The sequence below is a fragment of the Pseudomonas koreensis genome (genome assembly GCF_024169245.1).
In the GTDB taxonomy this organism is placed as follows: domain Bacteria; phylum Pseudomonadota; class Gammaproteobacteria; order Pseudomonadales; family Pseudomonadaceae; genus Aquipseudomonas; species Aquipseudomonas koreensis_F.
This window is the reverse complement of the sequence record NZ_JALJWP010000001.1, coordinates 2,975,139-3,090,481: the sequence shown is the minus strand read 5'-3', so window position 1 is coordinate 3,090,481 and position 115,343 is coordinate 2,975,139. Positions and strand designations below refer to the sequence as shown.

Genomic DNA, 115,343 nt, shown 5'->3' with positions numbered 1-115,343 from the left:
TGCAACGCCGACGCACAAGCTGCAATGCGCCTCGTACACGCCGTTCGACAAGGACCAGTCGCCGTTCGACGTGCCGTTCAAGTTGCGCCCGGAGCGCATGGACGCCGACCTTGCGTTGCTGGCGACGCGCTTTGAATGTATCCGCACTTATTCGATGACCGGCCTCGACGCTCTGCCCGATCTGGCGCGCAAGCACGGTCTGAAGTTGATGATCGGCGCCTGGGTCAACAGCAACCCCGTGGATACCGAGCAGGAAGTCGAGCTGCTGATCAAATCCGCCAACGCCAACCCCGATGTGGTGACGGCGGTGATCGTCGGTAACGAGGCGCTGCTGCGCAAAGAGGTCACCGGAGCGCAACTGGCGCGGCTGATCAACAAGGTCAAAAGCCAGGTCAAGCAACCGGTGACTTATGCCGACGTCTGGGAATTCTGGCTCAAGCACCCGGAAATCGCCCCGGCCGTGGATTTCCTGACCATTCACTTGCTGCCGTACTGGGAAGACGATCCGTCGAACATCGACGTGGCGCTGCGGCATGTCGCGGATGTGCGTCAGGTGTTCGGCAACAAATTCGCGCCCAAAGACGTGATGATTGGCGAAACCGGCTGGCCGAGCGAAGGCCGTCAGCGCGAAACCGCCGTGCCGAGCCGGGTCAACGAGGCGAAATTCATTCGTGGATTTGTGGCGATGGCCGAGCAGGAAGGCTGGCGCTACAACCTGATCGAAGCCTTCGATCAGCCATGGAAACGTGGCAGCGAAGGCGCGGTCGGCGGCTATTGGGGACTGTTCGATGCCGATCGCCAGGACAAGGGCGTGCTCGCCGGGCCGGTGAGCAATGTGCCGTACTGGAAAGAATGGCTGGCGGTCGGTGCCTTGATCTTCCTCGGCACGCTGATCCTTGGCGGTGGCGTTCGCAGCACACGTTCGGCGCTGCTGCTGCCGCTGCTCGGCGCCGTCGCTGCTTGCTCGATTGGCGCCTGGGGCGATCTGGCGCGGTTGACCACGCGCTTTGCCGGTGAATGGCTGTGGGTCGGTTTGCTGACCGGGTTGAATCTGCTGGTGCTCGCGCATGCCGCGCTGACGTTGAGCGCACGCAGCGGTTGGCGGTCAGGCGCATTCGATTTCCTTGAGCGTCGCGCCGGCCGGCTGGTCGCAGCGGCCGGTCTTGCCGCTGCGGTGATGATGCTGGAGATGGTCTTCGATCCGCGTTATCGCAGCTTTGCCAGCATGGCATTCGTGCTGCCAGCGCTGGTGTACCTTTGCCGCCCGGTGAGCGTGGCGCGTCGGGAAATCGCGTTGCTGACATTTATCGTCGGCGCGGGGATCGTGCCGCAGTTGTATCAGGAAGGATTGCAGAATCAGCAGGCGTGGGGGTGGGCGCTGGTCAGTGGCTTGATGATGGTGGCGTTGTGGCGCTGTCTGCGGGTTCGCAACGGCTGATTTTCAGCGAGGCTAAAGACCTCTTCGCGAGCAAGCTCGCTCCCACAGGAGAATGCATTCCAAATGTGGGAGCGAGGTTGCTCGCGAAGACTGATTGTCAGGCGCTGCGAGTCGCTCTGACCAGGCGCAACCCGGCAATCACCACCGCAAACACCGCCAACGTCGTGTTGTACAACGCCAGCGCCGGCAGCCCGAATACCAGCGCCAGCACCGCCAGCCACCACCCTGCCCGTCCCGGCACCACGAAAGCCAACAGCGCAACGCCCAGCGCCGCCCAGCCCAGCACCTTGAAATGAATCATCAGCCCGAGGTTCGACCGCACCACGCATTCCCAGCGACTGGCTTCGTCAACGCAGATGCCGACCCACTGTCCGTCTTCCATGAAGCCGTAACGCGCGGCATAACTGGCGGCCAGCCACAGCGGCAACAAAACGAGCAGCACAATCACGGGCAAGCGGTGGGACATGGAGCACTCCAATCTGCGGAAATCGGCGGCCAGCTTAATCTGCCGACCGGCATTCGCAAGCACTAACAACTGTTAACTGTTCAGCGAGCCCTTGCAACGTGTATCGTCCAGCTACTATTACCCCGAATTCCGCCTGTTTGGTGCCGCAGCATGGCACTTTGGCGCGTGGCCGGTGGTCATAGCCTGCGAACTTCAATCGACACCTTCCTCTAAGGGATCTAGTCATGCTCCGTTCCTTGCGCTTCGCCGCGCTGTTCAGCGGCCTTATCTTGAGTGCGTCCGCACTGGCGGTGGATATCGACGCCGCCAGCTATGGCTACCCGCTGACCAACCCGTTCGAGGCGACGATCGCCACGACACCACCGGACCTGCGTCCGGAGTTGCCGCTGGACGACGACATCAATCAAACGGACCGCAGCCTCACCCTGCGCCCGGAGCGTGAATTCGAACTGCCGGACAATTTCTGGGCGGTGAAGAAGCTCACTTATCGCATCGCCACTCAGGACAAACCGGCGCCGCTGATCTTCCTGATCGCCGGCACTGGCGCGCGCTTTGACAGCACGCTCAACGAATACCTGAAGAAGTTGTATTACAAAGCCGGCTATCACGTCGTGCAGTTGTCCTCGCCAACCAGCTTCGACTTCATCAGCGCCGCTTCGCGTTTCGCCACCCCGGGCGTGACCAAGGAAGACGCCGAAGACATGTATCGCGTGATGCAGGCAGTGCGGGCACAGAATCCGAAGCTGCCGGTCACCGAGTATTACCTGACCGGTTACAGCCTCGGCGCCCTCGATGCCGCGTTCGTCGCGCATCTGGACGAGACCCGCCGCAGCTTCAACTTCAAGAAAGTCCTGCTGCTGAACCCGCCGGTCAACCTGTACACCTCGGTGACCAACCTCGACAAACTGGTACAGACCGAGGTCAAGGGCATCAACAACAGCACCACGTTCTATGAACTGGTACTGACCAAGCTGACCCGCTACTTCCAGCAGAAAGGCTACATCGACCTCAACGATGCGCTGCTGTATGACTTCCAGCAATCCAAGCAGCACCTGACCAACGAACAGATGGCCATGCTGATCGGTACTTCGTTCCGCTTCTCGGCGGCCGACATTGCCTACACCTCGGACCTGGTCAACCGTCGCGGCCTGATCACCCCGCCGAAATTCCCGATCACCGAAGGCACCAGCCTCACGCCGTTCCTCAAGCGTGCGCTGCAATGCGATTTCGACTGCTATATCACCGAACAGGTTATTCCGATGTGGCGCGCGCGCACCGACGGCGGCAGCCTGCTGCAACTGATCGATCAGGTCAGCCTGTATGCGCTCAAGGATTACCTGCACGACAGCCCGAAAATCGCCGTGATGCATAACGCCGACGACGTGATCCTCGGCCCTGGCGACCTGGGCTTCCTGCGTAAAACCTTCGGTGATCGCCTGACCGTTTATCCACTGGGCGGCCACTGCGGCAACCTTAACTACCGCGTCAACAGCGACGCCATGCTGGAGTTCTTCCGTGGCTAAATATCTCCTGCTGATTGCAGCGTTCCTCTGTGCAGGCGTGGCCCAGGCCGACAACAGTAAAGCCGACGCACCGGTGGTGGTCGACAGCGACGGTTTCAAGGAACCGCTGACCAAACTCAAGTTCAACCCGGGCCTGGACCAGCGCGAATTCGAGCGTTCGACGCTCAACGCGCTGAACGTCTACGACCCGTTGGAATCGTGGAACCGCCGGGTCTACCACTTCAACTACCGTTTCGATCAGTGGGTGTTCCTGCCGGTGGTCGATGGCTATCGCTACATCACGCCAAGCTTTGTGCGTACCGGGGTGAGCAACTTCTTCAACAACATTGGTGACGTGCCGAACCTGGTCAACAGCCTGCTGCAGTTCAAGGGCCAGCGCTCGATGGAAACCACCGCGCGGCTGCTGCTCAACACCACGATCGGCATCGCCGGCCTGTGGGACCCGGCGACCGCCATGGGCCTGCCACGCCAGAACGAAGACTTCGGGCAGACCCTGGGCTTCTATGGCGTACCGGGCGGCGCGTACTTCGTACTGCCGATCTTCGGCCCGTCGAACATTCGCGACACCGCAGGTCTGGCCGTGGATTACACCGCCGACACCGCGATCAACTTCCTCAATGTCGCGGAAGTCAGCTCCAACCATCCGGAAGTCTGGGCACTGCGTGCGATCGACAAGCGCTACCAGACCAGCTTCCGCTACGGTCAGATGAACTCGCCGTTCGAGTACGAGAAAGTGCGTTACGTGTACACCGAAGCGCGCAAGTTGCAGATCGCCGAGTAATTTCGGCGGGCAAAAAAATGGGCCATTCGATGCGAGTCGAATGGCCCTTTTTCATGGCATCACACAGATCAAATTGTAGGAGTGAGCCTGCTCGCGATAGCGGTGTACCAGTCACCACCTGTCTGGCTGACAAACCGCTATCGCGAGCAGGCTCACTCCTACAGGGGGGACTGCGTTCAGCCTTTGATTGCGCGCCAGAGCTTGCCCACGACAATCACCACCGCCAACACCGCTGCGCCGGCAATAATCCCCGCGACACCATTGAGCAGCATCGGCACGGCAAACCCGGCGCTGCCCGCCGCTGCGCCAACACCTTCGATCCAGTGATGCAGCACCGGCACGCCATGGGTGAGGATGCCGCCGCCGACCAGGAACATCGCCGCCGTGCCGACCACCGACAGGGTTTTCATCATGTACGGCGCGGCACTGAGAATGCCGCCGCCGATCTTTTTCGCCATCTGCCCGGGTTTCTGCGTCAGCCACAGCCCCAGGTCGTCGAGTTTGACAATGCCCGCCACCAAACCGTAAACGCCGACGGTCATGACAATGGCGATGCCGGACATGACGACCACTTGCTGAGTCAGCGAGGCATCCGCCACGGTGCCAAGGGTGATGGCGATGATTTCTGCCGAGAGAATGAAGTCAGTGCGGATCGCGCCTTTGATCTTGTCCTTCTCGTACGCCACCAGATCGGTAGCCGGGTCGGCGACAGCCTCGGTCAGCTGTGCATGGCCGGCTTCGTCCTCCTCTTTGCTGTGCAGGAACTTGTGCGCGAGCTTTTCGAAACCCTCGAAGCACAGGTACGCACCGCCGACCATCAACAGCGGCGTCACCAGCCACGGCACGAAGGCGCTGATCGCCAGCGCCGACGGCACCAAAATCAGTTTATTGACGAACGAGCCCTTCGCCACCGCCCAGACCACGGGAATTTCCCGCTCGGCGCGCACGCCCGAGACCTGCTGTGCGTTGAGCGCCAAGTCGTCCCCGAGCACGCCGGCAGTCTTCTTGGCGGCCATTTTCGTCATCAATGCAACGTCATCCAGAACGGTGGCGATGTCATCGATCAGCACCAGCAAACTGCTTCCTGCCATGAATCCTGTTTCCTTCTGTGTATGAATGTTGCCAAGCATAACGCGACCGCCGGCCACAGGCTGCATTGTTGAGCGTCGCTCAAGGCCGGTGCTACCATGCGCCACCGCCAGAACAGGCAAGGAACCACCGGGTTTATGAGCACAATCCGCGAGCGTAACAAAGAACTGATCCTGCGCGCCGCCAGCGAAGAGTTTGCCGACAAGGGCTTTGCGGCGACCAAAACCAGCGACATCGCCGCCAAGGCGGGATTGCCCAAGCCCAACGTCTACTACTACTTCAAATCCAAGGAAAACCTCTACCGCGAGGTGCTGGAAAGCATCATCGAGCCGATTCTGCAGGCCTCGACCCCGTTCAACCCGGACGGTGTGCCGAGCGAGGTGCTGAGCGGCTACATCCGTTCGAAGATCCGCATCTCCCGCGACCTGCCCTACGCCTCCAAGGTGTTCGCCAGCGAAATCATGCACGGCGCCCCGCACCTGAGCGCCGACCTGGTCGAACAGCTCAACGCCCAGGCCAAGCACAACATCGCCTGCATCCAGAGCTGGATCGACCGCGGCCAGATCGCCCCGATCGATCCCAACCACCTGATGTTCAGCATCTGGGCCGCGACCCAGACCTACGCCGATTTCGACTGGCAGATTTCTGCGGTGACGGGGAAAGACAAGCTCGACGAAGCCGATTATGAAGCGGCGGCGCAGACGATTATCCGGTTGGTTTTAAAAGGGTGTGAGCCGGACTGAAAGACCGCAGCGACGCAATCGCGAGCAGGCTCACTCCTATAGTGGATATTTGGTGCTCTCAAATCACCTGTGGGAGCGAGCTTGCTCGCGAATGGAGCGACTCGGTCTGCCTATCAGCCCAGATCGCATGCCACAGCGGATAGTCGCTAATCCTTTGCACTAAACCTGCCCGCAACGGGTTAGCCACAACGTATCGAGCCATTTTTACCAAATCATCTTCCCGCCGCAGTGCGCGATCGTGAAACCCATGCTGCCAGAGGGTGCCTTTTCTACCCGCAGCCGTGTTCACAGCACGCGCGCTTAAGGACTTTGTCCTTTGCATCAGTTCACTCAAGGAACCCTGCTTCAAATCGATCAACCAGTGAAAGTGGTCGGGCATAACCACCCATGCCAACGAGTCGGCAAACCCCAGCTCCTCGGCGTTTCGAAATTGGTCACCGACTAACTTACCTAATGCAAAATCGCGGAAAACAGGTTCGCGATGAAGTGTGTTGGCGGTCAGTAGATATAAGCGGTTAGGTTCGTCGTAACGGCCAATGCGCAGGCGATGCGAGGCTGATAGTTTTGGCATTCCTTTGCCCCTTTCATGAGAACACCTGAAAGATTAGATCCAAAGCACAGACAGGAGGCGGACAGACGTTGGCTAAATATGTCTCTTAAATCGCCTTCGCGAGCAAGCTCGCTCCCACAGGGGCTTTCGGACACTCGAACATTTTGTATGTCTAACCCAAGTTCACTGTAGGAGTGAGCCTGCTCGCGATGGCGATAGCTCAATCACCGCAAATTCAAGCAATCACCCCCCCATCCGCCCTCAGATCCAGCGCCTCCACCGCCTTGATCGCCACCTGCTCATCCACATCCGACAAATCCCCGCTGATCCCGATAGCCCCCAACACCACCCCAGCCTGATTCCGAATCAACACACCACCCGGTGCGGGCACGACGCTGCCGTGCCCCATGCTGCTCAACGAAGCAAAAAAGGCCGGGCGTTGTTGGGCGTCCTGGGCGAGCAGGCGTGAGCCTTTGCCCAGAGCGATGGCGCCCCAGGCTTTGCCGATGGCGATGTTCGGGCGCAGCAGGCTGGCGCCGTCTTCGCGTTGCAGGGCGATCAGGTGGCCGCCGGTGTCGAGTACCGCGATGGTCAGCGGTGCGGCGTTGATGCCGCGCCCTGCACTGATGGCTTCGCTGACCAGGTTGACTGCGACTTTCAAGGTTAAAGCGCTCATGGTGCCGTCCTCATTTTGTTATAGGGAAAGTCGTGGGACTGCGCGTTTGTGCCACAGCCCGATGCCACAAATAGAACACAATGAGTTATTTTTTTGTATACAATAATTCTCGAAAAGCGCCACATGCGACGAAAAGCCACAGCACAAAAGGCTTCCGACGAATGAAACAGACGCTTGAGAAAATGGATTGACCTGCGCCGTCCGCCGTGAATACACTCTGCGCAAAGCCACTTGTATACAATTACAAAACGTAAAGAGGCACAAAACCATGAGCAAAATGAGAGCAATCGAAGCCGCCGTTCTGGTGATGCGCCGCGAAGGGGTTGATACCGCTTTTGGCATCCCGGGCGCAGCGATCAACCCGCTGTACTCCGCCTTGCAGAAGGTAGGTGGCATCGATCACGTCCTTGCTCGCCACGTTGAAGGCGCCTCGCACATGGCCGAGGGCTACACCCGCACCAAGGCTGGCAATATCGGCGTGTGCATCGGCACGTCCGGCCCGGCCGGTACCGACATGGTCACCGGGCTCTACAGCGCCTCGGCCGACTCGATTCCAATCCTCTGCATCACCGGGCAAGCACCCCGCGCCCGGATGCACAAGGAAGACTTCCAGGCTGTCGACATCACCAGCATCGTCAAGCCAGTCACCAAGTGGGCGACCACGGTGCTCGAACCGGGCCAGGTGCCTTACGCGTTCCAGAAAGCCTTCTATGAAATGCGCTCCGGCCGTCCAGGCCCGGTACTGATCGACCTGCCGTTCGACGTGCAGATGGCCGAGATCGAATTCGACATCGACGCCTACCAACCGCTGCCACTGGCCAAACCGACCGCTACCCGCGTGCAGGTCGAGAAGGCTTTGGCATTGCTGGATCAGGCCGAGCGTCCACTGTTGGTTGCCGGCGGCGGCATCATCAACGCCGACGCCAGCGATCTGCTGGTCGAGTTCGCCGAACTGACCGGCATCCCGGTCATCCCGACCCTGATGGGCTGGGGCACCATCCCTGACGATCACCCGCTGATGGTCGGCATGGTCGGTCTGCAGACGTCGCACCGTTACGGCAACGCGACGATGCTGAAATCCGACGTGGTGCTGGGCATCGGCAACCGTTGGGCCAACCGCCACACCGGGTCGGTTGACGTTTACACCGAAGGCCGCAAGTTCATTCACGTCGACATCGAAGGCACGCAGATCGGTCGTGTGTTCACGCCGGATCTGGGCATCGTTTCCGACGCCGCCGCAGCGCTGACCGTGTTCATCGAAGTGGCGCGTGAATGGCAAGCCGCCGGCAAGCTGAAGAACCGCAGTGCCTGGCTGCAGGATTGCCAGCAGCGCAAGGCCAGCCTGCATCGCAAGACCCACTTCGACAACGTGCCGGTCAAGCCGCAGCGCGTTTACGAAGAAATGAACCAGGTGTTCGGCAAGGACACCTGCTACGTCAGCACCATCGGTCTGTCGCAGATTGCCGGCGCGCAGTTCCTGCACGTCTACAAGCCGCGTCACTGGATCAACTGTGGCCAGGCCGGCCCGTTGGGCTGGACCATTCCGGCAGCGCTGGGCGTGGTCAAGGCCGATCCGAGCCGGAAAGTCGTGGCCCTGTCGGGGGACTATGATTTCCAGTTCATGATCGAAGAACTGGCGGTCGGCGCTCAGTTCAAACTGCCGTACATCCACGTCGTGGTGAACAACTCGTACCTGGGCCTGATCCGTCAGGCCCAGCGCGGGTTCGAAATGGACTACTGCGTGCAGTTGTCCTTCGATAACCTGAATGCGCCGGAACTCAACGGTTACGGGGTTGACCACATCGCAGTCGCCGAAGGCCTCGGCTGTAAAGCGCTACGTGTGTTCGAGCCGTCGGAAATCGCCCCTGCCCTGCGCAAGGCCGAACAGATGATCGAAGAGTTCAAAGTGCCGGTGATCGTCGAAATCATTCTGGAGCGTGTGACCAACATCTCCATGGGTACCGAGATCAACGCGGTCAACGAATTCGAAGACCTGGCACTGGTCGGCAACGACGCGCCAACGGCGATTTCGCTGCTTGATTAACTGCTGACTGCTCTCCCTGTGGGAGCGAGCCTGCTCGCGAAGACTGCTTCATATCCAACACGTATGTTGGCTGACAGACCGCTTTCGCGAGCAGGCTCGCTCCCACAGGGGACCTCACAAGATTTACGGGAGACCACCATGCCGCGTTTCGCAGCCAACCTGTCCATGCTGTTCACCGAACAGGACTTCCTTGCCCGTTTCGACGCCGCCGCCAAGGCCGGTTTCAGTGGCGTGGAATATCTGTTCCCGTACGATTTCAGCTCGGCTGAAATCAAGGCAAAACTCGAGGCCAACGGTCTGAGCCAAGTGCTGTTCAACCTGCCGGCCGGTGACTGGGCCAAGGGCGAGCGCGGTATCGCCTGCCTGCCGGATCGGGTCGAAGAATTCCGCGCTGGCGTCGATCTGGCGATTGCCTATGCGCAAGTGCTGGGCAACACCCAGGTCAACTGCCTGGCCGGCATCCGCCCGCAAGGCGTTGACGATGCCACCGTGGAAAAGACCTTCGTCGCCAACCTCAAATACGCTGCCGACAAGCTGCAAGCGGCGGGTATCAAACTGGTGATGGAAGCGATCAACACCCGCGACATTCCCGGTTTCTACCTGAACAACACCGCGCAAGCCCTGTCGATTCGCGAGCAGGTCGGCAGCGCCAATCTATTCCTGCAATACGACATCTATCACATGCAGATCATGGAAGGCGATCTGGCCCGCACCCTGCAATCGCACCTGGCCGAGATCAACCATGTGCAGCTCGCGGACAACCCGGGGCGCAACGAACCCGGCACCGGTGAGATCAACTACCGCTTCCTGTTCGAACACCTCGACCGCATCGGTTATCAGGGTTGGGTCGGTTGCGAGTACAAGCCGTTGACCACCACCGAAGCGGGCCTGGGCTGGCTGAAGTCGCACAACGCAATCTGACCAACACGTGACCCCTGTAGGAGCTGCCGAAGGCTGCGATCTTTTGATCTTGACCTTCAAAAGCAAAAGCAAAATCAAAAGATCGCAGCCTGCGGCAGCTCCTACGGCTGTTTATAAAAACAAGAGGATTTTCTCATGGCTAAAATCGGATTCATCGGCACCGGCATCATGGGCCACCCAATGGCGGCGAACCTGCAGAAAGCCGGTCACAGCCTGTTCCTGTCGCAACACCACGACGCTGCCCCGGCTGATCTGGTCGCCGCTGGCGCCGTTGCTCTGGCCAACCCGCGCGAAGTGGCGCAGGAAGCCGAATTCATCATCGTCATGGTTCCGGACACCCCGCAGGTCGACGACGTGCTGTTCCGCGCCGACGGCGTTGCGGCCGGGATCGGCAAGGGCAAAGTGGTCATCGACATGAGCTCGATTTCGCCGACCGCCACCAAAGCCTTCGCGGCGAAGATCAACGAAAAAAGCGCGCAGTACCTCGACGCGCCAGTGTCCGGCGGTGAAGTCGGCGCCAAGGCCGCGACCCTGAGCATCATGGTCGGCGGCGACGCCGATGCCTTCGAACGCGCCCTGCCGCTGTTCCAGGCCATGGGCAAGAACATCACCCTGGTCGGCGGCAATGGCGATGGTCAGACCGCCAAGGTTGCGAATCAGATCATCGTGGCGCTGAACATCCAGGCCGTTGCCGAAGCGCTGCTGTTCGCCTCGAAGAACGGTGCCGATCCGGCCAAGGTACGTGAAGCCCTGATGGGTGGTTTCGCTTCCTCGAAGATTCTCGAAGTGCACGGCGAGCGCATGATCAAAGGCACCTTCGACCCGGGCTTCCGCATCAGCCTGCACCAGAAGGACCTGAACCTGGCCCTGCAAGGCGCCAAGGAGCTGAACATCAACCTGCCGAACACCGCGAACGCCCAACAAGTGTTCAGCACCTGCGCAGCCATCGGCGGCAGCAACTGGGACCACTCGGCGCTGATCAAGGGCCTGGAACACATGGCCAATTTCTCGATTCGCGACAATAAATAAAGCCTGCACAAAACCCTTTGGGAGCGAGCCTGCTCGCGAAAGCGGCTTCACATTCAACATCCAAGTTGGCTGACATACCGCGTTCGCGAGCAGGCTCGCTCCCACAATGGATCTGAGTCGCCCTTTCGAATAACAAGAATTCCGGGAGCCCGCCATGTCGGTCGATCCGCAACAACTGCTGCGCGAGCTGTTTGCCACAGCCATCGACGCGGCGCATCCGAACCAAGTCCTCGAAGCCCATCTGCCTGCCGACCGCAGCGGTCGGGTGATCGTCATCGGTGCCGGCAAAGCCGCTGCCGCCATGGCGCAAGTGGTCGAGTGTTGCTGGGAGGGTGAAGTCACCGGCCTGGTGGTGACCCGCTACGGTCACGGCGCCCCGTGCGAAAAAATCGAAGTGGTCGAAGCCGCGCATCCGGTGCCGGACGCGGCGGGTCTGGCCGTGGCCAAACGCGTGCTGGAACTGGTCAGCAACCTCCGCGAAGACGACCGCGTGATCTTTCTGCTCTCCGGCGGCGGCTCTGCCCTGCTCGCCCTGCCGGCCGAAGGCATTACCCTCGCTGACAAACAGTCGATCAACAAAGCCCTGCTGAAATCCGGCGCAACCATCGGCGAGATGAACTGCGTGCGCAAGCACCTCTCGGCGATCAAGGGCGGCCGCCTCGGCAAGGCCTGCTGGCCGGCGACGGTTTATACCTATGCGATTTCCGATGTACCGGGCGACCTCGCCACGGTCATCGCTTCTGGCCCCACCGTGGCCGACCCGAGCACTTCCGCTGAAGCGCTGGCGATCATCAAGCGCTACGGCATCGACATCCCCGCCTCCGTGCGCGCATGGCTGCAGAGTCCGGAATCGGAAACCGTCAAACCCGGCGACCCGAGCCTGGCACGCAGCCATTTCCAGTTGATCGCGCGGCCACAGCAATCATTGGATGCGGCGGCGGTGAAATGCCGTCAGGCCGGTTTCAGCACATTGATTCTCGGCGACCTCGAAGGCGAGTCCCGTGAAGTGGCGAAAGTCCACGCTGGCATCGCCCGGCAGATCATCCACCACGGCCAGCCACTGGCGGCGCCGTGCGTGATTCTCTCCGGCGGCGAAACCACGGTGACCGTGCGCGGCAATGGCCGTGGCGGCCGTAATGCCGAATTCCTCTTGAGCCTGACCGACAGCCTCAAGGGCCAGCCCGGCGTCTACGCCTTGGCCGGTGACACCGACGGCATCGACGGCTCGGAAGACAACGCCGGCGCGATCATGACCCCGGACAGCTACGCCCGCGCCGCCGCCCTCGGCTTGAGCGCCAGCGACGAGCTGGATAACAACAACGGCTACGGCTACTTCCAGGCGCTCGATGCGCTGATCGTCACCGAGCCGACCCGCACCAACGTCAACGACTTCCGCGCCATTCTGATCCTTGAGAACTGCAAATCATGACGCCTGATAAAAAGGTCAAAATCCTCGCCACCCTCGGCCCTGCGGTCGATGGCATCGACGACATTCGCGAGCTGGTCGAGGCCGGGGTCAACATCTTCCGCCTGAACTTCAGCCACGGCGATCACGCCGACCACGCCAAGCGCTATCAATGGATCCGCGAAGTCGAGCGCCAGCTCAACTACCCGCTGGGCATTCTCATGGATCTGCAAGGGCCGAAACTGCGTGTCGGCAAGTTCGCTGACGGCAAGGTTCAGTTGCATCGCGGTCAGGCGTTCCGCTTGGATCTTGATACGGCACCGGGCGATGAACGCCGGGTGAATCTGCCGCATCCGGAGATCATTGCCGCGCTGGAAGCCGGCATGGATCTGCTGCTCGACGACGGCAAACTGCGCCTGCGCGTGGTCACCAAGTACGCCGATGCAATCGACACCACGGTGCTCAACGGCGGCGAATTGTCCGATCGCAAAGGTGTGAATGTGCCGCAAGCGGTGCTCGACCTCAGCCCGCTGACCGCCAAGGATCGCCGCGACCTGAGCTTCGGTCTGGAGCTGGGCGTGGACTGGGTCGCGCTGTCGTTCGTGCAGCGTCCGCAAGACATCGTCGAAGCCCGCGCATTGATCGGCGACAAGGCGTTTCTGATGGCAAAAATCGAGAAGCCTTCGGCGGTCGAGCAATTGCGTGAAATCGCTGAGCTGAGCGACGCAATCATGGTCGCGCGCGGGGACCTTGGCGTGGAAGTGCCGGCGGAAAGCGTGCCGCAGATTCAGAAAAACATCATCACCACCTGCCGCGCACTGGGCAAACCGGTGGTGGTGGCGACACAGATGCTCGAGTCGATGCGCTTCTCCCCTGCCCCAACCCGTGCCGAGGTGACTGACGTCGCCAACGCCGTGGCCGAAGGCGCCGATGCGGTGATGCTCTCGGCGGAAACTGCATCCGGGGAATATCCGCTGGAAGCCGTGCAGATGATGAGCAAGATCATCCGTCAGGTTGAGAACGGTCCGGATTATCAGACTCAGCTCGACGTTAGTCGGCCGAAAGCCGAGGCGACCGTTTCCGATGCGATCAGCTGCGCGATCCGCCGGATCAGCAACGTGCTGCCGGTGGCGGTGCTGGTCAATTACAGCGAGTCGGGCGCTTCGACGCTGCGTGCATCGCGGGAGCGGCCGAAAGCACCGATCCTCAACCTGACGCCAAATCTGCAGACGGCGCGGCGCTTGAGCGTGGCGTGGGGCATTCATTCGGTGGTCAACGATCGCCTGCGGCAGGTCGACGAAGTCTGCTCGACTGCGCTGGAGATTGCTCAGGCGCAAGGCATGGCCGAGCGTGGCGACACGTTGCTGATCACCGCGGGCGTGCCGTTTGGGCAGCCGGGGTCGACCAATTCGCTGCGCATTGAGACGTTGATTTAGCGCTTGTACCGGCCTCTTCGCGAGCAGGCTCGCTCCCACATTGGTTCTGTGTCGATCACAGAACCGAGACTGGACGCAGATCCATGTGGGAGCGAGCCTGCTCGCGAAGCAGGCGCCTCGGTTTTCCCTGACTTTCAGAACTGCCATGCCCGCCAATCATTTCAACACCCACTGCCCCGACTGGGCCGAGGCTTTGCTCAACGGTTTCAGTCAGATTTTCTTCCAGCGCCATCCGCTGTGCGGCCTGCTGTGTCTGTTGGCGATTCTGCTGACGGCGCCGGTGCTGTTCGCCGGGGCGCTGCTCGGTGGCGTAGCCGGTCTGCTCACCGCGCAGCGGCGCAACTACGCCAAGGCCGATCGCCAGGCCGGGCTGTTCAGCTACAACGGCGTTTTGCTCGGTCTGCTGCTGAGCCTGTATTTCCCCTGGTCGCCGCTACTACCGCCGCTGATTCTCGCGGCTGGCGGTTTGAGCGCTATGCTCACTCAGCAATGGCTCAAGCATGTCTATCGCAGCCGTTCCATACCCGCCTACACGTCGCCTTTCGTAGCGATCAGTTGGGTGCTGCTGATATTCGCCGAACCGTCCGCCTCGGCGGCGTCGATCGATCTGAATACGGCGAATGTGCTCGCCGCTGAACTGCGCGGCTTTGGCCAGGTGATGTTCCTTGACCATCCGTTGGCCGGGGCGTTGATCGCCAGCGGTTTGCTGCTCGCCGATCGCCGCGCTTTCTGCTGGGCGCTGCTGGCGTCGGCGATCGGCCTCGGCTCCAGTCTGCTGCATCACGAAACGTCCGCCGCACTGCTCGGGCTCGGCGGCTACAACGCCGTGCTCGCCGCCCTCGCCTTCAGCGCGCAACGGCAACATCCGTGGCTGCCGCTGCTCGGGATTGTCCTGGCGCTGTTGGTGACGCCGCTGTTTGCTGCTGCGGGACTGGCGACGCTGACCGCGCCGTTCATCCTCGCCTGCTGGCTGATTCGTGCCGGCATTCAAATGCTCGGCAAGGCGTCGCTTGCGCATGAGTCTTGCGCTCACGAGGAGAATCACCCTAGGCTGCGCTGATCTTCGATTCAGGCGTTATCCATGGACAGCAGCAACAATTGGCGCGAACGGCTTTTCGTCATGATTTTCCAGAGCGACACCCCGGCCGGGCGTCGCTTCGACGGCATTCTGCTGTTGATCATCCTCGCCAGCCTGGTGATCGTGATGCTCGACAGTATCGACAGCATTCACCGCAATTACGCCGACGTGCTGGCCTATATAGAGTGGGGTTTCACGGCGATTTTCCTCGGCGAGTACATCCTGCGTCTGTACTGCTCGCCGAAGCCGCTGCGCTATGCCTTCAGCTTTTATGGATTGGTCGACCTGCTGGCGATCGTGCCCGGCATCCTCGCGCTGTATTACAGCGATGCGCAGTATCTGCTGATCATCCGCATCATTCGGATGCTGCGGATTTTCCGCGTGCTCAAGCTCAGCCCGTATCTGAAGCAGGCCAACTATCTGATGTCGGCGCTGCGCGGCAGCAAGCAGAAAATCGTCGTGTTTCTGGTCAGCGTATGCACGCTGGTGACGGTGTTCGGCACGCTGATGTATGTGATTGAAGGCCCGGAGCATGGCTTCACCAGCATTCCCAAAGGCATCTATTGGGCGATCGTCACCTTGACCACCGTCGGTTTCGGCGACATCGTGCCGAAGACGCCGCTGGGCCAAGTGATCTCCTCGCTGGTGATGATCACCGGTTACTCGATCATCGCCGTGCCCACGGGGATTTTCACCGCTGAGCTGGCCAATGCCATGCGCGGCGAGCAGCTGCAACATGACTGCCCGGGGTGCCAGAAAAAGACCCACGAGCAGAGCGCAGCGTTCTGTTCGCGATGTGGCAGTCAGCTGTTCAAGAAAGTGGAATAAGCACAGAGCTTTTTAATCTTTAAGCGCTTATGCGTCGCCCGTTATAGTCAGTGGCAATTAAACATCACCCCCTGTAGGAGCTGCCGAAGGCTGCGATCTTTTGACTTTGTTTTCAAGATCAAAAGCTCGCAGCCTTCGGCAGCTCCTACACCGACAATCAACAAGGAATGCGCAGTGAAAAAACTCTTTGGCGCCTCACTTCTCGCCGCCGGCCTGACCTTGGCCAACATCGCCCAGGCAGCACCGACGCTGCTTAACGTTTCCTACGACGTGATGCGCGATTTCTACAAGGACTACAACACTGCGTTCCAGAAACACTGGCAAGCCGAGCACAAGGAAAACATCACCGTACAGATGTCCTTCGGTGGCTCGAGCAAGCAGGCGCGCTCGGTGATCGATGGCCTGCCGGCTGACGTCATCACCATGAACATGGCCACCGACATCAACGCCCTCGCCGACAACGGCAAACTGGTGCCGGACAATTGGGTCACGCGCCTGCCGAACAACAGCGCACCGTTCACCTCGGCGACGGTGTTCATTGTTCGCAAGGGCAACCCGAAAGCGCTGAAAGACTGGCCGGACCTGCTCAAGGACGGCGTACAGGTGATCGTCCCCAATCCGAAAACCTCGGGTAACGGCCGCTACACCTACCTCTCGGCCTGGGGTTATGTGCTGAAGAATGGCGGTGACGAGAACAAGGCCAAGGACTTCGTCGGCAAGCTGTTCAAGCAGGCACCAGTACTGGATACCGGTGGCCGCGCCGCCACCACCACGTTCATGACCAACCAGATCGGCGACGTGCTGGTGACCTTCGAAAACGAAGCGGAAATGATCGCCCGCGAGTTCGGCCGCGATCAGTTCGAAGTCATCTACCCAAGCGTCTCCGCCGAAGCGGAGCCACCGGTGTCCGTGGTCGACAAAGTTGTCGACAAGAAAGGCTCGCGCGCTGCGGCGGATGAGTATCTGAAGTACCTGTGGTCGCCGGAAGGCCAGGAAATTGCGGCGGCCAACTACCTGCGTCCGCGTGACCCGGCGGTGCTGGCGAAGTACACCGACCGTTTCCCGAAAGTCGATTTCCTTTCGGTGGAGAAGACGTTTGGTGACTGGCGCACCGTGCAAAAGACTCACTTCAATGATGGTGGGGTGTTTGATCAGATTTATAGCGGGCAGTAAGGCTTGATCTGAAAAACAAAAAGGCGACCCGCTGAGGTCGCCTTTTTGTTGAGCCAGAAGCCCCTCACCCCAGCCCTCTCCCAGAGGGAGAGGGGGCCGACCGAGGTGACTTACGTCAGACATCGACCTGAAGGACCGAGTGGAATATGGATCGAGAAGATAATTTTTGGATTCGACCGTTGCGGATTCAGCGAATAACCATCAGGTCGGCGTACCTCCCAAGCATCCCCCAATCAGTCCCCTCTCCCCCCGGGAGAGGGCTAGGGTGAGGGGCTTTTGTTGAATGAACAAACACATCCAGCCTTCCCCCGTAACCATCCAGAATTCATTACACAACGTAATAACAGTTATCATCCGAAAACGTCTTCTGCCCGTCCCCGTTGTCCATTAGCCTCCCCGCTTTCCTGTGCCCGACCCGAGATCCTCTATGACCACCACACCTCACGCAATGACCCGAGGCATGGTCCTGCTGTTCGCGTTCTGCTGCGGCGCCATCGTTGCCAACATTTACTATGCCCAACCGATCATCGGCCTGATTGCGCCGGACATCGGCCTGTCCGACACCATGGCCAGCTTCATCGTCTCGCTGACCCAGATCGGTTACGCGTTGGGCCTGTTCTTTCTGGTGCCGCTGGGGGATCTGCTGGAGAACCGGCGGCTGATGATCATCACCACGGTCGTGGCGATCGCCAGTCTGCTCGGCGCAGCGTTTACCGAGCAGCCCAACGTATTTCTGCTTATCTCCTTGTTGGTCGGCTTCAGCTCGGTGTCGGTGCAGATCCTGATCCCGCTGGCCGCGCATCTGGCGCCGGAAGAGTCCCGTGGCCGCGTGGTCGGCGGGATCATGGGCGGTCTGCTGCTGGGTATTCTGTTGGCGCGACCGGTGTCGAGCGTGGTCGCCGACCACCTCGGCTGGCGCGCCATGTTCATGATCGCCGCAGCGTTGATGGCGGCAATCAGCGTGGTGCTCGCACTGACCGTACCCAAGCGCCAGCCCGATCACAGCGCCACCTATGGCCAGTTGATCGGCTCGTTGTGGACGCTGCTGCGCCAGCAACCGGTGCTGCGTCAGCGGGCGTTTTATCAGGGCTGCATGTTTGCCACGTTCAGCCTGTTCTGGACCGCCGTGCCGCTGGAACTGGCGCGCAACCATGGCCTGTCGCAAAGCGAAATCGCGATTTTCGCCTTGGTCGGCGCCATCGGTGCCATCGCCGCGCCAATCAGCGGTCGCCTCGCCGATGCCGGCCACACGCGCATCGCCTCGCTGCTGGCCATGCTCTTCGCCAGCCTGAGCTTCCTGCCCGCCTTCATTCACCCGGCCTACAGCGTCATCGGCCTGGCCGTGACCGGCGTGGTGCTCGACTTCTGCGTGCAGATGAACATGGTCCTCGGCCAACGCGCGGTGTACTCGCTGGACGCGAAAAGTCGCGGCCGTTTGAACGCGCTGTACATGACCAGCATCTTCATCGGCGGCGCCTTCGGCTCGTCGGTAGCCAGCGCGGTGTACGAGCATGGCGGCTGGTTGTGGATCGTGATTGTCGGCAGCGTCTTTCCGTTGCTGGCGTTGTTGCGGTTTTTGAGCACTTCACGACGCGCTTCATTGGCCACCGCTTAAGGCTTCAAAAGCTTCGCGAGCAAGCTCGCTCCCACAGGTTTTGGGTGACCTTCGAATCACTGCAATACACAAAACCAGTGTGGGAGCGAGCCTGCTCGCGAAGGCGTCAGTTCAGATCATGTTTGCACCGACTGACACACCGCTTTCGCGAGCAGGCTCGCTCCCACAATTGGACGTACCTTCAATACCGAACCAGTTTCTCCATCGCCGCATCCGCCAGAAACGAGGAGCGGCTTTTGACGTTATGCTCGCGTACATAGCGATCAATACGCTGAATCACATAGCCGGGCAGCGTAACGTTGACCTTTTCGGTCTTGCCCAGGTACGGCGAGATATCCAGCTCCAGCATGCCCCAGCCCATCTCGGCAAAATCCGGATGATTGCGATGCGCCGCTGCCGAGGTCGGCATCGGAATCGCCTGACCGGCCGCTGCAATCTCTTGCAGCATGAGGTGAGCCACTTCCACGGCTGCGTTGTAGGCCTCCTCGAAGCAGTCCCCGGCCGTGACTGCGCCGGGAATATCGGGGATCTGAATACCGATGGCAGTGTTCTCGTCACCCCACTCGATGCAGATGGGATATTGCATTACGGATCTCCTTCATGGCGGGTAGGCGGGCTGAACAACCCCGCACGCCGCCTGATGCTTTTGACTGTCCCCAGTGGAAAATCCATTTTCGGATGCGGGACGGCAATCGTGTTCGGGTTGTAAGGATGAGTGAAAATGTGATGACTGCCGGCAACCCGATCCAACGTCCAGCCAGCCTCCTCCAGCTCCTTCATCAATAGACTGCTCTGCACAACCGCCTCCTTGGCCTGGCCCCCTAAAAATAACTCTAGAGTTATCTTTACTCAAGCACAGAATGCGACGGGGTGATGGTGGGTTGTTTTACAAGGTGTGATTCAAACGGCAAAAAAACGGCGATCCCAGGATCGCCGTTTCTCTTACTGTCCGAACTTCTTGCCCAACCCCGGCGGGACGCCGTGGATGTTGGTGTCTTCCCACGGGCCGTTGGGGCTGACCGAGCGGCTCCAGCCGTTGTTCCAGCGGTAGTAGGTGCGCTGGCGGTAGAAGGTGTTGGTCTGGTCGTCGAGGACATAGACGCCGAGTTTCTGGTCCCAGTGGCTGTTGCCGCCCGGTGGTGGGGCGAAGCTGGCCGACGTGCGTGGCACCGGTTTCGACGGTTTTGCCGGGATGCTCTTGCCGGGGCTCGGCGAGGTCGACGGGGTCGGGCTCGGTTGCGAGGGCGGGATCGGCGGCAGGCTGGTGGTCGGTTCAGGGCGTTGTACCGCACATGCACTCAAGCCCAGGGCCAGTGTGAGGACTGTGATGCGGGCGATGGTGTGCATGGCGGTGCTTTCCTGTTGGGTCCGGTTACTGGTCCGGGCTATCGATAGTCAGTTTTTGTGGCGCGGTGGTGCTGCTGGCCACTGGGCCGCTGCGACCGATCCACTCACCGGCCGTCGGTTGACCGGCCCGTGAGATGCGCGCAACCAGTTGGACTTCAGGGAAGTTGGACAGTTTCAACTGCGGCATCATTGCGTCGGCGTCGCCCAGTTCGACGGTCACTGGCAGGTCGGCGACGGTGAGGCGTTTGGCCGCCAGCGGCGCCGGTGGGCCTGAGGTGGCGCGGGCGAAGATGAACACGCTGTCGCCCGGCTGCACCTTGCTCTTGAGTTCGCTGGCCAGATCAACGCTGACTTTCAGCAACGCAGCTTTCGGCGCCGGTACTTGGGCAACTTTGCCACCGCTGGCCTTCAGGCGTTCGGCGGCACGCTCGATTCCGCCTTGCAGCGCAGCGCGCGAGTTGTCTTCCGGAGGCAGTTGCGCGAGCAGGCGATTCCAGTAGTCGATTGCTTCTTGATACCGCTCGCCTTCGAACGCGGCGATGCCGAGCAGGCCGAGGCTGGTGACTTCTTTCGGATCGCCCTTCAGCGCTTCGTCGGTCAGGTTCTGAATCTTCTCCGACCACTTTTTACCGTCAGCAAAATACTGCGCCTGCGCCCACTGGCCGAGCAGTTCCGGCGGGCGACCGGCGAGGTTCGCGGCGCGCTCGAACATCTTCGCCGCGTCCGCTGGGCGATCCTGAGCCATGTAGGTACGGCCGAGGAAATACAGACCTTCGGCGGAATCCGGTTGTGCGGCGACTGCACGCTCCAGACGCTGGGTCATCTCTTCCATCGACTGCGGAGCCTGGGCGAATTCGCGGGTCAGTTCGACCTTGTCGGCGGCGCCGAAATGCAGGTACAGACCAAGGCCCAGCACCGGCACCAACACAGCGGCCAGCAGCGGCAATGGCTTGCCCAGGCGCGAGACACGCGGTGCGGTGACGCCTTCGGTATCAGCGAGCAGTTCACGCGCAGCTTCCGCGCGGCCGCTGTCCAGTTGCGCGGCGTCGAGCACGCCTTCGGCCTGCTGCGCTTGCAGCTCGGCAACCCGCTCCTGATACAGCGCGACGTTCAGCGCGGTGCGATCTTCTTCACGCTGGGCGCGGCGTTCGCGCAGCACCGGGATCAGCAGAAAACTCAGGGCGACCAGAAGCAACAGCCCTGCGGCAAGCCAGAAATCAATCATTCTTGGTTTTTATCCAACAGTTGGTCGAGGCGCTGACGTTCTTCGGCAGACAGCGATGACGGGGTTTCGGCACGTTGCCCGCGACGCCTGCGCACGATCAGTGCGATCACTACGAAACCACCGAGCAGCAGCCCGGCCGGGCCGAACCACAGCAGCGCGGTCTTCGCATTGAGCGCCGGTTTGTAACGGACGAAATCACCGTAGCGATCGACCATGAAGTCGATGATCTGCTGATTGTCCTTGCCCTCGCCGAGCATGCGGAAAATCTCCTTGCGCAGGTCGGCGGCGATCGGCGCGTTGGAGTCGGCGATGTCCTGGTTCTGGCATTTGGGGCAGCGCAGTTCCTTGGTCAGTTCGCGGAAACGCTCGCGGTCGCCCTCGTTGGCAAACTCGTAGGTGTCGATAGCCGCGTGGGCGACACCGGCCAGACTCAAGCCCAACACCACTGCTGCGAGAAAACGCTTCATGGCTGGGCCTCATCGACCAGCGCCTGATATTTGGCCGCGAGTTTCTCGCGCCAGACCTGCTCATCGATCACCCCGACGAACTTGTCGCGGATGATGCCCTTGGCGTCGATGAAGAACGTTTCCGGCGCGCCGTACACCCCGAGATTGAGGCCCAGCGAGCCTTCGTCATCACGAATATCCAGCGCGTACGGATTGTGGAACTCGGCCAGCCACTTCAACGCGTCGGCGTTGGTGTCCTTGTAGTTGATGCCGTAGATCACCACGCCGCGCTCGGCGAGTTTGTTCAGCACCGGGTGCTCGACCCGGCAGGAAATGCACCAGGTGCCCCAGACGTTGACCAGTGCCGGTTTGCCGAGAATGTCGGCCTTGGTCAGCGTCTTGTCACCCTGCACGCTGGGCAGGGAAAACTCCGGGAACGGCTTGTTGATCATCGCCGACGGCAGCTCCGCCGGATCCAGGTACAAACCGCGATAAAGAAACACCGCCACCAGCAGGAAAATCGCCAGCGGCAACAACATCAACCAACGCCTCATGCCGCGGCTCCCGTCATGCCCAGCGCTTCGCGCACTTTGCTTTTCACCTTGACCCGATAACGCCGATCCAGTGCGGCCAACAATCCACCGAAACCGGTGAGCAAGCCGCCGAACCAGATCCAGCGCACAAACGGTTTGACGTGTACGCGCACGGCCCAGGCGCCGTTATCCAGCGGCTCGCCAAGGGCGACGTAGAGATCGCGGGTGAAACCGGCATCGATGCCGGCTTCGGTCATCACCGAGTTCTGCACCGTGTACAGACGTTTTTCCGGGTGCAGCACGCTGATCTCCTGGCCGTCGCGAATGACGCGGATGGTGCCTTTGTCCGAGGTGAAATTCGGCCCCTCGAAGTGTTTGGCGCCTTCGAAGACGAACTGATAGCCGGCCAGGTTCATCGACTCGCCCGGCGCCAGACGCAGGTCGCGTTCGGCACTGTTCTGGCTCGACAACACCACCCCCAGCGCGCACACGGCGATGCCCAGGTGAGCGATCTGCATGCCCCAATAGCTGCGGGTCAGCGTCGGCAAACCTTTGATCAGACCTTTATGGCGGGTTTTGTCGAACAGGTCGCGCAGGCCGGCAAGCAACACCCACGCGGCGAGCAGGAAAGTCGCGATAACGGCCCAGTTGAAATCGCCGTACGCCACGCCGGCCACCACGGCCAATGCGACGCTGCCGAGCAGTACCGGGGTGAGCATGCTCGCCAGCCATTTCACCGGCGTATCTTTCCAGCGCACGATCACACCGATCGCCATCACCAGCATCAGCAACGCCATCAACGGGATGAACAACGCATTGAAGTACGGCGGGCCGACCGACAGCTTGGCGCCGCTGATGGCATCGAGAATCAGCGGATACAAAGTGCCGAGCAGAATCATCGACGCCGCGACGACCAACACCAGGTTGTTGCCCAGCAGCAAGGTTTCACGTGACCACAGGTTGAAGCCGACCTGACTTTTCACCACTGGCGCGCGCAGGGCGAAAAGGGTCAGCGAACCGCCCACCACGAACAGCAGGAAAATCAGGATGAACACGCCGCGCTCCGGATCCGAGGCAAACGCGTGCACCGAGGTCAGCACGCCCGAACGCACAAGGAAAGTGCCGAGCAGGCTCAGGGAGAACGCGGCGATCGCCAGCAACACCGTCCAGCTCTTGAACACGCCGCGCTTCTCGGTGACCGCCAGCGAATGAATCAACGCGGTGCCGACCAGCCATGGCATGAACGAGGCGTTTTCCACCGGATCCCAGAACCACCAGCCGCCCCAGCCGAGTTCGTAATACGCCCACCACGAACCAAGGGTGATACCGATGCCGAGGAACGCCCAGGCGACGATGGTCCATGGCCGCGACCAGCGCGCCCACGCCGCATCGAGACGACCGCCCATCAACGCTGCGATGGCGAAGGCAAACGCCACCGAAAAGCCGACGTAGCCCATGTACAACATCGGCGGGTGAACGATCAGGCCGATGTCTTGCAAAAGTGGATTGAGGTCAGCGCCATTGCTCGGCATCTGCGGCAGGATGCGTTTGAACGGGTTGGACGTGAGGATCAGGAACAGCAGGAAACCGGTGCTGATCATGCCCATCACCGCCAGTACCCGGGCGAGCATGACTTGCGGCAACTGCCGTGAGAACACCGACACGGCGAAGGTCCAGCCACCGAGAATCAGCGCCCACAGCAGCAGCGAACCTTCGTGGGCGCCCCACACCGCGCTGAACTTGTAGTACCACGGCAAGGCGGTATTGGAGTTGTTTGCGACATAGGCGACGGAGAAATCGTCGACCATGAAGGCATAGGTCAGAATGCCGAACGCAAACAGCAAAAACGCGAACTGTCCCCATGCTGCGGGCTGGGCCAGACTCATCCAGAAACGGTCGCCGCGCCAGGCACCGACCAATGGCACCACCGCTTGCACCAGCGCAAAACACAGGGCGAGGATCATCGCCAGATGGCCCAGCTCAGGAATAAACAGTGCGGCTGCCATCGATCAACCCTCCTTCACAGGCGTTGGCGCGGATTGACCGCTGTCCTTCAACGCTTTGGTCACTTCCGGCGGCATGTACTTCTCGTCGTGCTTGGCCAGCACTTCATCGGCGACCACCACGCCATCGGCGTTGAGCTTGCCCAGAGCAACGATGCCCTGCCCTTCGCGGAACAGATCCGGAAGGATGCCGCGGTAAGCGATGGTCACGGATTTGTTGAAATCGGTGACGACGAATCTGACGTCCAGCGAATCCTTTGATCGTTGCAGCGAACCGGCCTCGACCATGCCGCCGGCCCGGATGCGCGTGTCCTGCGGCGCCTCACCGTTGGCGATCTGCGTCGGCGTGTAAAACAGATTGATGTTTTCCTGCAGCGCGCTCAGGGCCAGGCCGACAGCGGCGCCGACCCCGACCAGGATGGCCAGAATGATGATCAGACGTTTTTTGCGCAGCGCATTCACTGGCCGTTCTCCCGGCGCAGACGACGCGCCTCTTGTTGCAGATAACGCTTGCGCGCCGCAATCGGCGCCACCACGTTGAGGGCCAGCACCGCCAGACAGATGCCGTAGGCCGACCAGACATACAGGCCGTGATGGCCCATGGCGAGGAAGTCGCCGAATGAAGCAAAACTCATCGCGCCGCCTCCAGATTCTGCTGCACTTCGGCTTTCACCCAACTGGCGCGAGCTTCGCGCTTGAGCACTTCCAGACGCATGCGCAGCAACAGCACAGCGCCGAAGAAGCAATAGAAACCCAGCACCGTCAGCAGCAGCGGCAACCACATTTCCGCTGGCATCGCCGGTTTTTCCGTGAGGGTGAACGTCGCGCCCTGGTGCAGGGTGTTCCACCACTCCACCGAGTATTTGATGATCGGAATGTTGATCACGCCAACGATCGCCAGCACCGCGCAGGCCTTGGCGGCGCTGTCGCGGTTGCTGATGGCATTGCCCAGCGCGATCACGCCGAAATACAGAAACAGCAGAATCAGCATCGAAGTCAGGCGCGCGTCCCAGACCCACCACGAGCCCCAGGTCGGCTTGCCCCAGATCGCCCCGGTGACCAGCGCCACGGCGGTCATCCACGCACCGATCGGCGCGGCGCATTGCAGAGCGACGTCGGCCAGTTTCATCTTCCACACCAGCCCGACCACGCCGCACACCGCGAGCATCACGTAGATCGACTGGGCGAGCATCGCGGCGGGTACGTGGATATAGATGATGCGAAAGCTGTTGCCTTGCTGGTAATCCGGCGGCGCGAACGCCAGCCCCCAGACCACACCAACGCCGATCAGCAGCAACGCTGCGATGCTCAGCCACGGCAGGAACTTGCCGCTGATGCCGTAGAACCACTTGGGCGAGCCGAGCTTGTGAAACCAGGTCCAGTTCATACTGTTTCCATCACGGTTGCCGCTCATCATCGCGAGCTGGCAGAGGGTCATGCCTTTCTTCTGGAAGAAGTGGTCAATTTTTGACCAGGCCTCATTATTATTCGCCGACGCTGATCTTCAGGCCAGCGGCTATTGCAAAGGGTGTCAGGGTGATCGCCAAGGCTGTAAGGCTGGCCATCCACAACAGGTATCCGGTCGCCGGCATGCCTTGCAGCGCGGCCTGCAACGCGCCGCTGCCAAGGATCAACACCGGGATGTACAACGGCAGAATCAGCAGCGCCAGCAACAGACCGCCGCGTTTCAAACCGACTGTCAGCGCCGCGCCCACTGCGCCGAGCAGGCTCAACACTGGCGTGCCCAGCAGCAACGACAGCAGCAGCACCGGCAGACACGCGGCCGGCAACCCGAGCATCAACGCCAGCAGAGGCGCCAGCAGCACCAGCGCCAGACCGGAGAACAGCCAGTGTGCCAGCACCTTGGCCAGGACCAGAAGCGGCAGCGGGTGCGACGAAAGGACCCACTGTTCCAGCGAGCCGTCTTCGAAATCACTGCGAAACAATCCGTCCAGCGACAGCAGGACCGACAACAACGCCGCCACCCAGACTAACCCCGGGGACAGGTTTTGCAAGACTTGAGTTTCCGGGCCGACGGCCAGCGGGAACAGTGCAATGACGATGGCGAAGAAAATCAGCGGATTGGCCAGCTCCGCCGGGCGGCGGAACAGCAGTCGCGATTCGCGGGCAAGCAGCAGGCCGAAGACACTCATACCGCCCATTTCCCCAGATCGATGTCGCGATAACCGGCCGGCATGCGGCTCAGCGTATGGTGCGTCGTCAGCACCACTAGCCCACCGCGTTCGCAATGCCCGGCCAGATGTTCTTCGAGTTGCGCGACACCCTGTTTGTCCAGCGCCGTGAAAGGTTCGTCGAGAATCCACAACGGCGGGCTGTCCAGATACAACCGCGCCAGCGCCACGCGGCGCTGTTGACCGGCGGAAAGACTGTGGCAGGGAACGTCTTCGAAACCGCGCAATCCTACCGATGCCAGCGCCTGCCAGATCGCCTCGCGCTCGGCGGGATGATGCAGGGCGCAGAGCCACGACAGGTTTTCTTCGGGAGTGAGCAGATCCTTGATCCCGGCGGCGTGGCCGATCCACAACAGATTGCGCGCCAGTTCGCTGCGTTGCTCGGTCAGCGGCTGACCGTTGAGCAGCACCTGGCCATCGGTGGGTTGCATCAAACCCGCGAGCAGACGTAAAAGACTGGTCTTGCCGCTGCCGTTGGGGCCGCTGATCTGCACCATGTCGCCACTGACCAGGCGCAATTCGAGGTTTTCGAAAAGCAGCCGCAGATCGCGTTCACACGCCAGGGCAACGGTTTGCAGCACAGGACTGGTCAAGGGATCACGGGCCTTATACGGTTCAAGTCGGCTCTGGAACGGCCGTTAAAGAGATGCAGCATAGATGCTTTGATCGCTCGATCTGGCGAGCTGGATCAAACAATTGCCAGGTTTTTTGAACGAAGCGCACGACGCGCGGCATTATACATGCCGTGCCTTACTCTCAAGAGCGCAATTTCCTCAGGTTGTGTCCGCGTATGACAGGCGAAATGAACATCCTCCCGCTGCCGCCCACCGTGCCGGCGAGCGCTCGCCCGCAGATGGGTGAATTGCTCAAGCTGCTGACGCCGGTCGAGGGTCTGATCGGCGCCGGGCAAAGCGCCAAAGCCGAGGTGTTGTCGCTCAAGCAGGCCGATCAGACCTTTGAATTGCTGCTCAAAGTAACCCTCGACAGCGGTCGCCAGACCACCGTGCAGGCCAGCAGCAATCTGCCGTTGCCACAGGGCACCAACCTGGCAATCACCCAGCCATCGGCGGGCAATCTGGCGATCACCGTGCAGCAAGCGATCGCCAGCAGCGTCGCCACCCTCACCCGCATCGATACCGCGCAATTGCCGGCCGGCACCCTGCTGCAAGGCAAAGTGGTGACCTCACAAGCGTTGCCGCAGACGCCGGGACAAGCAGCGGTGTTCCGTTCGATGGTAACCCTGCTCAACACCGCGTTGAGCGGCAGCACCCTGACCGTCGACAGCCCGCAGCCGCTGCGCATCGGCACCTTGTTGTCGGCGCAGGTGCAGGATGCGCAAACCCTCAAATTCGTGCCGTTGAGCAGCCGTCAGGAACAACTGGCGGTCAGTCAGCAACTGCTCGGCCAGCAAAGTCGCCAGGGCTCGCTCGATGGTCTGCTGAAACTGCTGCAGAACCTGCCGCCGGCCAGCGATCAGACCTCGGCCGATCTGCGCGCGGTGGTCGACAAGTTGCTCGCCAGCCTGCCGGACGTGCAGCAAATGAGCACGGCCAAAGGCGTGGCGCTGGCCTTGGCCAACAGCGGCGCGTTTCTCGAAGCGAAATTGCTCGGCGGGCAAAACCCGAGCCTCGCCCCGGACATGAAAGCCGACCTGCTCAAGCTGATCGCGCAACTGACTCCGGGCCTGCCGAACAACACCAATTTCAATGCGATCATCGCCGCCAACACCTTGGCACAGGCGCTGCCGAGTTTCGTTCGAAACGCCTTGGGCACCCTCGGTCAGGTCAGCGCCAAACCGGTGCCGAGCAGCTTTCCGTTACCCGAACGGCTGCTGGCGAAACTGGAAGGCGAAGGCGATCTCGAACAACTGCTGCGCCTCGCCGCCGCTGCGGTGTCGCGTCTGCAAAGTCATCAGCTGTCGAGCCTGGAACAGACCGGCGTCACCGACGATGGCCGCCTGCTCAGCACTTGGCAGCTGGAAATCCCCATGCGCAACCTGCAGGACATCGTGCCGCTGCAAGTCAAATTCCAGCGTGAAGAAGCGCCGGAACGCGAGCCGCAGGCCCACGAACGCCGCGACGAGCGTGAAGCGAAACAGCATCTGTGGCGCGTCGATCTGGCCTTCGATCTGGAACCGCTCGGGCCGATGCAGATCCAGGCGCAACTGGTCGCCGGCAGCCTGTCCAGTCAGCTCTGGGCCGAGCGCCCGTACACCGCCGACCTGATCGAGAACAACCTGTTTGCACTGCGCCAGCGCCTGCTCGATTCCGGGCTCAACGTCGGCGACCTCGACTGCCACCACGGCACCCCGCCGCAAGGCAACCAAACCCGCCTCGAACACCGCTGGGTCGACGAAACCGCATGAACGATTCCACTGCCCCACGCCAGGCCATCGCCCTCAAATACGACGGCAACCACGCCCCGACGCTCACCGCCAAGGGCGACGATGAACTGGCCGAAGAAATCCTGCGCATCGCCCGCGATTACGAAGTGCCGATCTACGAGAACGCCGAACTGGTGCGCCTGCTGGCGCGGATGGAACTGGGCGACAGCATCCCCGAAGAGCTCTACCGCACGATCGCCGAGATCATCGCCTTTGCCTGGAACCTGAAGGGCAAATTCCCCGAGGGACAAGATCCGAACGCACCGATGATCGAGAAGGACATCACCGAGCGCGGCGACGATTTCTAAGCGGCGCACCTTATCTCCAGATGAAAGCGACGCTCTGACACACCTTCAATTCAAACGCGCTCGCCAGAGCAGATTCGCCCATTCGAGCTGTGGTGAATGGCCATGATCCTTTAGGCCGACAGCACTGCCGGCCTCGGACAGATTCAGCGCCATGAAGCCGACTCTGCCAACCCGCCAGTGATACTCGGCAACAGGATCATCAACACGGTAGGGAAGCAGGAGCTGCCTGCCCGTCGCTGAGCCATAGGGTCGCACATCGGCCCATTTGAGCTGGGGCGCCACAAACACCAAAGACGGAATCGCCGCAAATTCCCCCTTATCCAGGTTGCTGATTTTCCAGAAAAAGGTCGCAGCGTCGTTTGCTGTCGCGTGCAAAATCCAGATATCCGTCAGTTTCGTGGCCGCAGAACTCATCACGACCACTCTCGCGCGAAGAAAGCCCGGATACTCGAAACTTTTATCAAACGCCAAAAAAGAACCACTGCTCTTATAGGTGTACAAATTCAGCCCCTCCCCGCTCGAATGAACAGCGAGCACATCATCCTTGCCGTCAGGGTCCAGCCTTACGTTGAAAAAACGAGTCGATAATGGCGATTTTCGAGCGTCTCCCCATAGAACCGGGACTTCCAGGCTCGATCCAGTGTTTGTCATCAGCCAGAAAGCCGACAATGCCTTATCGCAGGTCTGCACGATCAGCACATCTTGTTTGCCGACGCCTCTGAAGTCGCCGGTCAGGTACTGCCGGGCCTGCCCGTAGGCATGTCCTGTCTCGAGAGTGCGCCAGACTACCGGGGCAGCAAAATGGCCACCTTCATTTTTCAACAATCTGAAAATGGTTTCGTCACCTTTACCCGCAGATATAGCCATCAGATCTGCCCTGCGATCACCATCGAAATCGGCCAGCAGATAGCGCGTGGAGTCGTAACAAAGCGCAGTGTCACATCCGGAACTCAACGAGGCGGGATCGAACGGAACTCGCCCCTCGTACCACTTTTCAGAAGTGACCTTGTCTGCGTCCATCGATGTAACCCAGACGTCAACACCCGGTCCGTCCGGGCGGCGCTGTACTTGCACTGTCCGGTCTGAACCGTTGCCGATGACATCCCCGGTCAGTGCCACCTCCATCGATTCGTTGCTATCGATGTTATCGACACTGCGCACCCACAATGCGGAACCCGCAAACATGTCGCAGTTCGCAATCAATGCGGGTTGCCCTGCATCCAGACATTTCCTCCCGGGGCCCGGTACGAAAACTTTGCCGAAATCCCACGGGGTCCATTGCTGAGACGATGCATTACTCTCACAAACGCGTTCGATCAATTGATCACCCTCGCGCCCAATGCAATGGCCGGATGCTGTTTTCAACAGGGCTACCCCTTTCCCCCCGACAGGAACGGAAGAGGGTACAAACGCCCAACCCTGATCAGTATTCGATTCGCATTTCGCCAGCGACACCCGCCGCCCAAGTCCATTCGAAACCAGACACTGTTGGGTCTGGAAATTGACCAACGGCCGCCAAGGAATATTGACTGTCGGTACACGCTCGTGAGAGTGGCTGAGGTCGAAATTATGGCGCCCGATCCAGTTGCCATTCCAGAAGGCCTCACTGAACACGAAGTGAACCGGTTCCGCCATTTCAAAATGGAAGTAACGGGCTACGACATGCCTCTTGGCCTGCAAGGATGAGGGATCCACGTTTGGAGGCAGCCCCGCCGATGAGTAGGTTTCGTGATAAGTCACCGGGATATCAGCAGTCAATTTCTGCACGGCCAGCCTGGTCAATCGCGCTGAATAGATATGGTCAGGATGTTCTTCATACGGAACAGTGTCAGGGTTGAGTGCGTGCACTTTGGTGGCGCCTTCACTGACGATCAATCCGGTCAGAAGCTCAATGAGAGAAGACCTGCTGTAGAGGTTTATCGGCCCCTCCGCATAATCCACAAAGGGCCAGCTTTTAACGACCGTATCGAGGTCAAGTAGATTGGCCAGCGGCACATCTCCGCCCCGAACCCCCCCTCCGGGCACTCGCAAAAATATCAGTTTCAATCCAGGTTGCGCATTGGCAGTGACGCTCATCACGCGTGCTGGACCTGTGTTGATGATGGCAGGAGTCCATTCAGTCGGCCTGCCCAACATCGCCGCATAGGCTTTCTTCGATGCGTTTTCTCGCTTTAAAACAAAATCGAAACCGGACTCCAATCCGGTACCACCACCGTTGAGGAAGATACTGGTGACGCAACCGCCAGCATTGAGCACCTCGGAAATACCCGGTTCAATGAACAGGAGATCGTCATCCATGTGCCCGACGATATTGACCAGGTGAACACCGTGACAATTTTTCTCAATGGGTACGGCTGTGTCTTGAACGAGCGGACTTCCCGCATTTGCTCGAGCCAGGCAGACAATCATGAGCAGCAGGGTTGTCAGCACTGCCCTAGACGCGCGGGGTGACGGTGATTTGCTCAGGTTCTCTGCTCCGATTTGCATACACACTCCAATTCAACGCCAGCCACGATTGAAGGATTTGCGAAAACAGGTGACGCCCCCCAGGACGAGCGGATCCCTCGCAATACAGGACGACTCTAGGGCGGCGCGAAGGAGATTCTCCACTGTCAGAAATACCAGTTCGGACAAACGGTAATGCGCGGCTCTGGCATTCTTCAAAGAAATCGCAGGCAAAAAAAATCGCCGGTGTGACCGACGATTTTGCTCAAGACAAGTGGCGCAGCTGGTATCAGTTTTTGTGCAGTTTGCGCATCAATTCCGCCTCAGCCTGGGTCAGGCCGCACGACTGAGTCAGTTCATCGACGCTCGCGCCCATGCCCACCAGTTTCGCCGCCTGGGCGAATGACAGACTCGACGGGTCGCGTTGTTCCAGTGCAACGATCTTGTCCGGCAACGGGCTCACCACCGCGCGCAACTCGTGCAGGGCTTCGCCCATGCGCACATTGCCGTTCTGGTAGTCGTCGACGCGTTTGGCCAGTTCCTTGATGCGCTGATCGCGCAGCGCATCGCCCTGGGCCTGCTGCGCAGCGATCACTCGCTGCGCCTTGATGTACGAGACGAACATCGCCAGCGTGCCGGCCCAGAACAGAAACAGGACAATTACCGCAACCTCGAGAATCAAATCAGATGCTCTCCAGTTCCGACCATTCTTCTTCGCTCATCATCTTGTCCAGCTCGACCAGAATCAGCAGCTCGTTGTTCTTGTTGCATACACCCTGAATGAACTTGGCCGACTCTTCGTTACCGACGTTCGGTGCGGTTTCGATTTCCGACTGACGCAGGTAAACCACTTCGGCGACGCTATCGACCATGATGCCGACGACTTGCTTGTCGGCTTCGATGATGACGATACGGGTGTTGTCGCTGATCTCGCCGCTGTGCAGGCCGAAGCGCTGACGGGTGTCGATCACGGTGACCACGTTACCGCGCAGGTTGATGATGCCCAGCACATAGCTCGGCGCACCCGGTACCGGGGCGATCTCGGTGTAGCGCAACACTTCCTGCACGCGCATCACGTTGATGCCGTAGGTTTCGTTATCCAGTTTGAAGGTCACCCATTGCAGGATCGGATCTTCAGAACCTTTTGCATTCGACGCCTGACTACTCATACCCTGACCCCTCGAAAAAACCGCCCTGGGCGGTGTGTGTTCTGTGTGGTGGCATTGAAAAATGCCATCGCCTGATTGTTATGTCGGCTGCTATGTCGGTTTATGTAGCGGCTTGTTGCCGCCCAAGTGCTTTGCCCCGCCGCTGGCGATCAACTCGGCCAGCGCGGATACATCAAGCAATGCACACATGTGCTCGATCACGGTGCCGGCGAGCCATGGCCGCTGACCCCGGTGACTTCTCCATTTGATCTCATTCGGGTCCAGGCGCAACGAGCGGCTGACCTGATGTACCGCCAGCCCCCACTCGTAACCTTGTACCGAAATCACGTATTGCAGGCCCTGACGGAAGTCATCGCGGTACCGGTCCGGCATGACCCAGCGCGCGGTGTCCAGGACCTTCAGGTTGCCGGCCTGGCTCGGCAGAATCCCGAGGAACCACTCCGGCTGACCAAACAGCGGCGTCAGCTCGTGGCCGGCCAGCGAATAGATCGAGCCGAGGCACACCAGCGGCACCGCCAGCGTCAACCCGGCAACATCGAACAGCAAGCATTCGAAGGCTTCGGCAGCCCAGGCCGGACGGCCATCGGGCTCGACCGGTGGCGGCGGGTTGTTCGGTGGCAGATGCACTTCGACCAGCGGCGGAATCAGCACCTGCGGCTCAGCAATCTGCGGCGCGGGTTCTGGCTCCGGTTCTGGTTCCGGTACGGTCAATAATTGTGTTTGCAGCAGCGGCGCCAGCGTCGACAGCGGCGCGCGCGGCTCGTCGATCAGCGCGACCGGTGCTTTGGCTGCAGGTGCAACAGCCGGTGCGGCAATTGGAGCGACAGACTTCTGCGCGTCGCGAGCCTGCTCCTCCAGCACCGCGGCCTGGAACTCGTCCATGGCCTCAGTGCTTTCCACCACTTCAGGCTGCGCCTGTTCGACGACTGGCGGCAGCGCTTCGACGGGCGGCAACTCTTCGGGCAGGTCCAGCAGCAGATCTTCCAGATAGGACTGCAAGGCCTGTTGCGGACGTGAAGTCAGCTTGACCGGCCGGTTCATGCGCAACTCCCGGTAGGAGCTACCGCAGGCTGCGATCTTTTGATCTTCTGAGGAACACTGGCAGGCAAGATCAAGAGATCGCAGCCTTCGGCAGCTCCTACACGGATGGAGATCATGTTCAGGCCACCTGCGGAACAAGTTGCTGCGCAAGCAGGTGCTTGAGCAGCGCGCGGTAGGCCAGCACGCCGCGGCTCTTGCCGTCGAATTGCGAAGGCGTGACGCCGGCGCGGCTCGCATCGCGCAGTCGGGTATCGACCGGAATGTAGCCGTGCCAGATATCGTCGGGGAATTTGTCGCGCAGCACGCGCAGGGTGCCCATTGAGGCCTGCGTGCGGCGGTCGAACAGGGTCGGCACGATGCTGAACGGCAGCGGTTGTTTGCGCGAACGATTGATCATCGCCAGGGTGTTGACCATGCGCTCCAGACCTTTGACGGCCAAGTGCTCGGTCTGCACCGGAATCACCAGTTGCTGACTCGCCGCGAGGGCGTTGACCATCAGCACGCCGAGCAACGGTGGGCTGTCGATGATTGCGTAATCGAAGTCCTGCCACAGCTGCGCCAGACTCTTGGCGATCACCAGGCCCAGGCCACTCTGCCCCGGCGACTGGCGCTCAAGGGTGGCCAGCGCAGTGCTCGACGGCAGCAGGGAAATGCGTTCGTCGCTGGTCGACAGCAGTAACTGTCCCGGCAGGCCTTGCGGCACGCTGCCCTTGTGCAGAAACAGGTCGTAGTTGCTGTGCTCCAGGCTGTCGGGGTCGTAACCGAAATAGCTGGTCATCGAGCCGTGCGGGTCAAGATCGACCACAACCACGCGCTTGCCCGCCTCGGCCAGCAATCCGGCTAAAGCGATGGAGGATGTGGTTTTACCGACACCACCCTTTTGATTGGCGACTGCCCAGACTCTCATTCAGTTCGTTCCTCCCGGCCGGGTTGATTGGCCGAGACATGCTTCAGCGTGTTAATGCGGGCGACGGAGAATTGACGGCACTCTCGCGTCCCGGCGTCTTGACCGGGGTCGGTGCAGTTTGTGTGCCAGCGCGCTTCAACGCCGCATCCGGTTGTGCGTTGGCAGTTCCGGTGCCGGTGAGGCTGCGGCGGACATCGAGATTGCGCGACACCACCAGCACCACGCGACGGTTCTTCGCCCGGCCTTCGACCGTGGCGTTGTTGGCCACCGGCTGGAATTCGCCGTAGCCCACCGACGCCAGCCGACCCGGGTTCACGCCCTGCATGGCGAGCATGCGCACGATGCTCGCCGAACGCGCCGAGGACAGTTCCCAGTTGGTCGGGTACTGCGCCGTGCGGATCGGTTGATCATCGGTGAAGCCTTCGACGTGGATCGGGTTGTCGAACGGTTTCAGGATCGCCGCGACCTTGTCGATGATGCTGAAGGCGATGTCGCTCGGCATCGCATCGCCGCTGCCGAACAACAGGCTGGAGTTGAGTTCGATCTCGACCCATAACTCGTTGCCGCGCACGGTCATCTGGTTGGAGCTGATCAAGTCACCGAACGCGGCACTAATGTCGTCAGCAATGCTTTTCAGCGGATCGCTGGCGCCGGCGATACCGGCGTCGACCTGTTCGGCATCCTTGACCAGCGGCTTGGCCGGGGTCACGGTTTTCGGCCGCTCGTCGCCGATCGGAATCGGTTTGAGCGAGCGATCGGAGTCGGTAAATACGCCGATCAGCGCTTCGGAAATGACTTTGTACTTGCCTTCGTTGATCGACGAGATCGAGTACATCACCACGAAAAACGCGAACAGCAAAGTGATGAAATCCGCGTAGGACACGAGCCAGCGCTCGTGGTTAACGTGTTCTTCCTGGTGCCTGCGACGAGCCATGATCCATTTCCCCCATCAATCCATGAAGCCCTGAAGCTTCAGCTCGATAGAGCGCGGGTTTTCACCTTCGGCGATCGACAGGATTCCTTCCAGCAACATTTCGCGATAACGCGACTGCCGCAATGCGATGGACTTGAGCTTGGCCGCGACCGGCAAGAGGATCAGGTTGGCACTGGCCACGCCGTAGATCGTCGCGACGAAAGCCACGGCAATGCCGTTACCCAGTTGCGACGGATCGGCGAGGTTGCCCATCACGTGAATCAGGCCCATCACCGCACCGATGATGCCGATGGTCGGCGCGTAGCCGCCCATGCTTTCGAACACTTTGGCCGCTTCGATATCACGTGATTCCTGGGTGTAGAAATCCACTTCGAGAATGCTGCGAATGGCTTCCGGCTCGGCGCCGTCGACCAACAATTGCAGGCCCTTGCGCGAGTAACTGTCAGGTTCGGCATCGGCCACTCCTTCGAGACCGAGCAGACCTTCCTTGCGCGCTGTCAGGCTCCAATTGACCACGCGGTCGATGCCACCGGCCAGGTCGACACGCGGTGGAAAGAAGATCCAGGCGAGAATCTGCATGGCGCGCTTGAACGCGCTCATCGGCGACTGCAGCAGCGCAGCACCGACGGTGCCGCCCAATACGATCAGCGCTGCCGGGCCGTTGGCCAGTGCGCCGAGGTGACCGCCTTCAAGGTAGTTGCCGCCGATGATGGCGACGAACGCCATGATGAGGCCGATAAGGCTGAGAACATCCATCAGATACACGCCTCGACGATGTGCTTGCCGATGTCGTCCAGACCGTACACCGCGTCAGCCAGATCGGCTTTGACGATGGCCATCGGCATGCCGTAGATCACGCAGCTTGCCTCATCTTGCGCCCACACCGAGCTGCCGCCCTGCTTGAGCAGACGCGCGCCTTCGCGACCGTCGGCGCCCATGCCGGTCAGCACCACTGCCAGAACTTTGTCGCCGTAGGACTTGGCTGCAGAACCGAAAGTGATGTCAACGCACGGCTTGTAATTCAGACGCTCGTCGCCCGGCAAAATCTTCACCGCGCCACGGCCGTCGATCATCATCTGCTTGCCACCCGGCGCCAGCAGCGCCAGGCCCGGACGCAGGATGTCGCCATCCTCGGCTTCCTTGACGCTGATGCGGCAGAGCTTGTCGAGACGTTCGGCAAACGCCTTGGTAAACGCTGCCGGCATGTGCTGGATCAGGACGATCGGCGCCGGGAAATTCGCCGGCAATTGCGTCAGCACGCGTTGCAGCGCAACCGGTCCGCCCGTCGAAGTACCGATGGCAACCAGTTTGTAGGCCTTGCGTTTCGGGGCCGACGCCGAAGCGCTGGCAGCGGATGCACGAGCAGGCGCAGGAGCCGGACGCGCCGGCACAGGGCTGCTGTGGCTGCTTTGGCTGCTGTAGCTCGACGCTGCCGGGGCAGGCGTCGGCGCTGGCGCAGCGGCGGGAGCCGGCGCGCTGTAGGCACTGAAACGACGATTGCTGCGCGAGATGCTGTGGACTTTCTCGCACAGCAGCTGCTTGACCTTCTCGGGGTTGCGCGAGATGTCTTCGAAATTCTTCGGCAGGAAATCCACCGCGCCGGCGTCCAGCGCATCCAGGGTCACCCGGGCGCCTTCGTGCGTCAGCGAGGAGAACATCAACACCGGGGTCGGGCAGCGCTGCATGATGTGCCGCACTGCCGTGATGCCGTCCATCATCGGCATCTCGTAGTCCATGGTGATCACGTCAGGCTTGAGCGCCATGGCCTGATCGATCGCCTCTTTACCGTTGGTGGCCGTGCCGACCACCTGGATGCTCGGATCCGCCGAAAGAATTTCCGAGACGCGGCGGCGGAAAAAACCCGAATCGTCCACCACCAGGACTTTGACTGCCATAAACACTCCATTAGGTGCAGCGGCGCGTCATCGCGCCGTCGCCCCGGATTCAAATACGCTTTGTGGCGTAACGCTTGAGCATGCTTGGAACATCGAGAATCAGCGCAATGCGGCCGTCACCGGTGATGGTGGCGCCGGACATGCCCGGAGTGCCCTGGAGCATTTTGCCCAATGGCTTGATGACCACTTCTTCCTGGCCGACCAATTGATCGACGACGAAGCCGATCCGCTGGGTGCCCACCGAAAGAATCACCACATGGCCTTCGCGCTGCTCTTCGTGAGCGGCGGAGCTGACCAGCCAGCGCTTGAGGTAGAACAATGGCAGCGCCTTGTCGCGCACGATCACCACTTCCTGACCGTCGACGACATTGGTGGTCGACAGGTCGAGGTGGAAGATTTCGTTGACGTTGACCAGCGGGAACGCGAACGCCTGATTGCCGAGCATCACCATCAGGGTCGGCATGATCGCGAGGGTCAGCGGCACTTTGATGACGATCTTCGAACCCTGGCCCTTGGTCGAGTAGATGTTGATCGAACCGTTGAGCTGGGAAATCTTGGTCTTCACCACGTCCATGCCGACACCACGGCCGGACACGTCGGAGATCTCGGTCTTGGTCGAGAAACCCGGGGCGAAGATCAGGTTGTAGCACTCGGTATCGCTCAGGCGATCGGCCGCGTCCTTGTCCATCACACCGCGTTTTACCGCGATCGAACGCAGGACGTTCGGGTCCATGCCTTTGCCGTCGTCGGAGATCGACAGCAGGATGTGATCGCCTTCCTGCTCGGCCGCCAGCACTACGCGACCGCCACGGGCCTTGCCCGATGCTTCGCGTTCTTCCGGCGACTCGATGCCGTGGTCGACGGCGTTGCGCACCAAGTGGACCAGCGGGTCGGCCAGGGCCTCGACAAGGTTTTTGTCGAGGTCGGTTTCTTCACCCACCAGTTCCAGGTTGATCTCTTTCTTCAGCTGCCGCGCAAGGTCGCGAACCAGACGCGGGAAGCGCCCGAAGACCTTCTTGATCGGCTGCATCCGCGTCTTCATCACGGCGGTCTGCAGGTCAGCGGTGACCACGTCGAGGTTCGACACGGCCTTGGACATGGCTTCGTCGCCGCTGTTGAGACCCAGGCGCACCAGACGGTTACGCACCAGTACCAGCTCGCCAACCATGTTCATGATTTCGTCGAGACGCGCGGTATCGACGCGCACGGTGGTTTCCGCTTCGCTGGCCGGTTTTTCCGGCGGCGGTGTCGCAGGAGCACGGGCCGGAGCCGGTGCAGCAGCGGCGGCCGGTTTCGGCGCCTCGGCTTTCGGTTCAGGCTTGGCCGCAGGTTTCGGCGCAGCAGCGGCGGCCGGAGTTTTCGCTGCTGGCGTGGCGACGCTCGACGCGGAGCCGGCAGTCGCAGCGCTGGCGTCAAACTTGCCTTTGCCGTGCAATTGGTCGAGCAGCGATTCGAATTCGTGATCACTGATCAGGTCGCTGCCGGCCGCAGCGGCAGCCGGTGCAGCAGGTGCTGCCGGCGCCGAAGCGATCGCCGATTCCAGCGCGTCAACGGCGAAGTTGCCCTTGCCGTGCAACTGATCGAGCAAGGCTTCGAATTCGTCGTCGGTGATGTCCGAGCTGTCCCCCGCAGCAGGCGCGGCCGGAGCCGCTGCTGCTGGCGCCGGAGCGACCGCATCGACAGCAAACTGGCCTTTGCCATGCAGTTGATCGAGCAGCGACTCAAACTCGGCGTCGGTGATTTCATCGCTGGCGGCCGTGTCGGCAACCGGCGCGGGCGCCACAACAGCAGTCGGGGCCTCGGCTTGTGCCTTGACGGCATTCAGCGAGTCCAGCAGTTGTTCGAATTCGTTATCGGTGATGTCTTCCGATGCGCTTTCGGCGACCGGCTCTTCCACCACTTCTACCGGTGCAGCAACCGCTTCATCAGCCGATTGCGGCTCGGCCAGACGCGCCAGCGCGGCCAGCAGTTCCGGCGTGGCGGCGGTGATCGGTGCACGCTCGCGGACTTCGCTGAACATGCTGTTCACCGCGTCCAGTGCTTCCAGCACCACGTCCATCAGTTCTGCATCAACGCGACGCTCACCCTTACGGAGGATGTCGAACACGTTTTCGGCGATGTGACAGCACTCCACCAGCTCATTGAGCTGAAGGAAGCCGGCGCCCCCTTTTACAGTGTGGAAACCGCGAAAAATTGCATTGAGCAGATCTGCATCATCCGGGCGGCTTTCCAGCTCGACCAGTTGTTCGGACAGTTGCTCAAGAATCTCGCCGGCCTCAACCAGGAAATCCTGAAGGATCTCTTCATCGGCGCCGAAGCTCATTAATGGGGTGCTCCTACAGGTCTAAAAACCCAAAAAACCTGAAATTCCGAAATACTAGAATCCAAGGCTGGATAACAAATCGTCCACATCGTCCTGACCGGACACAACGTCTTCTCGTTTATCGGCATGAATCTGCGGACCTTCACCCTGCGAGAGATGTTTTTGTGGATCTTTTTCGGCAAGCATTGCGGCGCGGTCATGTTCGATGCCCGCAAAGCGGTCGACCTGACTGGCCATGAGCACGAGTTTGAGCAGATTGCTTTCGACTTCGGTGACCAGTTGGGTCACACGCTTGATCACCTGACCGGTGAGGTCCTGGTAATCCTGAGCCAGCAGGATGTCGTTGAGATTGCTCGACACCGCACGGTTGTCCGTGCTGCTGCGTGACAGAAAACCGTCGACCCGGCGCGCCAGTTCGCGGAACTCTTCAGCCCCGACCTCGCGACGCATGAAGCGGCCCCAATCGGCGCTCAACGTCTGCGCTTCATCAGCCAGACTGTTGACCACCGGCGTGGCGCTTTCCACCAGATCCATGGTGCGGTTGGCCGCGGCTTCCGTCAGCTTGACCACATAGCCCAGACGTTCGGTGGCGTCGGTGATTTGCGACACTTCCTCGGCCTGCGGCATGTGCGGATCGATCTGGAAATTGACGATCGCACTGTGCAGTTCACGTGTGAGCTTGCCCACTTCCTGATACAGGCCGCGGTCACGGGTCTGATTGAGCTCATGGATCAGTTGCACCGCGTCGCCGAACCTGCCTTTTTCAAGACTTTCGACCAGTTCGACCGCGTGTTTTTTCAGGGTCGATTCGAAATCGCCCTGGGATGATTCGTTATGCTCCATAGCTCCCCCGCGCATTCATCAGCCGATGCGTTCGAAAATCTTCTCGATTTTGTCTTTCAACGCTTGAGCCGTGAAAGGTTTGACCACGTAACCGTTCACACCGGCCTGAGCGGCCTCGATGATCTGCTCGCGCTTGGCTTCGGCAGTCACCATCAACACCGGGAGGTGCTTGAGTTTTTCATCGGCACGCACGTGGCGCAGCAGGTCGATACCGGTCATGCCCGGCATGTTCCAGTCCGTTACCAGAAAGTCGATGCTGCCGCTGTTGAGCACCGGAATGGCAGTGGTGCCATCGTCGGCCTCGACGGTGTTGGTGAACCCAAGATCGCGCAGCAGGTTCTTGATGATCCGCCGCATCGTTGAGAAGTCATCAACGATGAGGATTTTCATGTCTTTGTTCAATTCGACCTCCAAGCAGTCTTAAACGCGCCCAGCACCTGGACGCGCCACTTCAATCAATCGGCGCAGCACTTAAAGTTTGTCTGGAGCACAACGGATCGAGACCGGCGCCGTTGATCACCGCACCAGCCTCGTTTCGCAGTGTCCCCACACTGCCTTCAGCGCGCTCGCCACTCCCCCAAACGCCCCCGCAGACGGGCCGCGCACTGGCTGTGTAACTGGCTGACCCGCGATTCACTGACGCCAAGGACTTCACCGATTTCCTTGAGGTTCAGCTCTTCGTCGTAGTACAGCGCCAACACCAGTCGCTCACGCTCCGGCAAATTGGCAATCGCGTCCGCCAGCGCCGCCTGGAAGCGTTCATCTTCCAGATCGCGTGACGGCTCCATATGCGCACTGGCGCCATCCTCGTGCAGCCCTTCGTGTTCGCCGTCCTGCAACAGGTCGTCGAAACTGAACAGGCGACTGCCCAAGGTGTCATTCAGAATCCCGTAGTAATCGTCGAGACTCAATTGGAGTTCGGCCGCAACCTCGTGATCTTTAGCGTCACGGCCGGTTTTAGCTTCAATCGAGCGAATCGCGTCGCTGACCATCCTGGTATTACGGTGAACCGAGCGTGGCGCCCAGTCCCCTTTGCGCACTTCGTCGAGCATCGCGCCGCGGATTCGAATGCCCGCGTACGTTTCGAAACTGGCGCCTTTGCTGGCGTCGTATTTGGTCGAGACTTCGAGCAAACCGATCATCCCGGCCTGGATCAGGTCTTCGACCTGCACGCTGGCCGGCAGGCGTGCCAGCAAGTGATAGGCAATGCGCTTGACCAGTGGCGCGTAGCGCTCGATCAATTCGTATTGCGCGTCACGCGCCGACTTTTTGTAAAGATTCATGCCACTGGCGGTCATATCACAGGCCCTGCGGTTTGCTGCACGAGACGCTCGACGAAAAATTCCAGATGACCGCGCGGGTTGGCGGGCAGCGGCCAGGTGTCGACCTTCTGGGCGATGGCCTTGAAGGCCAGCGCGCACTTGGAACGGGGAAAGGCTTCGTAGACGGCGCGCTGCTTCTGCACCGCTTTGCGCACACTTTCGTCGTAAGGCACGGCGCCGACATATTGTAGGGCGACGTCGAGAAAACGATCCGTGACCTTGGTCAACTTGGCGAACAGGTTGCGCCCTTCCTGCGGGCTCTGCGCCATGTTGGCCAGCACGCGGAAGCGGTTCATGCCGTAGTCGCGATTGAGCAACTTGATCAGCGCGTAGGCGTCGGTGATCGAAGTCGGCTCATCGCACACCACCAGCAACACCTCTTGCGCAGCGCGAACGAAACTGACTACCGAGTCACCGATACCCGCAGCGGTGTCGATCACCAGCACGTCGAGATTGTCGCCGATGTCGCTGAACGCCTGGATCAGACCGGCGTGTTGCGCCGGGCTCAGGTGCACCATGCTCTGCGTGCCGGAGGCCGCCGGCACGATGCGAATCCCGCCCGGCCCCTGCAACAGCACGTCGCGCAATTCGCAACGGCCTTCGATCACGTCGGCCAGTGTGCGTTTGGGTGTCAGCCCCAGCAGAACGTCGACATTTGCCAGGCCCAGGTCGGCGTCCAGCAGCATGACCCGACGGCCAAGCTCTGCCAGCGCCAGCGACAAGTTCACTGACACGTTAGTCTTGCCGACGCCACCTTTGCCGCCGGTCACCGCGATCACCTGTACGGGATGCATGCTGCCCATGTTATTTCTTTACCTTGTCTTGCATAGACGGAGGCCACATTACTGGCTGCGCGTTCCCGATCGGAACAATGCGTGGCAGACCATCGATGTAGGTACAAAAACTGTTCATGATTACCTCAGCCAACCTGCTTGGTCGGGCTGTGATAGATATCAGCGAACATGTCAGCCATGGCTTCTTCGCTGGGTTCTTCCTGCATTTGCACGCTGACGGCGCGGCTGACCAGTTGATGACGGCGCGGCAGATGCAGATCATCCGGAATCCGTGGGCCATCGGTCAGGTACGCGACCGGCAATTCATGACTGATCGCCAGGCTCAACACTTCGCCGAGACTGGCCGTTTCATCCAGTTTAGTCAGGATGCAGCCGGCCAGCCCGCAACGCTTGTAACTGTGATAAGCGGCGGTTAGAACCTGTTTCTGGCTGGTGGTTGCCAGGACCAGATAATTTTTCGAGCGAATGCCACGCCCGGCCAGGCTCTCGAGCTGCATGCGCAACGCCGGATCACTGGCTTGCAGCCCGGCAGTATCGATCAAAACCACGCGTTTGCGTAGCAGTGGATCCAATGCCTGCACCAGCGACTGGCCCGGATCGACGTGGGTCACCGGCACATTGAGAATGCGGCCGAGGGTTTTCAATTGTTCCTGCGCGCCGATGCGAAAGCTGTCCATGCTCACCAGCGCAACGTTCTGCGCGCCGTACTTGAGCACATAACGCGCGGCCAGCTTGGCCAGCGTGGTGGTCTTGCCCATGCCGGCGGGGCCGACCATCGCAATCACACCGCCCTCTTCCAGCGGCTCGACTTCCGGTACGGCAATCATCCGCGCCAGGTGCGCCAGCAGCATGCGCCAGGCCTGACGCGGCTCTTCGATATCGGTAATCATCGCCAACAGATCGCGCGACAGCGGGCCGGACAGGCCGATGCGCTGCAGACGACGATACAGATTGGCCTGGGCCGGACGGCTGCCTTGCAGCTGATTCCAGGCCAGGGTGCCGAGCTGCACTTCCATCAGCTCGCGCAGGCTGTTCAACTCAAAACGCATCGACTCCAGCGCTCGCGGATCGACACCCGCCGAAGCTTGCGCAGGGGCTGCGGCCGGACGGGCCGGGGCAGCGTAGGTTGGCTCGCTCAGCGGCTCGGCAGCGGTCAGCGGCAGGCCTGCGGTCAATGGCAGCCCGGCGAACAACTGCTGATTGGTGTTGCCATCGGCTTCGCCACGCAGGCTCAGCTCGGCCTGGGCGGTGACGATGCGCGACTGGGTCTTGCGCAGCTCGTCTTCGAGTTCCATGTTCGGGACCCGTGGTGCCAGCGCCGACAATTTGTAATCCAGTGCCGCCGTCAACTCGACGCCGCCGGCGATGCGGCGGTTGCCGATGATGGCGGCATCAGCGCCCAGCTCATCGCGAACCAGCTTCATGGCCTGACGCATATCGGCGGCGAAAAAACGCTTAACTTGCATAAACCACTACCTCAGCCGTTGGGCCCTACTGTCGCAACGATGGTCACTTGCTTGTTGTCCGGTACTTCCTGGTAGGCCAGCACATGCAGCCCAGGGACTGCGAGGCGGCCAAAGCGCGAGAGCATCGCGCGAATCGGGCCTGCCACCAGCAGGATCACCGGTTGGCCTTGCATTTCCTGCCGCTGGGCCGCTTCGATCAACGAACGCTGCAGCTTCTCGGCCATGCTTGGCTCCAGCAGAACGCCCTCTTCCGAGCCTTGTCCTGCCTTCTGCAGACTATTGAGCAATATCTGTTCCAACCTTGGTTCCAATGTGATCACAGGCAGCTCGGACTCAGTGCCTACAATGCTTTGGACGATGGCGCGGGATACCCCGACCCGCACAGCAGCGACCAGAGCGGCGGTATCTTGACTCTTGGCGGCGTTGTTCGCGATCGCCTCGGCGATGCTGCGAATGTCGCGCACCGGCACGTGTTCGGCGAGCAGCGCTTGCAGGACCTTGAGCAACTGCGACAGCGAAACCACCCCCGGCACCAGCTCTTCAGCCAGTTTCGGCGAGCTCTTGGCCAGCAATTGCATGAGTTGCTGCACTTCCTCGTGGCCGATCAGCTCACTGGAGTGCTTGTAGAGAATCTGGTTCAAGTGCGTGGCGACCACGGTGCTGGCGTCAACCACGGTGTAGCCGAGCGATTGCGCCTGGGCGCGCTGGCTGATTTCGATCCATACCGCCTCGAGGCCAAAAGCCGGATCTTTGGCGTTGATACCGTTGAGCGAGCCGTAGACCTGGCCGGGGTTGATCGCCAGTTCGCGATCCGGGTAGATCTCGGCCTCGGCGAGAATCACGCCCATCAGGGTCAGGCGGTAAGCGCTCGGCGCCAGATCGAGGTTGTCGCGGATGTGCACGGTCGGCATCAGGAAGCCCAGATCCTGCGAGAGCTTCTTGCGCACGCCCTTGATCCGCGCGAGCAATTGCCCACCCTGATTGCGGTCCACCAGCGGAATCAGGCGATAGCCGACTTCCAGGCCAATCATGTCGATCGGCGTGACGTCATCCCAGCCCAGTTCTTTGGTTTCCATGGCGCGGGCCGGCGACGGCAGCAGTTCCTGCTGACGCTTGACCTCTTCCAGGGCCACGACCTTGGCGACGTTCTGCTTCTTCCAGAACAGGTACGCGCCGCCCGCAGCCAGCGCTGCCATGGTCAGGAAGGAGAAGTGCGGCATGCCCGGCACCAGGCCCATCACCGCCATCAAACCAGCGGCTACGGCCAGCGCTTTCGGCGAGGCGAACATCTGGCGGTTGATCTGCTTGCCCATGTCTTCCGAGCCGGAAGCACGGGTCACCATGATCGCCGCCGCTGTCGATAACAACAGTGATGGCAATTGCGCCACCAAACCGTCACCGATGGTCAACAAAGCGTAAACCCGGCCGGCGTCGCCGAAGCTCATGCCGTGCTGGAAGATACCGACCGCCATGCCGCCGATAAGGTTGATGAACAGAATCAGCAAACCGGCGATGGCGTCACCACGGACGAACTTGCTGGCACCGTCCATCGAACCGTAGAACTCGGCCTCCTGGGCGACTTCCTGACGGCGCATTTTGGCCTGGTTCTGGTCGATCAGGCCAGCGTTGAGGTCGGCGTCGATCGCCATTTGTTTGCCGGGCATGGCATCGAGGGTGAAGCGCGCGCTCACCTCGGAAATCCGCCCGGCGCCCTTGGTCACCACGACGAAGTTGATGATCATCAGAATCGCGAAGACCACGATACCGACCACGTAGTTACCGCCGATCACCACCTCACCGAAGGCCTGAATCACCTTACCGGCCGCGGCGTGGCCGTCCTGACCGTGGAGCATCACCACTCGCGTCGAGGCCACGTTCAGGGCCAGGCGCAGCAGCGTCGCCACCAGCAGAATGGTCGGGAACACCGCGAAATCCAGCGGCCGCAGCGCATACACGCAGACCAGCAGGACGACGATGGACAGGGCAATGTTGAAGGTAAAGAAGACGTCGAGCAGGAACGGCGGCACCGGCAACATCATCATCGCCAGCATCACCAGCAGCAACAACGGCACGCCCAGATTGCCTCGACTGAGGTCGGCAACGTTGGTGCGTGCTGTATTGAATAACTGAGTGCGATCCACCGGTTTTCCCCGTTCCTTTAAAGCAAACTTTTGACGCCCGAAGCGGGCGCAGGGCGGCTATTGCAAGAAGCTTTCCAACTTTTACCGGGGAATGAAATAGAGCGGTTTTGCTTGAGATTATCGGCTGATTGAGCCGCCCCCTTCGCGAGCAGGCTCGCTCCCACCGTTTGAAATGCATTCCCAATCGGACATTTGGAATACGGCCCCTGTGGGAGCGAGCTTGCTCGCGAAGGGGCCATCAGAACCAACGCAATTCTTCGACTTAAACAAAGCTGTTTAAAAGACACCTCCAGACACGGTCTCAAGGCTACAAATCCTTGCGCCATTGCCTACGGCCAAGCCAGAATCCGCCGGCTTGTGCGCCTTGGGGGCGAGTTCTATTGTTGTCCGGTCGCTGACGAATCAGCGATCGGGTCTCGCAGCCCGTCGATCTCTGGACGCACAACACCCGTTTTTTTATGGCGGCTGTACGTGGGAGACCTTCGGGTCTGCCGGTTCTAGAGTCCCGGTCTGCGACCTGCGTATAGCTGCCACCCTCATTCGTCTCGCAGCGAACGTTGGCAGCTCCAATGACTCTAGGAGCTTCACCATGATCAAACCCACACCCAACCCACCCGAAACCGACCCCACCTCCCCCTACGAATCCCTCGATTCAAAAAAACTCCACGAAGCCGCCGACCGCGCCCTCGACCACTACCTCTGCCCACCCGGCTCCACCCCGCCGCCCTACAGCCCCCGCGCGATGTACGCCGTCACCGCCGACACGAAAAACGAAGACCTGCTGGCCAACGCCTGCGAAACCCTCGCCTCGGCCAAAACCATCGCCCAGGAATTCGCCGGACTGGTGAAACCGTCGCAGCGTCGGACGCTGATGGGGATCGCGCAACTGATCATGCTTGGAGAATTGGCGGTGAATCGGGTGCTGGATAATCTGGAATTGCCGCAGTAGCGCGCCTCTGTGACACGTCAAGACTGATGTGTTAGAGCGGCCGGCGCCTTCGCGGGCAAGCCCGCCCCACTGGGACCGCTGGCGATCACAAGCCTGCGTTTACACCGCCTCGCCTGCCCGCGAAGGCGACTTCACAGCCTTCACATCGCTTCAAGCAAGGAAAACCCGCCGCCCCGTTGAGTCGGGACGGCGGGTTTTGTCGTTGCGGCAGCAGAACTTTCTCATCCAGGCGACGAACAATCACTCATCGGATACCACTCATCGGATACCACTGCCCACCTGTCAGAGTTGACAGGTGCGCAACATTTCAATTGCGCGTTAACTCACTCCGTCACTTTCCCGCACGGAGCCGTTGCCATGTCGCTGCCTGATGAGCCTTTCGCCCTAAAAGAACTCGAGATCCCCGGGCGCACCGGCCCGGTATCGGAGAGTCCTCAGAAGATCTGGGGCATCAACATCGCCGCCGCGCTGGGCAACTTTCCGCTTGAAGGTCTGCTGTGCGAGGCCGGGCCGTGGGGGAACATGGCGGAAGGCGACACGTTGACGATCTCCTGGGGCACCGGGCAAAACGTGTGGACGGAAAAAGTCGACAAGGACCGGGTCGGCAAGAAACTGCGCATGTACGTGCCTGCCCGGCACATGATCGATGGCCCGTACGCGGTGTCCTATACCGTCAAACCGTTGGGCGGCGCCGATGAACCGTCTGAAGTCATGCAGGTGCTGGTCAAGCTGACGCGACCGGGCGGCCATGATGACAACGGTGATATCGGGCACTCGAAACTGATCATGAGCCTTCCCCAAACCATCATTGACGGCGGCATCCACGAGGGCAACGTCGAGGATGGCGTGCCGATCACCATTGGCAAGAACGATGGCACGCCGCCCTACCCCTACGCGGCGGCGGGTGATGTCTGTCGCATCAGTTGGGGCGGCATCTACGTGCGCGGTACTCCGCTGACCCAGGAACAGGCCGAAGGCAAGGCGCCGATTATCATCACCATCACCCCGGAGATCATTAAAGACGCCGGTGATGCGCCCGGCGTGGCTGTGGTTTTCGAGGTATACGACAAGGTGTTCAACCGCTCCGAGGACTGGAGCCCCGAGCAGCGCATAGAAGTGGCGGTGGGTACGACACGGCTGGGCGCGCCGTTGCTGAAAGAAACGGAAAACAACGTGCTGAATGTCGACAAGCTGGGCGACGCCGACGGCACCGTGCAGATCATCGCCACGAATACCAGCCATTTCGAGGTGGGTGACATTCCCTTCATCCGGATCAAGGGCACACCCATCGAAGGGCTACCGATTGATCTGGAAAAAGAATACCCGCCGTTGACAAACGTGCCGAGCGTTGTTGAACACAAGGTTCCCAACGCCGTGTTACGCCAGTTGGCCAAGGCGCAGATCACCTTGTCCTACTACCTGAAAAAAGCCGATGCCTCTCCCGACTTGCGCTCCAGTAGCCAGTTCATCCGCGCCATCGGCGAAGTCCAGCGGCTGGCCGCGCCGATCGTCGTGGACGCGGACTCTGGGGCGCTGGACCCCACGCTGGCAAAGGTGCGTCTCGAGATTCCCTTTGACAAATCCTTCGCCGAAAACCAGACGCTCAAGCTATTCATGCACGGCACGACGCCCGGCCTCAAGCCTTACGTGCCAGACCTGCCTCTTCGCCCCATCACCCATAACGAGATCGTCGCGGCAAAACCGCTGCCGTACGAAATCGACGGCAAGTACCTGACCCCGGTCAACGGTGGCACGGTGAAGTTCTTCTACCAGCAACTGATCGCCGACACGGTGCTCGCCACGCTGGACCCCTTCGAGGCTGCTCGCGCCGTTCGCGAGTCGATCCACACTGAGGTCCTGCAAGTCGGCGAACCGCGCCTGGAACTGCCGGAACCGGAAGTAACTGGCGTGGTCGACGGCGTTCTGCCAGCCGACACCGACGGCACCACACTGACCGTGGTGTACAGGGAAACGCTCAGGGGCGACGAAGTATTCATGTTCTGGATCGGTTCGATCACCGGCGAATACACCGACTCGATCAAGCTGAGCGAGTTCACCGCCGGCCAACCGGTGCCCTTCCCAATCAGTGCTGAGCTGATCAAAGGCAATGAAGGCGGAACGGTCACGGCGTCGTATTTCATCAAACGCGCGGCGGGGGGTGAACCCAGCTATGCCAATCCGCTGGAATTCAGTGTTGGCGTGGCGCTGGATCTGAAAGAGCCGAAAATCAAACAAGCCCCTAACGACACCAGCCTCGACCCGTTTGCCGCTCAGGACGCCCTGACCGCCGTGGTCGACTACGTCGGCATGCTGCTGGATGACAAGATCATCGTCACCTGGACCGGCGCAGCAGGCACTCCCGCCGGCGGCTCGCATACCACCGCGCCATGGCCGGTGGCTGCGTTAGGCCCGCAAGAGATTGCGCTGGATAACAAGGTGATCGCGTTCAACCTGGGCAAGCCGGTGACGGTGAGCTACACGGTGGCCCGTGGCACGACCGATCCGAAGGATTCCAGGCCTCGAACGTTGGCGGTGCTGCCCATTGCCGATGGCAACCCGGCCATGGGCATGCCGCTGATCACACAAGCAGCCAACAACGGCGAAGGACCCGAATTTGATGTCAACGCGCTGACCGCAAGCGCCAGCATGCGCGTGAATCGCTGGCCGCTGATTGCGTTGAAACAATACGTCTGGTTGCACGTGACAGGCACCAACCGCGATGACAGCATTTACACCAAGACCTTTTGGCAGCCCCCTGCTTCACAAACAAACCCTACCTGGATCAGCGAAGGGTTCTACACCCACCCGATGCCGCTGGTCGACGCGCAAGGCCTGAAAGATGGCAGCGCTTTGAAGATGGTGTTCAAGGTCGGACTGAGTGGAAGCCAGGTCGAAGATGAGGCGCTAACTTTTGCGGAGCGTACTTACACCATCAAGGCCGTGAAGGATGTGAAGCCGGAGATCACCAAGGCCGAAGACTCCAAGGCCAAGGAAATTCCGCATAACGGTGGCACGGTCGATCCCGCTGTGACCCTGACCGGTTCCGCCGCCCCCAATCAGCAGGTCGAGATATGCGAAGGGACTGTCTCAAAAGGCAAACATCCGGTCGACGGCACCGGCTTCTGGAAATACACGGCCACACTGTCCGGCCTAGGAACTCGCACCTTCACCGCGAAAGCGGACTACGGCACCGGTCAGGTATCGGCGGGCAGAACCTTCACCTATTCGAACGCACTGACCCCGGCGATCACCTCGATTACCGACTCCAAGGATGTACCGATACCCGATAACGGTTTCACCGTCGACACCGCTATCACATTGACCGGCACCGCCACGTCGCGTCTGGAAGTCGAGATTTTTGATGGAACGGCGTCGCTCGGTACAGCGCTGGTGGATGGCACTACTGGCAAGTGGACCAAGGCGCTGACGGGGTTGACGCTGACCAGACATAGCTTCAAGGCCAAGGCGTTGTATGGAGCAAATCCGGAGTCGGCGGTGAGGACGGTGACCGTGACGGCCCTGATCGCACCGACGCTCGTAAACGTGTTGGACGACATGGACATAGAGGTTCCTGAAGGTCAAACGACCTTCACCACGACCCTGAAACTCAAGGGCAAGGCCAGTAACGGTCAAATCGTTGAGATCTTTGACGACAGCGGTTCTGGGGCAGTGTCCAAGGGACCCGCAACCGCCCATGTTGCGACTGGCGAGTGGGAACGCACAATACCCGTAGACGAGGGACCACATCGGTTGTACGCAAAAGCGCTGTATGTCGTGAATCCGGTGGAGTCGAATGTACGTCACGTGACAGTAATAGATGACATCGCTCCTACCATTGACTCTGTTAAAAGTTGGCCAAGCGACGACGAAATCCCCGAAGGCGGCAACACTGTAGAAACAGCCGTCACATTAAGCGGTGAAGCAGCCAAGGGACAGCGCGTCGAGGTGTTCGACGGCGCAAATTCGATAGAAATGGCCAATGTCGATTCATCTGGAAAATGGAGTTTACTTATTTCAAACCTAAGCGTCACAACACACAGTTTTACTGCCAAGGCACTTTACGGTTCGAAAAAAACATCAGGGGAACGAAAATTCAGGGTGGTGGTACCGCTTAAGATGGAGACTGGATCTGTAACCATTACTACCCCTTGGTATAAGCCCATCAACAGCAGTCAAAACTTCTACCTAATGTATCAAAGGGAACCGACTCAGGGAAATCCTCCCTACACCTATACATCGGACAATGAATATATATTAACCTGGCGAAACACTGGAGAAGTTGAAATCACCGACAGAGGAACAGCAACAATTACAGTTACCGACTCCAGCAACCAATCTGCAAGTTACAGTTTCACAATGGCCGGACCGATAGTTCAGGCAGCTAACTCAAACGGTGGCTCATGGATCAATGTTAAAAAACATCTTGAAGAAATTGGCTATCGCTTCCCAACAAGGAATGAACTAAAGGTTGCCGCTCGACAGCAAAAATACTTTCAAGGTAAAACGTGGTGGTGGAGTTCTGAAGGCTCAGGTTCGCAGAAGTATATTATTCAGCAGGGCACTGAAGCTGAATACATGGCACATGAGTCGGAGGTTCACTATACGTTAGGCATCTCAATATCTTAGTAACTACTTACTTCTCGCCTTTAAGGTCTTCCAACTGCGTTATCGGGGCGTTATCGGGGACAGACCACGGTTTCAACCAGACAGTTGCCCGATCCTTTGTCTTTTAAACCCTGGCGTTTAAAAGACACCTTCAGACACGCCTTTGAGGCTACACATCCTTGCGCCATTGCCTACAGCTACGCCAGAATCCGCCGGCTTGTGCGCCTTGGAGGCGGGTTCTATTGTGGTGCGGTCGCTGACGAATCAGCGATCGGGTTTAGCGACCTGAATCTTTGTAGGTGCACCAGCGCTCCAAACTCGACTGTGGATGCTTATCTACAATTTGCGTTATGGCGGCTGTGCGCGGGAGACCTTCGGGTCTGCCGGGCGCCTACACCCGGTTCGCTAACCTGCGTCCAGCCGCCACCTTACCTGTTTAGCGACGGGTTTTAGCGGCTCCACCTTGTAGGAGCTTCACCATGATCAAACCAACACCCAACCCACCCGAAACCGACCCCACCTCCCCCTACGAATCCCTCGATTCAAAAAAACTCCACGACGCCGCCGACCGCGCCCTCGATCACTACCTCTGCCCGCCCGGCTCCACCCCTCCGCCACGCAAAACCCGTCGGATGTACGCCGTCACCGCCGACTTCAAAAACGAAGAACTGCTGGCCGATGCCTGCGAAACCCTCGCTTCGGCCAGAACCATCGCCCATGACTTTGCTCATCTTGTACCCGCGTCGCAACGCAGGACGCTGTTGGGGATCGCGCAATTGATCATGCTCGGGGAGCTGGCGGTGAATCGGGTGATGGATAATCTGGAGTTGCCGCAGTAGCACGGCGCTGTGAAAAGCCTTGAATGAGTCGGTGCAGCGACTGACGTCTTCGTCGGATCGCCGCCCGGACCAAGCCCGCTCCCACAGGGATCGGCTCTGATCACAAACCTGTGTTTATACGCCGCCCCTGTGGGAGCGAGCCTGCTCGCGAAGGCGGTGGGTCAGTCAGTGAGATGTCGACTGGAAAACCCCATTCGCGAGCAGGCTCGTTCCCACAGGGGATCTGGGGTGGCTTTGGACATTCGGATTCGTCTTCCCCATCCTCGCGGGCAGTAAGATCAAAAGATCGCAGCCTTCGGCAGCTCCTACACCGCCCCCCTGTAGGAGCTGCCGAAGGCTGCGATCTTTGCTTTAAATGCCGGTCACTGGGCAATCAGAATCTGTTTGGGCGAAATTTCGCCAAACTTGAGTTGCTTGCCATTGAGGTACTGCGTCCCCCGCAGCAACTTCGTTCCCTCCACCTCGACTTCGTCCTCATCCATATACATGAACACGACCTTCGTCACAGGCACATGAATAGGACCTCGCAGGTGAATCCCGGGGCCGGTCAGGTGACCTTCCAAAAGGTTGAGCGCCCAATGGAACTGAATGATCGGCAACTCACCGAGTTGAATCATGTGGTGATCGTCCAGCGATCGAAAATCCCTGCTGGCAATGATGCGTAACTTGCCGCCGACCGTTTCAAACCTCGGCTTGCCATAGCGCACTGCCAGCTCAGGACCAGTCGCCCATTGATCCCTGTAATACCCTGGCGAGGTGAACAGCTCGAACAAGGCCTGTTTGTCGCGAATATGTCCGGCGGCATCAAACAGATAGTTGTAGGAATAGTGGTAAGCCAGGCCGTCCAGCTCTGGCCTGATGGCATTCACCGGATTGTTGAGATACCCCGGGATATAGACATTGGCCATTTGCACAAAGTGGGTGAAGTCCAGATCCAGGTCGAAGCTCGCCGTGTAACGGATGCTCCGTTCCTTGGGATTCTCCTCCAGTCGCCCTGAAACAAAGTCCAGCGTCATTCCTTCAAGCTTTCTATAGATACGGTCCGCCATGATCGTGCTCTCTGCGCTACGGGACTATTCCCATGCCCATGGCACCTCAGTGGGAGCAGGCCGTCTACTGTCAGAACTAACAGGTTTAAAGGTTTTTCGGACCGACGGTAACCGTCGAGAAGGCCACCACGGATTACCTCAACGGGTGTTCTCGATGGATTCGCAGGTTCCTGGCTCTTCCTCCTGCTGTCTTCGGCTCGTCGAATTCGACCGGATCACCTGTTTTGAGCTTTCTACGATTTTCATCGGTCAAGGCAATCCGGAATTTGTAATCGTCGCTGGCGAAGAAAAAGCCAGTGGCGACGGCAAAAGAACTTCCCGAACGCTTCGGCGTAAGGGTGCCCCTCCCGGTTTCCGGATCATAGCTACTGACCGTTCCCTTCATTGCCAGGCTCCCTGGGATAGTGCGCGTTCCTCTCTGCATCAAACCGCAAAAGCGCAGCAGGCGCACCTGTCAGAGTTGACAGGTACAAGAGGCTTTCAGACAAATGGCTTCTCAGGAATCGCGGCGCAAATCCGGCGGAATCGGCAGATCATCCTTCAACGGATCCGGGCGTTTGCCCTTGCCCGCTTGGTGTTGGCGGATCTGATAGACGTAGGCCAGTACCTGCGCGACTGCCAGATAAAGGCCACCGGGAATTTCCTGCTCCAGTTCGGTGGAGTAATAGATCGAACGCGCCAGCGCGGGGGACTCAAGGAGCATGACGTTGTTGGCCACGGCGATTTCGCGGATTTTCAGGGCGATGAAGTCGCTGCCCTTGGCCAGCAATACCGGTGCGCCGCCCTTCTCCGAGTCGTATTTGAGCGCGACGGCGTAGTGGGTCGGGTTGGTGATGACCACGTCGGCTTCGGGAATCGCCGACATCATGCGGCGCTGGGACATTTCGCGCTGGGTCTGGCGGATGCGCTGCTTGACCTCGGGACGGCCTTCCTGGTCCTTGTGTTCGTCGCGCACTTCCTGCTTGGTCATCAGCAGTTTCTTGTGCGCTTCCCAGAGCTGCACCGGCACGTCGACGGCGGCAATGATGATCAGGCCGCAGGCCAGCCACAGCGTGCTCCAGCCCACCAGCAAAACGCTGTGGATGATCGCCATGTCCAGTGGCTCGTGGGCGATGCGCAGAAAGTCATCGACGTCGGCGGACAACACCACCAGCGCCACACCCAGGGTAATCAGGAACTTCGCCAGTGCTTTGAGCAGTTCGACCACAGCCTTGAACGAGAACATCCGTTTGAGGCCAGCGGCCGGGTTCATCCGGCTGAATTTCGGCGCCAGGGAGCTTGCCGCGAACAGCCAGCCACCGAGGGAGATCGGCCCGATCACGGCGGCGAGCAACAAGGTGATCATCACTGGCTGAATCGCCAGCAACGCAATCAACCCTGACTCCAGCAAGAACCGGCCCATGGCGCCCTGGTCCATGACCACTTCGCGGGACAGGGTGAAGTTCAGGCGCATCACGTCCATCAGTTCTTGCGCGAGCATGCCGCCGAAGATCAGCAGCGCAGCGGCACCGGCCATCATCACCGCAAGGGTGTTGAGCTCTTTGGAACGGGCAATCTCGCCCTTCTCACGGGAGTCCTTTTTGCGTTTCTCCGTGGGGTCTTCCGTTTTGTCCTGACCGCTCTCGCTCTCTGCCATGACTCAGCGCGCCCGTGCCAGTTCGCGTAGCAACTGCAGGGCCTCGCTGGCCAGCGGTTGATACTGGTTGAGAATGTCCGCCAACCCGACCCAGACGATGAACAGGCCGAGCACCAAGGTCAGCGGAAAACCGATCGAGAAGATGTTCAGTTGCGGCGCGGCGCGTGTCATCACCCCGAAGGCTATGTTGACCACCAGCAATGCGGTGATCGCCGGCAACACCAGCAGCAGCGCGGCGCCGAGCACCCAGCCGAGTTTGCCGGCCAGCTCCCAGTAATGCTCAACCATCAAGCCGCCGCCGACCGGCAGCGTGGTGAAACTTTCAGTGAGGACTTCGAACACCACCAGATGGCCGTTCATCGACAGGAACAACAGCGTGACCAACATGGTGAAGAACTGACCGATCACCGCCACCGAAACGCCGTTGGTAGGGTCGATCATCGAGGCGAAGCCCATGCCCATCTGCACCGCGACAATCTGCCCGGCCACGGCGAAGGCCTGGAAGAACAGTTGCAGGGAAAAGCCCAGTACCGCGCCGACCAGAATCTGTTCGCCGATCAGCAGCAAGCCGCTGAGATCCAGCGGGCTGACGGCGGGCATCGGCGGCAGCGCCGGGGTGATGACGACAGTGATCGCCACGGCAAAGTACAGGCGCACGCGGCGCGGGATCAGGGTGGTGCCAAACACCGGCATGACCATCAGCATCGACGCCACGCGAAACAGCGGCAACATGAACGACGCCACCCAAGTGCTGATCTGGGTGTCGGTCAGCTGAAGCAGCGATTGCATGGCTTAGCCGATGACCATCGGGATGTTTTTGTACAGCTGGATGATGTATTCCATGAACGTTTGCACGATCCACGGACCGCCGATGATCAGGGTCACCAGCATCACCAGAAGACGCGGCAGGAAGCTCAGGGTCTGTTCGTTGATCTGCGTGGCGGCCTGGAACATCGACACCAGCAGGCCGACCAGCAGGCTCGGCACCACCAGGATGGCGACCATCATGGTGGTCAGCCACAGCGCTTCACGAAAGATATCGACCGCGACTTCCGGCGTCATGGCGAAACACCTCCAAAACTGCTGGCCAGGGTGCCGATGATCAGCGCCCAGCCATCGACCAGCACGAACAGCATGATCTTGAACGGCAACGAAATGATCAGCGGCGAGAGCATCATCATACCCATGGCCATCAGCACGCTCGCGACAACGAGGTCGATGATCAGGAACGGAATGAAGATCATGAAGCCGATCTGGAACGCGGTTTTAAGTTCGGAGGTCACGAACGCTGGCACCAGAATGGTCAGCGGCGCCTGATCGGGGGTGGCGATGTCGGTGCGTTTGGACAGGCGCATGAACAGCTCCAGATCGCTGGTGCGGGTCTGCGCGAGCATGAAGTCCTTGATCGGCACCTGGGCTTTTTCCACCGCTTGTTGCGCGGTCAGCGTTTCGGCCAGATACGGTTGCAGCGCGTCCTTGTTCACCCGATCGAACACCGGCGCCATGATGAACAGCGTCAGGAACAGTGCCATGCCGGTGAGGATCTGATTGGACGGCGTCTGTTGCAGACCAAGGGCCTGACGCAGGATCGAGAAGACGATGATGATCCGCGTGAAGCTGGTCATCAGGATGACCGCCGCCGGAATGAAACTCAGCGCAGTCATGATCAGCAGGATCTGCAGACTGACCGAATATTCCTGCGCGCCGTCGGCGTTGGTGCCCAGCGTGATCGCCGGGATCGATAACGGATCGGCGGCCAACGCCAGCGGCGCGGCCAGCAACAGGACCAGCGTCAAGACGATGCGGAGCGCACCCATTACTTCGTATCCTTATGATCCTTGCCGAGAATCTTCAGCAGATGCTGAGCAAATTCCGGCGTCGCTTTTTCACTGGCTGTGGGGACTTCGACCGGCTCTTTGAGCACATGCAGCGCGGTGATGGTGCCGGGGCTGAGGCCGAGCAGAATCTGCTCGTTGCCGACTTGCACCAGCATCAGCCGGTCACGCGGGCCGAGCGCGCGTGAGCCGATCAACTCGATCACCTGGCCCTTGCCCGCTGGCCCCGCCTGCTGCACGCGGCGCAGCAGCCAGGCGAGGAAGAAGATCAAGCCCAGCACCAGCAGCAAACCGAACACCAGTTGCGTCAACTGCCCGGCCACGCCGCTGTTGACCATTGGCGCGGTGGCGGCCGGCGCAGCAGTGGTTGCGCCCGGCTCGGCGGCCAGCACGCTCAGCGGCCATGCCAGCAGAGTCCAGAGAAACCTTCTCACTCAGCGCAGCTTCTTGATGCGTTCGCTTGGGCTGATCACGTCGGTCAGGCGGATGCCGAACTTCTCGTTGACCACCACTACTTCGCCGTGGGCGATCAAGGTGCCATTGACCAGCACGTCGAGCGGCTCACCGGCCAGACGATCAAGCTCGATCACCGAACCCTGGTTGAGTTGCAGCAGGTTGCGAATGTTGATGTCGGTGCTGCCGACTTCCATGGAAATCGACACCGGAATGTCGAGGATCACGTCCAGGTTCGGCCCGTCGAGGGTCACCGGATCATTGTTCTTCGGCACGCTGCCGAACTCTTCCATCGGCAGACGGTTGGAGCTGGAAGTGCCGGCGTCGGCGGCCAGCAGTGCATCGATGTCAGCCTGGCCGGCGTCACCGGTTTCTTCCAGGGCCGCAGCCCATTCATCGGCCAGTGCCTGATCGTCCTGCGCGTTCATATCGTCGTTCATCATGTGTCCTCGGCGGGCAACAATTCGGTTAAAAACGGGGTGAAAAGCGCCGCTTCAGCGACGCTCGATCGGCTCGATCACCTGCAACGCGAGGTTGCCTTTGTGCGAGCCCATCTTGACCTTGAAGGCCGGCACGCCGTTGGCGCGCATGATCATGTCTTCCGGCATCTCGACCGGGATCACATCGCCCGGCTGCATGTGCAGGATGTCGCGCAGCTTCAACTGGCGGCGGGCAACAGTAGCGCCAATCGGCACGTCGACATCGAGCACGTCCTGGCGCAGGGCGTTGACCCAGCGCTCGTCCTGATCGTCGAGGTCGGACTGGAAGCCGGCGTCGAGCATTTCGCGCACCGGCTCGATCATCGAGTACGGCATGGTCACGTGCAGATCGCCGCCACCGCCATCGAGTTCGATGTGGAAAGTGGACACCACAATCGCTTCGCTCGGGCCGACGATGTTGGCCATGGCCGGGTTCACTTCCGAGTTGATGTACTCGAAATTGACTTCCATGATCGCCTGCCAGGCCTCCTTCAGATCGACGAACGCCTGTTCCAGCACCATGCGCACTACGCGCAGTTCGGTCGGGGTGAATTCGCGCCCTTCGATCTTGGCGTGACGGCCGTCGCCGCCGAAGAAGTTGTCCACCAGTTTGAACACCAGTTTGGCGTCGAGGATGAACAGCGCAGTGCCGCGCAGCGGTTTGATCTTGACCAGATTGAGGCTGGTCGGCACGTACAGCGAGTGCACGTATTCGCCGAACTTCATCACCTGCACGCCACCGACGGCAACGTCCGCCGAGCGGCGCAGCATGTTGAACATGCTGATGCGGGTGTAGCGGGCGAAACGCTCGTTGATCATTTCCAGCGTCGGCATGCGTCCACGGACGATGCGATCCTGGCTGGTCAGGTCGTAGCTTTTGACACTGCCGGGTTCGGCAGCATTATCGGTCTGTACCAGACCATCATCGACGCCATGCAACAGCGCATCGATTTCATCCTGGGACAGCAGATCCTGCACGGCCATGTCGTGTTCCTACTGCAGTACGAAATTAGTGAAAAGCAACTGTTCGATGACCACTTTGCCCAGCTCTTTCTGCGCCACTTCCTGGACGCTGGCGGTGGCCTTCTGGCGCAACATCTCCTGGCCGACCGGGGTCGCCAGTGTGGCGAAATCCTGACCGGAGAAAAGCATTACCAGGTTATTGCGGATGACCGGCATGTGTACTTTGAGCGCGTCCAGATCGGCCTGATTACGCGCCAGCATGGTGATGCTCACCTGCATGTAGCGCTGACGGCCGTTCTGGTTGTAGTTGGCAACGAAGGCCGGCGCCATCGGCTCGAAAATCGCCGCTTGCTTGCCGACCGGCGCAGCATCGCCGGCCTCGGCAGGCTTGCTCTGCGCGCCGTGCATGAAGAACCAGGTCGCCCCGACGGATGCACCAATGGCCACCAGCAACGCCAGCACGATCACGATGATCAGCTTGAGTTTGCCTTTGGTTGCGGGGTCTTTTACTGCTGCAGCTTCGCTCTTCGCCATGCCAATAATCCGTCACTAATCGGGGGTTTCACAGTCGCACGGCAAGGCAAGAGCAAGTGTTATGCCAGAAGTGTCGGAGGTCGCGCAGACAGCGACAAAGTCAAAAGCCACCCTCACCCCAGCCCTCTCCCGGAGGGAGAGGGGGCTGACCGAGGTGTCATGGATCAAACATCGACCTGAGAGACCGAGTCGATTGTGGGGTAGAGACTTGGATGAACAGCTCGCCGAACCAGCCAAGGATTCAGCGATGCTCGTTCAGGTCGGCGTAGTCCTTCAATATTCCCCAATTGGTCCCCTCTCCCTCTGGGAGAGGGCTAGGGTGAGGGGCTTTTGATTTGCTCAGGCGTAATAGTCGACCGCACTGCTGCCGATGACGTTGGTGGTCTGCGCCGCCACTTCAGCCACAGTGGCCGGGGCCAATTCTTCATCCGCCGAATCCAGACGCCCACCCGTGGCGCCGGTGCGTCCGGTGTGGCCCTGCTGCGCCTGCTCCTGCCCCTGCTGACCCTGCCAGCCACGGTTCTGGTCGGAGACGTTGACGTCGACCTGGCCCATGCCCTGCTGGTTGAACATGTCGCGCAGGCGATGCATCTGGCTGTCGAGCGCTTCACGCACGCTCGGGTGCGCGCTCATGAAGGTAACCTGGGTCTGCTGATCGGGAACCATGTTCACGCGAATATCCAGACGCCCCAGCTCAGCCGGCTGCAACTGAATGTCGGCGGCTTTCAGGTTGACGCTGGACAGGTACATGACGCGGTTGACCACTTCTTCGGTCCAGCCGCTCTGGTGCATGGCGATCGGTTGATTCACCGGCAGCGCATTGGCGGTTTTCGGCGTGGCGGCCTGGGTCAGCGCCGCCAGACGGTTGGCGAAGTCGTCGACGCGGGTGTCGCTGGTAGCCGATTTCAAATCTTTCAGGCCATCATCGATCAGACCACTGAAGGCTTTTTCGCCGCCCTGACTGGTGCTGTCCTTGTCGGCCTGGACGTCGAGCATGCTGGCCATGCCGGCGGCAAAGTTCTGCGCAGCGGTCAATTCGCCGTCGGCCTGAGCCTGGGCGGGAGAGGCTTTCGGTTGTGCCTGACTGGCAGCGGAGATATGCCCGCCCTGCTCCATCGCCATGCGCACGGCCGGCAGCGAGTCGAGCGGGTCGGCAGAAGGATCAAAATCGCTGTCGGTAGCCGCCGGATCTTTGACCATGCCCGGCACAGCAGCCAATGCAGGTGTCTCAGTTTCCGGCTGGGCTGGCGTTGCGACTACCGGGGCCTGCACGACAGGCGCTGCCACCAACGGCTGGACGACTTGCATCAGCGCCGGATCCAGCGCCGGGTCTACAGGCGCGGCATCGGCCACAGGGGTTTGTACGGTTTCAGCGGTGTCATCGGCAGTGGCAGCTGCGTCGTCGCTCGCCGCCGCTTTATCCGCAGGCAAGGCTTTGCCGCTATCGGCAACTGCTGGCTCGGGCGCGGCAGACTGATCTTTGCCGACGTCTTTTTTTCCGCTGTTGTCAGCGACCTTGTCGCGTGCCGGTTTGACTGAATTATCGGCGCCTACCGCAGGTTTGGCCGGCGCCTGATCGGCGAACACTTTTGCGAAGCTGGAAGCCTTGTCCCCGGCGTCTGCGGCCACTGCCGACGATTTGGCAGAGGCGGCTTGCGCCTTGGCCTGGGCGGCGGTCTGAAGAAGAATGTTGGGGGTCGCAGGCATGACACGGTCTCCGCTGCACTGGGATCGTAGGTACAGTTGAGCAAGATAACTGCAAGTGCCGGGCCAGTTTGGCCGGACACTTGCAAAAAGCGCCGGACGGCAGCTTCAGTGGGTGTGGAGGTGATGCTTTTCGTTTTCGTACACCGGGCGCACGTTGGCGAATTCGGAACGGATATCGGCGACCAGTTGAGCGAGTGCTTCCGGACTTTTGTCCTTGGCGTTCGACTCCAGGTCCTGGCACAACGCAGCCAGCCGAATGGCGCCCATGTTGCTGGCGCTGCCCTTGAAACTGTGGGCGACATCAGACAACGCTTTGGCACTGATGCCGTCTCGCAACTCGTCCAGGCGGCTTTCCGAGTCTGCCAGAAAAGTCTCCAGCAATTCGGTGTAGCCCTCCTCCATCACCTCGCGCAAAGTGTCGAGGACGTCGCGATCTACATGTGGGTCAGTCACTTGCTCACTCCTTGATCAAGAATGGGCGGATTATGCCTCAATCTCCCAGAAAAACTCCACGCTGGCACTACGACCTTGGTCCGACCAGCTGGCATTGCGCCCCAACTGCCGGACCAGGCTGATGCCGCGTCCCGACAAGCGGACATTATCCAAGGGCCGCTGCATGACCCGCCCTACATCAAATCCGTCGCCACTGTCCTCGACCCTGATGACCAGACGCCCACCTTTGCCTTGCGGTTGCACCTGCAGATGCACGCGCACATAACCATCCTGCAACGCTCCCAGCCGCGCCGCGCGCATTTCGTAGTAACGGGCAAAGCCAGCGGCATCGCGCTTGAGACTGGAATCCAGTCCCAGCACGCCATGCTCCAGCGCATTGGAATACAACTCGGCAAGTACGCTGTACAACGCACCGCTTTGCGCGCGCAGGCCGTGGACCTCGAGCAGCAATTGCAAGAGAAACGGCAAAGGATTGAACCGTCTGAGCGTGGCACCGCGAAACTCGAAACTGGCCGACCAATCCAGCGGGCTCGACTGGCCGCTGTCGGAATATATCGGCGCCGCGCCGTCCGTCGGCGCCGACTCAAGCAGACTGACCTCGACCATGCTCACATCGTCACGGGCCTGCCCGCGAAAATCGCGCAGGGCCTGCTCGATATCTTCGAACAACCGATCCGGCTCGAGGTTTGCCGCAAAGACTTGCTGCAAACGCTCGACTCCGAACAACTGGTCATTGGCGTCGCAGGTATCGATCACCCCGTCCGATAACAGAAATACCCGATCATCAACGGCCATCGGATACACATCCGTACGGTCGTCGAAAGCCTGTGCACTGAGAATCCCCAGCGGCAAGTGCCGCGCTGGCAGCGGCACGCGTTCGCCGCTGGCCAGGCGGTGCAAGTAACCATCGGGCATGCCGCCGTTCCACACCTCCACCGAGCGGCTCTGGAAACTCAGACAGAGCAACGTGGCGCAGCAGAACATGTCCACCGGCAGGATGCGCTTGAGCTTGGCGTTCATCTCGCGCAGGGTTTCCGCCAGGCCGTAGCCCTTGGCGGTCATGCCGTAGAACACTTCGGCCAGCGGCATCGCTCCGACTGCCGCCGGCAAGCCATGCCCGGTGAAATCGCCAAGCATGACGTGCATGTCACCGGCCGGCGTGTACGCCGCGAGCAACAGATCGCCATTGAACAGTGCGTAGGGCGATTGCAGGTAACGGATATTCGGCGCACTCAGGCAGCCGGAATGCGCGACCTTGTCGAACACCGCTTTGGCCACGCGCTGTTCGTTGAGCAGATAGTCGTGATGTCTGGCGATCAGGTCGCGCTGTTGCAGGACGGTCGCCTGCAAACGGCGCAAGCGATCCATCGCCTTGATTTTGGCGGCGAGGATCACCTGGTTGTACGGCTTCGCCAGAAAATCGTCGCCGCCGGCCTCCAGACAACGGGCCAGCGCTTCGCTCTCGGTCAGTGACGTGAGGAAGATGATCGGCACCAACGCCTCACCCGCCAGCGCCTTGATGTGCTGCGCCGCTTCGAAACCGTCCATCACCGGCATCAGCGCATCCATCAACACCAGATCGGGTTGCTGCGCTTTGAACGTTTCGACCGCCTCGGCGCCATTTGACGCCGTCAGCACCTGATGACCCTGACGGCGGACGATGGTCGACAGCAGCAGTCGGTCGGCGGCGCTGTCTTCGGCGATGAGAATCGTCAGCGGCTCTTGCGCCTGCATGGGCGTCAACTGATGTCGAAGAGTTTGTCGAAATTGGAAATCGCGAGGATTTTCTTCACATCGGAGCTGCTGTTGACGACGCGGATATCCGATTCGTCGCCACCGGCGTGGTCACGCAGCAGAAGCAGCATGCCCAGCGCGGAGCTGTCGAGGTAAGTGGCCTCTTTGAGATCGACCACGATGGATTCGGGCTTCTTGGCAAGATGCTCGTAGGACTCACGAAATTCCTGATGGCGACCGAAATCGAACCGCCCCCTGACCGAGATCGTCAGTTTTTGACCATCTGGAGAGACTTCTGTAACGACTGACATTGACTGGCTTCCTTGTCATTGACGAACCTGTACAAGGTTTAGCACCTGGATAGGGTTGGGGCAAGGCTGGAAAAGCAGATCAAAAGATCGCGGCCTTCGGCAGCTCCTACATTTGAAAATGCATTCCCCTGTAGGAGCTGCCAAAGGCTGCGATCTTTTGATCTTTAAAAGGCGTCACGCCGCGGCAAACGCTGCGACAGTTCATCCAGCAGCTTCTGCTCGCGTTTGTCCTCAAGGCGCTGCGCCTCATCACGATAACGCTGGACCAGTTTGCGCAAACCTTCGACGCGGGCAAACGCCTGTTGCCACTCTTCACGGGCCTTGTCGAGCTTGTTCTGGTGCCAGACCAGACTCTGCCGTTGCTGATCGACGGCAGTGTCGAGTTGCGCCAGAAAGCCCTGAAACCCCAGCAGCCACTGCCCGGTCACGCCGGTGCTGCCGCGCACGATCCATTGCTGCGAGTAATCCAGACGAAAGGCATTGAGGTCGGCCAGTTTGCTTTCCGCAACCTTGACCTGACCCTGGAAATAGCCCAGTCGTTGCACGGCGGCTTTTTCGGCCTTCTCGGCCATTTCCACCACCGGTGCCAGGCGCGCTGCTCGGCTGACGGCCATGGCCGGTTACCCGCCCGCCGCGGGGGCGAACAGGGTTTCCAGGTAGGCCTGGCTTTCACCCATGGTGATTTTGTCGTTGAGGCCCTGGCGCTGATACCTGACCAATTGCGGCTGCAGGGAAATCGCCAGATCGGTCTCGCGATCGCCACCGGCAACATAAGCGCCGACGCTGATCAGATCGCGACTCTGCTGATAGCGCGACCACAACTGCTTGAAGTACTGCGCACGCTGCATGTGATCCGGCGAAACCACCGCCGGCATGACCCGGCTGATCGAGGCCTCGATATCGATCGCCGGATAGTGCCCCTCCTCAGCCAGGCGTCGCGACAGCACGATGTGGCCGTCGAGCACGCCCCGCGCCGAGTCGGCAATCGGATCCTGCTGGTCATCGCCTTCGGACAGCACGGTGTAGAACGCCGTGATCGAACCGCCGCCCTTCTCCGCGTTACCGGCGCGCTCCACCAGTTTCGGCAGTTTGGCGAACACCGAGGGCGGATATCCTTTGGTCGCCGGCGGTTCGCCGATGGCCAGAGCGATTTCCCGCTGGGCCTGGGCGAAACGGGTCAGCGAATCCATCAGCAGCAGCACGTTCTTGCCCTTGTCGCGGAAATACTCGGCGATGCGCGTGCAATACATCGCCGCACGCATACGCATCAGCGGTGCGTCGTCCGCTGGCGAGGCGACTACCACCGAACGCTTGAGGCCTTCTTCACCGAGGATGTGCTCGATGAATTCCTTAACTTCGCGACCACGCTCACCAATCAGGCCGACGACGATGATGTCGGCCTCGGTGAAGCGGGTCATCATGCCCAGCAGCACCGATTTACCGACACCGGTACCGGCGAACAGACCCAGACGCTGGCCACGGCCGACGGTCAGCAAACCGTTGATGCAACGGATGCCGACGTCCAGCGGCACGCTGATCGGGTCACGGTTGAGCGGGTTGATCGTCGGGCCGTCCATCGGCACCCAGTCTTCGGCTTTCATGCCGCCCTTGCCGTCCAGCGCGCGTCCGGCGCCGTCGAGGACACGACCAAGCATGCTCATGCCCATTGGCAGACGACCGGTATCGGCCAGCGGCACGACGCGGGCGCCCGGGGCGATGCCGGCGACGCTGCCCACCGGCATGAGAAAGACTTTGCTGCCGGAAAAACCCATGACTTCCGCTTCCACCTGGGACGGGTGGTAGCTGTCGTCGTTGATCACCATGCAGCGGGTGCCCATGGCGGCGCGCAGGCCTTCGGCTTCGAGGGTCAGGCCGACCATGCGCAGCAGCCGACCTTCAAGGATCGGCGCGCCGGCGATCTCGGTGGCCTCGGCGTAGGTGCTCAGGCGCTTGGCGAAGCTGGTGCGTTCAAGGCGCATCGCTGGCGTCCGCGCGCGGCTCGTCAGAGTCGACAGCCGCTGGGGTGTCTTGAGGAATTTCCAGGCTCAGGTCAGGCGTTGCCGGGTGCAGCGCTTGTTCGTGCAACTGGTCGAACAGCTTGGCCATGACCTGGGTCACCCGCGATTCAACGCTGGCGTCGATGCGGCTGTGCTCGGTTTCAACCCGGCAGCCGCCCGGCAACAGCGACTCGTCTTCGACGATGCGCCAGCTTTCTTCGTGGCGCTCGCGCAGGGCTTTGACCTGGGCGAAATCCTGCGGATTGACGTACAGGCGCACGTTTTCCACGCCCAGCGGCAACAGCTTGAGGGCATCGCGCATGACGTGTTCGATCTGCGTCGAATCGATGGCCAGTTCGCGCTTGATCACCTGCTTGGTGATGTGCTGCACGAGGTCGACCAGTGACTTTTCAATCTGTGTGTCTTGCTCGGCGATCGGTTCGAACAGGTTGGCCATCAGCATTTCAAGGCTGGCGATTTTCGCCGCGAGCGCTGTTTCGGCTTCCTGACGCACCTTCAGCGTGGTGCTGTGAAAACCTTCTTTTTCACCAATGGCGAAGCCCTCGTTGTAAGCCTCCTGACGGATGCTTTCGAGTTCTTCCAGAGTCAGTGGCTGGACTTCTTCCAGCGGCACTTCTTCCATTTCCGGCGGTTCGGGTTCCGGCTCAGGCTCGGGTTCCGGTTTCGGCGGATCGAAGCTGGGCAGCGCCCAGGATTCGAAGCCGCGAACATCGCGGGCGCGGATCAGATCCGTCACAGACTCGTCAGGCTTATCCATGGGCTTAGATCATTTCCTCGCCGCCCTTGCCACCGAGCACGATCTCGCCGGCTTCGGCCATACGACGGGCGATGGTGAGGATTTCCTTCTGCGCGGTTTCGACATCGCTGACGCGCACCGGGCCTTTGGCCTCGAGGTCGTCGCGCAACAGTTCGGCAGCACGCTTGGACATGTTCTTGAAGATCTTTTCCTTGACGCCTTCGTCCGAGCCCTTGAGGGCCAGCACCAGCACATCGGAAGAGACTTCGCGCAACAGCGCCTGAATGCCGCGGTCGTCGACGTCGGCGAGGTTGTTGAAGACGAACATCAGGTCTTCGATCTGACCGGACAGGTCTTCGTCGACTTCGCGGATCGAGTCCATGAGCTGGCCTTCGATCGAACTGTCGAGGAAGTTCATGATGTCGGCCGCACGCTTGATGCCACCCAAGGTGGTGCGCGAGGCGTTCGAGTTGCCGGAGAACTGTTTCTCGAGAATCTGGTTGAGTTCTTTCAAGGCTGCCGGCTGCACGGTGTTCAACGACGAAACGCGCAGGATGATGTCCAGACGCACCTTGTGGTCGAAGTTGCCGAGCACTTCACCGGCCTGATCCGGGTCGAGGTACGCAACCACGATTGCCTGGATCTGCGGGTGTTCGTAACGGATGACGTCGGCGACGGCGCGCGGTTCCATCCATTTCAGGCTGTCGAGGCCGCTGGTGTTGCCACCGAGCAGGATGCGGTCGATCAGGCCGTTGGCCTTGTCTTCGCCCAGGGCCTGAGTGAGCATCTTGCGCACGTAGTCGTCGGAACCGACGCCGAGGCTGGTCTGATCGCCGACGATGTCGACGAACTCGCTCATCACCTGCTCGACCTGTTCGCGATGGACGTTGCCCATCTGCGCCATGGCCACGCCGACGCGCTGAACCTCTTTGGGGCCCATGTGGCGCAGCACTTGCGCAGCATCGGTCGAACCCAGGGACAGCAGCAGAATCGCGGCTTTGTCGACCTTGGTCAGTTTGACGGCGGCGGCTCGGTTATCACTCATCTGCGTTAATCCACTCTTTTACGACCTGAGCCACGCGACCCGGGTCTTCAGCTACCAGACTCTTGATTGCATTCAGCTGCGCGTCATAACCCTCGCTCGGGCTCGGCAACAGAATGCTCTGCGGACCACCGAGGCTCACGCGGTCGTTGGCCAGGTCGCCGTCCAGGCCGCCCATGCCACCGAGTTCCACGTCGCTGCCCAGACCGGCCAGCTCCTTGCCTTTGCCACCGCCGGTGATGTTGTTGAGCACCGGACGCAGCACACCAAACACCAGCACGAGGATGAACAGCACACCCAGCACTTGTTTGACGATGTCCCAGAACCATGGCTGGGAGTAGAACGGAATATCGGCAATCACTTCACCGCGCTCGGCGGAGAACGGCATGTTGATCACGCTGACGCTGTCACCACGGCTGGCGTCGAAACCGACGGCGTCCTGCACCAGACGGGTGAAGCGCGCCAATTCGTCGGCGCTCCACGGCGCGCGGCTGGTTTCACCGTTGGCCGGGTTGATCTTGACTTGATCATCGACCACCACCGACACCGACAGGCGATTGAGACGGCCCTGCTGCTGTTTGGTGTGGCTGATCGAACGGTCGAGCTCGAAGTTCTTCGTCGATTGTAGACGCTTGTCGGCCGGGTACGGCGCGAGCATCGGCTGGCCGGTGGCCGGGTCCATGATCTGCTGACCGTTGGCGTCAACCAGTGGCTGACCCGGCTGGATCATGCCGGCCGGTGCGGCGGTGCCACCGGTGGTCTGCGGCGCCGAGGCTGGCGACGGTGGCTGGTTGCTCAGGGCACCCGGCACACCTTGCGGGCCATTGCTGGCGGTGCGTTGTTCGTTGACCGACTGCTCACTGCGCAACGCCGGTTGGTCCGGGTTGAACTGCTCGGCTGTCGATTCGACGGCACTGAAATCGACGTCGGCGGAGACTTCAGCCTTGTAGCGATCATTGCCCAGTACCGGTTGCAGAATGTTGTGCACGCGCTGGGTGAGCATGCTTTCCATGCGACGGCTGTAATCGAACTGCTTGCCGGCCATGGTCATTTCCGAGTTCTCCGCCTGATCGGAGAGCAGATTGCCCTTCTGATCGACGACGGTGATCTGCGATTTGCTCAACTCGGGTACGGACGTCGCGACCAGGTTGATGATCGCTACCACTTGACCCGGCTCCAGCGAACGCCCGCTGTACAGCTCGACCAGTACCGAAGCGCTCGGCTTGCGCTCGTCACGGACGAACACCGAACTCTTCGGAATGGCCAGGTGCACGCGGGCACCCTTGACGTTGTTCAGGCTGGAGATGGTCCGCGCCAGTTCGCCTTCGAGGCCGCGACGATAACGGGTCGCTTCCATGAACTGGCTGGTGCCCAGACCCTGTTCTTTGTCGAGAATTTCGAAACCGATATTGCCGTCGCTGGGAGTGACACCAGCGGCGGCGAGTTTCATCCGCGCACGGGACAGGTCGTCGGCCTTGACCAGCAAGGCCCCGGAATTGGGTTCTACGTTGTAAGGGATGTCAGCGGCGGCCAGGGTTTCCATGACCTGCTTGGCGTCAAGGCCGGCAAGGCTGCCGTACAGTGGACGGTAATCCGGCTGCTGCGACCACAGCACCACGGCAAAGCCAATCGCCACGCTCGCAGCCAGACCGACCAACAGGCCGACCTGACGCAGCACGGTCATCTGGGAAAGGTTTTCCAGAAAGGACAGGCCGAACAGCGGCGGTTTGCCGTCGATCGGGGTGGCCTTGGCCGGAACGTTATCAGCGACTGCTTCTGCCATGACTTATTTCGCCCTTAAACCGGCATCTGCATGATGTCTTGGTATGCCTGGACCAGCTTGTTGCGCACCTGGGTCAGAGCCTGGAACGACACGCTGGCTTTTTGCGATGCGATCATCACGTCGGTCAGGTCGACACCGCTCTTGCCGATCTCGAAAGCGTTGGCCAGTTGAGTCGACGCCTGCTGGGTATCGCTGACTTTATTGATCGCCTGACCGAGCATGTCGGAAAAGCTGCTGCCGGCAATTTCAGGGACAGCGGCAGTCGATTTACGCGCAGACATGGCATCCACTTTCATGGCCTGCATGTCCATCATCAACCGATTAAATTCAATACCTTGGCTCATGGTCTACTCTCTTGGGCGGCCCGCAATTTTTTGACACTCACTCGGCGGGTACACAGGTATTAGCAACAAGGGTGCCAGCTCCTGGGCACCCTTCTGAGAAAAGCATCTGGAATGTTTTGCAGCATCCGTCAGGTGGCGAACAGATAGCCTTCGACGTCCATCCCGGCGTCGCGCATTTGCGCCAGTTTGTAGCGCAGGGTGCGGGGGCTGATGCCGAGCTTTTCGGCAGCTTCCTTGCGGCGGCCACGCTCGGCGCGCAGGGTGTCGATGATCATCTGAAACTCCCGGCGGCGCAGGTCGTCGCCCAGTGCTCCAGTGGAATCCGCCTCAATTTCTACCTCGCGGATCACCGGTGCCGACACCGGCAACGGCGCAAATGTCACCGCACCGGTCAGGCAGAAATCCTGCGGCTGGATCAAGCCGCCCTGCTGCAGAATCAGCGCGCGCTGAATGGCGTTGTCCAGCTCCCGCACGTTGCCCGGCCACGGGTACTCGGTCAGACAGGCTTGTGCTTCGGGGGACAGCTTCGCCGCAGCGTGCTTCATTTTATTGACGTGTTTGGCCAACAACTTTTGCGCCAGCGGCAGGATATCGGCAGTGCGCTCGCGAAGTGGACGCCAGGCCAAGGGGAAAACCGACAAGCGGTAAAACAGATCTTCACGAAAGCGCCCCGCCGCCACTTCACCGGCCAGATCGCGGTTCGTGGTCGCAACCACGCGGATATCCAGACTGATCGGCTTGCGTGCGCCCACGCGCTCGACTTCGCGCTCCTGCAGCACCCGCAGCAGTTTGGCTTGCAGACCCAGCGGCATTTCGGAAATTTCATCGAGCAGAATGGTGCCACCGTCCGCTTGCTCGAACTTGCCGGCCTGCGAGGCGATAGCGCCGGTGAACGAACCCTTCTCATGACCGAACAGCGTCGCTTCGAGCATGTTGTCGGGAATCGCCGCACAGTTGATTGCGATAAATGGCTGACTGGCCCGCCGCGATTGCTGGTGAATGTAGCGCGCCAATACTTCTTTACCGGTGCCGGACTCGCCGGAGATCAGGACAGTAGAATCACTGCGCGCGACCCGCGCGGCCAGTTCAAGAAGCTGCGCACTGGCCGGCTCGACCGCGACGGGGCCATCCGCTTCGCCAGCGTCAAGGCTGCCCAGCGCATGCCGGGCCACCAGATCAAGCAATGCCTTGGGCTCAAACGGTTTGACCAGGTAATCCGCCGCGCCTTGACGCATCGCATCGACCGCACGCTCGACCGCGCCGTGGGCGGTCATCAGCAGCACCGGCAATTGCGGTTGGCGCGCGCGCAGCAGGGCAAGCAATTGATGACCGTCCATGCCCGGCATGTTGACGTCGCTGACCACCAGACTGAAGGCTTGCTGCGCAACGGCCGTCAGCGCTTCTTCGGCGCTGCCGACGGCGTGATAATCGTGGCCGGCGAGCAACAGCGTATCGGCCAGCGCTTCGCGCAACGAACGGTCATCCTCGACCAGCAACACCCTGATGCCCATGACGATCATTCAACTCCCTGTGCAGCGGAAAACAGCGGCAGGCTGACCTGCACGCAGGTACCGCGCCCGACCCGCGAACGCAGGGTCAATTCTCCCTGATGGGCACGCGCCACCGCTTTGACCACGGTCAGGCCAAGACCGGTCCCGGTGACTTTGGTAGTAAAAAAAGGCTCGCCGAGGCGCGCCAAAACTGTCGGCTCAATGCCGCTGCCGCTGTCGCTGACACACACGCGCAGGGTGTTGCCTCTGGTGTAGCAATGCACTTTCAGCCGCGCTTCGCCGGCGCTGGCCTGGATGGCATTTTCAATCAGATTCAGCAATGCGCCGACCAGCGTATCGCGGTTGCACAGCAGCTCACCGACATGGCTGTCACACTGCCAGCGAATCGGCAGATCCTGCACGTGGGTCAGCGCCGCGGCCTGCAGCGATTGCATCAAGGCATCGGGGGTCAGGCGATCGGTCAGGGGCAATTCACCACGGGCGAACACCAGCATGTCGCGCACTTGATGTTCGAGTTCGTGCAGACGCTCTTTCAGGCGGCCGGCAAAACGCTGCTGGGTTTCCACCGGCAATTGCTGCTCAGTCAGATGACTGGCGTAAAGCAAAGCGGCGGACAGCGGCGTGCGAATCTGATGCGCCAGGGACGCAACCATGCGCCCCAGCGAAGACAACCGCTCGTGCCGTGCCAGTTGATCTTGCAGATGACGGGTTTCCGTCAAGTCATTGAGCAGCACCAACTGCCCCGGCTCGGCGTCCAGCGAGCGGGTGGAGATCGACAGGCGTCGACCGTTTTTAAGAGAGATTTCATGACCGTCGTCTTCACGCGGAGCGAAGCAGCGTGCGATCACATGGCGCCAGAGCTCGCCTTCGAGTGGCGAGCCAAGCAGGTCGATGGCGGCCGGGTTGGCTTCGCGCACCAGACCGTGGCTGTCGATAACGATCACGCCGCCGGGCAACAGGTCGAGGAGGTTTTGCAGACGATTGGCCAGGCGTTCTTTTTCCGCCAGCTCCTGCATGCGCTGGGCGCTGACTACCGCCAGCTCGCCCTTGAGCTCAGTGACCCGGGCTTCGAGCAGGCTGTAGGAGTCGGTCAACTGGCTCGACATCTGGTTGAACAGCTGAAAGGCCTGCTCAAGTCCCGGACGACTTGCCTGCTCTACGGACGAGGGTTGCCCCACGATATTGGAGGCAGAAGAGATCTGGGCGGCTTGGGGCATTGGGCTCTCTCGCTTGGCTGACCGTCAGTGAAACGGAACGTTGCGAGGGATATAGCAATACCCGTGCCTAAAAAAAACCGCTTATAAATTAAGCAGTTGAAAAACAGGCGTCAATCATCCGCCTGTTCGTCCCCTCCAGCCCGGCTCATACCGTACTTGCGCATCTTCTCGACCAGCGTGGTGCGACGAATACGCAGACGCTCAGCGGCACGGGCGACAATGCCATTGGCATCGTCCAGCGCCTGCTGAATCAGGCCCTGCTCCAGGCCACCGAGGTAGTCCTTGAGATCGAGACCTTCCGGCGGCAGGAGTGCGTTGGCGCTGAAATCCGGCGTATGGCCGTTGATCGCCACGCGCTCTTCCAGATCGCTGCGCAGACTGTCGACCATTTGCTCGTCTTCATCGTCAACGTAGCGGAATTTCTTCGGCAACTCGACCACGCCGATCACCCCATACGGGTGCATGATCGCCATGCGCTCGACGAGGTTGGCCAGCTCGCGGACGTTGCCCGGCCAGCCGTGACGGCACAGCGACATGATCGCCGCCGAGTTGAAGCGGATCGAACCGCGCTTCTCGTGCTCCATGCGCGAGATCAGTTCGTTCATCAACAGCGGGATATCTTCGACGCGCTCGCGCAGCGGCGCCATCTCGATCGGGAACACGTTCAGGCGATAGTAGAGGTCTTCGCGGAACGAGCCGATCTCGATCATGCTTTCGAGATTCTTGTGGGTCGCGGCAATGATGCGCACGTCGACGCTCTGGGTCTTGTTGCTGCCCACGCGCTCGAATGTACGTTCCTGCAGCACGCGCAGCAGCTTGACCTGCATCGGCAGGGGCATGTCGCCGATTTCGTCTAGGAACAGCGTGCCGCCGTTGGCTAGTTCAAAGCGTCCGGCACGGCTGGTGATCGCACCGGTGAAGGCGCCCTTCTCGTGGCCGAACAGCTCGCTTTCCAGCAGCTCTGCCGGAATCGCCCCGCAGTTGACCGGCACGAACGGCGCGTCGCGACGCTTGGAGTGGTAGTGCAGGTTGCGCGCGACCACTTCCTTGCCGGTGCCGGACTCGCCGAGGATCAGCACGCTGGCGTCGGTGTCGGCCACCTGCTGCATCATCTGACGCACGTGCTGAATCGCACGGCTGGTACCGACAAGGCTGCGGAAAAGGTTGGGTTCGCGATGACGGCCGCGTTCGCGGGCCTGGTCGTACATTTCGCGATAGACCTGGGCGCGGTGCAGCGAATCGAGCAATTTGCTGTAGCTGGGCGGCATTTCCAGGGTCGACAACACGCGGCGACGCTGGTCTTCAGGCAGGTCAACGGAAGAATTATCGCCCATTAACAAAACCGGAAGGAACTCATCCCAGGTTGCGAGTGTCTTTAGCAAGCCCAAAAGCGCGCCAGGAGCATTAACCGTCCCGATCAGTACGCAAATGACCTCACGACTAGACGACAAAGAGCCGACAGCCTGCTGCCAGTCATGGCTGCCGCAGGGTAAATTTTCTTCGCCAAGAAAATTCAAAATCACCGCCAGGTCGCGGCGGCGGACGCTATCGTCATCGATCAGCAGAATTTTGGTTTCACGCCACATGCAATAGCAACTTCCCTAGTCAACTCAATGCCCGAAAAATAAGGCAAGCGAGACGCTTGCAGGACACCATGTGCCTGTAGACGCCCTAAACCTGATAATAGCCACTAGTTAAGTCAAAAAACCGTGCACAGTCAAATTTATGGCGCACATCTCTGGTTCAACTGACGGTTAATCAACCAAACAGATGGTAAACCTTTGCAGCCTTTTGCGCTTGGGTGATCTGCGACATCTCGTTGGCTATCGCCTGCCGCTCTCCCATCGCCACCTCAAGAAGCTCCTTGTAGACGAATAGCAGCTCCTCGAGGTTGTCGCGCAACGCTACTTCGTCCAGCGAAGCTTCCGCCATGACGTCTTCCATGCAGGAACGGCAAGCCAGATCCAGCTCGCCAATGGCTTCCCAGTTTCGCTCGGCCAATGCACCGACCAACGCTTCGCGGGTATCGGCAATTCGCTGCAATACAAGACTCATGGTGCTCTCCTTCAGAATTGCGGAGCCGGCACGGGCGCGATGGCGTCCCAGCCTTCTTTGACCGTTGTCAGCAAGCCGGCCACCTCATCGAGGACACGTGGATCGCTGCTGATATTCGCCTCGGCAAGGCGCTTCATCATGTAGATGTACAGGCCATCCAGATCGGCCAGCGCTTCTGCATTGTTTTCAAGATCGAGACCTTCGCGCAAGCCACTGACGATGCCGATGGCTTTGCTGATCGCCGTGCATTTGGCGGGGATGTCCTTGCGCTCGATGGCGCCCTTGGCCTGAGCAATACGGGCCAGGCCACCTTCCATCAACATTTGCACCAGGCGGTGCGGGCTCGCTTCGGACGTCTGCGCATGGGCGCCGACTTTCTGGTACTGCCGAAGGGCTAACATCGGGTTCATGTTCTACCTCATTGCCACGTTGACTCGTATAACCAGTGTATCGCCAACCGGTTGGAAAACTTTAGATCAAAAGACAAAAACCCGGCGCACGCCGATAAAGCGTAGCCGGGTTTTTGTCGTTCCTGACTGTTACTTCGCCGACTGCTGAGCGTTCAGCGAGCTGAAGAACGAGGTGATGTTGCTCGCCGTTGCCTTCATCTGGCCGACCAGCAAGTCCATGGCGTTGTACTTGGCGGTCAATGTCGTCGTCAGGTTGGCAACGCGCAGATCCAGCGCCGCCTGCTGCTTTTGCAGGCTCGAAGTCAGATTCGTCAGGTTGGAGCTGCGCTGATCGAGCAGTCCACCGGTCTTGACGTACGGATCAACCGCCGCAGTCATACGCGCCAACAGACCATTCTTGGCATCAGTGCCGCTGAACAGTTGTTGAACCTGACCAGCCATGCCGGGAGTTTCCATACGCTTGTTGAACACTGCAGTGTCGAGCGTCAGCAAACCGGTTTTGCTATCGGTCAATACGCCCATCTGCGACAGCACGGACAATTGCCCCGCTCCGCCCGCCCCTGGATCGGTCAATTGAGCGCGCACATCGGCCATCAACGAACGCGGCAGAGCATCACCGGTGAAGGCTGCGGAAACGGTCAGATTGCCATCGGCATCCGGCGTTGCCTTGGACAAGGTGTCGATGGTTTTCTTCAGGGTGTTATAGGAATCGATGAACGATTGCAGCGATGTCTGGATGCCGGCGGTATTGGTCGCAACCGAAACGGTCGCTGGCGTTGCGACGCCATTGACCAATGGACTGGCAGCAGTCAGGTTAAGCGTCATGCCGCTGATCGCACCGGTCACGGTATTGGTCTTGCTGGTAACGGCCAGGCCGTCGATGGTCAGGCTAGCGTCCTTGGCCACATCACCGACCGCACCGGATGCCCCTGCCGCAGGACTGTCACCCATCTTCTGGGTGCCATCGATCTCGAGACCGGCGATACCGCTGACCTGCAGGTCCATGCCGGCGCCCGTCTTGTTGGAGCTCAGTACCAGACGCGAGGCGCCGGTACTGTCAGTCACGATGTTCGCGGAAATGCCATTGCTGGACTGCGCGGTGTTGATCGCATCGCGCGTGGACTGCAAGGTAGCATTGGCCGGAATCGCGACATTGTAATCAATGCCATTCTGACTGATTTTCAGAGTACCACTCGGAATGGCACTGGCGGCCCCGCCGGCAAAGGCGGCACTGGCAACTTTCGAGCCGGTGGCCAGGTTTTTCACGACGACGCTGTAAGTACCCGGTACGGCGGTTTTATCCGAGGTAGCACCGACAACCGATGGCGTGTCAGACGTTGCGGTAAAACCGGCAAACGCCGGACTCGAAGCTTTGTTCAGATCGCCCATCGCTTTCTGATATGCAGCCAGTGCACTTTTCAGCGAACCGACACCGGAGATCTTCAGGCTGTTGGTTTTGGTCGCAGTATCGATCTGCGTCTGCTTGGCAGACTTGTCGGCGTTGACCAGCGCGGTCACGATCGCGCCGATGTCCAGGCCGGAACCCAGTCCGGAACCCGGTAGAATTGGACTTGCCATGTGCATCTCCCTTCAGATTGTTGCCATTCTTTTGACCGTTACACGCGTCCTGAGAACGAACAAACACTATTCATGCCATTTATCAGACTTTGGCGTCGAACAATACATGACTTGCATTGGCGAGGCTGTCCGCCAGTTTGAGGGCTTCGGCGGAAGGAATCTGTCGAACGACTTCACCCGTCTCGCTCGCGATCACCTTGACGATGACCTTGCCGGAATGCTCGTCGATCGAGAACTCCAGATTACGCTTGATCGACTGGACGAACTTTTCGATCTCTTGCACCGCCAGTTTCAACTTGGCGCTGTCTGAATCCTGATCCTTGGCAGCGACCGGCGCTTCAGTCTTTTGGACTTTCGGCAGCTCTGACGGTTTGTCAGCAACCGGTGTCACTGGCTTGGGAGCCGGATAAGACACGTTAAGCTTTACGCTCATGTCCATGCCCATCACCTCTTAACGTAAAAAAGCGAGAGAGCACGACAAGCGCACTCCCCCGCTTAAACTCATTCCGAAATTACTGAAGCAGCTTCAGTACAGCGGAAGGCAGTTGGTTGGCTTGAGCCAGTACGGAGGTCGAAGCTTGCTGCAGAGTCTGCTGCTTGGTCAGGTTAGCAGTTTCAGCGGCGAAGTCGGTGTCCTGTACACGACCCTGAGCAGCGGTAGTGTTTTCAGTGATGTTCTGCAGGTTCTGGATGGTGCTGGTCAAACGGTTTTGCGAAGCACCCAGGCTGGCGCGGGTTGCACCGATGTTAGCGATAGCTGCGTCGATTGCAGTGATCGCGCTGTCGATGGCGACGGCAGCGTCAGAAGGGCTGGCGCCAGTCAGTACAACAGTGCCGCTGCCAACCGACAGGCTGACGGCGTCGAACTTGGAGCTCAGTACCAGGTCGATGTGGTTAGCCGAACCGGTGTTTGCGCCAACTTGCAGGGTCACAGTACCAGCCGAACCGTCCAGCAGGTTTTTGCCGTTCAGGTTGGTCGAAGCCGAGATACGGGTGATCTCGTCGGACATCTGAGCGAATTCAGCGTTGGTAGCGGTCTGGTCAGCAGTGCCGTTGGTACCGTTACGGGCTTTAACAGCCAGTTCACGCATACGCTGCAGGATGTCGGTAGTAGCTTGCAGAGCGCCTTCAGCGGTCTGGGCAACGGAGATACCGTCGTTGGCGTTCTGGATGGCCTGGGTGTTACCGCGGATCTGCGAAGACATACGGTTGGAGATCTGCAGGCCAGCTGCGTCGTCTTTGGCGCTGTTGATTTTCAGGCCGGAAGACAGGCGCTGCATCGAAGTGGACAGAGCGTCGGAAGCGCGGTTCAGGTTTTTCTGAACGTTCAACGATGTGGTGTTGGTGTTTACTGTTAAAGCCATGACGAATTCCTCGTTGGTTGGGTACTGCGGCTTCCGGCCCTGGCAACCGCCGGGTATGGCCTAGAGAACCTTCGTAATAGTTATCGTCGGGTTTGCAGGTTGCTTGAGGGCTTTTTGAAAAAATTTTGCCATCACCACGCCACCCCCGAGAAAACAAAGACTTAGCAGCACATTCAGCGCGGAAAAATGACGTCATAAAACCGCCTGTAACGCAGAGCCGCGGGCCAGCGCCATTGAGCGCTTCAGCGCCGGGCATCTTCGAGCAATTCAACCAGCTCGTATTCCATATAGTCAGCCAGGCCCAACCAGTCCTGGCGTTCCTGGCAATCGAGCATCTGCGTGAGCACCTGTGCCCACGCTTGCTGGATTTCCAATGAGGCAGACGCCAGACTTTGCTGGGCCTGTTCGAACACATCGACCATCGTCAGCGCCGCCTCGACGTCACGCCCCAGACGAAACAAAGCTGCGCACTGACGACACTGATCCAGACTCTGACTCAGCGTACTCATTGCACGAACTCCTGATTGAAAGCGGTTCCGGCGATCAGCGCACCGGCGCGGCTGCTGTTGAGAAACTCGACCTGTGGGTTGGCGGCGATGTAACGCTCCAGTACGCACAGATAACCGCGAAAATTCAGCTGGGTGCTGACGCGCTGACCGTGACCATCGCGCACCCAGTGCCGCGCCTGGGCCACCGGCGGGCCCAGATCGCCATCGCCCCAACCGGCGTGGGTCTTGTTCATCGGGAAGGCGAAGTCAGCGCCAAACAGTGTGATTCGACTCGTGCCCATTTTTACCGCGAGATCCACCGCCGGATGAATCACGCTGCCGCCGACGTGCAGCTCACCGCGCGGATACTGTTCTTTCAACTCGGCGTACATCGGGCTCGCCGAATAACCGCCATAGCGCCTACCCTTCCATGCCTTCAATACCTGCGGGTCGCTCATCGGCAGGTACACCAGCGTAATGCCGTCGGAGGCCTCGAAGGGCAGATGCCGGAAACCGATGCGCTGATCGATGCTCACCACGACGTCAGGCACGATGCCGTGCTCGCGCAATGGCCGGTAGGCCGTATCAACACAGATGAACAGCGGTCGTTGTGCGCACTGACGGATCGCTGCCAGACGTTCGAAATGCTGCTCCAGCGTCGGCCCCGTGGCGATCACGTAAACGTCCCGACCGGTGCAAGTGCCGAACAGCTGCGCCACATCAGCATCGCCGAGCAACACTGGCAGACACTCCTGCAAGCGCTGTTGAATCTCCGGCGACTGCGGATCGAAATCGCGGTTGTTGAACGTCAGATGGACTTCATTGATCAGGCGGTCGCGGATCTTCGCATTGAAGTCGTCGGCCAGCAGCATCTCGGCCGGCAAGGCAAAGAATGGCGTGAAGAAGTCCGGGTGATCACCGGCGTAAAACAGTTCGACCCGGGGATCCTGCAGCCACTGGCGCTGATCGAGCAGTTGCAGTACCAGCGCGAACAGCGCGCTATTGAGGATGTGCACGTAGAGGCGCTCGAGCCCTGCACGCTCGAGCAGCACGCCGGGCAAGTCGCCGAGGCCGGTGCCATAAACATGGAGTTGCGGTTTTTCCGGCAGGCTTGCCGCCTGAATCTGCGCCTCATGCAGCCGGTTATGGCGACTGGTGAGCTGAATGCCGTCAACGCTCAACGTCGAACCCAGCCCCTGCACGAGTTCAGCCTGCACAGCTGCGCTGTCTTCAGCCATCAGACGCTCGAACAGCGCCGGCCAGCGCAATTGCAGCACCTCGGCATTGGCCTGGAAAAACTCGCTCATGGCGCCTCGCGCTCCTTCTCGGGCAAAAAAATAGCGTCCAAGGTTAACCTTGAACGCTATTTTTGTATCAGTGCTTTTTCCTAGAACCTACGGACGATAGATGATCGCCGAGCCCCACGACAGGCCGACGCCAAAGCCGCTTAGCGCGACACGCTGCCAGTCGGAATCGAGCACATGTTTTTCCAGCAACAGCGGAATGCTCGACGACACGGTGTTGCCGGTCTCGACCATGTCCTTGATGAATTTCTCCGGCTCGCCTTCGAAGCGTCGCGCCACGGCGTCGACAATCGCCGCACTGCCCTGGTGAATGCAGAATGCGTCGATGTCATCGGCTTTCAGCCCCGAATCGTCAAGCAGTTCATGCAAGTGCGCCGGGACTTTCAGCAGGGCGAAATTGAAGACCTGACGACCGTTCATGAAGAACACGCCGTTGCTGACTTTCAGGTGCGGAGCGCCGGAACCGTCGGTGCCGAACTTGGCCTTGCCCAGCGCCCAGGTCGGGTTTTCGCCCATCCACGTGGCGGTGGCGGCATCGCCGAAAAGCATGGTGGTGTTGCGGTCTTCCGGGTCAACGATTTTCGAATACGGGTCAGCGGTGATCAGCAGACCGTTCTTCAGGCCGGCGGCTTCCATGAAGCCCTTGATCGCGTAGATGCCGTAGACGTAACCGGAGCAGCCCAAAGAAATGTCGAACGCTGCAACATTGGTCGGCAGGCCGAGTTTGTCCTGGACGATGGCAGCAGTGTGCGGCAGGCCCTCTTCGTCACCGTTCTGGGTGACGACAATCAAGGCATCGATCGATTCACGTTTCAGTTCAGGGTTGCTGGCAAACAGCGCATTGGCCGCTTCCACGCACAGATCGGAGGTTTCCTGCTCAGCGTCTTTGCGCGGCAGGAATGCCGAACCGATCTTGCCAAGGATGAATTCTTCATCCTTCTCGAATTTTGCACCTTGTGCGTAATTGTCCACGCCGGCTACAGGAACGTAGCTCGCAATGCTTTTTATGCCAATCATTACGGCTTCCCAATAAAAAACAGCCCAAAACCACCGCTCGCAAGGATTCGAGGGGCGCCGACAAACAGAAAACGGCCGCCACGACGGGCAGCCACGGGAAGCGCAAAGGGCTATCACTGGAACCGCAAAACGGGCCAGGCGCCATCTCCCCGGTCAATACAATACAGTGAAGATGCGCGTTATGACTCGCAGGTCACGCTATTTTGCCGAATCGATGGCAGATTGGCTTATTCGATCAGCGACCAATCCAGTGGCGTACCACGCTTGATCGCGGTGCGCGCGCGGCGTCCGAGAACGGCATCGGTGTGCTTGGGCGGCAGACCGAGACCGGGACGAATGGCGCGCAGATTGTCCCCGGTAAAGGCTTCACCGGCAGCCATGTCTGCGGTGACGTACAGCGAACGGCGATAGACCAGCGACTTGCGCTCCGCCTCGGTCACGCCGTAATGCACCTGCCCCATGGCTTGCCAGGCACGTTCGGTTTCGACGACCAGACTGGCCAGTTCCGCCAGTTCCAGGGAAAAGCTCGCGTCGACGCCACCGGCCGAACGATCGAGGGTGAAGTGCTTTTCCACCACCGTCGCGCCCAGCGCCACCGCCGCCACCGATACGCCAACGCCCATCGAGTGGTCCGACAGCCCGACCTCGCAGCCAAACAACTCACGCAGATGCGGGATCGTGCGCACGTTGCTGTTGAGTGGTGTTGCCGGATAAGTGCTGGTGCACTTGAGCAGGACCAGATCCTTGCAGCCGGCCTCGCGTGCGGCGCGCACGGTTTCATCCAGTTCGGCGATGCTGGCCATGCCGGTGGAGATGATGAGCGGTTTACCGGTGGCGGCGACCCGGCGGATCAACGGCAGATCGGTGTTTTCAAAACTGGCGATCTTGTACGCCGGCACCTCGAGGCTTTCGAGAAAATCCACCGCGCTGTCGTCGAACGGCGTCGAGAACGCGAGCATCCCCAACTCCTTGGCTCGAGCAAAAATCGGCGCGTGCCATTCCCACGGCGTGTGGGCTTTTTCGTAGAGATCGTAGAGCGACGTGCCGGCCCACAGACTGCCCGGATCCTTGATGAAGAATTCACCTTCAGCCAAATCCAGGGTCATGGTTTCGGCGGTGTAGGTTTGCAGCTTCAAGGCATGCGCACCAGCCTTCGCAGCAGCCTCGACGATTTGCAGGGCGACGTCGAGGGACTGGTTATGGTTGCCACTCATCTCGGCAATGATGAACGGCGGCGCGTCGGCACCGATGCTGTGGTGGCCAATCTTGAAACTAGGCATGCGAGTGATCCTTCAAAACACGGCTGAACGCGCAGATTTCCTGGATGAACCCGGCGTCGCGGAAGACTTTCAATGAAGACTGATTGGCGGGCATGACCCGGGCATTGATGCGCGTCAATTGCGGCCAGTGCGCAGCGACAAACGCCTCGCCCCGGCTGAGCACCGCCCTGCCCCAACCGAGGCCGAAACGCCCTTCCAGCAGATAGATCGACACTTCCGCTTCGAATCCGCGCAAGTCGTAGCGCAGCACCCCGACCGGGCCGTCATCCGCCTCGGCGATCAACAGCAGCCGCTGCGGATTGCGCAAACTTGCCATCAACCAGTTCAGATGCTGCGCCCAATCGATCACGCCGGATTCCAGCGACCAGTGCCGCACCGGCTCGGCATTGCGCCCATCGAACAGCAACTGCGCATCGTCCAGCGTCGCCGGGCGCAGTTTCAGTACCGCGCCGGCCAGCGCCGCCGCCACGCGTTCGGCCCCGCGTCCGTCGACCAGTTGCCGCGAGCGCTCGGCGAGGCTCTGGCGCAGAAAGTGATTGTCCATCACAAAACCTACCGCATCGCGCAGTTGCTCGACGCTGACCTGCTCGCGCGCACCCATGAACACATGCGCGCCGGCCGCCGCCATGACTTCACCGTTGGCCTGCTGATTGTTCGCCACAGCGATGCAGATGGTCGGCAAGCCGAGCGCCGCACGCTCCCAACTGGTGCCGCCGCCGGCGCCGATAAACAGATCGGCTTCAGTCATGCGTTGATGGAAATCGCTGACGAAACTGTGCAGGCGCCAGTTCGGCCGTGTCTCGGCCAAGGCCTGCATCTGCGCCCACGCCGGGTTGTCGGCGCCCGCGACGAAATCAACCTGCAACTCAGTGAAATCAGCCAGCGCCAACATCGCGTGATGAGTCTGCATCGCCGCGTCGAAACCGCCGAAATTCACCAGCACCCGCCGCGCCTTCGGTTTGATCTCGATGGCTTCGCAGTTGAATTCTTCACGGAGCATGGCGTAGCGCGGGCCGAGCAAGGTGCGACAGCCCGGCGGCAGCAGCGGCGCGTAGTTTGCACTTAAGCCGGACAGGTTCTGATTGAGCAGCAGATCGACGCTGTAGCGCCGCGTGGCCAGATCATCCACGGCGGCGATTCGATGCGCCCAGCGCCGGGCAGCGGTTTGCCAGTGATGATCGAGGCCGTAATGGTCGACGATGATCCAGTCGAACGGTGCCTGCCCGTCCAGCAGCAGGCCCAGTGCATCAATGTCGAACTGCCACGGCAACATCGATTCGATGGCCTGCAGCGGGTCTTCATCACGATAGCGCTCGGGCAGCGCGAAGGTCTCGAAGCCTTCGGCATTCAAGGCTTCGAGTCGATGCCCCGGCAACCGCCGACAGGCAAACGCGACATGACTGCCCTGCCGGCGCAGCACCCGCGCCAGCGTCAGGCAGCGGGCGATATGGCCGCTGCCGATGGTCGGCGAAGCGTCGGCCCGGATCAGCACTCTCATTGCAGTTCTCCGCCGGCCTTGAGCGCGGCGTAAAGGTATTCGGCGCGTTGCCAGTCTTCGGGGGTGTCGATGTCCTGGACCAGATATCGCGGCAGAATCACCGGCAGGCTGGCTGGGGAATACAGCACATCACCGCGCATCCACGCCTCGCTGCGCCCCCAATAAAACTGCCCGGCGTCCTGAAACGCCTCGGGCAAGTCCTGCGAACGAGTATTGCGAAACTCGGGATACAACGCCGTCAAGGCGCCGTCCCCATCGACTGTGAGTGCACGCTGTACCGGAAACGCGAAATCGCAAACCGAGAACGCAAATGATCGATGCGGATGCCGCTCCAGCAACTCCAAACCCTGACGCAGATAACGCGCCTGCAACAGCGGCGCAGTGGCGTAAATGCAGCAAGCGAAATCGAAGGACGGCAAATGCTGCAGTGCGTGCACGATGACCGCCGCAGTGCCGGTGTAATCATCGGCCAGATCGGCCGGGCGCATGAACGGTACCTGCGCACCGTGCGCCCTCGCGATGTCGGCAATCTCGGCATCGTCGGTGCTGACCACGACCTGCTCGAACAAACCTGAATCCAGCGCTGTGCGGATCGAGCGGACAATCATCGGCACGCCCGCGAACGGCAAGAGATTCTTGCGCGGAATTCGCTTGCTGCCGCCACGGGCAGGGATGATTGCGACGTTGCTCAAGAGCGTTTTTCCAACAGGAACCAGGTGATGTCATCGGCCGGAAACTGCCGATCACGGTGATAGACGAAGCCATAGTCGAGCAGTTGCAAATCGGCATAGCGATCAAGCATTTCCCCGGCAAAATCGCGCTTGAACAGCTTGCCGTTGTTACCGCGGTAAGCGATTTCCATCGGTGCCGGATTGTAGTACTCGGCGATCAGGATGTAGCGCTGGCTCAGCTCGTACATCTGCGCATAAGCGCGCGGTAACAGCTCGGGAGCCAGATGGATCAGCACGCCTTTGCTCAGTGTCAGATCGTAGCGGCGCTCGGCAGGAAAATCGAACAACGAGCCGTGCCAGATTTGCGCAATGTCCAGCGCCTGCGCCTGCGCGCACGCGCTTTCGTTGATCTCGACACCGAACAGTTCGCAACGCGGCAATAACTGACGCAATGCCTGCAAATTGTTGCCGGCGTTGGTACCCAGTTCCAGCAGACTGTCGACGCGACCCGCACGGCTCAGCGCCTTGGCGAAAAACCCTAGATTGCCCGCCACCAGCGCCTGGCCGACATTGCGCTCAACGTACTGATTGCCGAACTCACCCTGCCAGAATCTTTCCTGCTCGCTCAGATCGCGCATACACAGTCTCGTCTACCGCCGCAGCGGTCATTCTTCGGTCAGTCGGCGCAGTTGCTCGACTACATGATCCTGCTGCTCATCAGTCAGCAAGGGGAACAGCGGCAAGCTGATCGCCTCGGCGTAATAGCGCTCCGCCTCGGGGAAGTCGCCTTCGGCAAACCCCAGGTCACGATAGTACGGCTGCAAGTGCACGGGAATGTAGTGCAGATTGACGCCGATGCCGGCGCTGCGCAAACCTTCGAACACCTGGCGATGACTGAGGCTGCAGCGCTCGGTCTGCAAACGCACCACGTAAAGGTGCCACGCTGATTCGGCTTCTGGCTGCGCACTCGGCAAGGTCAGCGGCAGGTAGGCGAGCAACTGATCGTAACGCGCTGCGAGTTCGCGGCGCCGGGCGACAAATTCGTCGAGCTTGCGCAGCTGCGACAGACCCAGCGCCGCTTGCAGATCGGTGATCCGATAATTGAAACCGAGCTCGACTTGCTGGTAATACCACGGCCCGTGACTGGGCTCGGTCATCTGCTCTGCATCGCGGGTCATGCCATGGCTGCGCAGGCGTCGAAGACGTTCGGCCAGCGCCGGGCGATTGGTCAGGACCATGCCGCCTTCGGCGCTGGTAATGATTTTCACCGGGTGAAAACTGAACACCGTCATCGCCGCAAACTCACCACAACCGACCGGACGGCCGGCGTAGCTCGCGCCCACTGCGTGGGAGGCGTCTTCGATCACGGTGAAGTTGTAGCGCACCGCCAGATCGGCAATCTTGCGCAGGTCACAGCTCTGCCCGGAGAAGGCTACGGCGACGAGGACTTTCGGCACCGTGCCGTCGCGCTCGGCCCGTTCGAGCTTCGCTTCAAGCGCGAACGTATCAAGGTTCCAGGTCAGCGGATCGATGTCGACGAAATCAACGTCAGCGCCGCAATAACGCCCGCAATTGGCCGAGGCGAGAAAGGTGTTTGGCGAAGTCCACAAGCGATCGCCCGGCCCCAGGCCCGCCGCCAGACAGGCAATGTGCAGTGCCGCCGTGGCATTGCACACCGCCACGGCAAAATCCGCCTGACAGCGCTCGGCCATGGCCTGCTCGAAACGCTCGATGGTCGGCCCCTGGGTCAGCCAGTCCGATTGCAGAACCTCGACCACCGCGTCGATGTCCGCCTGATCAAGGCTCTGCCGACCGTAAGGAATCATACCGACAGCTTCGCGTGCAGATCGGCGATCTGCCCCACTGAAAGGAAATGCGGGTTGGTGTCCGAGCGATACTCGAAATCCTCGCCCACGGCACGGCCACGTTCACCGAGTTTATCCACGGCGAAATCGACGTCGACGCTGGTAAAACGAATCGACGGCTGAATCGTGTAATGGTCTTCAAACTCAAGGGTCATACGCGCATCGTCCAGCGGCACCATCAGTTCGTGCAGCTTCTCACCGGGACGAATGCCGACGTTCTTGTGCGGCAGATGCTCGGCCATGCCGCGCGCCAGATCGACGATGCGGATCGACGGGATCTTCGGCACGAACACTTCGCCGCCGTGCATGCGGGCGAAGCTGTCGAGGACGAACTGCACGCCATGATCCAGGGTGATCCAGAAGCGGGTCATGCGCTCGTCGGTGATCGGCAATTCTTGCGCGCCATCAGCGATCAGCTTGCTGAAAAACGGCACCACCGAGCCGCGCGAACCGGCGACATTGCCGTAGCGCACCACGGCGAATCGGGTCTGCTGCTCGCCGGCAATGTTGTTGGCGGCGACGAACAATTTGTCCGAGAGCAACTTGGTCGCACCGTACAGATTGATCGGGCTGGCCGCTTTGTCGGTGGACAGCGCGACGACTTTCTTCACACCGTTATCGATGGCGGCGGCGATGATGTTTTCCGCGCCGTTGACGTTGGTGCGGATGCATTCGGTCGGGTTGTACTCCGCCGCCGGGACCTGCTTCAACGCGGCGGCATGCACGACATAATCGATGCCGCGCATCGCCTGACGCAAACGGTCGGCGTCACGCACGTCACCGATGAAATAACGCATGCACGGCGCGTTGAAGGTCTGCTGCATTTCGTACTGTTTCAACTCATCGCGAGAGAACACAACGACGCGCTTGGGCTGGTATTGCTCCAGCAAGCGACGGATGAAATTGCGGCCGAACGAGCCGGTGCCGCCGGAGATGAAAATCGATTGTCCATTGAACATGTTGTAGTTCCTGTCGGCCTGCTCAGGCGAGCAACTGCGCCCAATTGATCGAGGCGTTTTCGCCCAGGGTAAAACCTTTGCCGGTCAGGGCCAGGTTGGCGTTGTAGGCCGGGTCGTGGGCGAAGGCGTCGGACCACTTTTCACGCAGCGCCGCCAGTGCCGCCGGCGGCTGTGGCAGTTCGCCGGTGTGCAGCACCTGCACCAGTGGCGTCCACACGGTGAGGTAACCGGCCTGCCCGGACTTAAGGCACAGATCGACATCGGCATAACCTTCGGCGAAGGTCGCTTCATCCAGCCCGCCCAAAGCGTTGTACAGCTCTTTGCGAACCATCAGGCACACCTTGGAGACGGCAGAGTAATTCTGCTCGACAGCCAGCCGCTGCATGTAGCCCTCGGCTTTGTGTTTTTCACCTGTGAAAGGCGAACCGACACCGCCGTTCAGGCCGAGAATCAGACCGGCCTGGGCAACCTTGCCATCGCGATCGACTAGTTTGGCGCCGACGACGCCGACTTCCGGGCGCTGGGCATGGTTGAGCAGCGAATCGATCCAGTTCGGGTTGACCACCTCGCTGTCAGCAGCCAGCAGCACCAGGTATTCACCCTGAGCCTGCTCGCTGGCGGCGTTGTACAAAGCGATTTCGCACAGGGGCTGATCGGCACGCAATACATTGACCTTGGCGTGGCGCAGTGTGCCCAGCCAATCGTTGACCTCGGCCGACTGATTGCCGTTGGCTGCCAGCAGCACTTCGTAGCGGCTGTAACGGGTGCGCAGCAGCACGCCTTCGAGGCAGCGACGCAGTGCCGGCAGATCATCAATGACCGGCACAATGATCGACACCAGCGGTTGTTCGGTATGGCGATAATCGATCTGCCAGGTACCCGGCAGCGCCGAGGTGACTTTGGCCTTGTAGCCGCGATTGCCCAAGTGACGCAGCAACGCCTGACGCTCGTGGGCGTTTTCTTCCAGAGGCGCCTGCTCGGTGATCAGCAGCGGCTCGTCGAGATGCGCAAGGCCGTCGAGGCCACCCTGCTCGATGATGCGCAGCAACAGATCGAATTCCAGCGCCTTGCTGAAGTCGGCCTGATAACCGCCAGCGTCAAGCAGCACCTGGCGACGGATCAACCAATGCCGCGCCATCAGCGACGGCACGCTTTGCAGCAGATCAAGATTGAAACCGGGGCGGAACACGTCTATCAGCGCGCCGTTTTCCTTGCGCTGGATTTCATCGGTGGCGACCGCACGCACACTGTCGGCACCCATCAGTTCAAGGCTGGCGCGCAACAGGCCGCTAGCGGTGAACTCATCACCTGCCTGGGCCAACATCAACCAGTCGCTTGGCGACTGCTGAGCGCTCTGGTTGAGTTTGTCGACGAGATTGCCTGGCGTGACGCGGACAAAGTGCAGGGTGTTCTGCGCAGTGGTCGCTGCCGGCGCTTCACCGGTGGTGAACACTACAATCCTGAATGCTTTGCAGTGCCCCTCGACCAAGCTGTCGAGCGACACCTGCAGCTTGTCGATGTCGTTGTCCAGATCAAGCAGGAAGATACCGAACTGCGGGCCACCATCTTCAGCAGCCACGTGTTGGCTGATCGACTCGAGCTGCTCGATGGCAGGTGCACGCGCAGCCAGCCAATGCAACAAACGGCCCGATTGCATCGTGTCGAACGTGAGCTGATGATCGTCGACCGTCAGCGCCTCGAGGCGAGCGATCCATTCATGCATGGCTTGCACCGCCGTCTCGTCACCGAGCACTTGCAGCTGCGCGGCCAGACGTTTGGTAACCACCTGGTTGAACGCATTCAGATCATGCGCCTGCCACAACCGGTCGATCACACTCTCCGGCGTATCGTTATTGCGCGCCTGGAGCAGATGCGCCTGACGCGTCCATACGCCTTCCAGCCCTTCCAGCTGAAGGCGACCCGCCGGCAGGGTGTGCATCATGAATTCAAACTGTTCCAGAAGATCGAAAAACGCCTGGTTGTAGAACGGCATCTCAACGTACTGCAGTGGGCCGAAACGCCGATCAGGCCGCTGCAATTGCTGATTCCAGGTCGACTCGAAAATCAGCTCGGCAGTCAACGCCCGACGGACCGCCAGACTCTCGGCCATCGCCGCAAAGCTCTCCAGAACAAATGCCTTGGCCTGCCCTGCATCGAGGTTCTGGATACCAGTCGGCAGCGAGACGAGGAATTCGGCAAACGCCTCTCGTTCGGCGACCGACTTGCCATCAAGATAGGTCAGCGAGTGATACACGTCGGTATTGTGTTCGGAAACGCCGTAGTTGATCTCGCGTACCACATAGGGAATCGGCAGGATCCGTGCCTTGGCGCTCGCCAGCAGGAAATACACGTGCCCGATTTCCTGCCATTGGAAATTGGTTCCCGGCGGCAATGACGAGTGCCAGATTTTCATCAGATCGGTACGGGTCACCGCGTAAAACGGCGGGATGTACTGACTCATGTAGTCAATGACGCGATCCTGCGCCAGCTCGGATGAATAGTCTTCCTGAACCTTCTTGTCGCGGCGGTAGTAGTTCACGCCATCGGCCTTCGCCAGGTACATCAGGCAATAGCCATGGCACATGCCATAGTCACGATTGGCCAGAAGAAAGCCGACAGACTCGCAGAGCGAATCGAACACGATGAAATCGTCATCCGCCGCCAGCACCATGTATGGCGTGGTCAGTTGCTCGACGCCATAGGCCAGTTTGGCCTGCATCCCCCAGTAGGCGAATTGCGGCACATGATGATAATCGACGGCGGAAAAATCGCCTTCCGGGCGTTCCGGCGTGGAATCCAGCACCATGATCCGGCAGGGCAAGCTGCTGTAATACTTCACCGCACGGCGCAGGAACGCCGGCCGGTTGTGAGTAATCAGCACCACCGTCAACAACTCGTTGAGCGGTAGCGTCAGTTCAGAACTGTACTTGCCTTGCATAACTTCTCTCCACAACCGGCGACTCGCCGAAACAACGCTGGGTAATGTTGCGAATTAACGAACGCGGCGCAGATAACCGTCCGGCGCCACGGTGATCAGCAGTTTGTTCTGCATCTGCCGATCGATCTCGAAATCCTTGTTCTCTTCCAGGTATTTCCACACGGCGGTTTTCGGGTTATCGCCATGACCCCACGGGCGATCCGGAAAAAAGTCCGCCGGCATGTCTTCAACCACGGTGTCCATCACCACGCAGTAGCTGCCCACCGAAACCAGCGGCGCGTACAAGCGCAGCTCCTCGAGTACGTGGTCGTGGGTATGGTTGGAATCGAGGACCAGAATCACTTTCTTGCCCTCGGCAATCGCGCGGACTTTCTGCGCGGTCGCTTCATCGATACTCGAACCTTCGATCATCTGGATGCGCTTGGCCATCGGGTGGCTTTCGATGGCCTCACGGTTGTGCGGGCGAATATCGAGGTCGATACCCAGCACTTCGCCGTGGCCTTGCAGCTCCAGCAACGAGGCGTAGTAGATGATCGAACCGCCGTGGGCGATGCCGCATTCGATGACCAGGTCCGGTTTGACCTGCCAGATGATCTCTTGCATGGCCATCATGTCTTGCGGCAACTGGATGATCGGACGGCCCATCCACGAAAAGTGATAGCTGTATTTATGGCGGGCCGATTCGTTGAAGAAATCCCGGGCCAGTGCTACCACTTTCTGGTCATTACCCTGGCGCGCGATCTCTTGCTGGCATTCGTTTTCGAAGGCTTGATGGATGCTGTTTTCGGTCATCTTGATAATCTCAACGGTCACTGGAACGAAGCGCTGTCGACGGCGTGATAGACGTAGCGTCCACCGGTCATCCGCTTGATCTCTTCGAGGTAATTGGAATTCATCACAAACAGATTGGCGCCTTCAGGCAAGGCATCGATGACCTCCTGTGGTGAGGAAACCCGCGCGCCACTGAGGGGCAGATAACGGCCCTGCTTGGCCGGATTGATGTCGACGACGTGATCGACCGCCACACCGGCGCGCTGCAAGGCCAGTGAATAGATCACGCCCTTGGACGAAGCGCCCCAAATGGCCGAGCCCTGTGTGGGCGCTGCTTGAATGATCTGCACGGCGCGATCGAGACTGGCGGTAAAGGTGGTCGACAGCGTCAGCAAGGACGGCGTCTCGACCGCCGCCCGTTGCAGCGTCGAGAGATCGGCAACGATGTAGAGATATTGGCCACCGAACAGATGCCCGGCCTCGAGCACGCTGCCGAACATGGCGCGCAAGTCGGCGAGACGGAAGTAATTGACGTGCTCATAGAACACGTCGAACCAGGCATTGTGCTCGACGATCCAGTCAAAGCACGGCACTTCGATATAGATCTGCCCGCCCTGATTGGCCGCAGCCATTTGCGCAAGAAACGCCAGCGGATCGCTGATGTGTTCCAGCACATGACGCAACACGATCGCATCCGCCGCCAACCCCAGCTCGCGGGTGAACGGTGCCTTGATCACGTCAGGATTGTCGCCTTCGTAAGAAGGATCGATGCCGGTAATGGCGTAGCCCTTCTCCCGGAGCATTTCGAGGAAATAGCCTTTGCCGCAGCCGACTTCAATCAGGGTCTGGCCCTTGAAGTGCCGGGCGAGGATCGCTTCGACGGCATTGAGGTGCGCCTGAAACTGCACCGAGTGCGCCTGTTCGTTCTGATAGTCGGCGTCATAGCTCAGCTTGTCGGCATCGAAGGCCTGGTTGAAGATCAACCCGCTTTGGCTGTCCTGTACCAGAACAATGTCTGCCGCCCCAGAGGCCCGCGCCTCTTCGGCGCTGGCAAACGTGCGGTTCTGCAACACCGGCAGTCCGGTCGCCCGATAAAGCTCATGCAGCATGTTCTTGCCCCTTCAGTTGCGAGATCCGCTGGGCATCACCCCAGAACGCCATGGGCTCATGGGCGGAATAACCGTAATGGCCCAGATTCAGCTTGATGGCGGACTGGCGCTCGCGAACACGCTGTTCAACCAGCGCGCGTACGGAAATCGGCCGGCCGCTACAGCAGTTGGTGACGCCGTCGACATCAGGCCGGCCGATCAGCGAAGCCAATTGCGCGGCCGCCTCGGTGATCTGCAGATAATCACGGAGCTGGTCGCCCATCGACATATTGAACTGCGCCTCACCGCCATCGATGGCGCGGTCGAGGCTGGCCAGCAGGCTGTTGCTGTTCTGCCCTTCGCCATAAAGGTAAAACAACCGCGCCCATTGCAGGGTGAACGCCTGCTCGCGCTGCAATGCTTCGAGAAACCGGCGCAAGGTGTGCTTGGCCAGTCCGTAAGGGGTGCAGGGTTGGGGCGAAACCGACTCGGTCAACGGGCCGCTTTGCAAGCCGTATTCAAAGCAAGTGCCGGTGACCAGCACCTGGCCCACGCCCGCAATCACTGCTCGCTTGAGAAACGCATAATCGGCCGGCAGGTTGCGCTCGAAGTGGAACAGCGCCTGATAGTTTGGCAAGCCGCTCCAGGCCAGATGTGCGACGACATCCACGCCTTCAACCAAGCGCTCGACATCAAGGTCTGGCGCATGCAGATCGGCGGCGACAAATTCCACCTGCGCGAACCACGGCAAACTGCGAGCCGAGTCGAGGGTGCGCGCAACCGCACGCACTTTGAAGCCTTTGGAAAGCAAAGCGCTGACCAAGTGGCGACCGACGAAGCCGGTGGCGCCAGTGACCAGCACAGTGGTGGTGGTCGCCGTCAAAGCTCGACTCCCTGAAACTGTTTGTCGAGCAGCGGATGACTGGAATCCTTGGCTGACAAATTCTTGACGGGCAGCGGCCATGCGATCGCGAGTGCCGAATCAAGGGCCGACAAACCCGCTTCATGCTCCGGCGCGTAGTCGGCATCGGTGAGATACAGCACTTCCGATTCATCGGTCAGTGACTGGAAGCCGTGGGCGAAACCGGCAGGAATCAAAAAGCTCCGACCATCGTCGGCGCGCAGCTCTTGCGCATGCCAGTGCAGATACGTCGGCGATTGCGGACGCAAGTCGACCGCCACATCCCAGACAGCGCCGCGCACGCAGGTGATGAGTTTGGATTCGGCATACCCGGCCTTCTGAAAATGCAGACCGCGTACGCTACCTTCCCCAACCGTGCGCGAATGATTGATCTGGCGGATCGCAAAAGGACGACCCTGGGCGGTCAGACGGCTCTGGCAGAACAGCCGGGCGAAACGCCCGCGCTCATCGCAGAAGACTTTCTGCTGGATGAGGTACAGGCCCTCCAACGGCGTTGTTTGCAGGGTGTAATCGCTCATGAACGCTCTCTGTACAGATTCAATTGGTTCAAGGTAACGGCGCGCATGTCATCGCCGTGTTGCCACGCCAGGTGCCAGTCGAGGGTCTGCGTCAGGCATTGTTCCAGCGTCCAGCGCGGCTTCCATCCAAGCATCTGCCGCGCGCGGCTGCTGTCCAGACGCAGCAAACCGGCTTCGTGCAGTTCACTGGGCTCGATACGCAGACCGCGGGCCTGCGGCCAACGGTTGGCGAGCAGTTCGACCACTTCGCCGACGCTGCACATATCGGCCTCACCGGGGCCGAAGTTCCACGCGCCGGCGTATTCCGGGCCGTATTCGTAGAGGCCGGCCGCCAATTGCAGATATCCGGCCAGTGGTTCCAGCGCGTGTTGCCAAGGGCGCACCGCTTGGGGGTAACGCAGGGTCACTGGCTCGTCGGCGGTCCATGCTTTCAATACGTCGGGAATCAGTCGCTCTGGCGCAAAATCACCACCGCCCAGTACATTGCCAGCGCGTGCGGTAGCCAGGGCCAGACCGTGTTCGGCATGTTTGTCCGCCGGGAAAAACGACGCGGCATAGGACTGCGCGAGCAATTCGCAGCAAGCCTTGCTGCTGCTGTAAGGATCGTGGCCACCGAGGGCTTCGTCTTCGCGGTACGGCCACAGCCATTCCTTGTTGGCGTAGACCTTGTCGGTAGTGACCAGCACGCAGGCCCGCACGCCGCCAACCTGACGAATCGCTTCGAGCAGGTTCAGCGTGCCCATGACGTTGCTGGAGTAAGTGCCGAGCGGATCGCGATAGCCTTCGCGCACCAACGGCTGGGCCGCCAGATGCAGAACGATTTCCGGCTCGGTCTCGGCGATGATCTCCAGCAAGGCGCCGAGGTCACGCAAATCCCCGCGTTGATCGTTGATGCCTTCGTGCACGCGCGCCAGGTCGAACAGGCTCGGTTCAGTCGAAGGGTCCAAAGAAAAACCGCTGACTTGCGCACCAAGGCTTTGCAGCCAAAGGGTCAGCCAACTGCCTTTGAAACCGGTGTGTCCGGTGACGAGAACGCGCTTGCCACGCCAGAAATCCGCACTCAGGCCCATTGCTTCCATGGGGCCTCCCCGCTCTGCCACAGCGCTTCGAGATGGTTCTTGTCGCGCAGGGTGTCCATGGGTTGCCAGAAGCCCGAGTGTTCGTAGGCATGCAGTTGTTCCAGTTCGGCCAGTTGCATCAACGGTTCGGCTTCCCAACTGGTCGCATCGCCGGCGATGTAAGGCAGCACCTGCGGAGAGAGCACGAAGAAACCGCCATTGATCCAGCCGCCGTCACCTCGCGGCTTCTCGGTGAAGCCCATGACTTGGTGGCCTGTGCGTTGCAATGCGCCGTAACGGCCGGGCGGCTGCACGGCCGTTACGGTTGCGAGCTTGCCATGCGCTTCGTGAAAACGGATCAGAGCGCCGATATCGATATCCGAGACGCCGTCGCCGTAGGTAAAGCAAAAGGCTTTCTCGTCCTTGACATAAGGCGCAGTGCGCAAAAGCCGGCCACCGGTCATGGTTTCTTCGCCGGTGTCGACCAGCGTGACGCTCCACGGCTCACTGTAATTCTGGTGCACCTCCATGCGGTTCTCGCGCATGTTGAAGGTGACGTCGGAGGTGTGCAGGAAGTAGTTGGCGAAGAAATCCTTGATCGCATAACCCTTGTAGCCCAGGCAAATGACGAAGTCGTGAATTCCGTGGGCGGAATACTGCTTCATGATGTGCCAGAGAATTGGCTTGCCGCCGATCTCGATCATCGGCTTGGGCTTGAGGTGCGACTCTTCACTGATGCGCGTGCCGAGGCCACCCGCCAAAATAACTGCCTTCATCGTCTCACCTCTTGTTCTTCACCGGGCTGCGCGCAGCTTGCTTGAGCGTTGCGGGCCTTCTGGCTCAACCTTTTGCCGATCCGGGCGCAGGTGGAGTGACCGCTAGCGCTCGTTTTATGGCGATTTGCGGGGGACTTGCAGGAAACGCGCCAGCTCACAGCCGAGGTGGCGGGGAACGCGCTGAGGATTTTGATTGGGGCATATCCGTTAATGCGGGTGCTGCCGCTGGCGGTTTCGCTCTCACACAGCGAGTCACTTTTCCAGACGCCGGAATGCCGGCCCAGCGAAAAGCAAGCAAAAGGCTTTGCCCCGACATTCGGCCCGCTCGCTGAAGCTCGGGGTACCTTCGTTACGGGACCGATCCGGGCGCAGCCTGCCGAAGGGGCAAAAGATCAAGAGCCCCTCACCCTAGCCCTCTTCCAGAGGGAGAGGGGACTGACCGAGGTGTTTGCGCGGGGTACGCCGACGTGAGATACCGAGTTGAATGCAGGTTTTGAACACTCCACAAATCGGCCCCCTCTCCCTCGGGAGAGGGCTGGGGTGAGGGGCAAATCCACCACAAGACCAAAGCCCGATCACCCACTCCTAACCACTGCATACAATGAGCGCAAGCTCGACTACCGCTTTTGATCTTGATCCACGGGCGACTTCGGAAGGCTGAGTGGAGGGATCGATCCCGCAGCGAAGGAACCCGAGCCTGCGAGGGCCGAACGCAGGAGCAAGCCTTTTTGGGTACTTTTTTCTGGGCCGGCATTCCGGGCGTCTGGAAAAAGTGCCTCGCCGTAAGGGCGAAACCGCCAGTAGCAACACCCGCAAAAACGGATATTCACCCAAAACCCCGAGAGCCTGGTCGGCCCAAAAACCGCCAAGCCCAAAAACAAAAAAGGGATGAATCCAACGACCCATCCCTTATTTCAACGATGCGCAAAAACTACCCGAACAGCGCAAACCCGTCACCACCCACCGGCAGCTCATACATCTGACCATCGGCCGTCTGAACATGCTCGATGGTCGCAAACCCCGCATACCAGTCCACCAGCCGCACACCATTGTCCGGCACGCCCCTGCTACCATCATTGGCACTGTGCAGATAAACGTCATCGCCAACACGGGTCACGCTCAACTGACTGGCGTCAGCGATCGTGTTCAGAATCAGCGTGTCGTTGGCATCCAGCCCTTCATCCTTGATGGTCACCAAGGCAGACGTGTCCACCACATAGGTATCATCGCCCTGCTCGCCAAACCCGCTGCCGCCCAGGCCCGACGGGCCGGCACCATTGAAGATCAACACGTCGTTGCCCTGCCCACCATAGGCCACGCCCCGCCCGAGGGTAATGTTGTCATTGCCTTCATCGCCACTGACCCAGGTAAACAGACCATCGCGCGCAGCTATGATGACGTCATCGCCCGAGCCACCGAACAAGGTGTCGGACTGCCCGGCTGCATCGACACCGGATGCCAGACCACCGTAGATGTGATCGTTGCCATCGCCACCCTGAATCTGGTCGTCACCACCGCCGCCTTCAAGGACGTTGTCACCCCACTCACCTTCCAGAACATCATTGAACTGGCTGCCGCGCAGGCCTTCGATGTCGATGTAGACGTCATGGAAGGCGATACCGCTCTGCGCGCCCCATTTCAGCGAGGCGCTCAAGCCTTCAGCGCTGTCGTCATAGCTGACGATGTCGAGGCCCGCACCACCTTCAAAGTTATCGGCCCCCGCCCCACCCAGCAGCACATCGTTCCCGGCCCCGGAAACGATCGTGTTGTCCCCGTCATTGCCGTAACCGGTGAAATCGCTGCTGCCGGTATAGGTCAACCGCTCAACGAACGCACTCAGCCTCAACTCGGACAGGCTGGTGTACACATGATCGGTACCACCCATGAAGCTGTCGTCTTCTTCGACAGTCACGCCGGTGCTGTTGATCGTATAAACGTCATCACCGATATCACCAGCCACCTTCACACCACTGGCGTTGACGACAAAACGATCGGCGCCGGAGGAACCGATGACCTCTTCCACATTGAGCAGCGTGTCACCTGCAAGGTTGCTGCCATTGCCGATCACGACATTGGCCACGTCGAAGGCGTAGCGGTAACTCACCGTGTCGTAGCCATGCGCACCATCGATGCTCATCGAGTCCTTATGACGATAAAACACATCATCGAAGCCCGAGCCCTGAAGCGCTTCGATGCCGGTAAAAATATCGCCATAGGCGATGGTCAGGCCGTCATGGTTGGTGAAGTCTTCGACTCGTACCCCTTCAAGGCTGTCGCTGTAGCTGACGGTGTCATAACCGTCCCCCCCGACGAAATGATCTGCACCATCACCACCCCACAGCCAGTCATTACCGGCACCAGCGATGATCTCGTTGTCGGTGTCACTGCCGTAAGCCTTGAAATCACCGGTACCCGTGAAGGTCAGTTTCTCGACGAAGCCGACCATCTTGATGCTGTTGAGGCTGGTGCGCAGTTCGTCGTAGCCGCCCCAGTCCTCCTCGACGATGGTCACGTCTTCAGCGCTGACGATGTAGACATCGTCACCGCTGCTGCCTTCCAGCATCACGCCGGCTACCGAACTGGTGAACGTATCGTTGGAAAACGTCCCGACGATCTTCTCAACGGACACCAGCGTATCGAGCTTGCCGTCGGGGCCGGCGACGGTACTTGTACCGTCGGCCAGTTCGACGTTGATTCCAGAGGTTATTGCGTAGTAATTCGCGGTATCGAAGCCGTCCCCGCCATCAAGCTCATCCGATCCTGTACTTGCCAGCAGGACATCATCCGCCTCCAGTCCATAGAGTTGGTCATTGCTGCCGGTGCCCAGCAGGACATCCGCTTCACTCGTTCCATTCACAATTGTCATTACATCTTCCTTGCGTGGTTGTTGAAACCGGATCTGTCAGTGCGGGCGCTGCCCGTCCGGAGCGCATTCGCTCGCTGATCGACTCAAACAAATCAATGAACATGTGAAAAAGGCGACCCGAGAGATCGCCTTTCAATGAAGCCTTGCGGACAATTCAATCCGCCAGCCAGCCATACTCCCAATGGCGCAAGTTATCGCCGCGCAGAACATAGTCTCGCAGCACCACCTCACGCAACTCATCGCCCATGCGATAGCTGGCATCCGGATCAGCCAGATGCATGCGGATCGCTTGCAGCCACTCATCGGTCGTGTTGGTCTTGACCCGCGTACACGGCAAGTAGCCGCGATAAGCCTCGGTATCGGTGCAGACCACCGGAAAACCGCAGGCGCCATACTCGAGCAGCCGCAGATTGCTCTTGCAATCGTTGAAGATGTGGAACTCCAACGGCGCCAAAGCCAGATCAAGGTTCAGGCTGGCCAGTTTTGCCGGATACACATCCAGGGGAATCACGCCATGAAACTCATGCATGTACGGCAGCAAGTCATCCGGGCACATGCCGAAGAAAACCCAGTCGACTTCGTTGGCCAGTTCGCGCACCACCTCGGCAATCACCGCCAGATCGCCATGGTGACTGGTCCCACCGCCCCAGCCAACACGCGGTTTTTTCGAGGTGCGGCGCTGGCTGCGCAGGTGTCCCCATAAATCCTGAGCCAACATGTTCGGCACCACGCGTATGTCGTGGTGCATGTCCGACAGTGCGTTGGCCAGCGGCGCTGTTGAAACGACCACGCGATCACACAGGCCGATCGCCCGGCGAACCATGCGCTCCATGTCTGGCTTGCCCGGCATGTTGCGAATGTGTGCGTTGCGATGGGGAACATCGATCACATAGTCGTCGAGTTCGAAAATCCGTCTGGCGTTGAAGAACTTCTTCAGCGGCGGGATCTCATCAATGGCGTGCTCTGAGTAGCGCCCCTGCAGGACAATCACGTCGGGCGCCTGCCGCTCGATATCGATGATCGACGGTAAGCCGTAGCAGACTCGCCCCTCCACCCGGTTGGCCGCTTCCAGTTCAATCATTGGCTGACTCATGCGGTAATGGCCGATCGCAGAGGCGTTGATCGGAACCGCGAGCACGTTCGGCAGTTGTGCCTTGGAGAACGCGCTCCAGCCGGTACGCAGGCCCGGTTCAAGGCTGAAGTTGGTGGCGCCAACGCCCTGCAAGGTCAGGTTGACGTTATAGGCCGGATCGCGCGCGACCAGTGGTAGCCAGCGTTGATAGAAGATGTCCTTCTCCTCGGCGTGCTGCGCTTGCTCTTGCTCCGTCGCCGCGATAACTGGCTGCGTGCCCACCGCCAGCACGGCGTGTGGGTTCATCACCACCAGATAACCGTCGCGGCCAATGCGCAGGCATAGATCCACGACATTGAGCGTTTGCTTGAAATCCTGCTCGTCCAGGCCGCCGGCCGCTTCGAATACCGATTTGCGAATCATCAGGCAGTCGCCACCGACCGCGCTCAGATCATGCACAGCTTGCAGTCGATGCATATACCCGTCCGACTGCATCGGCTGGCCGTAGAACGGCAGTCCCGCCGGACCATTCAGCCCCAGGATGAGACCGGCGTGCAGCACGCCACCGTCCGGGTTGAACAGCTTGGCGCCAACCACTCCGACTTCAGGGCGTTGTGCATGATTGAGCAGTTCGTCGAGCCAGTCGGCCTGGGTGATTACCGCAAAGGCGTTGAGCATCAGCACGTACTCACCGCGCGCCTGGCGCGCGGCGAAGTTGTGCACCGCAGCGGCATTGTCCTTTTGCGCATACCGCAGCACGCGAATCCGATCGCTGCCCAACTGCGCCATGCCGTTCAGCCACGCCAGCGCTTCAGCGCTTTCGCTGCCGTTGTCGACCAGGAGCAATTCGTACTCGGTGTAGGCGGTTTTCTCCAGCAGCGTTTCGACACAGCGCTGCAAGGCGGCAGTCTGGTCCTGAGTGACGATGATCACCGACACCAGAGGGCGCTGCGCGTGACGGTAGTCGACACGATTGAGCAGTCCGTTCTGGCGGATTTCATGAGCAATGCCGAGGCGCTGCAGATGCGCCTCGAGAATTCGCCGACTTTGCTCCACCACGCCAGGCTCGGTGAGCCATTGCGACAGGTCGAACTTCGACTCCAGCAATACCTCGGCGATATGTCCGACAACCTGCAGGCCATCGCTTTCGACCATCCGCCAGAGCATGTCGTGTGGCGCCAGTTCGGCGAACGCTGGCGCAAATCCACCGAGCGCGAGAAAGCGTTCGCGCTGGAATGCCAGCGCTCGGCCGACGTATGGATAACTGCGCATGAGGTCGAGGTTGAAGTCCGGTTTGAACGCCGGCTCCGCCGATTCGCCGTCGCGCAGGCTGCCTTCATCACTGTACAGACACGTCAGTGACCGCGAATGCGCGATGCGATCGGCCATCACCAGCAACGCCGGTGCCACCGGGCGATCTCCCGGTTGCAGCAGATAGAACCAGTCGGCGCCTTCGAGTTGCGGTAAAAGCGCATTGATCTGCTCCAGACCGTCATCCTGCAACGGCATGTGGAACACCCGATCCTGCAACACTGCTTCGGTACAGGCTACGGACAATACCAGCACCAGCTCCGGTGGATAGTCCTGTGCAGCGAGGGCTTGCAGGGTGCGCTCGAGACCGTCACGGCTGCCCTGTGCATCGATAATGATCGGTACGATTCTCGGCTGCTGCGGCCAGCCAGCAAGGGTTTCCGGCAACCATTGGCGCTGCGTCTCGGTCAGCACCCGACACGCCAGCCACTGCGCATAGAGCTCGCCGAAACTGAAGCTGTCGACACCCACGCCCAGTTCCTGGCGGCTTTGCTTGGTACCAAGGGTACGGCTCAGCGGCAGTTCTTCCCAAACGCGAGGCGACTCGTCGGCCCTGGTCAGTCGCACGTAGCGAACCCAGCCCTTGGCGGGCGCCGACTCGCCGCTGCGTACTTTGAGCATTTGCGAAAGCCACTCGCGCTCAACCTCGGCAGCATCCTTCATCGGTTGCTGCGCGCTCAGGCGCTCAGGGTAAAGTCGCTCGGCGCTCAGGACATTGTTCGAGGTCACCATGTTGCCGCGCCGCAACAGACACACATACAAGGCAAAATCCAGGGTCGCGACGAAGCATGCACCTGCTTCAGTCAGAGCGGGCAACAGTTCGGCGACATCGGCACGCCGGAACAACGCACTGCTGAAGCCGCCGAGGACGTTGACCGGGAATTTTTCGAAAATGCTCAGCACATCGTCGCCTTTGAGCAAGGCACTCACGGGTGATAGCGAGCTGTTTTCCAAACGGGCCGGCAGAATGATGTCGTTGGCGTCCCACAGCAGCCGCTGAGCGATCACCAGACTGACTTCTTCGCGCTGTAACTCATGGGCTTGCTGTTCGATGCAGGCCGAATAGAGCAGGTCATCGTCACAAAGGAATTTGATGAACTCGCCGCGCGCTTGTTCGAGGCAGACTTTCAGGTTGCCCACCAGTCCCAACGTCTGTGGGTTGCGCACGTAGCGCACCTGGGCCCCGGTTTGCTCCATGACCAGGCTGACAATGTCCTTGATCTCGTCGCCACGACTGTCATCGCACACGACGATGTCGAGATTGCTGTAAGTCTGGCTGACGGCACTGTTCAGCGTGCGCTCGAAAAAGCGCGGATTGAACGCAGGAATGGCAATGCTGACGAGGGGGAGTGAATTCACGGCGGGCTCACAGGCGGTACGAGCCCGCTCGGAAAAACGAGCCCTTGATACCGCAAAAAATCATTGACAGAGGGACAACGTTAGCGAGCGCTCACGCGCCCGCCAACCATCAGATCTTGTTGAACAGACCCAACTGACTGATCTTGCTGAACGCCAGTTGCGCGGCCTGCAGCATGGTCTGTTGCAGGGTCAGACGAGTCATGACTTCAGCCGGATCGGAATCACGGATCGAACCCTGGGTGGTGCTGTTCGCCGTGGTCAGGCTGTCGTTGGTGATGGCCTGCATGTCCAGCGCCTGACCGCGGGCACCAATGGTGGTGACTGCGGTGCCGATCTGATTGGCGGCGGCATCGATGTTACCGAGGCCTGCCTCCATCGCACCCTGCAATTTCTGCTTGGCAACCGGATCGCCATCGACCGGCGTGTTCAGCGCGGTGATCATCTGGCCCAGGGTGTCGAGCACGTTCTGGGTCTGGTGATTGTTCGGCTGGATCGAGAACTGATCACCCGTTGCCGGCGTGTTGCCCAGTGCGAAAGTCACACCGGCAGCCGTCGCGTTACCACCCACTACCGTGCCCGAGGAAACCGGCTTGCTGTCGGCCGTCACTGGCGCGGCATACAGATCGAAATCGGTGGCACTGGTGAACTTGAGGACGGCGCCGCCCTGCGGGAAGGCTGCGGTGTAGGCCGCCTGATCGGTGATGGTCGAACCGGTGATCACGCTGGTCGACGGGTTACCCGGATTACGCGTGGTGGTGAACGAGTCCGGCGAGGCCGACAGCTGGAAACTGTGCCCGGCAATGACCGCGTCCGGGTTGGTGTCACCGGCCTTCAGGTTGACGTTCAGCTTGAGGTCGACGCCGCGGAAACTGACGGTCTGATTGGCGCCGCTGCTGTTGCTGATCAGGCCATTCTGGCTCGCCTCGGCGGTCACATCGTTGCCCAGGGCATCGGTGATTTTCAGCTGGGTGCTGCTGACGAAATCGATGGTATACGGCTGGCCTGCGGTGAACTTGGCATCGTAGGTGGCGGCGGTGCCGACGGTGCCGTTGGAAAGCACGACACGGCCGTCATCCACGGCTGGTGCAGTCATTTTGGTGTTGGTGCGACCGGTGTTGATGGTCTGCTGGAAGGCGTCCCAACCGGTGGTGTTGGTGCCCACGGTCATGCCGTCGCCGATGCCCAGATTGATGGTGGTCTGGTCGCCGTTGTAGGTGAAAGTGCCGTCAGCATTCTTCGAGTACGGTGCGGTATCGGTTTTCGAACCGGAAAACAGGTAGTTGCCGTTGGCATCCTTGGCGTTCATCAGCCCCAGCACTTGTTGCTGGATCTCGCCCATTTCCGAGGCGTAAGCCTGGCGATCCTTGTCGGTGATGGTGCCGTTGTTCGCAGCCAGCGCAAGTTCCTTGGCACGGGCCAACGCCGTGGTGATCGAGTCCAGCGTGGACTCCTGCACATTCAACGCGCTTTTGGTGGTATCGACGTTGGTCTTGTACTGATCAAGCATCGCCGCCTGTTGACCCAGCTGCAGCAAACGTCCGGCCCCGATCGGATCATCGGCGGCGGTGTTGATGCGCTGCAGGCTGCTCGCCTCGCTCGCGGTGGCGACGGCCTTGTTGAAGTTACGCTGATAATCCGAAGCTTGCGTTCCGTAATACTGGGCGGTGGAAATGCGCATGAATTACGACTCCTTAAAGGCTGTTGATCAGCGTAGCAAAAGTTTCCTGCGCAGCTTTGATGATCTGCGAAGACGCTGTGTAGTACTGCTGGTACTTGACCAGGTTGCCGGTTTCTTCATCCAGGTTGACCCCGGACAACGAATCGCGGGCACCCTTGGCGTTCTCCAGAATCGCCGTGGTTGCGGCGCTGTCGGACTTGCCTTGAGCGGTCTTGGTACCGACGTTGGTCACCAGGGTGTTGTAGGCGTCGGTCAGGCTGATGCCCTTGCTCGCCGAACCGGTGTCCACGGTCTGTTTGGTTTGCAGGGCAACCAGTGCCTGGGCGTTGCGGTTGTCCGAAGACGCCGCGCCGGTCAGGTTCATGGTGAACGTCTCGCCGGATTTCGGCGTGCCGCCCACGGTGGTCTGTACGGTGAAGGTCTTCTGCACGTTCGGCGTGACCGTGGTGTCCATCACCGGGTTGCCGCTGGCATCGACGATGCCGACTTTCAGGTTCAGCGTGTTCGACTGGCCAGGCACGATGGTGCCGGTGCCGATGGTCGCGCCCTTGGCATCCACCAGATTGTATGACTGGCTGCCGCCGCTGGCTGCGCCGAATACCAGTTTGACCGGCGTTGAATTCTTCAACGCCGCCTGCATGTCAGCCTGGGCGGTCGGGTTGTAGATGTCGATCTTGTCGCTGAGCGTCGGCTGGGTGTAATTGCCCAGGCCGTTGGCGCTGGCGACGCCGGTCAAGGGACCTGCCGCCGCGATTTTCTTCGGATCGCTGAGCACCGTCTGAATGCTCGCCGCCGCGTTGCGGGTCGGCGTGACTTTGAACGAGTCACCTGCGCTCAGCGCGCCACCCTTCAGCGCCAGGGTGAAGCCATCGATCACTGGCGGCGGATTGGTCGTGGTGCTGAATGCGCCCAGATCGGTGCCGTCGGAACGTTTGACGGTGTAGTCGGTGGCGCTGGTGAAGGTCACCTGATAATCGCTGGTGGTCAGCTTGCCGGTGTCCTTGATGGTCACATCGAGGTTGCCGGAGCCGGCGCTGTTGCCGTCCTTCGCAATGCTGCGCTGACTGATCAGCGCGGCACTGTTGATGTTGTTGAAAATCGCCGCGCCGAAGTCACCGTTCTTGTCGATGCCTTGGGCTTGCTGGCTGTTGATCTGATCGGCAATCACCAGGGCCACGCGACCGAGCTCGTTGAGGGACGGGTCGAGGACTTCCTTGCGATAGGTCAGCAGGCCACCGATTTCGCCACCGCTGATCACGGAGGTGATGTCGATGGTGCTCGAACCGCGATCCATCTGGATCGCCATGCGCGACGGGTCGGTCTTGCTCGCGACCATGCTCAGGCTGTTGGTGGTGTTGCCGATGACCAGAGGCTGACCGCTGCCGACATAAATGTCGAAGCTGGTGCCGCGCTCGACGACCTGGGCGCCGGTCAGCTCGGAGAGCTGACGCACCGCTTCGTTACGGCTGTCGAGCAGGTCGTTCGGCGCCCCGCCACTGGTGGAGATTTCGCCGATCTTCTGGTTGAGATTGGCGATCGCCGTGGCGAGTTTGTTCACCTGGGCGGTCATGTCGCCGAGGCTGCCGTTGATCGTGGTGTTCTGATCGTTGAGCTGTTTGGCCAGGGTATTGAACCGGCTGGTCAGCGCCTGTGCGCCGGTCAGCACCGACTGACGCGAAGTGTCATCGGTGGCCGACGTCGATACGCCCTGCATCGAAGTGAAGAATTTCTGCAGCACCCCGGTCAGGCCGGTGTTGGTGTCCGACAGAATGGAATCCAGCGGCGTCGCCTGCTTAAGGAACGCGGCCGATTCGCTATCCAGCGAAGTCGCGGTGTGCAGCTGCGACTCCAGATAGGAGTTGTACACCCGACGCACGTCGGCCAGGGTCGTGCCCGTGCCGATGAAAACGTTGCCGTACTGCTGCGAGGACTTGGTGCCCTGCACGGTTTGCTGACGTGAATAACCGGCGGTGTCGACGTTGGCAATGTTGTTGCCTGTCGTAGCCAGAGAGGACTGGCTGGCCGACAGTCCCGACATCCCGATATTGAGCAAACTCATGGTTCAGACCTTATTACCTGGTGCCTTATAAAGGCGTGGTGGAGACACCCGCCGCAGCGTAGTTTTCAAAACTGTTCATCTGCTTGGCAATTTGCGAAATCTTCGTCGCGTAGTTCGGGTCGGTGGCGTAACCGGCCTTCTGCAACTCGCGTACAAACTGTTCTGGGTTATCGGCCGACTTCAGCACTTCTTGATAGCGATTGTTGCTCTGCAGCAACGTCACCAGATCGTGGAAGCTGTCCTTGTACGAGGCGTAGGAACGGAACTCGGCCGTCTCCTTGACCATCGCACCATTGCGGAACTCGCTGGTGATCGCGCGGGCCGAATCGCCCTTCCAGTTGCTGCTCGCCTTGATGCCGAACAGGTTGTGGCTGCTGCTGCCGTCCTGGGCGCGCATGACCGATTTGCCCCAGCCGGTTTCCAGTGCCGCTTGCGCCACCAGATAACGCGGATCGACGCCGATGCGGTCGGCGGCTTCCTTGGCCATCGGCAGCATGGTGTTGACGAATTCGTCGGCGGAACTGAAGGCCTTCTTCGCCGGCGCCAGCGGAATCTGCGCCATGGCGCGCCCGTAGACCTGCATCTGCCCGCCGGCGGCTTTCTGCTCTTCGGCACGGGCCAGCCAGTCGCCGTTGTACAACGCGCCGGAACCGCTGATGGCGGTGGTCGCAGCACGTTGCGGCAAGGCGTTGGTCGCGGCCGTCGTGGTGGTCGCAGTGGCAGCGCTCGGCGCCGACGGCACCAGGCCTGCGAGCAAGCGATCGGCCAGTTTCGGCGGCAGCGCCAGACGCCGCTGATTGATCAGCGCCATGTCGTTGCGATGGGAAATGTCAGTGTTCGGCGCATGCACCGAGCGCGACGCCCACAACGGACGCTCGCCGTTGACGCGCGACAGCGGGCCGGTGGCGACGGTGCCGGCGGCAACCGGCGTCGGCACCGCGGCGGCCTTGGCCAGCGCTTCCTGTTGCTTGGCGGCGGACGCGGCCGCAGCCTCGCCCGGCGCCATCGGTTTGTTCTTCGACATCTGCCGGATCAGCACGTCAGCCAGGCCGATACCACCGCCCTCGCGGGACATGGAAACCGCCAGTTGCTGGTCGTACATCTCCTGATATTGCTTGGCGGCCGGCGTGTTCAGCGGGTTGTCCTGGCCGAGGGCTTCGGTGGCCGAACGCATCGACTTGAGCATTTCGCCGAGGAACAGCGACTCGAATTCCTGCGCAACCTTGCGCATGTTTTCGTCGCTGTTCTTGTCGCCGACCTTGAGCTGGTTCAGACGATTGAGGTCGGAGTAGGAACCCGAATCGCTGCTGCTGACCAGACCGCTTTTGCGCATATCCATGGTGGCCGGCCTCAGATCACGATCAGGTCGGCTTGCAATGCGCCGGCCTGCTTCAGAGCTTCGAGAATCGCCATCAGGTCACCCGGTGCCGCGCCGACCTGGTTCACCGCACGGACGATCTCGTCGAGGGTGGTGCCCGGGCCGAACTTGAACATCGGCTTGGCTTCCTGCTCAGCATTCACCCGCGAGCGCGGTACGACGGCGGTCTGGCCGTTGGACAGCGGGCCCGGCTGGCTGACGATCGGGTCTTCGGTGATGGTCACGGTCAGGCTGCCGTGAGTCACGGCGGCTGGCGACACTTTCACGTTCTGGCCGATGACGATGGTGCCGGTGCGCGAGTTGATGATGACCTTCGCCACCGCCTGACCCGGATCGATTTCGAGGTTCTCCAGGATCGACAGGTAGTCGACGCGCTGGCTCGGATCCAGTGGCGCAGTCACGCGCACCGAACCGCCGTCGATGGCTTGCGCAACGCCAGGGCCGAGCATGTCGTTGACCTTGTCGACGATGCGCTTGGCGGTGGTGAAGTCGGAGCGGTTGAGGTTCAGCGTCAGGCTGTTGCCCTGGTTGAAACCGCTCGGCACCGCACGTTCCACCGACGCACCGCCAGGGATGCGACCGGCCGACGGAACGTTGACGGTAATCTTCGAACCGTCACGGCCTTCGGCATCGAAACCGCCGACCACCAGGTTGCCCTGAGCGATCGCATAGACGTTGCCGTCGATACCCTTGAGCGGCGTCAGCAGCAAGGTGCCGCCACGCAGGCTCTTGGAGTTACCGATCGAGGACACGGTGATGTCGACCTGCTGACCCGGTTTGGCAAATGCCGGCAGATCGGCACTCACCGACACCGCCGCGACGTTCTTCAACTGCACGTTGCCCGATCCCGGCGGCACCTTGATGCCGAACTGCGAGAGCATGTTGTTGAAGGTCTGCAGGGTGAACGGGGTCTGCGTCGTCTGGTCACCCGTGCCGTTAAGCCCGACCACCAGGCCATAACCGATCAATTGGTTGGAGCGCACGCCGGAAATGCTGGCGATGTCTTTCAGCCGCTCGGCGTGTGCGGTGAAGGCCGCAGACATCAGTAATGCGGCCACCATAAGGCTTTTCAGATTCAACGTAGCCACCTAGAAAGGGAACAGCGGGCTGAGGAAGAAACGGTCGAACCAGCCTGGCTGACTCGTATCGGCAAACGCGCCGGTACCCGAGTAGGTGATGCGCGCATCGGCGACGCGGGTCGACGACACGGTGTTGTCGGTCGCGATGTCATCGGCGCGGACCATGCCGGCGATGCGCACCAGTTCGTCACCGGTGTTGAGCGTCAGCCACTTCTCGCCACGCACGGCGATGATGCCGTTGGGCAGCACGTCGGCCACGGTCACGGTGATCGAGCCGGTCAGGCTGTTGCTCTGCCCGGACTTGGCGTCGCCCTTGGTCGAACGGTCGGCGCTGTAGCCGGCGTTGAGACTCAGGTCGTTGCCACCGATCGGGTTGTTGGTGGTCAGGCTGGAGCCGAACAGCGAGGTCAGACCGATCTTGTTGTCGCTGTTCTTGTCCATCTGCGAGTTGGCGTTCTTGCTCGCCTGGGTGCGCTCGTTGAGGGTGATGGTGATGATGTCACCGACCCGGAACGCCTTGCGGTCGCTGTACAGGTTCTGCTCGAAGCCGGCCTGATAGATCGAACCGTTGTTGGCAGCCGCCGGCAACGGTGTGCGCGGCAACACCGGGGCGTAGTAAGGGTCATTGGGCTTGGGCGCCGGAGCGACGCAGCCCGCGAGCGAGACGACCCCACCCAATGCCAGAACAGATACAAAGCGCTTCATGACCCTACCTCACGGTGTTGCTGGCGACCTCAGGCCGCCCCATAGACTGGATTACAGATTCTGCGTTACGAACGAGAGCATCTGGTCGGCGGTGGAGATCACCTTGGAGTTCATCTCGTAGGCGCGTTGAGTGGTGATCATGTTGACCATCTCTTCAACGGTGCTGACGTTGGAAGTTTCCAGGGTGTTCTGCAGCGTGGTACCGAAACCGTTCAGACCTGGAGTGCCGATTTGCGGCGCGCCGGAAGCAGCGGTTTCCAGGAACAGGTTGTTGCCCACGGCTTGCAGGCCGGCCGGGTTGATGAAGTCGGCGGTCTGCAGGTTGCCGATCACTTGCGAGGCCGGGTTGCCGGCGATGGTGATCGACACGGTGCCGTCACGGCCGACAGTGAAGGTCTGCGCATCGTTCGGGATGATGATCGCCGGTTCCAGAGCGAAACCGCTGGCATTGACGATCTGGCCATTGGAGTCGAGGTGGAACGTACCGTCACGGGTGTAGGACGTGGTGCCGTCCGGTTGCAGGATCTGGAAGAAACCGCGACCGTCGATGGCCATGTCCAGCGGCTGCTCGGTGGTTTGCAGGCTGCCGGCGGTAAAGTTTTTCTGGGTGCCGACAATGCGCACACCGGTACCCACTTGCAGACCCGACGGCAGTTCGCTGTCCTGGGTCGACTGGGCGCCTGGCTGACGCTTGATCTGATAGAGCAGGTCCTGGAACTCGGCACGGTCACGTTTGAAACCCGTGGTCGAGACGTTCGCCAGGTTGTTGGAAATGGTGGTCAGGTTGGTGTCCTGGGCGGACAGACCGGTTTTGGCAACCCATAGAGCCGGAAGCATTCGATTCTCCTCGTGCGCCTGTTTTACGGCGCGACGTTCTGATAATTAGCTGATCTGCAAGACCCGAGCCATGGCCTGGTCGTCGTCTTTGGCGGTGTTCATCATCTTGACGTGCAACTCGAACTGCTTGGCCAGGGCCAGCACCGAAGTCATTTCTTCCACGGCATTGACGTTGCTCGATTCAAGGAAACCCGAGACCAGTTTGACGTTGGCGTCGGCTTGCGCCGGCTGGCCGTCCTTGGTGTAAATCGAACCGTCGAGACCTTTGTTCATGTTCTTGATGTCCGGGTTGACCAGCTTGATGCGGTCGACTTCGGCCATCACGCGCGGGCCTTCACCCATGGCGCGGATGCTGATGGTGCCGTCTTCGCCGACTTCGACCTGCTGCTCGGGCGGCACGGCGATCGGGCCGCCATTACCGATCACCGGCATGCCGTTGCCGGCGCGCAGTACGCCGAGGGCGTCGATGTTGAGGCTGCCGGTGCGCACGTAGCTTTCGCCGCCATTAGGGTTCTGCACGGCGATGAAACCGTTGCCGGATACCGCGACGTCGAGTTCACGACCGGTCTGCACCAGCGAGCCCGGGGTGAAGTCGGTGGCGGGACGCTCGCTCATGGCAAACGCACGCGCCGGAAAGCTGTCACCAAACACCGGCATCGACCGCGCCTGTTCGAGGTCGCGCTGAAAGCCGTTGGTGGAGATGTTCGCCAGGTTGTTGGCATGCGCCCGCTGCGCCAACGCGTTCTGGCTGGCGCCGGTCATTGCCACATAAAGGTACTTGTCCACTGTGTTTCCTCTGCATGCCGGACGTTTGCCGCCCACCGCTGTACTGCTCAGCCATAAGCAATTTGCAGACCAACTTTTTATTGGCGGACGAAGGCCCGGTAAACAGGGGGCTTGAGGGAATCAGAGGGGGGAATCTGAAATGTGCAGAAGACGAAAAACCGGCGGTGTCATGCCGCTTCGCGGCAAGAGAGCAAAAGATCGCAGCGTTCCGCAGCTACAGGGAACCGCGTTCCAAATGTAGGAGCTGCCGAAGACTGCGATCTTTTGATCTTAAGCTTCGCTGTCTTTGCCAACCTCATACTCACGCAGCTTGTTGGCAATCGTGGTGTGCGAAACACCGAGCCGCTTGCCCAGTTGCCGGCTGCTCGGGTGTTCGGAATACAACCGCTCCAGCACCGCTTTCTCGAAGCGCCCGACGATCTCGTCGAGATTTCCATCCAGGGAAAAATCGCCAAGCGGCTGACGCACGCCGTAATCCGGCAGGCGAATATGTTCTGCCTTGACCTTGCCGCCGTCACACAACGAAACCGCCTGGAACAGCACGTTCTCCAGTTGCCGCACGTTGCCCGGCCAGTGGTAATGGCTGAGCCGCTCCATCGCCGCCGGGGCCAGTTTCGGCAGCGGGCAGCCGATCTGCCGACTGGCCTGATCGAGGAAGTGTTCAACCAGCGGCGTCAAACCGTCGAGGCATTCGCGCAGCGGCGGAATGTGCAGCGACAGCACGTTCAAGCGGTGATAGAGATCCTGACGAAACTCGCCGCGCGCGCACAGTTCGGACAAGTCTACCTGGGTGGCGCAGATCACCCGTACGTCGAGATACACCTCTTCATCGCTGCCGACACGACGGAAGCAGCCGTCCTGAAGAAAGCGCAGCAATTTGACCTGCAAGCGCGGGCTCATCTCGCCGACACCATCGAGAAACAACGTGCCGCCAGCAGTCAATTCCAGCAGACCGAGCTTGCCTTCAGCGCGCGCGCCTTCGAAGGCGCCGGGGCCATAGCCGAACAGTTCGGTCTCGGCCATCGATTCCGGCAACCCGGCGCAGTTGAGCGCCATCAATGGTGACTGCCCACGCGGACTCGCGAGGTGGCAGGCGCGCGCGAGCAGTTCCTTGCCGGTGCCGGTTTCGCCTTCTATTAATAGCGGCGCATCCAGCGGCGCCATGCGTCGCGCTTCGCGGACCACGGCGGCCATCACTTTCGAACTCTGGAAAATGCTGTCGAAGCCGCGCAATTCCTGCTTGCGCACATTGTAGATGCGCTCGCCGACGCGATCAGCGCGGTGCAAAGTCAGCACTGCGCCGGCCATGGCCTCGCTGTCGTCGTGTTCCGATTGCAGCGGCGCGATGTCGGCAAGAAAGATGTCGCCCTTGACCTTGACCCGCATACCGTTGATTCGCGATTTGTTGGCGCGCACCAGTTCCGGCAGGTCGAAATCCTCGGCGTACCGCGACAGCGGAATCCCCGGCACTTCATCGACGCGCACCCCGAGCAACTGCGCCGCCGCGCGGTTGGCCGCCACGATCGAGCCGCCCATGTCGATCGACAACACCGGAAATTCCAGCGCGCCGAGCAGCGCGTTCAGTTCCATGTGCCGACGCTCGCTGGGCATCAGCCCGACGCGCTTGACCCCGAATACTCCGCCAATCGCCTCGAACTTCGGCCGCAGCGCCTGGAACTGGATGTTGATCAGGTTCGGACAGTGCAGATAGATCGCATTGCCATGCTCACCACCCACCTCGCCGCGCGCGACGTTGATCCCGTACGCCACCAGCAGATTGAGAATGTCGCGCAGGATGCCGATGCGGTTCTGGCAGTGGACTTTGATGCGCATAGGAAAAGGCCTGACAAGACTGGAAAATTGACACCCCCCTGTGGGAGCGAGCTTGCTCGCGAAGACGGCGGCACATCCTGCATTGATGTGTCAGGCCCACCGCTTTCGCGAGCAAGCTCGCTCCCACAGGGGAATCGCGTTGCGCGCCGAACTGTTTTTCGTCGAGGCACGCAGATAGTTGTCAAGATTATGTGACAGCCACCGCCCTTTTCAAACCCGCCAATCGCCGTAAATGCGCATTAACCGACAAAGCGTAACGATAACTTTACGAAACCAGCAGAATTTTCCTACGCACACACGGCTAAACATGCTGCATGCCCCACCACTCTCGGGTATTCCTTTACCCATCGCTGGACATAACAAAAACGAATTTCCTAGCAGGAGAGCAGCATGAAGCAGACGCAATACGTGGCTCGCGAGCCCGATGCGCAAGGTTTTATCGACTACCCCGCCGAAGAACATGCGGTGTGGAACACGCTGATCACTCGCCAGTTGAAGGTGATTGAAGGTCGCGCGTGCCAGGAATATCTGGACGGTATCGAAAAACTCGGTCTGCCCCACGACCGCATCCCGCAACTGGCCGAGATCAACAAAGTCCTCGGCGAGACCACTGGCTGGCAGGTTGCCCGGGTGCCGGCGCTGATTCCTTTTCAGACGTTCTTTGAATTGCTCGCCAGCAAGCAATTTCCTGTCGCCACTTTCATTCGCACCCGCGAAGAACTCGACTACCTGCAAGAGCCGGACATCTTTCACGAGATCTTTGGCCACTGCCCGCTGCTGACCAATCCGTACTTCGCTGAATTCACCCACACCTACGGCAAGCTCGGCCTGCAAGCGACCAAGGAAGAGCGCGTGTACCTGGCGCGGTTGTACTGGATGACCATCGAATTCGGTCTGGTCGACACCCCGCAGGGCAAGCGCATCTACGGTGGCGGGATTCTGTCCTCGCCGAAAGAAAGCGTTTACTGCCTGTCGGACGAGCCTGAGCATCAGGTTTTCGATCCGCTTGAAGCCATGCGCACGCCGTATCGCATCGACATCCTGCAACCGCTGTACTTCGTCTTGCCGAATCTCAAGCGCCTGTTCGATGTCGCCCATGAGGACATCATGGCCATGGTTCGCCAAGGCATGCAGTTGGGCTTGCACGCGCCGAAATTTCCGCCGAAACCCAAAGCCGCCTGAACCGCGACTTTTGCTGACAATTGCGCCTGTCCGTCGCCGCCACTTTGCTTTAGCGTGACGACATTGACGGCACACGCGCTTTAATAAAAAAACACACTCGTTTTCAGGAATACACCATGTCGACTTTGAACCAAGCCCACTGCGAAGCCTGCCGCGCCGATGCGCCACAAGTCAGCGATGAAGAACTGCCGATCCTGATCAAGCAGATCCCTGACTGGAACATCGAAGTACGCGACGGCATCATGCAGCTGGAGAAAGTTTTCCTGTTCAAGAACTTCAAACACGCGCTGGCGTTCACCAACGCCGTGGGCGTAATCTCCGAAGCCGAAGGTCACCACCCGGGCCTGTTGACCGAATGGGGCAAAGTCACCGTGACCTGGTGGAGCCACTCGATCAAAGGCCTGCACCGCAACGACTTCATCATGGCTGCGCGCACTGACGAAGTGGCGAAGACCGCAGAAGGACGCAAGTAATGCACTTCGACGCCATCGGCCGGGTCCCCGGCGATCCGATCCTCGGTTTGATGGAGGCCTATGCGCAGGATGCCAATCCGCGCAAGTTCGACCTCGGGGTTGGCGTCTACAAGGACGCCCAGGGCCTGACGCCGATCCCGGAAGCAGTGAAAATCGCCGAAGCGCGGCTGGTCGAAAGCCAGGACACCAAAACCTACATCGGTGGCCACGGCAATCCGCTGTTCGGCAAGGTCATCAATGAGTTGGTGCTCGGCGCTGACTCACAACTGATCGCCGAACAACGCGCCGGCGCCACCCAGACCCCGGGCGGCACCGGCGCCCTGCGCCTGGCCGCCGACTTCATCGCCCAATGCCTGCCGGGCAAAGGCGTGTGGTTGAGCAACCCGACCTGGCCGATCCACGAAACCATTTTCGCCGCTGCCAAGGTCAAGGTCAGCCACTACCCGTACGTCGGCAGCGACAACCGCCTCGACATCGAAGCCATGCTCGCCGTGCTCAGGGAAGTGCCGAAGGGCGACGTGGTGCTGTTGCATGCGTGCTGCCACAACCCGACCGGTTTCGACCTGAGCCATGACGACTCGAAGCGCGTGCTGGAAGTGGTGCGCAGCCGCGATCTGCTGCCGCTGATCGACTTCGCCTATCAGGGTTTTGGTGATGGTCTGGAGCAGGACGCCTGGTCGACCCGGTTGTTCGCGGCGCAGGTGCCAGAGCTGTTGATCACCAGTTCCTGCTCGAAGAACTTCGGCCTGTATCGCGACCGTACCGGTGCGCTGATCGTCTGCGCGACCAGCGCCGACAAGCTCATCGACATCCGCAGCCAACTGGCCAATATCGCCCGCAATTTGTGGTCGACACCGCCGGACCACGGCGCAGCAGTGGTCGCGACCATCCTCGCCGACCCAGAGCTTAAAGCGCGCTGGGCCGATGAAGTGGAAGCAATGCGTATGCGTATCGCGCAGTTGCGCAGCGGCCTTGTCGAGGCGCTGGAACCGCATGGTTTGCGCGAGCGTTTTGCGCACATTGGTGTGCAACGCGGGATGTTCTCCTACACCGGCCTGTCACCAGAACAGGTGAAGCACCTGCGCGAACGCCACAGTGTGTACATGGTTAGTTCGGGCCGGGCGAACGTCGCCGGCATCGACGCCACCCGCCTCGCATCGCTGGCGGACGCCATTGCCGACGCCTGCAAATAATCCCCCCGCCCGACTGATCGTTCCCACGCTCTGCGTGGGAATGCCTCTTCGGACGCTCTGCGTCCGCTTTGGGACGCAGAGCGTCCCGGGCTGCATTCCCACGCGGAGCGTGGGAACGATCGACACTGCCTTCGCGAGCAGGCTCGCTCCCACATTTGTTTTGTGGTGACCTTTGGGAGGTGCCCTCCCCTGCGGCCATCTGTCGCATTAATTTGAATTAAAAGTCTGATTGTCATTTTTCCTGCTGTATCCTGCGCAAGCT

106 protein-coding genes (1 of these 106 only partly in view) are annotated in these 115,343 nt (G+C 60.3%); 21 read left to right on the top strand and 85 right to left on the bottom strand.

Translation table 11 applies throughout. The features are described from left to right. Positions 1-1,438 carry the 3' portion of a beta (1-6) glucans synthase gene (locus J2Y90_RS13895; protein ID WP_253500470.1) on the top strand. Its footprint begins 158 nt before the window's first position, so 1,438 of the gene's 1,596 nt are visible here — the last part of the coding sequence; the start codon falls outside the window, past its left edge; the stop codon is at positions 1,436-1,438. 97 nt (positions 1,439-1,535) lie between these two features. On the opposite strand, the gene J2Y90_RS13890 is transcribed toward J2Y90_RS13895, so the two are convergent. After that, entirely contained in the window at positions 1,536-1,904 is a 369-nt protein-coding gene (locus J2Y90_RS13890) for a hypothetical protein (protein ID WP_253500469.1), read from the bottom strand. A 224-nt stretch (positions 1,905-2,128) separates the two neighbouring features. Here J2Y90_RS13890 and J2Y90_RS13885 point away from each other — a divergent pair, with 224 nt between their 5' ends. Together J2Y90_RS13885 and J2Y90_RS13880 are read left to right on the top strand one after the other, a co-directional pair. Beyond that, positions 2,129-3,427, top strand: a complete 1,299-nt coding sequence (locus tag J2Y90_RS13885; RefSeq protein ID WP_253500468.1) for a serine/threonine protein kinase — start codon at positions 2,129-2,131, stop codon at positions 3,425-3,427. Further along, positions 3,420-4,208: an MlaA family lipoprotein gene (locus tag J2Y90_RS13880; protein ID WP_024012144.1), complete on the top strand. Its 789-nt coding sequence runs from the start codon at positions 3,420-3,422 to the stop codon at positions 4,206-4,208. Before J2Y90_RS13885 ends, J2Y90_RS13880 begins: the two co-directional genes overlap by 8 nt. A 176-nt stretch (positions 4,209-4,384) precedes the next feature. On the opposite strand, the gene J2Y90_RS13875 is transcribed toward J2Y90_RS13880, so the two are convergent. After that, positions 4,385-5,299 carry a DUF808 domain-containing protein gene (locus tag J2Y90_RS13875; RefSeq protein WP_253500467.1) on the bottom strand — a complete coding sequence of 305 codons (915 nt, stop codon included), beginning with the start codon at positions 5,297-5,299 and terminating at the stop codon, positions 4,385-4,387. Between the two features lie 135 nt (positions 5,300-5,434). Between J2Y90_RS13875 and J2Y90_RS13870 the strand changes: the two genes are divergently transcribed. Continuing rightward, complete coding sequence (locus J2Y90_RS13870) at positions 5,435-6,040, top strand: TetR/AcrR family transcriptional regulator (protein WP_042607576.1); 606 nt, start codon at positions 5,435-5,437, stop codon at positions 6,038-6,040. Between the two features lie 58 nt (positions 6,041-6,098). On the opposite strand, the gene J2Y90_RS13865 is transcribed toward J2Y90_RS13870, so the two are convergent. Together J2Y90_RS13865 and J2Y90_RS13860 are read right to left on the bottom strand one after the other, a co-directional pair. Further along, entirely contained in the window at positions 6,099-6,611 is a 513-nt protein-coding gene (locus J2Y90_RS13865) for an REP-associated tyrosine transposase (RefSeq protein WP_253500466.1), read from the bottom strand. Between the two features lie 214 nt (positions 6,612-6,825). Next, complete coding sequence (locus J2Y90_RS13860; RefSeq protein WP_253500465.1) at positions 6,826-7,266, bottom strand: GlcG/HbpS family heme-binding protein; 441 nt, start codon at positions 7,264-7,266, stop codon at positions 6,826-6,828. A gap of 268 nt (positions 7,267-7,534) precedes the next feature. Between J2Y90_RS13860 and gcl the strand changes: the two genes are divergently transcribed. The 9 genes from gcl to J2Y90_RS13815 all read left to right on the top strand — a co-directional run bounded on the left by gcl (position 7,535) and on the right by J2Y90_RS13815 (position 18,795). Beyond that, entirely contained in the window at positions 7,535-9,310 is a 1,776-nt protein-coding gene (gene gcl, locus J2Y90_RS13855) for a glyoxylate carboligase (protein WP_041479607.1), read from the top strand. 138 nt (positions 9,311-9,448) lie between these two features. Beyond that, a complete protein-coding gene (gene hyi / locus J2Y90_RS13850) occupies positions 9,449-10,231 on the top strand; it encodes a hydroxypyruvate isomerase (RefSeq protein WP_253500464.1) in 783 nt (260 codons plus the stop codon). Positions 10,232-10,366: 135 nt separating this feature from the next. After that, complete coding sequence (locus tag J2Y90_RS13845) at positions 10,367-11,260, top strand: 2-hydroxy-3-oxopropionate reductase (protein ID WP_253500463.1); 894 nt, start codon at positions 10,367-10,369, stop codon at positions 11,258-11,260. Positions 11,261-11,414: 154 nt separating this feature from the next. Further along, a complete protein-coding gene (locus tag J2Y90_RS13840; protein WP_253500462.1) occupies positions 11,415-12,689 on the top strand; it encodes a glycerate kinase type-2 family protein in 1,275 nt (424 codons plus the stop codon). Further along, positions 12,686-14,101 (top strand): pyruvate kinase, encoded by a 1,416-nt coding sequence (gene pyk, locus J2Y90_RS13835; RefSeq protein WP_253500461.1) that lies wholly within the window; start codon positions 12,686-12,688, stop codon positions 14,099-14,101. Before J2Y90_RS13840 ends, pyk begins: the two co-directional genes overlap by 4 nt. Before the next feature lie 145 nt (positions 14,102-14,246). Next, positions 14,247-15,161, top strand: coding sequence for an urea transporter (locus J2Y90_RS13830; protein ID WP_253500460.1), 915 nt, complete (start codon positions 14,247-14,249; stop codon positions 15,159-15,161). A gap of 21 nt (positions 15,162-15,182) precedes the next feature. Further along, the gene (locus J2Y90_RS13825; RefSeq protein ID WP_253500459.1) at positions 15,183-16,007 is read left to right on the top strand and encodes an ion transporter; all 825 of its coding nucleotides are present in this window, start codon (positions 15,183-15,185) and stop codon (positions 16,005-16,007) included. 174 nt (positions 16,008-16,181) lie between these two features. Then, positions 16,182-17,180, top strand: coding sequence for a sulfate ABC transporter substrate-binding protein (locus J2Y90_RS13820; protein ID WP_123420176.1), 999 nt, complete (start codon positions 16,182-16,184; stop codon positions 17,178-17,180). A gap of 427 nt (positions 17,181-17,607) precedes the next feature. Beyond that, on the top strand, positions 17,608-18,795 hold the full coding sequence (locus J2Y90_RS13815) for an MFS transporter (protein WP_024012134.1): 1,188 nt from the start codon (positions 17,608-17,610) through the stop codon (positions 18,793-18,795). A gap of 181 nt (positions 18,796-18,976) precedes the next feature. Here the strand turns inward: J2Y90_RS13815 and J2Y90_RS13810 are convergent, their stop codons facing one another. The 12 genes from J2Y90_RS13810 to ccmA all read right to left on the bottom strand — a co-directional run bounded on the left by J2Y90_RS13810 (position 18,977) and on the right by ccmA (position 27,134). Beyond that, positions 18,977-19,381, bottom strand: a complete 405-nt coding sequence (locus J2Y90_RS13810; RefSeq protein WP_253500456.1) for a type II toxin-antitoxin system HicB family antitoxin — start codon at positions 19,379-19,381, stop codon at positions 18,977-18,979. Then, entirely contained in the window at positions 19,381-19,593 is a 213-nt protein-coding gene (locus J2Y90_RS13805; RefSeq protein ID WP_253500454.1) for a type II toxin-antitoxin system HicA family toxin, read from the bottom strand. The genes J2Y90_RS13810 and J2Y90_RS13805 overlap by 1 nt, the downstream gene beginning before the upstream one ends. Positions 19,594-19,737: 144 nt before the next feature. Further along, positions 19,738-20,142 carry a hypothetical protein gene (locus J2Y90_RS13800; RefSeq protein ID WP_253500452.1) on the bottom strand — a complete coding sequence of 135 codons (405 nt, stop codon included), beginning with the start codon at positions 20,140-20,142 and terminating at the stop codon, positions 19,738-19,740. Between the two features lie 25 nt (positions 20,143-20,167). Then, positions 20,168-21,367 (bottom strand): c-type cytochrome biogenesis protein CcmI, encoded by a 1,200-nt coding sequence (gene ccmI, locus J2Y90_RS13795; RefSeq protein ID WP_253500450.1) that lies wholly within the window; start codon positions 21,365-21,367, stop codon positions 20,168-20,170. After that, positions 21,364-21,834 carry a cytochrome c-type biogenesis protein gene (locus tag J2Y90_RS13790; RefSeq protein WP_122747440.1) on the bottom strand — a complete coding sequence of 157 codons (471 nt, stop codon included), beginning with the start codon at positions 21,832-21,834 and terminating at the stop codon, positions 21,364-21,366. Before J2Y90_RS13790 ends, ccmI begins: the two co-directional genes overlap by 4 nt. Continuing rightward, positions 21,831-22,367: a DsbE family thiol:disulfide interchange protein gene (locus tag J2Y90_RS13785; RefSeq protein ID WP_186620275.1), complete on the bottom strand. Its 537-nt coding sequence runs from the start codon at positions 22,365-22,367 to the stop codon at positions 21,831-21,833. The genes J2Y90_RS13790 and J2Y90_RS13785 overlap by 4 nt, the downstream gene beginning before the upstream one ends. Beyond that, entirely contained in the window at positions 22,364-24,352 is a 1,989-nt protein-coding gene (locus J2Y90_RS13780; protein WP_253500447.1) for a heme lyase CcmF/NrfE family subunit, read from the bottom strand. Before J2Y90_RS13780 ends, J2Y90_RS13785 begins: the two co-directional genes overlap by 4 nt. Before the next feature lie 3 nt (positions 24,353-24,355). Further along, positions 24,356-24,811: a cytochrome c maturation protein CcmE gene (gene ccmE, locus J2Y90_RS13775; RefSeq protein ID WP_123442833.1), complete on the bottom strand. Its 456-nt coding sequence runs from the start codon at positions 24,809-24,811 to the stop codon at positions 24,356-24,358. Continuing rightward, positions 24,808-24,984, bottom strand: coding sequence for a heme exporter protein CcmD (gene ccmD / locus J2Y90_RS13770; RefSeq protein WP_039763617.1), 177 nt, complete (start codon positions 24,982-24,984; stop codon positions 24,808-24,810). Before ccmD ends, ccmE begins: the two co-directional genes overlap by 4 nt. Beyond that, a complete protein-coding gene (locus J2Y90_RS13765; protein ID WP_253500445.1) occupies positions 24,981-25,736 on the bottom strand; it encodes a heme ABC transporter permease in 756 nt (251 codons plus the stop codon). The genes ccmD and J2Y90_RS13765 overlap by 4 nt, the downstream gene beginning before the upstream one ends. Positions 25,737-25,833: 97 nt before the next feature. Then, a complete protein-coding gene (gene ccmB / locus J2Y90_RS13760; RefSeq protein WP_253500443.1) occupies positions 25,834-26,502 on the bottom strand; it encodes a heme exporter protein CcmB in 669 nt (222 codons plus the stop codon). Further along, complete coding sequence (ccmA, locus tag J2Y90_RS13755; protein ID WP_253500441.1) at positions 26,499-27,134, bottom strand: cytochrome c biogenesis heme-transporting ATPase CcmA; 636 nt, start codon at positions 27,132-27,134, stop codon at positions 26,499-26,501. Before ccmA ends, ccmB begins: the two co-directional genes overlap by 4 nt. A 197-nt stretch (positions 27,135-27,331) precedes the next feature. On the opposite strand from ccmA, the gene J2Y90_RS13750 reads away from it, so the two are divergent. Together J2Y90_RS13750 and J2Y90_RS13745 are read left to right on the top strand one after the other, a co-directional pair. After that, the gene (locus J2Y90_RS13750) at positions 27,332-28,906 is read left to right on the top strand and encodes a flagellar hook-length control protein FliK (RefSeq protein WP_253500438.1); all 1,575 of its coding nucleotides are present in this window, start codon (positions 27,332-27,334) and stop codon (positions 28,904-28,906) included. Continuing rightward, complete coding sequence (locus J2Y90_RS13745; protein WP_253500436.1) at positions 28,903-29,232, top strand: EscU/YscU/HrcU family type III secretion system export apparatus switch protein; 330 nt, start codon at positions 28,903-28,905, stop codon at positions 29,230-29,232. The genes J2Y90_RS13750 and J2Y90_RS13745 overlap by 4 nt, the downstream gene beginning before the upstream one ends. 45 nt (positions 29,233-29,277) lie before the next feature. Here J2Y90_RS13745 and J2Y90_RS13740 read toward each other — a convergent pair whose 3' ends face one another. The 15 genes from J2Y90_RS13740 to flhA form a co-directional block, all read right to left on the bottom strand. Beyond that, positions 29,278-31,719 (bottom strand): RICIN domain-containing protein, encoded by a 2,442-nt coding sequence (locus J2Y90_RS13740; RefSeq protein WP_253500434.1) that lies wholly within the window; start codon positions 31,717-31,719, stop codon positions 29,278-29,280. Between the two features lie 247 nt (positions 31,720-31,966). Continuing rightward, positions 31,967-32,359 carry a DUF2802 domain-containing protein gene (locus tag J2Y90_RS13735; RefSeq protein ID WP_064365462.1) on the bottom strand — a complete coding sequence of 131 codons (393 nt, stop codon included), beginning with the start codon at positions 32,357-32,359 and terminating at the stop codon, positions 31,967-31,969. A gap of 1 nt (position 32,360) precedes the next feature. Then, entirely contained in the window at positions 32,361-32,846 is a 486-nt protein-coding gene (locus tag J2Y90_RS13730; RefSeq protein ID WP_016771050.1) for a chemotaxis protein CheW, read from the bottom strand. A 90-nt stretch (positions 32,847-32,936) separates the two neighbouring features. After that, the gene (locus tag J2Y90_RS13725) at positions 32,937-33,887 is read right to left on the bottom strand and encodes a CheW domain-containing protein (RefSeq protein WP_253500433.1); all 951 of its coding nucleotides are present in this window, start codon (positions 33,885-33,887) and stop codon (positions 32,937-32,939) included. 118 nt (positions 33,888-34,005) lie between these two features. Further along, positions 34,006-34,794, bottom strand: coding sequence for a ParA family protein (locus J2Y90_RS13720; RefSeq protein ID WP_024012121.1), 789 nt, complete (start codon positions 34,792-34,794; stop codon positions 34,006-34,008). Positions 34,795-34,837: 43 nt separating this feature from the next. Further along, positions 34,838-35,731 carry a flagellar motor protein MotD gene (motD, locus tag J2Y90_RS13715; RefSeq protein ID WP_429462228.1) on the bottom strand — a complete coding sequence of 298 codons (894 nt, stop codon included), beginning with the start codon at positions 35,729-35,731 and terminating at the stop codon, positions 34,838-34,840. Between the two features lie 12 nt (positions 35,732-35,743). Further along, positions 35,744-36,484, bottom strand: a complete 741-nt coding sequence (locus tag J2Y90_RS13710; RefSeq protein ID WP_039763601.1) for a flagellar motor protein — start codon at positions 36,482-36,484, stop codon at positions 35,744-35,746. Next, positions 36,484-37,623, bottom strand: a complete 1,140-nt coding sequence (locus tag J2Y90_RS13705; RefSeq protein ID WP_253500431.1) for a protein-glutamate methylesterase/protein-glutamine glutaminase — start codon at positions 37,621-37,623, stop codon at positions 36,484-36,486. The genes J2Y90_RS13710 and J2Y90_RS13705 overlap by 1 nt, the downstream gene beginning before the upstream one ends. A gap of 49 nt (positions 37,624-37,672) precedes the next feature. Continuing rightward, on the bottom strand, positions 37,673-39,946 hold the full coding sequence (locus tag J2Y90_RS13700) for a chemotaxis protein CheA (RefSeq protein WP_253500430.1): 2,274 nt from the start codon (positions 39,944-39,946) through the stop codon (positions 37,673-37,675). A gap of 54 nt (positions 39,947-40,000) precedes the next feature. Continuing rightward, positions 40,001-40,789 carry a protein phosphatase CheZ gene (locus J2Y90_RS13695; RefSeq protein ID WP_042607546.1) on the bottom strand — a complete coding sequence of 263 codons (789 nt, stop codon included), beginning with the start codon at positions 40,787-40,789 and terminating at the stop codon, positions 40,001-40,003. 18 nt (positions 40,790-40,807) lie between these two features. Continuing rightward, positions 40,808-41,179: a chemotaxis response regulator CheY gene (locus J2Y90_RS13690; RefSeq protein ID WP_024012118.1), complete on the bottom strand. Its 372-nt coding sequence runs from the start codon at positions 41,177-41,179 to the stop codon at positions 40,808-40,810. Between the two features lie 167 nt (positions 41,180-41,346). Beyond that, entirely contained in the window at positions 41,347-42,087 is a 741-nt protein-coding gene (fliA, locus tag J2Y90_RS13685) for an RNA polymerase sigma factor FliA (protein ID WP_016771059.1), read from the bottom strand. Next, complete coding sequence (gene fleN / locus J2Y90_RS13680; protein ID WP_016771060.1) at positions 42,084-42,914, bottom strand: flagellar synthesis regulator FleN; 831 nt, start codon at positions 42,912-42,914, stop codon at positions 42,084-42,086. Before fleN ends, fliA begins: the two co-directional genes overlap by 4 nt. 116 nt (positions 42,915-43,030) lie before the next feature. Continuing rightward, the gene (gene flhF, locus J2Y90_RS13675) at positions 43,031-44,371 is read right to left on the bottom strand and encodes a flagellar biosynthesis protein FlhF (protein WP_137216012.1); all 1,341 of its coding nucleotides are present in this window, start codon (positions 44,369-44,371) and stop codon (positions 43,031-43,033) included. 11 nt (positions 44,372-44,382) lie between these two features. Next, on the bottom strand, positions 44,383-46,512 hold the full coding sequence (gene flhA, locus J2Y90_RS13670) for a flagellar biosynthesis protein FlhA (protein ID WP_253500429.1): 2,130 nt from the start codon (positions 46,510-46,512) through the stop codon (positions 44,383-44,385). Between the two features lie 589 nt (positions 46,513-47,101). Between flhA and J2Y90_RS13665 the strand changes: the two genes are divergently transcribed. The 3 genes from J2Y90_RS13665 (at position 47,102) to J2Y90_RS13655 (ending at position 52,905) form a co-directional block, all read left to right on the top strand. Beyond that, a complete protein-coding gene (locus J2Y90_RS13665; protein WP_253500427.1) occupies positions 47,102-47,461 on the top strand; it encodes a DUF6124 family protein in 360 nt (119 codons plus the stop codon). A 357-nt stretch (positions 47,462-47,818) separates the two neighbouring features. Then, positions 47,819-52,087 carry a hypothetical protein gene (locus J2Y90_RS13660; protein WP_253500425.1) on the top strand — a complete coding sequence of 1,423 codons (4,269 nt, stop codon included), beginning with the start codon at positions 47,819-47,821 and terminating at the stop codon, positions 52,085-52,087. A 458-nt stretch (positions 52,088-52,545) separates the two neighbouring features. Then, positions 52,546-52,905, top strand: coding sequence for a DUF6124 family protein (locus J2Y90_RS13655; RefSeq protein WP_253500423.1), 360 nt, complete (start codon positions 52,546-52,548; stop codon positions 52,903-52,905). A 362-nt stretch (positions 52,906-53,267) separates the two neighbouring features. Here J2Y90_RS13655 and J2Y90_RS13650 read toward each other — a convergent pair whose 3' ends face one another. The 54 genes from J2Y90_RS13650 to J2Y90_RS13385 form a co-directional block, all read right to left on the bottom strand. Next, positions 53,268-53,954: a hypothetical protein gene (locus tag J2Y90_RS13650; protein ID WP_253500421.1), complete on the bottom strand. Its 687-nt coding sequence runs from the start codon at positions 53,952-53,954 to the stop codon at positions 53,268-53,270. A gap of 133 nt (positions 53,955-54,087) precedes the next feature. Beyond that, on the bottom strand, positions 54,088-54,339 hold the full coding sequence (locus J2Y90_RS13645; protein WP_253500419.1) for a hypothetical protein: 252 nt from the start codon (positions 54,337-54,339) through the stop codon (positions 54,088-54,090). A 111-nt stretch (positions 54,340-54,450) separates the two neighbouring features. Then, positions 54,451-55,590: a flagellar biosynthesis protein FlhB gene (gene flhB, locus J2Y90_RS13640; RefSeq protein ID WP_253500417.1), complete on the bottom strand. Its 1,140-nt coding sequence runs from the start codon at positions 55,588-55,590 to the stop codon at positions 54,451-54,453. A gap of 3 nt (positions 55,591-55,593) precedes the next feature. After that, a complete protein-coding gene (gene fliR, locus J2Y90_RS13635; RefSeq protein WP_253500415.1) occupies positions 55,594-56,379 on the bottom strand; it encodes a flagellar biosynthetic protein FliR in 786 nt (261 codons plus the stop codon). Between the two features lie 3 nt (positions 56,380-56,382). Then, complete coding sequence (gene fliQ, locus J2Y90_RS13630; RefSeq protein WP_016771067.1) at positions 56,383-56,652, bottom strand: flagellar biosynthesis protein FliQ; 270 nt, start codon at positions 56,650-56,652, stop codon at positions 56,383-56,385. Continuing rightward, on the bottom strand, positions 56,649-57,407 hold the full coding sequence (fliP, locus tag J2Y90_RS13625; RefSeq protein WP_253500413.1) for a flagellar type III secretion system pore protein FliP: 759 nt from the start codon (positions 57,405-57,407) through the stop codon (positions 56,649-56,651). Before fliP ends, fliQ begins: the two co-directional genes overlap by 4 nt. Then, complete coding sequence (gene fliO, locus J2Y90_RS13620; protein WP_253500411.1) at positions 57,407-57,859, bottom strand: flagellar biosynthetic protein FliO; 453 nt, start codon at positions 57,857-57,859, stop codon at positions 57,407-57,409. The genes fliP and fliO overlap by 1 nt, the downstream gene beginning before the upstream one ends. Continuing rightward, complete coding sequence (gene fliN, locus J2Y90_RS13615; RefSeq protein WP_016771070.1) at positions 57,860-58,318, bottom strand: flagellar motor switch protein FliN; 459 nt, start codon at positions 58,316-58,318, stop codon at positions 57,860-57,862. A gap of 54 nt (positions 58,319-58,372) precedes the next feature. Next, on the bottom strand, positions 58,373-59,341 hold the full coding sequence (gene fliM / locus J2Y90_RS13610; RefSeq protein WP_003222890.1) for a flagellar motor switch protein FliM: 969 nt from the start codon (positions 59,339-59,341) through the stop codon (positions 58,373-58,375). 9 nt (positions 59,342-59,350) lie between these two features. Next, positions 59,351-59,854 (bottom strand): flagellar basal body-associated protein FliL, encoded by a 504-nt coding sequence (gene fliL / locus J2Y90_RS13605; protein ID WP_253500409.1) that lies wholly within the window; start codon positions 59,852-59,854, stop codon positions 59,351-59,353. Between the two features lie 339 nt (positions 59,855-60,193). Then, complete coding sequence (locus tag J2Y90_RS13600; RefSeq protein ID WP_253500407.1) at positions 60,194-61,561, bottom strand: flagellar hook-length control protein FliK; 1,368 nt, start codon at positions 61,559-61,561, stop codon at positions 60,194-60,196. A gap of 105 nt (positions 61,562-61,666) precedes the next feature. Beyond that, positions 61,667-62,014: an Hpt domain-containing protein gene (locus J2Y90_RS13595; protein WP_253500405.1), complete on the bottom strand. Its 348-nt coding sequence runs from the start codon at positions 62,012-62,014 to the stop codon at positions 61,667-61,669. Positions 62,015-62,044: 30 nt separating this feature from the next. Beyond that, positions 62,045-63,748, bottom strand: a complete 1,704-nt coding sequence (locus J2Y90_RS13590; RefSeq protein ID WP_301291658.1) for an ATP-binding SpoIIE family protein phosphatase — start codon at positions 63,746-63,748, stop codon at positions 62,045-62,047. A 5-nt stretch (positions 63,749-63,753) separates the two neighbouring features. Continuing rightward, a complete protein-coding gene (locus J2Y90_RS13585; RefSeq protein ID WP_253500396.1) occupies positions 63,754-64,059 on the bottom strand; it encodes an STAS domain-containing protein in 306 nt (101 codons plus the stop codon). Positions 64,060-64,223: 164 nt separating this feature from the next. Further along, entirely contained in the window at positions 64,224-64,673 is a 450-nt protein-coding gene (fliJ, locus tag J2Y90_RS13580) for a flagellar export protein FliJ (protein WP_065617406.1), read from the bottom strand. 6 nt (positions 64,674-64,679) lie between these two features. Further along, positions 64,680-66,038 (bottom strand): flagellar protein export ATPase FliI, encoded by a 1,359-nt coding sequence (gene fliI, locus J2Y90_RS13575; protein WP_039761176.1) that lies wholly within the window; start codon positions 66,036-66,038, stop codon positions 64,680-64,682. Then, positions 66,028-66,834 (bottom strand): flagellar assembly protein FliH, encoded by an 807-nt coding sequence (fliH, locus tag J2Y90_RS13570; RefSeq protein ID WP_253500393.1) that lies wholly within the window; start codon positions 66,832-66,834, stop codon positions 66,028-66,030. Before fliH ends, fliI begins: the two co-directional genes overlap by 11 nt. 4 nt (positions 66,835-66,838) lie before the next feature. Further along, on the bottom strand, positions 66,839-67,858 hold the full coding sequence (gene fliG / locus J2Y90_RS13565) for a flagellar motor switch protein FliG (protein WP_039761172.1): 1,020 nt from the start codon (positions 67,856-67,858) through the stop codon (positions 66,839-66,841). Beyond that, positions 67,851-69,638, bottom strand: coding sequence for a flagellar basal-body MS-ring/collar protein FliF (gene fliF, locus J2Y90_RS13560; RefSeq protein WP_253500389.1), 1,788 nt, complete (start codon positions 69,636-69,638; stop codon positions 67,851-67,853). Before fliF ends, fliG begins: the two co-directional genes overlap by 8 nt. A 14-nt stretch (positions 69,639-69,652) precedes the next feature. Next, on the bottom strand, positions 69,653-69,982 hold the full coding sequence (fliE, locus tag J2Y90_RS13555; protein ID WP_016771081.1) for a flagellar hook-basal body complex protein FliE: 330 nt from the start codon (positions 69,980-69,982) through the stop codon (positions 69,653-69,655). Positions 69,983-70,110: 128 nt separating this feature from the next. Beyond that, positions 70,111-71,493, bottom strand: coding sequence for a sigma-54-dependent transcriptional regulator (locus tag J2Y90_RS13550; protein ID WP_253505163.1), 1,383 nt, complete (start codon positions 71,491-71,493; stop codon positions 70,111-70,113). 5 nt (positions 71,494-71,498) lie between these two features. Beyond that, positions 71,499-72,710, bottom strand: a complete 1,212-nt coding sequence (locus J2Y90_RS13545) for a sensor histidine kinase (RefSeq protein WP_253500386.1) — start codon at positions 72,708-72,710, stop codon at positions 71,499-71,501. 110 nt (positions 72,711-72,820) lie between these two features. After that, complete coding sequence (locus tag J2Y90_RS13540) at positions 72,821-74,296, bottom strand: sigma-54 dependent transcriptional regulator (protein WP_041479014.1); 1,476 nt, start codon at positions 74,294-74,296, stop codon at positions 72,821-72,823. Positions 74,297-74,468: 172 nt separating this feature from the next. Beyond that, complete coding sequence (locus J2Y90_RS13535; protein WP_016771085.1) at positions 74,469-74,765, bottom strand: hypothetical protein; 297 nt, start codon at positions 74,763-74,765, stop codon at positions 74,469-74,471. Positions 74,766-74,776: 11 nt separating this feature from the next. Continuing rightward, complete coding sequence (fliS, locus tag J2Y90_RS13530) at positions 74,777-75,175, bottom strand: flagellar export chaperone FliS (protein WP_024012101.1); 399 nt, start codon at positions 75,173-75,175, stop codon at positions 74,777-74,779. A 129-nt stretch (positions 75,176-75,304) separates the two neighbouring features. Next, on the bottom strand, positions 75,305-76,753 hold the full coding sequence (fliD, locus tag J2Y90_RS13525; RefSeq protein WP_253500383.1) for a flagellar filament capping protein FliD: 1,449 nt from the start codon (positions 76,751-76,753) through the stop codon (positions 75,305-75,307). 82 nt (positions 76,754-76,835) lie between these two features. Then, the gene (locus tag J2Y90_RS13520) at positions 76,836-77,192 is read right to left on the bottom strand and encodes a flagellar protein FlaG (RefSeq protein WP_253500381.1); all 357 of its coding nucleotides are present in this window, start codon (positions 77,190-77,192) and stop codon (positions 76,836-76,838) included. A gap of 73 nt (positions 77,193-77,265) precedes the next feature. Next, entirely contained in the window at positions 77,266-78,117 is an 852-nt protein-coding gene (locus J2Y90_RS13515) for a flagellin domain-containing protein (RefSeq protein ID WP_073472782.1), read from the bottom strand. A 242-nt stretch (positions 78,118-78,359) separates the two neighbouring features. Then, a complete protein-coding gene (locus J2Y90_RS13510; RefSeq protein ID WP_253500378.1) occupies positions 78,360-78,626 on the bottom strand; it encodes a hypothetical protein in 267 nt (88 codons plus the stop codon). Continuing rightward, positions 78,623-79,912 (bottom strand): motility associated factor glycosyltransferase family protein, encoded by a 1,290-nt coding sequence (locus J2Y90_RS13505; RefSeq protein WP_253500376.1) that lies wholly within the window; start codon positions 79,910-79,912, stop codon positions 78,623-78,625. Before J2Y90_RS13505 ends, J2Y90_RS13510 begins: the two co-directional genes overlap by 4 nt. A gap of 87 nt (positions 79,913-79,999) precedes the next feature. Beyond that, complete coding sequence (locus tag J2Y90_RS13500) at positions 80,000-80,926, bottom strand: ketoacyl-ACP synthase III (protein ID WP_042607522.1); 927 nt, start codon at positions 80,924-80,926, stop codon at positions 80,000-80,002. A gap of 227 nt (positions 80,927-81,153) precedes the next feature. Then, positions 81,154-82,206: a pseudaminic acid synthase gene (gene pseI / locus J2Y90_RS13495; protein ID WP_253500374.1), complete on the bottom strand. Its 1,053-nt coding sequence runs from the start codon at positions 82,204-82,206 to the stop codon at positions 81,154-81,156. Next, a complete protein-coding gene (gene pseG / locus J2Y90_RS13490; RefSeq protein ID WP_253500372.1) occupies positions 82,199-83,704 on the bottom strand; it encodes a UDP-2,4-diacetamido-2,4,6-trideoxy-beta-L-altropyranose hydrolase in 1,506 nt (501 codons plus the stop codon). Before pseG ends, pseI begins: the two co-directional genes overlap by 8 nt. Beyond that, positions 83,701-84,396 carry a pseudaminic acid cytidylyltransferase gene (pseF, locus tag J2Y90_RS13485; protein ID WP_253500369.1) on the bottom strand — a complete coding sequence of 232 codons (696 nt, stop codon included), beginning with the start codon at positions 84,394-84,396 and terminating at the stop codon, positions 83,701-83,703. Before pseF ends, pseG begins: the two co-directional genes overlap by 4 nt. Next, complete coding sequence (locus J2Y90_RS13480) at positions 84,393-85,013, bottom strand: pseudaminic acid biosynthesis-associated methylase (RefSeq protein WP_253500367.1); 621 nt, start codon at positions 85,011-85,013, stop codon at positions 84,393-84,395. Before J2Y90_RS13480 ends, pseF begins: the two co-directional genes overlap by 4 nt. A 27-nt stretch (positions 85,014-85,040) precedes the next feature. Next, positions 85,041-86,201 (bottom strand): UDP-4-amino-4,6-dideoxy-N-acetyl-beta-L-altrosamine transaminase, encoded by a 1,161-nt coding sequence (pseC, locus tag J2Y90_RS13475; RefSeq protein WP_253500366.1) that lies wholly within the window; start codon positions 86,199-86,201, stop codon positions 85,041-85,043. Continuing rightward, the gene (gene pseB, locus J2Y90_RS13470; protein WP_253500365.1) at positions 86,198-87,199 is read right to left on the bottom strand and encodes a UDP-N-acetylglucosamine 4,6-dehydratase (inverting); all 1,002 of its coding nucleotides are present in this window, start codon (positions 87,197-87,199) and stop codon (positions 86,198-86,200) included. Before pseB ends, pseC begins: the two co-directional genes overlap by 4 nt. 22 nt (positions 87,200-87,221) lie before the next feature. Next, entirely contained in the window at positions 87,222-90,137 is a 2,916-nt protein-coding gene (locus J2Y90_RS13465; RefSeq protein ID WP_253500364.1) for a glycosyltransferase family 2 protein, read from the bottom strand. A gap of 54 nt (positions 90,138-90,191) precedes the next feature. Continuing rightward, complete coding sequence (locus tag J2Y90_RS13460; RefSeq protein WP_253500362.1) at positions 90,192-90,929, bottom strand: cephalosporin hydroxylase family protein; 738 nt, start codon at positions 90,927-90,929, stop codon at positions 90,192-90,194. 17 nt (positions 90,930-90,946) lie between these two features. Next, positions 90,947-92,017 (bottom strand): class I SAM-dependent methyltransferase, encoded by a 1,071-nt coding sequence (locus tag J2Y90_RS13455; protein WP_253500360.1) that lies wholly within the window; start codon positions 92,015-92,017, stop codon positions 90,947-90,949. Next, positions 92,007-92,879: an NAD-dependent epimerase/dehydratase family protein gene (locus J2Y90_RS13450; RefSeq protein ID WP_253500358.1), complete on the bottom strand. Its 873-nt coding sequence runs from the start codon at positions 92,877-92,879 to the stop codon at positions 92,007-92,009. Before J2Y90_RS13450 ends, J2Y90_RS13455 begins: the two co-directional genes overlap by 11 nt. Beyond that, positions 92,876-93,436, bottom strand: a complete 561-nt coding sequence (gene rfbC / locus J2Y90_RS13445; protein ID WP_253500356.1) for a dTDP-4-dehydrorhamnose 3,5-epimerase — start codon at positions 93,434-93,436, stop codon at positions 92,876-92,878. Before rfbC ends, J2Y90_RS13450 begins: the two co-directional genes overlap by 4 nt. Beyond that, positions 93,433-94,515 carry a CDP-glucose 4,6-dehydratase gene (gene rfbG / locus J2Y90_RS13440; protein WP_253500354.1) on the bottom strand — a complete coding sequence of 361 codons (1,083 nt, stop codon included), beginning with the start codon at positions 94,513-94,515 and terminating at the stop codon, positions 93,433-93,435. Before rfbG ends, rfbC begins: the two co-directional genes overlap by 4 nt. Continuing rightward, a complete protein-coding gene (rfbF, locus tag J2Y90_RS13435) occupies positions 94,497-95,270 on the bottom strand; it encodes a glucose-1-phosphate cytidylyltransferase (RefSeq protein ID WP_253500352.1) in 774 nt (257 codons plus the stop codon). The genes rfbG and rfbF overlap by 19 nt, the downstream gene beginning before the upstream one ends. Positions 95,271-96,201: 931 nt before the next feature. Then, complete coding sequence (locus J2Y90_RS13430; RefSeq protein ID WP_253500350.1) at positions 96,202-98,136, bottom strand: calcium-binding protein; 1,935 nt, start codon at positions 98,134-98,136, stop codon at positions 96,202-96,204. A 154-nt stretch (positions 98,137-98,290) separates the two neighbouring features. Further along, positions 98,291-101,878 carry a glycosyltransferase gene (locus J2Y90_RS13425; protein WP_253500348.1) on the bottom strand — a complete coding sequence of 1,196 codons (3,588 nt, stop codon included), beginning with the start codon at positions 101,876-101,878 and terminating at the stop codon, positions 98,291-98,293. A gap of 109 nt (positions 101,879-101,987) precedes the next feature. Then, complete coding sequence (locus J2Y90_RS13420; protein WP_253500346.1) at positions 101,988-103,556, bottom strand: flagellar hook-associated protein 3; 1,569 nt, start codon at positions 103,554-103,556, stop codon at positions 101,988-101,990. A 13-nt stretch (positions 103,557-103,569) separates the two neighbouring features. Next, positions 103,570-105,615 carry a flagellar hook-associated protein FlgK gene (gene flgK / locus J2Y90_RS13415; protein ID WP_253500344.1) on the bottom strand — a complete coding sequence of 682 codons (2,046 nt, stop codon included), beginning with the start codon at positions 105,613-105,615 and terminating at the stop codon, positions 103,570-103,572. Positions 105,616-105,640: 25 nt separating this feature from the next. Then, on the bottom strand, positions 105,641-106,954 hold the full coding sequence (gene flgJ / locus J2Y90_RS13410) for a flagellar assembly peptidoglycan hydrolase FlgJ (RefSeq protein ID WP_253500342.1): 1,314 nt from the start codon (positions 106,952-106,954) through the stop codon (positions 105,641-105,643). Positions 106,955-106,965: 11 nt separating this feature from the next. Beyond that, the gene (locus tag J2Y90_RS13405; RefSeq protein ID WP_024012083.1) at positions 106,966-108,054 is read right to left on the bottom strand and encodes a flagellar basal body P-ring protein FlgI; all 1,089 of its coding nucleotides are present in this window, start codon (positions 108,052-108,054) and stop codon (positions 106,966-106,968) included. Positions 108,055-108,081: 27 nt separating this feature from the next. Then, entirely contained in the window at positions 108,082-108,777 is a 696-nt protein-coding gene (gene flgH, locus J2Y90_RS13400) for a flagellar basal body L-ring protein FlgH (RefSeq protein WP_042607505.1), read from the bottom strand. Positions 108,778-108,828: 51 nt separating this feature from the next. Continuing rightward, on the bottom strand, positions 108,829-109,614 hold the full coding sequence (flgG, locus tag J2Y90_RS13395) for a flagellar basal-body rod protein FlgG (RefSeq protein ID WP_016771111.1): 786 nt from the start codon (positions 109,612-109,614) through the stop codon (positions 108,829-108,831). 45 nt (positions 109,615-109,659) lie between these two features. Then, complete coding sequence (locus J2Y90_RS13390; RefSeq protein WP_039761110.1) at positions 109,660-110,400, bottom strand: flagellar basal body rod protein FlgF; 741 nt, start codon at positions 110,398-110,400, stop codon at positions 109,660-109,662. A 270-nt stretch (positions 110,401-110,670) separates the two neighbouring features. Beyond that, positions 110,671-112,233, bottom strand: a complete 1,563-nt coding sequence (locus tag J2Y90_RS13385; protein WP_253500340.1) for a sigma-54-dependent transcriptional regulator — start codon at positions 112,231-112,233, stop codon at positions 110,671-110,673. Positions 112,234-112,623: 390 nt separating this feature from the next. On the opposite strand from J2Y90_RS13385, the gene phhA reads away from it, so the two are divergent. From phhA to J2Y90_RS13370, 3 genes are all read left to right on the top strand, one after another. After that, the gene (gene phhA, locus J2Y90_RS13380; RefSeq protein ID WP_253500338.1) at positions 112,624-113,415 is read left to right on the top strand and encodes a phenylalanine 4-monooxygenase; all 792 of its coding nucleotides are present in this window, start codon (positions 112,624-112,626) and stop codon (positions 113,413-113,415) included. 116 nt (positions 113,416-113,531) lie between these two features. After that, the gene (locus tag J2Y90_RS13375) at positions 113,532-113,888 is read left to right on the top strand and encodes a 4a-hydroxytetrahydrobiopterin dehydratase (protein ID WP_253500336.1); all 357 of its coding nucleotides are present in this window, start codon (positions 113,532-113,534) and stop codon (positions 113,886-113,888) included. Beyond that, on the top strand, positions 113,888-115,081 hold the full coding sequence (locus J2Y90_RS13370) for an amino acid aminotransferase (RefSeq protein WP_253500334.1): 1,194 nt from the start codon (positions 113,888-113,890) through the stop codon (positions 115,079-115,081). Before J2Y90_RS13375 ends, J2Y90_RS13370 begins: the two co-directional genes overlap by 1 nt. Positions 115,082-115,343: the final 262 nt, after the last annotated feature.

Coding starts and splice junctions, on each gene's coding strand:
- J2Y90_RS13725 (WP_253500433.1), bottom strand. CDS start 33,887: ATGAACCGGCCGGTCAAGCTGACTTCACGTCCGCAACAGGCCTTGCAG.
- J2Y90_RS13430 (WP_253500350.1), bottom strand. CDS start 98,136: ATGACAATTGTGAATGGAACGAGTGAAGCGGATGTCCTGCTGGGCACC.
- J2Y90_RS13655 (WP_253500423.1), top strand. CDS start 52,546: ATGATCAAACCAACACCCAACCCACCCGAAACCGACCCCACCTCCCCC.
- fliL (WP_253500409.1), bottom strand. CDS start 59,854: ATGGCGAAGAGCGAAGCTGCAGCAGTAAAAGACCCCGCAACCAAAGGC.
- fliF (WP_253500389.1), bottom strand. CDS start 69,638: ATGGCAGAAGCAGTCGCTGATAACGTTCCGGCCAAGGCCACCCCGATC.
- J2Y90_RS13510 (WP_253500378.1), bottom strand. CDS start 78,626: ATGAGTACGCTGAGTCAGAGTCTGGATCAGTGTCGTCAGTGCGCAGCT.
- gcl (WP_041479607.1), top strand. CDS start 7,535: ATGAGCAAAATGAGAGCAATCGAAGCCGCCGTTCTGGTGATGCGCCGC.
- J2Y90_RS13720 (WP_024012121.1), bottom strand. CDS start 34,794: ATGAGAGTCTGGGCAGTCGCCAATCAAAAGGGTGGTGTCGGTAAAACC.
- fliN (WP_016771070.1), bottom strand. CDS start 58,318: ATGAACGACGATATGAACGCGCAGGACGATCAGGCACTGGCCGATGAA.
- pseC (WP_253500366.1), bottom strand. CDS start 86,201: ATGATTCCTTACGGTCGGCAGAGCCTTGATCAGGCGGACATCGACGCG.
- flhB (WP_253500417.1), bottom strand. CDS start 55,590: ATGGCAGAGAGCGAGAGCGGTCAGGACAAAACGGAAGACCCCACGGAG.
- fliS (WP_024012101.1), bottom strand. CDS start 75,175: ATGAACCCGATGTTAGCCCTTCGGCAGTACCAGAAAGTCGGCGCCCAT.
- J2Y90_RS13885 (WP_253500468.1), top strand. CDS start 2,129: ATGCTCCGTTCCTTGCGCTTCGCCGCGCTGTTCAGCGGCCTTATCTTG.
- J2Y90_RS13405 (WP_024012083.1), bottom strand. CDS start 108,054: ATGGTGGCCGCATTACTGATGTCTGCGGCCTTCACCGCACACGCCGAG.
- J2Y90_RS13370 (WP_253500334.1), top strand. CDS start 113,888: ATGCACTTCGACGCCATCGGCCGGGTCCCCGGCGATCCGATCCTCGGT.
- J2Y90_RS13420 (WP_253500346.1), bottom strand. CDS start 103,556: ATGCGCATTTCCACCGCCCAGTATTACGGAACGCAAGCTTCGGATTAT.
- J2Y90_RS13660 (WP_253500425.1), top strand. CDS start 47,819: ATGTCGCTGCCTGATGAGCCTTTCGCCCTAAAAGAACTCGAGATCCCC.
- fliG (WP_039761172.1), bottom strand. CDS start 67,858: ATGAGTGATAACCGAGCCGCCGCCGTCAAACTGACCAAGGTCGACAAA.
- J2Y90_RS13810 (WP_253500456.1), bottom strand. CDS start 19,381: ATGCAATATCCCATCTGCATCGAGTGGGGTGACGAGAACACTGCCATC.
- J2Y90_RS13875 (WP_253500467.1), bottom strand. CDS start 5,299: ATGGCAGGAAGCAGTTTGCTGGTGCTGATCGATGACATCGCCACCGTT.
- flhF (WP_137216012.1), bottom strand. CDS start 44,371: ATGCAAGTTAAGCGTTTTTTCGCCGCCGATATGCGTCAGGCCATGAAG.
- rfbG (WP_253500354.1), bottom strand. CDS start 94,515: ATGGAAGCAATGGGCCTGAGTGCGGATTTCTGGCGTGGCAAGCGCGTT.
- J2Y90_RS13480 (WP_253500367.1), bottom strand. CDS start 85,013: ATGCGCGATCTGAGCGAGCAGGAAAGATTCTGGCAGGGTGAGTTCGGC.
- J2Y90_RS13800 (WP_253500452.1), bottom strand. CDS start 20,142: ATGCACACCATCGCCCGCATCACAGTCCTCACACTGGCCCTGGGCTTG.
- J2Y90_RS13465 (WP_253500364.1), bottom strand. CDS start 90,137: ATGCAAGGCAAGTACAGTTCTGAACTGACGCTACCGCTCAACGAGTTG.
- J2Y90_RS13745 (WP_253500436.1), top strand. CDS start 28,903: ATGAACGATTCCACTGCCCCACGCCAGGCCATCGCCCTCAAATACGAC.
- pseB (WP_253500365.1), bottom strand. CDS start 87,199: ATGTTCAATGGACAATCGATTTTCATCTCCGGCGGCACCGGCTCGTTC.
- fliH (WP_253500393.1), bottom strand. CDS start 66,834: ATGGATAAGCCTGACGAGTCTGTGACGGATCTGATCCGCGCCCGCGAT.
- J2Y90_RS13750 (WP_253500438.1), top strand. CDS start 27,332: ATGACAGGCGAAATGAACATCCTCCCGCTGCCGCCCACCGTGCCGGCG.
- J2Y90_RS13690 (WP_024012118.1), bottom strand. CDS start 41,179: ATGAAAATCCTCATCGTTGATGACTTCTCAACGATGCGGCGGATCATC.
- fliR (WP_253500415.1), bottom strand. CDS start 56,379: ATGCAATCGCTGCTTCAGCTGACCGACACCCAGATCAGCACTTGGGTG.
- J2Y90_RS13460 (WP_253500362.1), bottom strand. CDS start 90,929: ATGACCGAAAACAGCATCCATCAAGCCTTCGAAAACGAATGCCAGCAA.
- J2Y90_RS13845 (WP_253500463.1), top strand. CDS start 10,367: ATGGCTAAAATCGGATTCATCGGCACCGGCATCATGGGCCACCCAATG.
- flgJ (WP_253500342.1), bottom strand. CDS start 106,954: ATGGATATGCGCAAAAGCGGTCTGGTCAGCAGCAGCGATTCGGGTTCC.
- phhA (WP_253500338.1), top strand. CDS start 112,624: ATGAAGCAGACGCAATACGTGGCTCGCGAGCCCGATGCGCAAGGTTTT.
- rfbC (WP_253500356.1), bottom strand. CDS start 93,436: ATGAGCGATTACACCCTGCAAACAACGCCGTTGGAGGGCCTGTACCTC.
- J2Y90_RS13515 (WP_073472782.1), bottom strand. CDS start 78,117: ATGGCTTTAACAGTAAACACCAACACCACATCGTTGAACGTTCAGAAA.
- J2Y90_RS13455 (WP_253500360.1), bottom strand. CDS start 92,017: ATGCTGCATGAGCTTTATCGGGCGACCGGACTGCCGGTGTTGCAGAAC.
- rfbF (WP_253500352.1), bottom strand. CDS start 95,270: ATGAAGGCAGTTATTTTGGCGGGTGGCCTCGGCACGCGCATCAGTGAA.
- pyk (WP_253500461.1), top strand. CDS start 12,686: ATGACGCCTGATAAAAAGGTCAAAATCCTCGCCACCCTCGGCCCTGCG.
- fliA (WP_016771059.1), bottom strand. CDS start 42,087: ATGACCGCCAGTGGCATGAATCTTTACAAAAAGTCGGCGCGTGACGCG.
- J2Y90_RS13500 (WP_042607522.1), bottom strand. CDS start 80,926: ATGATTGGCATAAAAAGCATTGCGAGCTACGTTCCTGTAGCCGGCGTG.
- ccmB (WP_253500443.1), bottom strand. CDS start 26,502: ATGAGTGTCTTCGGCCTGCTGCTTGCCCGCGAATCGCGACTGCTGTTC.
- J2Y90_RS13815 (WP_024012134.1), top strand. CDS start 17,608: ATGACCACCACACCTCACGCAATGACCCGAGGCATGGTCCTGCTGTTC.
- flgK (WP_253500344.1), bottom strand. CDS start 105,615: ATGAGTTTGCTCAATATCGGGATGTCGGGACTGTCGGCCAGCCAGTCC.
- J2Y90_RS13860 (WP_253500465.1), bottom strand. CDS start 7,266: ATGAGCGCTTTAACCTTGAAAGTCGCAGTCAACCTGGTCAGCGAAGCC.
- fleN (WP_016771060.1), bottom strand. CDS start 42,914: ATGGGCAGCATGCATCCCGTACAGGTGATCGCGGTGACCGGCGGCAAA.
- J2Y90_RS13520 (WP_253500381.1), bottom strand. CDS start 77,192: ATGGACATGAGCGTAAAGCTTAACGTGTCTTATCCGGCTCCCAAGCCA.
- J2Y90_RS13865 (WP_253500466.1), bottom strand. CDS start 6,611: ATGCCAAAACTATCAGCCTCGCATCGCCTGCGCATTGGCCGTTACGAC.
- J2Y90_RS13505 (WP_253500376.1), bottom strand. CDS start 79,912: ATGAGCGAGTTTTTCCAGGCCAATGCCGAGGTGCTGCAATTGCGCTGG.
- J2Y90_RS13740 (WP_253500434.1), bottom strand. CDS start 31,719: ATGCAAATCGGAGCAGAGAACCTGAGCAAATCACCGTCACCCCGCGCG.
- flgH (WP_042607505.1), bottom strand. CDS start 108,777: ATGAAGCGCTTTGTATCTGTTCTGGCATTGGGTGGGGTCGTCTCGCTC.
- J2Y90_RS13385 (WP_253500340.1), bottom strand. CDS start 112,233: ATGCGCATCAAAGTCCACTGCCAGAACCGCATCGGCATCCTGCGCGAC.
- J2Y90_RS13840 (WP_253500462.1), top strand. CDS start 11,415: ATGTCGGTCGATCCGCAACAACTGCTGCGCGAGCTGTTTGCCACAGCC.
- fliJ (WP_065617406.1), bottom strand. CDS start 64,673: ATGGCCGTCAGCCGAGCAGCGCGCCTGGCACCGGTGGTGGAAATGGCC.
- J2Y90_RS13890 (WP_253500469.1), bottom strand. CDS start 1,904: ATGTCCCACCGCTTGCCCGTGATTGTGCTGCTCGTTTTGTTGCCGCTG.
- J2Y90_RS13830 (WP_253500460.1), top strand. CDS start 14,247: ATGCCCGCCAATCATTTCAACACCCACTGCCCCGACTGGGCCGAGGCT.
- J2Y90_RS13650 (WP_253500421.1), bottom strand. CDS start 53,954: ATGGCGGACCGTATCTATAGAAAGCTTGAAGGAATGACGCTGGACTTT.
- J2Y90_RS13600 (WP_253500407.1), bottom strand. CDS start 61,561: ATGCCTGCGACCCCCAACATTCTTCTTCAGACCGCCGCCCAGGCCAAG.
- J2Y90_RS13870 (WP_042607576.1), top strand. CDS start 5,435: ATGAGCACAATCCGCGAGCGTAACAAAGAACTGATCCTGCGCGCCGCC.
- J2Y90_RS13540 (WP_041479014.1), bottom strand. CDS start 74,296: ATGTGGCGTGAAACCAAAATTCTGCTGATCGATGACGATAGCGTCCGC.
- hyi (WP_253500464.1), top strand. CDS start 9,449: ATGCCGCGTTTCGCAGCCAACCTGTCCATGCTGTTCACCGAACAGGAC.
- fliE (WP_016771081.1), bottom strand. CDS start 69,982: ATGAGCCAAGGTATTGAATTTAATCGGTTGATGATGGACATGCAGGCC.
- pseG (WP_253500372.1), bottom strand. CDS start 83,704: ATGAGAGTGCTGATCCGGGCCGACGCTTCGCCGACCATCGGCAGCGGC.
- fliQ (WP_016771067.1), bottom strand. CDS start 56,652: ATGACGCCGGAAGTCGCGGTCGATATCTTTCGTGAAGCGCTGTGGCTG.
- J2Y90_RS13590 (WP_301291658.1), bottom strand. CDS start 63,748: ATGCAGGCGCAAGAGCCGCTGACGATTCTCATCGCCGAAGACAGCGCC.
- J2Y90_RS13780 (WP_253500447.1), bottom strand. CDS start 24,352: ATGGCAGCCGCACTGTTTATTCCTGAGCTGGGCCATCTGGCGATGATC.
- J2Y90_RS13645 (WP_253500419.1), bottom strand. CDS start 54,339: ATGAAGGGAACGGTCAGTAGCTATGATCCGGAAACCGGGAGGGGCACC.
- J2Y90_RS13700 (WP_253500430.1), bottom strand. CDS start 39,946: ATGAGCTTCGGCGCCGATGAAGAGATCCTTCAGGATTTCCTGGTTGAG.
- pseI (WP_253500374.1), bottom strand. CDS start 82,206: ATGCCTAGTTTCAAGATTGGCCACCACAGCATCGGTGCCGACGCGCCG.
- J2Y90_RS13785 (WP_186620275.1), bottom strand. CDS start 22,367: ATGAGGCGTTGGTTGATGTTGTTGCCGCTGGCGATTTTCCTGCTGGTG.
- J2Y90_RS13665 (WP_253500427.1), top strand. CDS start 47,102: ATGATCAAACCCACACCCAACCCACCCGAAACCGACCCCACCTCCCCC.
- ccmD (WP_039763617.1), bottom strand. CDS start 24,984: ATGAGTTTTGCTTCATTCGGCGACTTCCTCGCCATGGGCCATCACGGC.
- J2Y90_RS13825 (WP_253500459.1), top strand. CDS start 15,183: ATGGACAGCAGCAACAATTGGCGCGAACGGCTTTTCGTCATGATTTTC.
- flgG (WP_016771111.1), bottom strand. CDS start 109,614: ATGCTTCCGGCTCTATGGGTTGCCAAAACCGGTCTGTCCGCCCAGGAC.
- J2Y90_RS13695 (WP_042607546.1), bottom strand. CDS start 40,789: ATGGAGCATAACGAATCATCCCAGGGCGATTTCGAATCGACCCTGAAA.
- J2Y90_RS13535 (WP_016771085.1), bottom strand. CDS start 74,765: ATGAGTCTTGTATTGCAGCGAATTGCCGATACCCGCGAAGCGTTGGTC.
- J2Y90_RS13710 (WP_039763601.1), bottom strand. CDS start 36,484: ATGGATGTTCTCAGCCTTATCGGCCTCATCATGGCGTTCGTCGCCATC.
- J2Y90_RS13765 (WP_253500445.1), bottom strand. CDS start 25,736: ATGAACTGGACCTGGTTTCACAAGCTCGGCTCGCCCAAGTGGTTCTAC.
- fliM (WP_003222890.1), bottom strand. CDS start 59,341: ATGGCCGTGCAGGATCTGCTGTCCCAGGATGAAATCGATGCGCTGTTG.
- J2Y90_RS13790 (WP_122747440.1), bottom strand. CDS start 21,834: ATGAAGCGTTTTCTCGCAGCAGTGGTGTTGGGCTTGAGTCTGGCCGGT.
- J2Y90_RS13585 (WP_253500396.1), bottom strand. CDS start 64,059: ATGTCAGTCGTTACAGAAGTCTCTCCAGATGGTCAAAAACTGACGATC.
- fliP (WP_253500413.1), bottom strand. CDS start 57,407: ATGGGTGCGCTCCGCATCGTCTTGACGCTGGTCCTGTTGCTGGCCGCG.
- J2Y90_RS13705 (WP_253500431.1), bottom strand. CDS start 37,623: ATGGCAGTCAAAGTCCTGGTGGTGGACGATTCGGGTTTTTTCCGCCGC.
- fliI (WP_039761176.1), bottom strand. CDS start 66,038: ATGCGCCTTGAACGCACCAGCTTCGCCAAGCGCCTGAGCACCTACGCC.
- fliD (WP_253500383.1), bottom strand. CDS start 76,753: ATGGCAAGTCCAATTCTACCGGGTTCCGGACTGGGTTCCGGCCTGGAC.
- J2Y90_RS13730 (WP_016771050.1), bottom strand. CDS start 32,846: ATGAGTAGTCAGGCGTCGAATGCAAAAGGTTCTGAAGATCCGATCCTG.
- ccmI (WP_253500450.1), bottom strand. CDS start 21,367: ATGATTGATTTCTGGCTTGCCGCAGGGCTGTTGCTTCTGGTCGCCCTG.
- J2Y90_RS13550 (WP_253505163.1), bottom strand. CDS start 71,493: ATGGGCATCAGGGTGTTGCTGGTCGAGGATGACCGTTCGTTGCGCGAA.
- J2Y90_RS13375 (WP_253500336.1), top strand. CDS start 113,532: ATGTCGACTTTGAACCAAGCCCACTGCGAAGCCTGCCGCGCCGATGCG.
- J2Y90_RS13545 (WP_253500386.1), bottom strand. CDS start 72,710: ATGCCCCAAGCCGCCCAGATCTCTTCTGCCTCCAATATCGTGGGGCAA.